The 96,458-nt window shown below is 66.8% G+C and carries 81 protein-coding genes, 1 tRNA gene and 1 pseudogene; 54 read left to right on the top strand and 29 right to left on the bottom strand.

What is annotated here, in order from left to right; translation table 11 throughout:
• From hrpA to ACNQQL_RS24110, 5 genes are all read left to right on the top strand, one after another.
• On the top strand, positions 1 to 4,037 hold a 4,037-nt coding region (gene hrpA / locus ACNQQL_RS24130), incomplete at its 5' end, for an ATP-dependent RNA helicase HrpA (protein ID WP_416392710.1).
• Positions 4,038 to 4,217: 180 nt separating this feature from the next.
• A complete protein-coding gene (locus ACNQQL_RS24125) occupies positions 4,218 to 5,207 on the top strand; it encodes a beta-propeller fold lactonase family protein (RefSeq protein ID WP_072436980.1) in 990 nt (329 codons plus the stop codon).
• Between the two features lie 16 nt (positions 5,208 to 5,223).
• Complete coding sequence (locus ACNQQL_RS24120; protein WP_072436981.1) at positions 5,224 to 6,198, top strand: sterol desaturase family protein; 975 nt, start codon at positions 5,224 to 5,226, stop codon at positions 6,196 to 6,198.
• Positions 6,199 to 6,309: 111 nt separating this feature from the next.
• On the top strand, positions 6,310 to 7,137 hold the full coding sequence (locus ACNQQL_RS24115) for an EI24 domain-containing protein (protein ID WP_347066192.1): 828 nt from the start codon (positions 6,310 to 6,312) through the stop codon (positions 7,135 to 7,137).
• Positions 7,134 to 7,949, top strand: a complete 816-nt coding sequence (locus ACNQQL_RS24110) for a competence/damage-inducible protein A (protein ID WP_347066190.1) — start codon at positions 7,134 to 7,136, stop codon at positions 7,947 to 7,949. The genes ACNQQL_RS24115 and ACNQQL_RS24110 overlap by 4 nt, the downstream gene beginning before the upstream one ends.
• Positions 7,950 to 8,059: 110 nt before the next feature.
• Here ACNQQL_RS24110 and ACNQQL_RS24105 read toward each other — a convergent pair whose 3' ends face one another.
• Positions 8,060 to 8,524, bottom strand: coding sequence for a rhodanese-like domain-containing protein (locus ACNQQL_RS24105; protein ID WP_034183537.1), 465 nt, complete (start codon positions 8,522 to 8,524; stop codon positions 8,060 to 8,062).
• Positions 8,525 to 8,929: 405 nt separating this feature from the next.
• On the opposite strand from ACNQQL_RS24105, the gene glnA reads away from it, so the two are divergent.
• From glnA to ACNQQL_RS24085, 4 genes and pseudogenes are all read left to right on the top strand, one after another.
• Positions 8,930 to 10,345, top strand: a complete 1,416-nt coding sequence (gene glnA, locus ACNQQL_RS24100) for a type I glutamate--ammonia ligase (protein WP_175941551.1) — start codon at positions 8,930 to 8,932, stop codon at positions 10,343 to 10,345.
• Positions 10,346 to 10,505: 160 nt separating this feature from the next.
• Positions 10,506 to 11,648: a nitrogen regulation protein NR(II) gene (gene glnL, locus ACNQQL_RS24095; protein WP_034183539.1), complete on the top strand. Its 1,143-nt coding sequence runs from the start codon at positions 10,506 to 10,508 to the stop codon at positions 11,646 to 11,648.
• A gap of 46 nt (positions 11,649 to 11,694) precedes the next feature.
• Positions 11,695 to 13,212, top strand: a complete 1,518-nt coding sequence (ntrC, locus tag ACNQQL_RS24090; protein ID WP_347066187.1) for a nitrogen regulation protein NR(I) — start codon at positions 11,695 to 11,697, stop codon at positions 13,210 to 13,212.
• A gap of 89 nt (positions 13,213 to 13,301) precedes the next feature.
• Positions 13,302 to 15,417, top strand: a pseudogene (locus ACNQQL_RS24085) (prolyl oligopeptidase family serine peptidase).
• Positions 15,418 to 15,439: 22 nt separating this feature from the next.
• On the opposite strand, the gene xth reads toward ACNQQL_RS24085, so the two are convergent.
• Positions 15,440 to 16,216 (bottom strand): exodeoxyribonuclease III, encoded by a 777-nt coding sequence (gene xth / locus ACNQQL_RS24080; protein WP_347066185.1) that lies wholly within the window; start codon positions 16,214 to 16,216, stop codon positions 15,440 to 15,442.
• Between the two features lie 183 nt (positions 16,217 to 16,399).
• Between xth and ACNQQL_RS24075 the strand changes: the two genes are divergently transcribed.
• Positions 16,400 to 16,476 (top strand) — tRNA-Met (locus ACNQQL_RS24075).
• Between the two features lie 96 nt (positions 16,477 to 16,572).
• Here the strand turns inward: ACNQQL_RS24075 and ACNQQL_RS24070 are convergent.
• Together ACNQQL_RS24070 and ACNQQL_RS24065 are read right to left on the bottom strand one after the other, a co-directional pair.
• Positions 16,573 to 17,376, bottom strand: a complete 804-nt coding sequence (locus ACNQQL_RS24070; protein ID WP_347066184.1) for a DUF3472 domain-containing protein — start codon at positions 17,374 to 17,376, stop codon at positions 16,573 to 16,575.
• A 297-nt stretch (positions 17,377 to 17,673) separates the two neighbouring features.
• On the bottom strand, positions 17,674 to 18,366 hold the full coding sequence (locus tag ACNQQL_RS24065) for an aspartate/glutamate racemase family protein (protein WP_347066182.1): 693 nt from the start codon (positions 18,364 to 18,366) through the stop codon (positions 17,674 to 17,676).
• 137 nt (positions 18,367 to 18,503) lie between these two features.
• Here ACNQQL_RS24065 and dinB point away from each other — a divergent pair, with 137 nt between their 5' ends.
• Positions 18,504 to 19,667, top strand: coding sequence for a DNA polymerase IV (dinB, locus tag ACNQQL_RS24060; protein WP_034183544.1), 1,164 nt, complete (start codon positions 18,504 to 18,506; stop codon positions 19,665 to 19,667).
• Between the two features lie 63 nt (positions 19,668 to 19,730).
• Here dinB and ACNQQL_RS24055 read toward each other — a convergent pair whose 3' ends face one another.
• The 4 genes from ACNQQL_RS24055 to fixL all read right to left on the bottom strand — a co-directional run bounded on the left by ACNQQL_RS24055 (position 19,731) and on the right by fixL (position 26,307).
• The gene (locus tag ACNQQL_RS24055; protein ID WP_310141612.1) at positions 19,731 to 21,818 is read right to left on the bottom strand and encodes a M3 family metallopeptidase; all 2,088 of its coding nucleotides are present in this window, start codon (positions 21,816 to 21,818) and stop codon (positions 19,731 to 19,733) included.
• 248 nt (positions 21,819 to 22,066) lie between these two features.
• A complete protein-coding gene (gene folD / locus ACNQQL_RS24050) occupies positions 22,067 to 22,927 on the bottom strand; it encodes a bifunctional methylenetetrahydrofolate dehydrogenase/methenyltetrahydrofolate cyclohydrolase FolD (protein WP_072436990.1) in 861 nt (286 codons plus the stop codon).
• A gap of 228 nt (positions 22,928 to 23,155) precedes the next feature.
• Entirely contained in the window at positions 23,156 to 23,794 is a 639-nt protein-coding gene (gene fixJ, locus ACNQQL_RS24045) for an oxygen response regulator transcription factor FixJ (protein WP_006493245.1), read from the bottom strand.
• Entirely contained in the window at positions 23,791 to 26,307 is a 2,517-nt protein-coding gene (gene fixL, locus ACNQQL_RS24040) for an oxygen sensor histidine kinase FixL (RefSeq protein ID WP_034183547.1), read from the bottom strand. Before fixL ends, fixJ begins: the two co-directional genes overlap by 4 nt.
• A 273-nt stretch (positions 26,308 to 26,580) precedes the next feature.
• Here fixL and aceE point away from each other — a divergent pair, with 273 nt between their 5' ends.
• From aceE to lpdA, 3 genes are all read left to right on the top strand, one after another.
• Positions 26,581 to 29,277: a pyruvate dehydrogenase (acetyl-transferring), homodimeric type gene (aceE, locus tag ACNQQL_RS24035; protein ID WP_347066178.1), complete on the top strand. Its 2,697-nt coding sequence runs from the start codon at positions 26,581 to 26,583 to the stop codon at positions 29,275 to 29,277.
• A gap of 68 nt (positions 29,278 to 29,345) precedes the next feature.
• Positions 29,346 to 30,992, top strand: a complete 1,647-nt coding sequence (gene aceF, locus ACNQQL_RS24030; protein ID WP_347066176.1) for a dihydrolipoyllysine-residue acetyltransferase — start codon at positions 29,346 to 29,348, stop codon at positions 30,990 to 30,992.
• Between the two features lie 275 nt (positions 30,993 to 31,267).
• Positions 31,268 to 33,034 (top strand): dihydrolipoyl dehydrogenase, encoded by a 1,767-nt coding sequence (lpdA, locus tag ACNQQL_RS24025; protein WP_347066174.1) that lies wholly within the window; start codon positions 31,268 to 31,270, stop codon positions 33,032 to 33,034.
• A 205-nt stretch (positions 33,035 to 33,239) separates the two neighbouring features.
• On the opposite strand, the gene ACNQQL_RS24020 is transcribed toward lpdA, so the two are convergent.
• Positions 33,240 to 33,806, bottom strand: coding sequence for a phasin family protein (locus tag ACNQQL_RS24020; protein WP_034183551.1), 567 nt, complete (start codon positions 33,804 to 33,806; stop codon positions 33,240 to 33,242).
• Positions 33,807 to 34,466: 660 nt separating this feature from the next.
• On the opposite strand from ACNQQL_RS24020, the gene pbpG reads away from it, so the two are divergent.
• Entirely contained in the window at positions 34,467 to 35,633 is a 1,167-nt protein-coding gene (gene pbpG, locus ACNQQL_RS24015) for a D-alanyl-D-alanine endopeptidase (RefSeq protein WP_347066171.1), read from the top strand.
• 100 nt (positions 35,634 to 35,733) lie between these two features.
• On the opposite strand, the gene ACNQQL_RS24010 is transcribed toward pbpG, so the two are convergent.
• Positions 35,734 to 36,543, bottom strand: coding sequence for an IclR family transcriptional regulator (locus tag ACNQQL_RS24010; RefSeq protein ID WP_027786965.1), 810 nt, complete (start codon positions 36,541 to 36,543; stop codon positions 35,734 to 35,736).
• Between the two features lie 182 nt (positions 36,544 to 36,725).
• Between ACNQQL_RS24010 and ACNQQL_RS24005 the strand changes: the two genes are divergently transcribed.
• From ACNQQL_RS24005 to iscX, 12 genes are all read left to right on the top strand, one after another.
• On the top strand, positions 36,726 to 37,448 hold the full coding sequence (locus ACNQQL_RS24005) for a (Fe-S)-binding protein (protein ID WP_347066169.1): 723 nt from the start codon (positions 36,726 to 36,728) through the stop codon (positions 37,446 to 37,448).
• Between the two features lie 35 nt (positions 37,449 to 37,483).
• On the top strand, positions 37,484 to 38,896 hold the full coding sequence (locus ACNQQL_RS24000) for a lactate utilization protein B (protein WP_072436997.1): 1,413 nt from the start codon (positions 37,484 to 37,486) through the stop codon (positions 38,894 to 38,896).
• A gap of 129 nt (positions 38,897 to 39,025) precedes the next feature.
• A complete protein-coding gene (locus tag ACNQQL_RS23995) occupies positions 39,026 to 39,253 on the top strand; it encodes a hypothetical protein (RefSeq protein WP_034183556.1) in 228 nt (75 codons plus the stop codon).
• 102 nt (positions 39,254 to 39,355) lie between these two features.
• Positions 39,356 to 39,838 carry a low molecular weight protein-tyrosine-phosphatase gene (locus ACNQQL_RS23990; RefSeq protein ID WP_347066166.1) on the top strand — a complete coding sequence of 161 codons (483 nt, stop codon included), beginning with the start codon at positions 39,356 to 39,358 and terminating at the stop codon, positions 39,836 to 39,838.
• 114 nt (positions 39,839 to 39,952) lie between these two features.
• The gene (gene iscR, locus ACNQQL_RS23985; RefSeq protein ID WP_009691731.1) at positions 39,953 to 40,492 is read left to right on the top strand and encodes a Fe-S cluster assembly transcriptional regulator IscR; all 540 of its coding nucleotides are present in this window, start codon (positions 39,953 to 39,955) and stop codon (positions 40,490 to 40,492) included.
• 65 nt (positions 40,493 to 40,557) lie between these two features.
• The gene (locus ACNQQL_RS23980; protein ID WP_347066164.1) at positions 40,558 to 41,781 is read left to right on the top strand and encodes an IscS subfamily cysteine desulfurase; all 1,224 of its coding nucleotides are present in this window, start codon (positions 40,558 to 40,560) and stop codon (positions 41,779 to 41,781) included.
• Between the two features lie 67 nt (positions 41,782 to 41,848).
• Positions 41,849 to 42,256, top strand: a complete 408-nt coding sequence (iscU, locus tag ACNQQL_RS23975) for a Fe-S cluster assembly scaffold IscU (RefSeq protein ID WP_006481982.1) — start codon at positions 41,849 to 41,851, stop codon at positions 42,254 to 42,256.
• A gap of 69 nt (positions 42,257 to 42,325) precedes the next feature.
• Positions 42,326 to 42,649 (top strand): iron-sulfur cluster assembly protein IscA, encoded by a 324-nt coding sequence (iscA, locus tag ACNQQL_RS23970; RefSeq protein ID WP_011885413.1) that lies wholly within the window; start codon positions 42,326 to 42,328, stop codon positions 42,647 to 42,649.
• A gap of 94 nt (positions 42,650 to 42,743) precedes the next feature.
• Complete coding sequence (hscB, locus tag ACNQQL_RS23965; RefSeq protein WP_347066160.1) at positions 42,744 to 43,271, top strand: Fe-S protein assembly co-chaperone HscB; 528 nt, start codon at positions 42,744 to 42,746, stop codon at positions 43,269 to 43,271.
• Between the two features lie 54 nt (positions 43,272 to 43,325).
• Positions 43,326 to 45,194: a Fe-S protein assembly chaperone HscA gene (gene hscA / locus ACNQQL_RS23960; protein WP_347066158.1), complete on the top strand. Its 1,869-nt coding sequence runs from the start codon at positions 43,326 to 43,328 to the stop codon at positions 45,192 to 45,194.
• 88 nt (positions 45,195 to 45,282) lie between these two features.
• On the top strand, positions 45,283 to 45,624 hold the full coding sequence (gene fdx, locus ACNQQL_RS23955; RefSeq protein ID WP_034188939.1) for an ISC system 2Fe-2S type ferredoxin: 342 nt from the start codon (positions 45,283 to 45,285) through the stop codon (positions 45,622 to 45,624).
• A gap of 17 nt (positions 45,625 to 45,641) precedes the next feature.
• Entirely contained in the window at positions 45,642 to 45,851 is a 210-nt protein-coding gene (gene iscX / locus ACNQQL_RS23950) for a Fe-S cluster assembly protein IscX (protein ID WP_021157676.1), read from the top strand.
• Between the two features lie 123 nt (positions 45,852 to 45,974).
• Here the strand turns inward: iscX and ACNQQL_RS23945 are convergent, their stop codons facing one another.
• The 5 genes from ACNQQL_RS23945 to ACNQQL_RS23925 form a co-directional block, all read right to left on the bottom strand.
• Positions 45,975 to 46,703 (bottom strand): glycine zipper 2TM domain-containing protein, encoded by a 729-nt coding sequence (locus tag ACNQQL_RS23945; RefSeq protein ID WP_072437000.1) that lies wholly within the window; start codon positions 46,701 to 46,703, stop codon positions 45,975 to 45,977.
• A gap of 348 nt (positions 46,704 to 47,051) precedes the next feature.
• The gene (gene lysS / locus ACNQQL_RS23940) at positions 47,052 to 48,578 is read right to left on the bottom strand and encodes a lysine--tRNA ligase (protein WP_347066155.1); all 1,527 of its coding nucleotides are present in this window, start codon (positions 48,576 to 48,578) and stop codon (positions 47,052 to 47,054) included.
• An 83-nt stretch (positions 48,579 to 48,661) separates the two neighbouring features.
• A protein-coding gene (prfB, locus tag ACNQQL_RS23935) for a peptide chain release factor 2 (protein WP_111016646.1) occupies positions 48,662 to 49,766 on the bottom strand; the annotation gives its coding sequence in 2 pieces (ribosomal slippage) (positions 48,662 to 49,684 and positions 49,686 to 49,766; 1,104 coding nt in all).
• A gap of 152 nt (positions 49,767 to 49,918) precedes the next feature.
• Positions 49,919 to 51,616, bottom strand: a complete 1,698-nt coding sequence (gene recJ / locus ACNQQL_RS23930; RefSeq protein ID WP_175961244.1) for a single-stranded-DNA-specific exonuclease RecJ — start codon at positions 51,614 to 51,616, stop codon at positions 49,919 to 49,921.
• A gap of 14 nt (positions 51,617 to 51,630) precedes the next feature.
• Complete coding sequence (locus ACNQQL_RS23925) at positions 51,631 to 52,695, bottom strand: regulator (RefSeq protein WP_347066152.1); 1,065 nt, start codon at positions 52,693 to 52,695, stop codon at positions 51,631 to 51,633.
• Between the two features lie 162 nt (positions 52,696 to 52,857).
• Here ACNQQL_RS23925 and ACNQQL_RS23920 point away from each other — a divergent pair, with 162 nt between their 5' ends.
• The 9 genes from ACNQQL_RS23920 to ftsB all read left to right on the top strand — a co-directional run bounded on the left by ACNQQL_RS23920 (position 52,858) and on the right by ftsB (position 63,826).
• Complete coding sequence (locus ACNQQL_RS23920) at positions 52,858 to 54,111, top strand: lipoprotein-releasing ABC transporter permease subunit (RefSeq protein ID WP_347066150.1); 1,254 nt, start codon at positions 52,858 to 52,860, stop codon at positions 54,109 to 54,111.
• Positions 54,104 to 54,862, top strand: a complete 759-nt coding sequence (lolD, locus tag ACNQQL_RS23915; RefSeq protein WP_416392708.1) for a lipoprotein-releasing ABC transporter ATP-binding protein LolD — start codon at positions 54,104 to 54,106, stop codon at positions 54,860 to 54,862. The genes ACNQQL_RS23920 and lolD overlap by 8 nt, the downstream gene beginning before the upstream one ends.
• A gap of 66 nt (positions 54,863 to 54,928) precedes the next feature.
• Complete coding sequence (locus ACNQQL_RS23910; RefSeq protein ID WP_105392843.1) at positions 54,929 to 55,717, top strand: TatD family hydrolase; 789 nt, start codon at positions 54,929 to 54,931, stop codon at positions 55,715 to 55,717.
• Between the two features lie 57 nt (positions 55,718 to 55,774).
• The gene (locus ACNQQL_RS23905) at positions 55,775 to 58,258 is read left to right on the top strand and encodes a DNA internalization-related competence protein ComEC/Rec2 (protein WP_347066148.1); all 2,484 of its coding nucleotides are present in this window, start codon (positions 55,775 to 55,777) and stop codon (positions 58,256 to 58,258) included.
• Between the two features lie 136 nt (positions 58,259 to 58,394).
• A complete protein-coding gene (locus tag ACNQQL_RS23900) occupies positions 58,395 to 59,240 on the top strand; it encodes an alpha/beta fold hydrolase (RefSeq protein ID WP_072437005.1) in 846 nt (281 codons plus the stop codon).
• A 179-nt stretch (positions 59,241 to 59,419) separates the two neighbouring features.
• Positions 59,420 to 61,078: a CTP synthase gene (locus ACNQQL_RS23895; RefSeq protein ID WP_034183570.1), complete on the top strand. Its 1,659-nt coding sequence runs from the start codon at positions 59,420 to 59,422 to the stop codon at positions 61,076 to 61,078.
• Entirely contained in the window at positions 61,075 to 61,929 is an 855-nt protein-coding gene (kdsA, locus tag ACNQQL_RS23890; RefSeq protein WP_175961238.1) for a 3-deoxy-8-phosphooctulonate synthase, read from the top strand. The genes ACNQQL_RS23895 and kdsA overlap by 4 nt, the downstream gene beginning before the upstream one ends.
• Positions 61,930 to 62,035: 106 nt before the next feature.
• Positions 62,036 to 63,319: a phosphopyruvate hydratase gene (gene eno / locus ACNQQL_RS23885; RefSeq protein ID WP_011352544.1), complete on the top strand. Its 1,284-nt coding sequence runs from the start codon at positions 62,036 to 62,038 to the stop codon at positions 63,317 to 63,319.
• Positions 63,320 to 63,400: 81 nt separating this feature from the next.
• The gene (ftsB, locus tag ACNQQL_RS23880; RefSeq protein WP_347066145.1) at positions 63,401 to 63,826 is read left to right on the top strand and encodes a cell division protein FtsB; all 426 of its coding nucleotides are present in this window, start codon (positions 63,401 to 63,403) and stop codon (positions 63,824 to 63,826) included.
• An 86-nt stretch (positions 63,827 to 63,912) separates the two neighbouring features.
• Here the strand turns inward: ftsB and ACNQQL_RS23875 are convergent, their stop codons facing one another.
• The 3 genes from ACNQQL_RS23875 to ACNQQL_RS23865 all read right to left on the bottom strand — a co-directional run bounded on the left by ACNQQL_RS23875 (position 63,913) and on the right by ACNQQL_RS23865 (position 65,893).
• Positions 63,913 to 64,263, bottom strand: coding sequence for a hypothetical protein (locus ACNQQL_RS23875; RefSeq protein WP_217589373.1), 351 nt, complete (start codon positions 64,261 to 64,263; stop codon positions 63,913 to 63,915).
• 129 nt (positions 64,264 to 64,392) lie between these two features.
• Positions 64,393 to 65,343, bottom strand: coding sequence for an Hsp33 family molecular chaperone HslO (gene hslO, locus ACNQQL_RS23870; RefSeq protein ID WP_347066143.1), 951 nt, complete (start codon positions 65,341 to 65,343; stop codon positions 64,393 to 64,395).
• Positions 65,344 to 65,368: 25 nt separating this feature from the next.
• Positions 65,369 to 65,893, bottom strand: a complete 525-nt coding sequence (locus tag ACNQQL_RS23865; RefSeq protein WP_034183575.1) for a gamma carbonic anhydrase family protein — start codon at positions 65,891 to 65,893, stop codon at positions 65,369 to 65,371.
• Between the two features lie 143 nt (positions 65,894 to 66,036).
• On the opposite strand from ACNQQL_RS23865, the gene ACNQQL_RS23860 reads away from it, so the two are divergent.
• From ACNQQL_RS23860 to ACNQQL_RS23815, 10 genes are all read left to right on the top strand, one after another.
• A complete protein-coding gene (locus ACNQQL_RS23860) occupies positions 66,037 to 66,894 on the top strand; it encodes a ferritin-like domain-containing protein (RefSeq protein ID WP_347066196.1) in 858 nt (285 codons plus the stop codon).
• A gap of 177 nt (positions 66,895 to 67,071) precedes the next feature.
• On the top strand, positions 67,072 to 67,962 hold the full coding sequence (locus ACNQQL_RS23855; protein WP_347066142.1) for an alpha/beta fold hydrolase: 891 nt from the start codon (positions 67,072 to 67,074) through the stop codon (positions 67,960 to 67,962).
• Between the two features lie 82 nt (positions 67,963 to 68,044).
• Positions 68,045 to 68,875, top strand: coding sequence for a 3',5'-nucleoside bisphosphate phosphatase (locus tag ACNQQL_RS23850; protein ID WP_347066141.1), 831 nt, complete (start codon positions 68,045 to 68,047; stop codon positions 68,873 to 68,875).
• Between the two features lie 72 nt (positions 68,876 to 68,947).
• Positions 68,948 to 69,580, top strand: a complete 633-nt coding sequence (locus tag ACNQQL_RS23845; RefSeq protein WP_034183578.1) for an L-threonylcarbamoyladenylate synthase — start codon at positions 68,948 to 68,950, stop codon at positions 69,578 to 69,580.
• A gap of 51 nt (positions 69,581 to 69,631) precedes the next feature.
• On the top strand, positions 69,632 to 70,294 hold the full coding sequence (locus ACNQQL_RS23840; protein WP_347066140.1) for a site-2 protease family protein: 663 nt from the start codon (positions 69,632 to 69,634) through the stop codon (positions 70,292 to 70,294).
• A gap of 8 nt (positions 70,295 to 70,302) precedes the next feature.
• On the top strand, positions 70,303 to 71,505 hold the full coding sequence (locus tag ACNQQL_RS23835) for a tryptophan--tRNA ligase (RefSeq protein ID WP_006487046.1): 1,203 nt from the start codon (positions 70,303 to 70,305) through the stop codon (positions 71,503 to 71,505).
• A 14-nt stretch (positions 71,506 to 71,519) separates the two neighbouring features.
• The gene (locus tag ACNQQL_RS23830; protein ID WP_347066137.1) at positions 71,520 to 72,122 is read left to right on the top strand and encodes a class I SAM-dependent methyltransferase; all 603 of its coding nucleotides are present in this window, start codon (positions 71,520 to 71,522) and stop codon (positions 72,120 to 72,122) included.
• A 46-nt stretch (positions 72,123 to 72,168) separates the two neighbouring features.
• Positions 72,169 to 73,074, top strand: a complete 906-nt coding sequence (gene dapA / locus ACNQQL_RS23825) for a 4-hydroxy-tetrahydrodipicolinate synthase (RefSeq protein WP_072437013.1) — start codon at positions 72,169 to 72,171, stop codon at positions 73,072 to 73,074.
• Between the two features lie 111 nt (positions 73,075 to 73,185).
• The gene (gene bamC / locus ACNQQL_RS23820) at positions 73,186 to 74,331 is read left to right on the top strand and encodes an outer membrane protein assembly factor BamC (protein WP_072437014.1); all 1,146 of its coding nucleotides are present in this window, start codon (positions 73,186 to 73,188) and stop codon (positions 74,329 to 74,331) included.
• Between the two features lie 4 nt (positions 74,332 to 74,335).
• On the top strand, positions 74,336 to 75,112 hold the full coding sequence (locus tag ACNQQL_RS23815; RefSeq protein ID WP_347066134.1) for an MBL fold metallo-hydrolase: 777 nt from the start codon (positions 74,336 to 74,338) through the stop codon (positions 75,110 to 75,112).
• 304 nt (positions 75,113 to 75,416) lie between these two features.
• Here the strand turns inward: ACNQQL_RS23815 and ACNQQL_RS23810 are convergent, their stop codons facing one another.
• Together ACNQQL_RS23810 and ACNQQL_RS23805 are read right to left on the bottom strand one after the other, a co-directional pair.
• Complete coding sequence (locus ACNQQL_RS23810; RefSeq protein ID WP_011657350.1) at positions 75,417 to 75,662, bottom strand: hypothetical protein; 246 nt, start codon at positions 75,660 to 75,662, stop codon at positions 75,417 to 75,419.
• Between the two features lie 56 nt (positions 75,663 to 75,718).
• Positions 75,719 to 76,939, bottom strand: coding sequence for a cupin domain-containing protein (locus ACNQQL_RS23805; protein ID WP_347066132.1), 1,221 nt, complete (start codon positions 76,937 to 76,939; stop codon positions 75,719 to 75,721).
• Positions 76,940 to 76,971: 32 nt separating this feature from the next.
• On the opposite strand from ACNQQL_RS23805, the gene ACNQQL_RS23800 reads away from it, so the two are divergent.
• Entirely contained in the window at positions 76,972 to 77,514 is a 543-nt protein-coding gene (locus ACNQQL_RS23800) for an FKBP-type peptidyl-prolyl cis-trans isomerase (RefSeq protein ID WP_034183585.1), read from the top strand.
• Here the strand turns inward: ACNQQL_RS23800 and ACNQQL_RS23795 are convergent.
• The 3 genes from ACNQQL_RS23795 to ACNQQL_RS23785 all read right to left on the bottom strand — a co-directional run bounded on the left by ACNQQL_RS23795 (position 77,494) and on the right by ACNQQL_RS23785 (position 82,557).
• Positions 77,494 to 78,765, bottom strand: coding sequence for a hypothetical protein (locus ACNQQL_RS23795; protein ID WP_347066130.1), 1,272 nt, complete (start codon positions 78,763 to 78,765; stop codon positions 77,494 to 77,496). The two genes, ACNQQL_RS23800 and ACNQQL_RS23795, sit on opposite strands and share 21 nt — an antisense overlap.
• Positions 78,746 to 81,403 carry a DNA mismatch repair protein MutS gene (gene mutS / locus ACNQQL_RS23790; protein WP_347066128.1) on the bottom strand — a complete coding sequence of 886 codons (2,658 nt, stop codon included), beginning with the start codon at positions 81,401 to 81,403 and terminating at the stop codon, positions 78,746 to 78,748. Before mutS ends, ACNQQL_RS23795 begins: the two co-directional genes overlap by 20 nt.
• 236 nt (positions 81,404 to 81,639) lie before the next feature.
• On the bottom strand, positions 81,640 to 82,557 hold the full coding sequence (locus ACNQQL_RS23785; protein ID WP_347066126.1) for a LysR family transcriptional regulator: 918 nt from the start codon (positions 82,555 to 82,557) through the stop codon (positions 81,640 to 81,642).
• 141 nt (positions 82,558 to 82,698) lie between these two features.
• Here ACNQQL_RS23785 and ACNQQL_RS23780 point away from each other — a divergent pair, with 141 nt between their 5' ends.
• Positions 82,699 to 83,463, top strand: coding sequence for an SDR family NAD(P)-dependent oxidoreductase (locus ACNQQL_RS23780; RefSeq protein WP_124622357.1), 765 nt, complete (start codon positions 82,699 to 82,701; stop codon positions 83,461 to 83,463).
• 373 nt (positions 83,464 to 83,836) lie between these two features.
• On the opposite strand, the gene ACNQQL_RS23775 is transcribed toward ACNQQL_RS23780, so the two are convergent.
• Positions 83,837 to 85,459: an NAD(P)/FAD-dependent oxidoreductase gene (locus tag ACNQQL_RS23775; protein ID WP_347066194.1), complete on the bottom strand. Its 1,623-nt coding sequence runs from the start codon at positions 85,457 to 85,459 to the stop codon at positions 83,837 to 83,839.
• A gap of 472 nt (positions 85,460 to 85,931) precedes the next feature.
• Positions 85,932 to 86,735 carry an inositol monophosphatase family protein gene (locus ACNQQL_RS23770; protein ID WP_072437022.1) on the bottom strand — a complete coding sequence of 268 codons (804 nt, stop codon included), beginning with the start codon at positions 86,733 to 86,735 and terminating at the stop codon, positions 85,932 to 85,934.
• 280 nt (positions 86,736 to 87,015) lie between these two features.
• Between ACNQQL_RS23770 and ACNQQL_RS23765 the strand changes: the two genes are divergently transcribed.
• Both ACNQQL_RS23765 and cysE read left to right on the top strand, forming a co-directional pair.
• Positions 87,016 to 87,840, top strand: coding sequence for an RNA methyltransferase (locus ACNQQL_RS23765; RefSeq protein ID WP_347066123.1), 825 nt, complete (start codon positions 87,016 to 87,018; stop codon positions 87,838 to 87,840).
• Between the two features lie 273 nt (positions 87,841 to 88,113).
• Positions 88,114 to 88,887 carry a serine O-acetyltransferase gene (gene cysE, locus ACNQQL_RS23760; protein ID WP_072437251.1) on the top strand — a complete coding sequence of 258 codons (774 nt, stop codon included), beginning with the start codon at positions 88,114 to 88,116 and terminating at the stop codon, positions 88,885 to 88,887.
• A 48-nt stretch (positions 88,888 to 88,935) separates the two neighbouring features.
• Here the strand turns inward: cysE and ACNQQL_RS23755 are convergent, their stop codons facing one another.
• From ACNQQL_RS23755 to ACNQQL_RS23740, 4 genes are all read right to left on the bottom strand, one after another.
• A complete protein-coding gene (locus tag ACNQQL_RS23755) occupies positions 88,936 to 89,736 on the bottom strand; it encodes a UDP-2,3-diacylglucosamine diphosphatase (protein ID WP_072437024.1) in 801 nt (266 codons plus the stop codon).
• A gap of 23 nt (positions 89,737 to 89,759) precedes the next feature.
• Positions 89,760 to 90,251 carry a peptidylprolyl isomerase gene (locus tag ACNQQL_RS23750; RefSeq protein WP_217589378.1) on the bottom strand — a complete coding sequence of 164 codons (492 nt, stop codon included), beginning with the start codon at positions 90,249 to 90,251 and terminating at the stop codon, positions 89,760 to 89,762.
• An 88-nt stretch (positions 90,252 to 90,339) separates the two neighbouring features.
• The gene (locus ACNQQL_RS23745) at positions 90,340 to 90,915 is read right to left on the bottom strand and encodes a peptidylprolyl isomerase (RefSeq protein WP_034183593.1); all 576 of its coding nucleotides are present in this window, start codon (positions 90,913 to 90,915) and stop codon (positions 90,340 to 90,342) included.
• Positions 90,916 to 90,954: 39 nt separating this feature from the next.
• Positions 90,955 to 91,680, bottom strand: coding sequence for a tetratricopeptide repeat protein (locus ACNQQL_RS23740; protein WP_204423728.1), 726 nt, complete (start codon positions 91,678 to 91,680; stop codon positions 90,955 to 90,957).
• A gap of 234 nt (positions 91,681 to 91,914) precedes the next feature.
• Here ACNQQL_RS23740 and cysS point away from each other — a divergent pair, with 234 nt between their 5' ends.
• The 4 genes from cysS to tilS form a co-directional block, all read left to right on the top strand.
• The gene (gene cysS / locus ACNQQL_RS23735) at positions 91,915 to 93,312 is read left to right on the top strand and encodes a cysteine--tRNA ligase (protein ID WP_347066120.1); all 1,398 of its coding nucleotides are present in this window, start codon (positions 91,915 to 91,917) and stop codon (positions 93,310 to 93,312) included.
• 43 nt (positions 93,313 to 93,355) lie between these two features.
• A complete protein-coding gene (locus ACNQQL_RS23730; protein WP_347066118.1) occupies positions 93,356 to 94,180 on the top strand; it encodes a DNA-3-methyladenine glycosylase in 825 nt (274 codons plus the stop codon).
• 103 nt (positions 94,181 to 94,283) lie between these two features.
• Positions 94,284 to 95,255 (top strand): acetyl-CoA carboxylase carboxyltransferase subunit alpha, encoded by a 972-nt coding sequence (locus tag ACNQQL_RS23725; RefSeq protein WP_006478433.1) that lies wholly within the window; start codon positions 94,284 to 94,286, stop codon positions 95,253 to 95,255.
• Between the two features lie 46 nt (positions 95,256 to 95,301).
• On the top strand, positions 95,302 to 96,458 hold a 1,157-nt coding region (gene tilS, locus ACNQQL_RS23720; RefSeq protein WP_347066116.1), incomplete at its 3' end, for a tRNA lysidine(34) synthetase TilS.

The raw sequence follows: 96,458 nt of genomic DNA, 5'->3' as shown, positions 1-96,458 counted from the left end.
GCGGCGATGCGCGCCAGCCGGCCGCGGCGGCGGATGCGCCCCGCGCAGCGGATGCACGTCCCCCGCGCCGCGAGCGTCCGCCGCGCGCTGCCGTCGCGCCCAATCCCGTCCCGCCGATCATCTACCCCGAAAGCCTGCCCGTGTCGGGCAAGCGCGACGAAATCGCACGCGCGATCGCCGGTCATCAGGTCGTCATCGTCTGCGGCGAAACCGGCTCGGGCAAGACCACGCAGTTGCCGAAGATCTGTCTCGATCTCGGCCGCGGCCTCGGTGCCGGCGGCACGGGCCTGATCGGCCATACGCAGCCGCGCCGCCTCGCCGCGTCGTCGACCGGCCGCCGGATCGCCGAGGAGCTCGGCACGCCGTTCGGCGAGGTGGTCGGCTACAAGGTGCGCTTTACCGACAACCTCGCGCCGGGCGCATCCGTGAAGCTGATGACGGACGGCATCCTGCTCGCGGAGACGCAGACCGACCCGCTGCTGAAGGCGTACGACACGCTGATCATCGACGAGGCGCACGAGCGCAGCCTGAACATCGACTTCCTGCTCGGCTACCTGAAGGAAATCCTGCCGAGGCGGCCGGACCTGAAGTTGATCGTCACGTCCGCGACGATCGACGCCGATCGCTTCGCGCGCCATTTCGGCAGCGACGAGCGCCCGGCGCCCGTGATCGAGGTGAGCGGGCGGCTGTATCCGGTCGAGATGCGCTACCGCCCGGTGGCCGAGGATCGCCCGGCCGTGAAGAATGCCGAAGGCACGGCCGGCCGCGATCGCGTGAAGACCGCGCGCGAGGCCGAGCGCGACCTGATGGACGCGATCGTCGACGCGGTCGACGAGCTGTGTCGCGAAGGCCCCGGCGACGTGCTGGTGTTCCTGCCCGGCGAGCGCGAGATCCGCGAGGCGGCCGAGGCGCTGCGCAAGCACCATCCGCCGCACACCGAGATCCTGCCGCTGTTCGCGCGGCTCTCGGCGGCCGACCAGGACAAGGTGTTCAAGGCGTCGAACGCGCGCCGTATCGTGCTCGCGACCAACGTCGCCGAAACGTCGCTGACGGTGCCGGGCATCCGCTACGTCGTCGACACCGGTCTTGCACGCGTAAAGCGCTATTCGTACCGGAACAAGGTCGAGCAACTGCAGGTCGAGTCGATCTCGCAGGCCGCCGCGAACCAGCGCGCGGGCCGCTGCGGCCGCGTGGCCGACGGCGTCTGCATCCGCTTGTACGAGGAAAGCGACTACCAGGCGCGTGCGCGCTTCACCGATCCGGAAATCCTGCGCTCGTCGCTCGCGTCGGTGATCCTGCGGATGAAGTCGCTGCACCTGACGGCGATCGAATCGTTCCCGTTCCTCGAGCCGCCGCCCGGCCGCGCGATCGCGGACGGCTACCAGTTGCTCAACGAGCTCGGCGCGGTCGACGACGACAACGCGCTGACGCCGCTCGGCCGCGAACTCGCGCGGCTGCCGCTCGACCCGCGCGTCGGCCGGATGATTCTCGCCGCGCGCGACCAGCAGTCGCTGCGCGAGGTGCTGATCATCGCGAGCGCACTGTCCGTGCAGGATCCGCGCGATCGGCCGATCGAAGCGCAGGAGCAGGCCGACCAGGCGCACCGCCGGTTCGCCGACGAGCGTTCCGAATTCCTGCAGTGGCTGAAGATCTGGGCGTGGTTCGAAGAGGCCGTCGCGCACAAGAAGTCGAACCGCCAGCTCGTCGACGCGTGTCGGCAGAACTTCCTGTCGCACCTCCGGCTGCGCGAGTGGCGCGACGTCCATTCGCAGTTGCTGACCGTCGTGCGCGAGCACGGCTGGCGGCTCAACGAAGTCGAGGCGACCTACGAACAGGTCCATCTGGCCCTGTTGACGGGCCTGCTCGGCAACCTGGGCCTGAAAGCCGATGACGATCCGCATTACCTCGGCGCGCGCGGGATCAAGTTCTACCTGTGGCCGGGCTCCGTGCTCGCGAAGAAGGCCGGCCGCTGGGTGATGGCGGCCGAGCTCGTCGAGACGAGCCGGCTGTACGCGCGCTGCCTCGCGAAGATCGAGCCCGAATGGGTCGAGAAGATCGGCGCGCACCTGCTGAAGAAATCGCTGTCGGAGCCGCACTGGGAAAAGCGCCCGGCGCAGGTCAGCGCGTACGAGCGCGCGACGCTGTACGGGCTGCCGATCTACCACCGCCGGCGCGTCGCGTTCGGCAGGCAGGATCCGGCGCGCGCGCGCGAGCTGTTCATCCGCGGCGCGCTGGTCGAAGGCGAGTTCGACACGAAGCTCGCGTTCTTCGCGCACAACCGCAAGCTGCTCGCCGACATCGAGCAGCTCGAGCACAAATCGCGCCGGCAGGACGTGCTGGTCGACGACGAGCTGATCTACGCGTTCTACGACCAGGCGATTCCGGAAGGGATCCACACGGGCGTCGCGTTCGAGCGCTGGTATCGCGACGAGGTGAAGCAGGGCGGCCAGCCCGAGGACAAGCTGCGGCTGCTGTACCTGTCGCGCGACGACCTGATGCGCCACGAGGCGGCCGGCGTGACGACCGAGCTGTTCCCGAAGCGCGCGACGATGGCCGGCGTCGAGATGGCGCTCACGTACCACTTCGAGCCCGGCACGCCGCGCGACGGCGTGACGCTCGCGGTGCCGCTGTACGCGCTGAACCAGGTCGACGCGCGCCGCTGCGAGTGGCTCGTGCCGGGGATGCTGAAGGAAAAGGTGCAGTTGCTGCTGAAGTCGCTGCCGCAGAAGCTGCGCCGCCACTGCGTGCCGCTGCCCGAGTACGCGGCCGGCTTCGTCGAGCGGATGGGCCGCGAGCGCTTCGGCGCGGGCGGGCTCGTCGAGGCGCTGATCGCCGACGTGCGCGGCGAGACGCAGGTCGCGATGAAGACGGCCGACTTCAAGCTCGAAACGCTGCCCGCGCACCTGTTCATGAACTTCAAGGTGATCGACGAGCACGGCCGTCAGCTCGCGATGGGGCGCAATCTCGCGCAGCTCCGCCAGGAGCTTGGCGCACAGGCGCAGCAGCAGTTCCAGAAGATCGCCGCGGCGTCGACGATCTCGACCGGCGGCGAGGCCGATGCCGGTCCGGCAGCCGGCCAGACCGCGGCGCCTGCCGCCGCGGCCGGTGCCGCCGGCCGCGGCGCGAAGGCCGGCAAGGGCGCGGCGCCGCAGACGGCGGCTGCGGCGGAAGCCGGTGCGACGGCGCTGTACGAGAACCTGACGACGTGGAATTTCGGCAAGCTCCCCGAGCTGCTGGAGATCCGCCGGCGCGGCCAGACGCTGTACGGCTACCCGGCGCTCGTCGATCGCGGCACGCATTGCGACGTCGAGGTGTTCGATTCGCCGGAGGAGGCCGCGCGCATCCACCGGGCCGGCTTGCGGCGGCTGTTCGCGCTGCAGCTCAAGGAGCCGATCAAGTTCCTGGAGAAGAACCTGCCGGGCCTGCGCGAGATGGCGATGCAGTACATGTCGCTCGGCACGCAGGACGAGTTGCGCGACCAGCTGATCGACACGGCGCTCGACCGCGCGTGCCTGCAGGATCCGCTGCCCGATGACGACGCGAGCTTCCACGCGCGGCGCGACGAAGGCCGCAGCCGCCTGAACCTGCTCGCGCAGGAAATCGCGCGGCTCGTCGGGCAGATCCTCGCCGAATATGCGGGGCTCGTGAAGAAACTCGCGCAGGCGAAGCCGTTCGCGCAGGCCCACGCGGATCTGCAGCAGCAGCTCGCCGCGCTGGTCGGCAAGCGCTTCGTGATCGACACGCCTTACGTGCAGCTTGCGCACTTCCCGCGCTACCTGAAGGGCATCGCGCTGCGGATCGACAAGCTGAAGGCCGATCCGGCGCGCGACGCGAAGCAGTCCGCCGACCTGCTGCCGCTCGCCCAGCAGTACCAGCGCGCAGTGTCGCAGCGCGGCGGCGTCGCCGATCCGCGGCTCGCGGAATTCCGCTGGCTGCTCGAGGAACTGCGAATTTCGCTGTTCGCGCAGGAACTGCGCACGCCGATGCCGGTCTCTGTCAAGCGTCTGCACAAGGTCTGGGAGTCGATGCAGCGTTAGCGCAACATCGGTTTTCCGGGCCCGCACCGGCGGCCGGCCCCGGCCGCCCGTACGACGCATGCCGCGCCGGCCTGTCCGGCCGCCGCGGCATGCGTCGAAGTGGCGCAACGCCGATTTCCGTCAACCGGCGAGGCCGGTTGAGCGTTTTACAATGACGGTTGTTCCACGACGTGAGTCTTCATGCCCACTTTCCTTTCCCTCGGCCGCACGCTCGCGCTGGCCGCCGCCGTACTGGCGCCCGCCGCACACGCGAATAACGTGATCGTCCTCAATTCGGCCGAAGCGACGCTTTCCCTGATCGATCAGCAGACCCGCGAGGTCGTCGGCACGATGCCGACCGGCAAGGAACCGCACCACCTGATGGCGGCGCCCGACAATTCGTCGCTGATCGTCGCGAATTCGATCTCGAACAGCCTGATGTTCCTCGATCCGAAGACGGGCAAGCTGCAGCGCACCGTCGAAGGGATCGACGATCCTTACCAGCTCGGCTTCTCGCCCGACCGCAAGTGGTTCGCGGCGGCAGGTCTGCGGCTCGACCGTGTCGACATCTACGGCTACGACGGCCAGAACCTGCACCTCGCGAAGCGCGTGCCGCTCGCGGTGATGCCGAGCCACCTCGCGTTCACGAAGGACAGCAAGACGCTGCTCGTGTCGCTGCAGGTGTCCGGCGAGATCGCGGCGATCGACCTGCCGACCCAGACGGTCAAGTGGAAGATGAAGGTCGGCAACGTGCCGGCCGGCCTGTGGCTCACGCCGGACGACAAATTCCTGCTCGTCGGGATGACCGGTGCGGATTACGTCGCGGTGGTCGACTGGCGCAACCAGAAGGTCGTCAAGCAGATCTACACCGGCAAGGGCGCGCACAACTTCCGCTCGCTCGCCGACGGCACGCACGTCGCGGTGACGAACCGGGTCGCGAACACGATCAGCATCATCGACGAGAACACGCTCACCAACGTCGGCGACATCACCGGCCTGCTGCCGGGCCCCGACGACATGGAGCTGTCCGCTGACAAGAAGACGCTGTGGGTGACGTTCCGCTTCGCGAAGAAGGTCGGGATCATCGACCTGGCGTCGCGCAAGCTGGTGCAGACGATCGCCGTCGGCCGCTCGCCGCACGGCATCTACTTCTACGACCGCGCGCCGTGGAAGGCGGCGAACGGCGCGTAACGGGCGGGGGCGAACGATGCTGCACCTGATCGATGCGTTCGTGTCGGACATCCAGACCTGGCTGTACGTCGACGTCGTGCAGCCGCTCCTCTTCAAGTTCAACCTGATGGACTATGACGAGGACACCTACGACGCGCTGTACTGGGTGATCATCGGCGCGCTGCAGATGGTGCTGATGTTCGCGCTGCTGCGCCCGCTCGAGGCGCTGCTGCCGGTCGAACGCTGGAAGAACCGCCGCGCCGTGCGGGTCGACGTGATTTACACGGCGATCTCGAAGCTCGGCATCTACACGCTGTTCTTCTTCTTCGCGCTGCAGCCGGTATTCGACAGCTTCCAGGCATGGCTGCGCCTGCACGGCGTCGCGAACATCAACCTCGACTATCTGTGGCCGGGCGTGACCTCGCAGCCGATCGTCGCATTCGCGATCTATCTCGTCGTGCTCGACTTCGCCGGCTACTGGTATCACCGCTGGCAGCACAAGTTCGGCATCTGGTGGGAGCTGCACGCCGTGCACCACAGCCAGCGGCAGATGTCGCTGTGGTGCGACGACCGCAACCATCTGCTCGACGACGTGATCCAGTCGTGCTTTTTCGCGGCGATCGCGCTCGTGATCGGCGTGACGCCGTCGCAGTTCGTCGTGCTGACCGCGTTCACGAACTTCATGCAGAGCATCCAGCATACGAATGCGCGGCTGTCGTTCGGCCGGCTCGGCGAGCGCCTGCTCGTGAGCCCGATCTTCCATCGGCGCCACCACGCGGTCGGCTACGGCCACGAAGGCACCAAGTACGGCTGCAACTTCGGCGTGCTGTTCCCGTGGTGGGACATGATGTTCGGCACCGCGTCGTGGAACCGCACGGTCGAGCCGACCGGCATCCGCGAACAGGTCGACGGCGTGTCCTACGGCGAAGGCTTCTGGGCGCAGCACGGCCTCGCGTTCGTGCGGATCTTCCGGCGCCTGTTCCCCGCGAAGCGCGGCGCGGCGTCGGCCTGATCCGGCCACACTCCCGTTGAGCGGCTCTCCCACGCGGCCCGCATGCGCTTTGGCGCATGCGGGCCGCGTGGTTTATCCTTTCCCCGTTTTTCTCCGTCGATACAGGCTCGCATGAACGATTTGCTGCGTTCCTTCGTCCGGGCATTGGCGAGCGCATTGCACCCGCGCATGCTCTGGCTCACCCTGATGCCGTTTCTCGTCTCCGCCGTCCTGTGGGGCGTCTTGTTGTGGTTCTCGTGGCAGACGCTGCTGGACCTCGCGCGCGGCGCGCTCGACGGCTTCGTGCTGACGGCCGCGCTGTATCGCGCGTTCGACATGATCGGCATGTCGCAGCTGCATGCGGTCGTCGCGCCGTTCGTGGTGGTGTCGCTCGCGATTCCGCTGATCGTGCTGACCGTGCTGCTGCTGATCGCGACGATTTCGATGCCGGTCGTGATCAAGCACCTGTCGAACCGGCAGTTCGCGGCGCTCGAGCCGAAGCGGGGCGGCACCTTCTTCGGCAGCGTGTTCAATTCGCTGTGGGCGGCGCTGGCCGGCGTCGTCGTGCTCGTCGTCACGATTCCGCTGTGGCTGATCCCGCCGTTCTTCGCGCTGCTGCCGCCGGTGATCTGGGGTTGGCTCACGTACCGCGTGATGACCTACGATGCGCTCGCGCTGCACGCGAGCCGCGACGAGCGCCGCGCGCTCGTGCGGCAGCATCGCTGGCCGCTGATCGGCATCGGCGTCGCGACCGGGCTGCTCGGCACCGTGCCGACCTTCGTGTGGGTATCGTCGGTCTGGATGATGGTGCTGTTCCCGTTCGTCGCGGCGGCCATGATCTGGGTTTACGCTTTCATCCTCGTCTTCTCGGCGCTGTGGTTCGGGCACTATTGCCTGCGCGCGCTGGAGGACCTGCGCGCGAACTCGCGCGCCACCGCAATCGACATGGGGCAGGCATGAGCATCGGCATCGTCATCATCGGCGACGAAATCCTTTCGGGCCGCCGGCAGGACAAGCATCTGGCGAAGGTCATCGAGCTGCTCGGCGCGCGCGGCCTCGCGCTCGACTGGGCCGAATACGTCGGCGACGATCCGGCGCGCATCACGGCGACGCTCGCACGCGCGATCGCGTCGGGCGACATCGTGTTCTCGACGGGCGGCATCGGCGCGACGCCGGACGACCACACGCGCCAGTGCGCGGCCGCCGCGCTCGGCGTGCCGCTCGAACTGCATCCGGAAGCGAAGGTGCTGATCTCGGAGCGGATCCGGGAAACGCACGGCGATCCGGCCACGCCGGTCGACTTCGACTCGCCGGAGAACCAGCACCGCTTCAATATGGGCGTGTTTCCGGTGGGCGCGACGATCATCCCGAACGGCTACAACCGGATTCCCGGCTTCTCGGTCGGCGATCTGCATTTCGTGCCGGGCTTCCCGGTGATGGCCTGGCCGATGATCGAATGGGTGCTCGATACGAAATACGCGCACCTGCATCACGCGACGCCGCACGCGGAGCGCTCGCTGTACGTGTTCGAGCTGCCGGAATCGACGCTCACGCCGCTGATGGAGCGCATCGAGCGCGACTTCCCGGGCGTGCGCGTGTTCAGCCTGCCGAGCGTCGGCGATGCGGAGCGCGGCGGCATCTACGCGCGCCGTCACATCGACCTCGGCGTGAAAGGGGAGCCGGAAGCGGTCGCGGCCGCGTTTGTGAAGCTGCGCGAAGGCGTGCACCTGCTCGGCGGCGACGTCGTCGAGCCCGACACGTCGCGCGCCTGATCGGGAGCGCGCGTACAAAAGGCGACGGGCCGCGCAACGCGGCCCGTCATCGGCATGTCATCGCCCGGCTCGACGATGAGGCTGTCGCAACCGGTCGGGCACGCGCGCCGTCAGGCGCCAATCCACGGCAGTTTGCGGAAGCACCAGCCGTCGACCGTCTTGCGGTGGCCTTCGGCGTCCTTGGCACCCTCGAAGCCTTCGAGCAGGTCGAACGCCTTCGTGAAGCCGGCCTGCGACGACGCGACCGCGGCGAGCTTCGAGCGCGCGGCGCTGCGGCACAGAAACAGCACGGGCGTATCGGGCGCGATGGCCGCCTTCAGTTCGTTGACGAACTCGGCGTTCGGCACGCCGCCCGGGTAGCGCGTCCATTCGAGGTGCAGGTACTGGCCGTCGCCGACGAGCGGACGGCCGATCCAGTCGAGCTCGGCACGGGTGCGCACGTCGACGAGGCGCGCCGACGGGTCGAGCTGCAGCAGTTCGAATGCCTCGACCGGCAGCAGCGCGCCGGCATAGTTGAGCGCGCCTTGTGCGCGGCGTTCGTCGGCCTTCGCGTAAAGCTGGTCGAGCGTACTCATGGTGGGAGTCTCCTGATCGGTCAAACAAACATTCTAGCGCGGCGTCGCGGCCCGGACGTCCGCATGCGGTACGGTAGATGTACCGCACACGTGTTCACCAAAAAAGTGCAGAATGGCGCGCATGCACCAGAATGATTCGTCTGGTGCGGCACATTGCGGCGATTGCACCATCTCGGTGCTTTCGGTTGATGGCCGGTGCAGCGCCAGGCCCCGGAATCGCGCAGCGCAGCCCCGTCGCGGCGAGCGCCGGCGCGATTCGTGCCAGTCTTGCGCATGGGTGGCACGGAAGCTGCTTTATAGAATTCGGTCGAATCGGGGCGCGCTGCGCCAAAGCAAGACCCCGATCAGCTCGATAAACGAGGCGGTTCCCAGTCCGCCGGAATTGTTCAATCAGGAGAAGAGGTTATGAGTAAAACCGTCGCCGACGTCATGCAGCTCGTGAAGGACGAGGACGTCAAGTTTGTCGATTTCCGCTTCACGGATACGCGCGGCAAGGAACAGCACGTGTCGGTGCCGGTTTCGGCGTTTGACGAAGACAAGTTCGAAAGCGGTCATGCATTCGACGGCTCGTCGATCGCGGGCTGGAAGGGCATCGAGGCGTCGGACATGCTGCTCATGCCGGACCCGACCGCCGCATTCATCGACCCGTTCTATGAAGAGTCGACCCTCGTGCTGACCTGCGACGTGGTCGAGCCGGCCGACGGCAAGGGCTACGAGCGCGATCCGCGTTCGCTCGCGAAGCGCGGCGAAGCGTACCTGAAGAGCACGGGCATCGGCGACACGGCCTACTTCGGTCCGGAACCGGAATTCTTCATTTTCGACTCGGTCCAGTGGAACACGGACATGTCGGGCTGCTTCGTGAAGATCAACTCGGAAGAAGCGCCGTGGTCGTCGGGCAAGGAATTCGAAGGCGGCAACACGGGCCACCGTCCGGGCACGAAGGGCGGCTACTTCCCGGTCGCGCCGGTCGACACGTTCCAGGACATGCGTTCGGAAATGTGCCTGCTGCTCGAACAGCTCGGCATCCCGGTCGAAGTGCACCACCACGAAGTGGCGGGCCAGGGCCAGAACGAAATCGGCACGAAGTTCTCGACGCTCGTGCAGCGTGCGGACTGGACGCAATGGTCGAAGTACATCATCCATAACGTCGCGCACTCGTACGGCAAGACGGCGACGTTCATGCCGAAGCCGGTCGTCGGCGACAACGGTTCGGGCATGCACGTTCACCAGTCGATCTGGAAGGACGGCCAGAACCTGTTCGCGGGCAACGGCTACGCCGGCCTGTCGGAACTGGCGCTGTTCTACATCGGCGGCATCATCAAGCACGCCCGTGCGCTGAACGCGATCACGAACCCGACGACGAACTCGTACAAGCGTCTGGTCCCGCACTTCGAGGCACCGGTCAAGCTGGCCTACTCGGCACGCAACCGTTCGGCATCGATCCGCATTCCGCACGTGTCGAACCCGAAGGGCCGCCGCATCGAAACGCGCTTCCCGGATCCGATGGCGAACCCGTACCTGTGCTTCACGGCGCTGATGATGGCCGGCCTCGACGGGATCCAGAACAAGATCCATCCGGGCGAAGCAGCGGACAAGAACCTGTACGACCTGCCGCCGGAAGAGGATGCAAAGATCCCGACCGTCTGCGCGGGCCTCGACCAGGCACTCGAAGCGCTCGACAAGGATCGCGAGTTCCTGACGCGCGGCGGCGTGTTCACGGACGGCATGATCGATGCGTACCTCGCGCTGAAGGAGCAGGAGCTGGCGAAGTTCCGCATGACGACGCACCCGATCGAGTTCGAGATGTACTACTCGCTGTAATCGGCGATGGCGCTTCGATTCGGCGCCGTTTTGCCGGTTCGTTCCCGTCGCGCAGCCTGCGGCGGGAACGGCGGAGTCTGAAAGGGGCGGCGTCCAGCCGTCCCTTTTTTGTTCCGACGATTTTCATTTTCTGGCCCGTTGAGGCGCGACAAGCACGCAGATGGTTCTGAAGAATCTGATCAAGGCGAAGACGGGGCAGCCCGAGCGGCTGACGGACGACGAGCGGCTTGCGCGTTCGGGCCTGCTTGCGGGGCTGGAAGCGCTGCCGACGGTCGTGATCGTGCTCGACCGCAAGACGCTGCGGATTGCGTTCGCGAACCCGTCGGCGGAGGCGATGCTCGACATCTCGCGCAGGCAGCTCGCGCAGCGGCCGTGGGGCGAGATTTTTCCGAACGCGAACGAGCTCGCGTCGACGATCACCGCGATCGGCGAGGAGCGCTTTCACGCGACGCACCTCGATACCGTGCTCGACCGGCCCGGCCGCGAACCGCTGCACGTGCACGCGATCGTCGGCTTCCTCGAGACCGCGCCCGATTTCGTGCTCGTCGAGCTGTTCGAGAACGAGCGGCAGTCGCGCACCGATCGCGAGGAGCGCATTCACGACCTGACCGCGGTCAACAAGCAGTTGATCCGCAACCTCGCGCACGAGATCAAGAACCCGCTCGGCGGAATTCGCGGCGCAGCCCAGCTGCTCGAATTCGAGCTCGGGGAGCGCGAGCGCGGCGAGCTGCGCGAATACACGCAGGTGATCATCAAGGAGTCCGACCGCCTGCAGACGCTCGTCGACCGGTTGCTGGAGCCGCACCGGCATCCGCACATCGTCGGCGACGTGAACATTCATGAAGTGTGCGAACGCGTGCGCGCGGTGATGCTCGCGGAATTCCCGCGCGGGCTCACGATCGAGCGCGACTACGACGTGAGCGTGCCGGATCTGCGCGGTGACAAGGAGCAACTGATCCAGGCGCTGCTCAACATCGTGCGCAACGCCGCGCAGGCGCTGCGCGAACGGATCGCGCAGGGCGACGCGAAGATCGAGCTGCGCACCCGCATCGCGCGCAAGATCACGATCGCCAAGCGCCTGTACAAGCTGGCACTGGACTTGCACGTGATCGACAACGGGCCCGGCATTCCGGAAGAGATCCGCGACCGGATCTTCTACCCGCTCGTGTCCGGGCGCGACGACGGCAGCGGCCTCGGCCTCACGCTCGCACAGACGTTCGTGCAGCAGCACGACGGGATGATCGAGGTCGAGAGCCGGCCCGGACGTACCGAATTTCAGATTCTGCTGCCGCTCGATCATTGAGCGGCGACAGCACGATTCACCGGATTCACCCATACCTGACCGACCTATGAAGCCGATCTGGATAGTAGACGACGACCAATCTATCCGCTGGGTGCTTGAAAAGGCACTCGCCCGGGACAGCTTCGCGACGAAGAGCTTCGCGAACGTGCGCGACGCGCTGGCCGCGCTCGACCACGAGACGCCGCAAGTGCTCGTGTCCGACATCCGGATGCCGGGCGGCTCGGGCCTCGAGCTGCTGCAGGCGATGCACGAGCGGCTGCCGGGCCTGCCCGTCATCATCATGACGGCGTTCTCCGATCTCGACAGTGCCGTCGCGGCGTTCCAGGGCGGCGCGTTCGAATATCTCGCGAAGCCGTTCGACGTCGACAAGGCGGTCGAGCTGATTCGCCGCGCGGTCGAGGAAAGCCTGCGCGGCGGCGCGCCGCAGGACGAGCGCGTCGCCGAGGCGCCCGAGATGCTCGGCCAGGCGCCCGCGATGCAGGACATGTTCCGCGCGATCGGCCGCCTGTCGCATTCGGCCGCGACCGTGCTGATCACCGGCGAATCGGGCACCGGCAAGGAGCTCGTCGCGCGTGCGCTGCACCGTCACAGCCCGCGCGCGAACGGGCCGTTCATCGCGCTGAACACCGCGGCGATTCCGAAGGACCTGCTCGAATCCGAGCTGTTCGGCCATGAGCGCGGCGCGTTCACCGGCGCGCAGACGACGCGGCAGGGCCGCTTCGAGCAGGCCGAGAACGGCACGCTGTTCCTCGACGAAATCGGCGACATGCCGTTCGACCTGCAGACGCGCCTGCTGCGCGTGCTGTCGGACGGGCAGTTCTATCGGGTCGGCGGGCACAACCCGCTGCGCGCGAACGTGCGCGTGATCGCGGCGACGCACCAGAATCTCGAATCGCGCGTGCGGCAGGGGCTGTTCCGCGAAGACCTTTACCACCGGCTCAACGTGATCCGGCTGCGCCTGCCGCCGCTGCGCGAACGCAGCGAGGACATCGCGCTGCTCACGCGCCACTTCCTGCAGAAGAGCGCGCGCGATCTCGGCGTCGAGCCGAAGCGCGTGTCCGACGATGCGCTCGCGTACCTGACGTCGCTGGCGTTTCCCGGCAACGTGCGGCAGCTCGAGAACCTCGCGAACTGGCTCACCGTGATGGCGCCCGCGCAGACGGTCGAGATCAAGGATCTGCCGCCCGACCTCGTGCCGGCCGGTGCTCCGGTCGTCGCGACGGGCGACGGCGCGGATGCGCGCGGCAGCGGCGGCGATGCCGCGCTCGCGCAACCGATGATCGGTGCGGCGCCGGTGGTGTCCGCGCCTGTCGCGGCCGCGCCGAGCGGCGGCGCGCCGGCCGGCTATCCGGTGTGGGAGCATGGCCTGCGCACCGAAGTCGCGCGGCTGTTGCGCGAGAACTCGGCCGACGTGATGGACGAGCTCGCGCGCCGCTTCGAGGCGGCCGTGATCCGCGAGGCGCTCGACTTCACGCGCGGCCGCAAGGTCGAGGCCGCGGAGCGGCTCGGCATCGGCCGCAACACGATCACGCGCAAGATCCAGGAACTGCACCTGGAGCCCTGAGCACGATTCGCGGCATGCGCGGGCGTCGCGCATGCCGCGATCGGACATAATCGCGGTTTGTACGCAGTTTCCCAATCCGCCGATCCGCAATGTCCGATTCCTTCCGCTGGCCCGCCGGGGCCGACCCGTTCCGTTTCCTCGAAGCGCTCGACAGCAAGCGCGCCCGCACGTGGGTCGACGAGCAGAATGCGCGCACGCGCGCCGCGCTGCGCGACGACGACGCGTTTCGCGCGCTCACGGCGCGTCTCGCGAAAGCGTATCTGCCGCGCGAACGCCCGGTGATTCCGACCCGCTGGCGCGACTGGGCCTACGACCTGTGGCAGGACGATCTCCATCCGAAGGGGCTGTGGCGCCGCACGCGCTGGGACGACTGGCGCGCCGGCCGGCCGGCGTGGGAAACGCTGCTCGACGTCGACGCGCTCGGTGCCGAGGAGGGCGAGTCGTGGGTGTTCGAGCAGGAGGCGATCCTGTATCCGGACGGCGATCGCGCTGCTGTCGCTGTCGCCCGGCGGCGCCGACGCGGTCGTCGTGCGCGAATTCGATCTCGTCGAGCGCCGTTTCGTTGACGGCGGTTTCACGATCGACGAGCCGGGGCATCACACGATCGGCTGGATCGACCGCGATACCGTCTACGTGAGTTGGGATCGCGGCGAAGCGCATGCGACCGCGGCCGGTTATCCGTATGAAGCGCGGCGCTGGGTGCGCGGCACGCCGCTTTCCGACGCGCCCGTCGTATTCCGCGGCGAACCCGACGATATCAGTGCGGGCGCGGGGTTCGATCCGATCGACAACCGTCACGTCGCATGGCGCAGCGTCGATTTCTTCGACGCGCATGCGTACCGGCTGACGGAAGCGGGCGAGTGGGCGCGCTACGACGTGCCGACGCATGTCGAGGTCGGGTTCTGGGAAGGCTGGCTCGTGCTGGAGCCGCGCCTCGACTGGGACTGCGGCGGCGTGCGCCATGCGGGCGGGTCGCTGCTCGCGATCCGCGAGCAGGCGTTCCTGGCCGGGGCGCGCGAGCTCACGACGCTGTTCGCGCCGCAACCGTCGACGTCCGCCTGCACGTGGACGCACACGCGCACGATGCTGATCGCGAGCTGGCTCGACGACGTGCACAACCGCACGATGCTGTGGCAGCCGCGGCAGGCCGACGACGGCACGTGGACGTGGTACGCGCGGCCGTTCGACTGGCCGGGCGACGCGCAGATCGACGTCGAGCCCGTCGAGTCGACGCTGAACGACGAGGTTTACGTGGACGTCGACACCTATCTCGATCCGCCCGAATGCTGGCTGGCCGATCTTGCCGATCGTGCGGCCGATGCGCCGTCGCGCCGCGTGCTGCTCGACCGGCCGCCGGTGCAGTTCGATGCGGCCGGGCTCGTCGTGCGTCGTGCAAGCGCGCGCTCGCGCGACGGCACGATGGTGCCGTACACGCTGATCGGGCCGCGCGATGCGCTGGACGCACTCGATGCACCCGGCAGCGCCGCGCGCGTCGCGCGGCCGTGCCTGCTGTCGGGTTATGGCGGCTTCGCGATCCCGAACCTGCCGGGCTATAGCGATGCGTTCGGCATCGGGTGGCTCGAGCGTGGCGGCGTTTTGGCGTTCGCGCACATCCGCGGCGGCGGCGAGTTCGGGCCGCGCTGGCACGTCGACGCGCAGCGCGAACACCGGCAGCGTTCGTTCGACGACTTCATCGCGGTGGCCGAGGATCTGGCTGCCACCGGCGTGACGACCGCCGCGCAGCTCGGGATCGAGGGCGGCAGCAACGGCGGGCTGTTGGTCGCCGCGTGCATGGCGCAGCGGCCGGAGCTGTTCGGCGCGGTGCTGTGCCGCGTGCCTCTGCTCGACATGCGGCGTTATCCGAAGCTGCACGCGGGCGCCGCGTGGCTCGACGAATACGGCGACCCGGACGATCCGCGCGAGGGCGCGGCGCTGGCCGCGTATTCGCCGTATCACCGCGTGCGCGAAGGCGTCGCGTATCCGCCGCTGCTGTTGACGACGTCGACGCGCGACGATCGCGTGCATCCCGCGCATGCGCGCAAGATGGCCGCGCGCATGCATGCGCTCGGTCACGAACGGGTGTGGTACTGGGAGAACACCGACGGCGGCCACGGCAGCGCCGACGATCTGGAACGCGCCGAATCCGACGCGGCCGAATTCGGGTTCCTGTGGGCCCATCTCGGGCCGGCGCCCGCGCGGCGCTGAACGCGCGCGGGCTACTGCGCGATCAGCCGACGACCGCGATGACGGGCGTGTGGTCGGACGGCTGTTCCCACGTGCGCGGCGTGCGGTCGACCTCGCACGACGTGCAGGTTGCGGCGAGCGCCGGCGACAGCAGGATGTGGTCGATGCGCAGCCCCGCGTTGCGGCGGAACGCCATCATCCGGTAGTCCCACCACGTGAAGGTCTTCTCGGGTTGTTCGAAGCGGCGGAACGCATCGACGAAGCCGAGCTCGATCAGCTTCGCGAAGTGCGCGCGTTCCTGCGGCGACACGAGATTCTGGCCTTCCCATTTCGCGGGATCGTGCACGTCGCGGTCTTCCGGCGCGATGTTGTAGTCGCCGAGCAGCGCGAGCTTCGGGTGGCGCTGCAGCTCGGTGCTCAGCCATGCGTGCAGCGCGTCGAGCCACTGCATCTTGTAGACGAACTTGTCGGAGTCGGGCGCCTGGCCGTTCGGAAAATAGGCGGACACGATGCGCACGCCGTCGATCGTCGCGGCGACCACGCGCTGCTGCGGATCGTCGAAGCCGGGGATGTTGCGCACGATGTCCGATTCGTCGACGGACAGCGTGTCGCGCGTGAGGATCGCGACGCCGTTGTAGGTCCTCTGGCCCGTGAACCAGCTGCGGTAGCCGATCGCTTCGAGATCGGCGCGCGGAAATTTCTCGTCCGGCAGCTTCAGTTCCTGCAGGCACAGCACGTCGGTGCCGCTTTGCGCGAGCCAGTCGAGTACGTGCTGCTTGCGGACGTTGAGCGAGTTGACGTTCCAGGTGGCGATTTTCATGAACGGGAATGGGCGTGCGGGGTGAATGCGAAGGCCGCCATCTTACCGCGAGCACGCGGCGCGAACGCGCGCGATGCGCGACGCGGCGAAGGTGTCACGTATCGCTGGATCGGGGAGGGGAGAAGAAATTGTGACAAAAGTGTTGACGTAAGTACTCCCTCACCCTATAATTTATTTCTCTGACGCGGGGTGGAGCAGTCTGGCAGCTCGTCGGGCTCATAACCCGAAGGTCGTAGGTTCAAATCCTACCCCCGCAACCAAGCACACCAGACGATGTGCAGCGCAAGTGACCGATGCGCGCTTCGTCGACAGGAACCCGGCCTCGTGCCGGGTTTTTTGTTTTCCGCGCGCGCCTGTTATTTCGGCGTGCCCGGGCTCCCGGGCAGGAAGCCGTTCTCGACCAGATAGGTCGTCGTGTTGACCAGCGTGGCCCGCGCGTTCGGCGTTCCCGACAGCACTGCGCACTTGTCCTGGCCTGTATTCAGCCGGATCGACCGCTCGGTCGTCGGGTAGTCGACATCCTTCAGATAGAAATGCGGCAGCGACGTCATGTAGCGCGCATACGGCACGCATGGCCGCTGCATCGGGTCCTTCGACGCGGCGTTGAACGGAAAGTACTCGTCGAACAGATAAGCCGAGTTCGACAGGCCGCCCCAGTCCGCGGGCACCGCGATGCTGCCGGTTGGCGTCGTGACGCCGGTTGCGACGTCCGTGATGAAGCCGTCGACGGTCGAGCGCCCGTCGCTGCGATTGGCCTGCGTCAGGGTGATCTGCAGCCGGTATGCGTGGCCCGTTTTCCACGGGTACGCGATCGAGCATGACGTTCCGGAACCGCCGTCGGCGCCGCCGCGGCAATTCGCCGACAGCGGCGCGGTGCCCGTGCCGAACGCGCTGAAGATCACCATGTTGCTGCTTTGGGTGCGCGGCTGGATGCCGGTGTAGATCGCGTGCCCGCCATGTTGCGACGACAACTGATTGGCCCAGTAGTAACTGGCGTTGACCTGGGTCGGCACGACTTCGGGCGTGATGTCCCACGTCATGCGATCGAAGCCGTCCTTGGGCGTCGTTGCCGCCGATGCGGTGATGTTGGGGTCGGCGTGCGCATTGAGCGTGGCCGACACGGCGAGCAACGCGCCGAACACGGTGCTGAGTCTTTTCATGTTCCTGTTTCCCGTTGGTGGAAAAGAGACCGCGACGAGCAGCGTCGATTGCGGTGCCGCTGCTCGCGTACCAATTTGCAGTCACTTTATTACGAATCGATAACCAGGCGTGTCGGCGCGCTCGCTCGAACCGAGCTGCTTGATTCGCGGGCCGTTCGTGCCGGGCCCGTGCAACGGGCGAGAGCAGGGAGTCGGGCGGGCAGGGAGGCGCCCGCCCGAGAGAGTGAATCCCGTCGCATGGAACAATGCGGCGATGCCATCCGGCGATGGTCGTCGATGCGCGACGGCGCGCGTCGTTCAGCGCGCCGCCCACTCCACGGCCGCCTTCGCATGCAGCGCGGTCGTGTCGAATACCGGCAGCGGCGAGTCGCCCGCGCCGATCAGCAGCGTGATTTCCGTACAGCCGAGGATCACGGCCTGCGCACCGCGCTTCGCCAGTCCTTCGATGAGCGTCACGTACGTCGCACGCGATTCGGGCGAGATGATGCCGTGACACAGCTCGTCGTAGATGATCCGGTGCACGTCGTCGCGCCCGCGTTCGTCCGGCACGAGCACGTCCATCCCGAACTTCCCGCGCAGCCGTTCCGCATAGAACGGCAACTCCATCGTGTAGCGCGTGCCGAGCAGCGCGACGCGCTCGACGCCCGCGTCGCGCAGCGCGGTGCCTGTCGGATCGGCGATGTGCAGGAACGGCAGCGTCACCGCGGCTTCGATCGCGTCGTGCACGCGGTGCATCGTATTGGTCGTCAGCACGACGAGATCGGCGCCGGCCGCTTCGAGCTGCCGCGCGGCGTCGGCCATCCGTTCGCCGAGCGCGGCCCAGTCGTGCGTGCGCTGCAGCGCTTCGATCTCCGCGAAATCGACCGTCACCAGCACGCTCTTCGCGTTGTGGTGTCCGCCATGCAGCGCCTTCGAGTGCCGGTTGATCATCCGGTAGTACTCGGCCGACGATTCCCAGCTCATTCCGCCGATCAGTCCGATCGTCTTCATCCGTCACCTTCGCGTTTCGTGTGTCGCGGCAGACGAGTATAGGTGCCGCTCCCCGCGCACGGCCGGTACGATCCGCGCAAAGCGGGCCAGTACGGCGCAGCCGGGCGCGGTTGCACGCGACAGTTGAAACCGGCACTGTGTTTTTGTACAGTATCGGCACCGTGAACCCGACCACCATTCCGCCTGCCGATCCGCACGCACCGCCGCCGGGCGACGCGCTGCCGCGCATGCGCAAGATCATTCACTGCGATTGCGACTGCTTTTACGCGTCGGTCGAGATGCGCGACGACCCGTCGCTGCGCAACCGGCCGCTCGCGGTCGGCGGCCGGCCCGACCAGCGCGGCGTGATCGCGACCTGCAACTACGAGGCGCGGCGCTACGGCGTGCATTCGGCGATGTCGTCGGCGCTGGCGATGCGCAAGTGCCCGGACCTGCTGATCCTGCCGTCCGCGATGGACAAGTACCGTGCGGCGTCGCGGCAGATCATGGCGATCTATCGCGACTACACGCCGGACGTCGAGCCGCTGTCGCTCGACGAGGCGTACCTCGACGTCAGCGGGTCCGAGCGGTGCCAGGGCAGCGCGACGCTGATCGCGCGGGAGATCCGCCAGCGCGTGCACGACACGGTCGGCGTGACCGTGTCGGCCGGCGTCGCGCCGAACAAGTTCATCGCGAAGATCGCGTCCGACTGGAACAAGCCCGACGGCCTGTTCGTCGTGCGGCCGCACGAGATCGACGCGTTCGTCGCGGCGCTGCCGGTGCGCAAGCTGCACGGCGTCGGCAAGGTGACGGCCACGCGACTCGACCGGCTCGGCATCCAGACCTGCGCGCAATTGCGCGACTGGCCGCTGATCGACCTGCACCGCGAATTCGGTGCGTTCGGGCGGCGGCTGTACGAACTGTCGCGCGGGATCGACGAGCGGCCCGTGCAGGCCGACCAGGAGCGCAAATCGGTCAGCGTCGAGACGACTTACGTGACCGACCTGACGACGCTCGAGCAATGCGCGGAGGAAATCCGCCGCCTGGTCGTGCAGCTCGACGCGCGAATCGCGCGCGCGGGCGCCGCGAGGTCGATCCGCAAGCTGTACGTGAAGATCCGCTTCGCCGATTTCCAGCGCACGACGGTCGAGTGCGTGGCCGACGCGACGAATGCGGATACGGCCGTCACGCTGCTCGCGAAGGGGCTGCAGCGGCGCGCGCAGGCCGTGCGGCTGCTCGGCGTCGGCGTACGCATCGACGAGGACACGGCCGAGCGTCACGGGCAGTTCTCGCTGTTCGACGACGAATCGCCCGCACCATGAAAAAAGGCACCGCCGAAGCGGTGCCTTTCGATGCAGCCCGAAGGGCCGGGCGGAGCGGCGCGCTCAGTGCGCGGGCGCGGTCATCCCGTTGTGGCGCAGCAGCGCATCGATTTCCGGCTCGCGGCCGCGGAACGCCTTGAACGAATCCATCGCCGGACGGCTGCCGCCGACCTCGAGGATTTCGCGGCGATAGCGCGTGCCGGTCGCCGCGTCGAGCACGCTGCCGCTCGCGGCGGCCGCTTCCTCGAACGCCGCGTACGCGTCGGCCGACAGCACCTCGGCCCACTTGTAGCTGTAGTAGCCGGCTGCATAACCGCCCGCGAAGATATGGCTGAACGTGTTCGGCCAACGCGAGAACGCCGCCTGCGGGATCACGTGATAGCGCTCGTTGATCTCGCGCGCGAACGCGGTCACGCCGGTCGAGCCAGCCGGGTCGAAGTCGACGTGCAGCAGCATGTCGAACATCGAGAACACGATCTGGCGCAGCGTGCCGAGCCCGCTCTGGAAATTCTTCGCGGCGATCATCTTGTCGAACAGTTCGCGCGGCAGCGTGGCGCCCGTGTCGACGTGCGACGACATCGACGACAGCACGTCCCATTCCCAGCAGAAGTTCTCCATGAACTGCGACGGCAGCTCGACCGCATCCCATTCGACGCCGTTGATGCCCGACACGCCGAGCTCGTCGACGCGCGTGAGCATGTGATGCAGCCCGTGCCCGAACTCATGGAACAGCGTGATGACTTCGTCGTGCGTGAAGCACGCGGGCTTGCCGCCGACCGGCGCCGAGAAGTTGCAGGTCAGGTACGCGACCGGCGTCTGTACGGTGCTGCCGCGCTTCGCACGCGAACGCGCGTCGTCCATCCATGCGCCGCCGCGCTTGCCTTCGCGCGCGTACAGGTCGAGATAGAACTGCGCGACGAGCGAGCCGTCGCGGTTCTCGACGCGGAAAAAGCGCACGTCCTTGTGCCACACCGGCGCGTCGTCCGGCTTGATCCGCACGCCGAACAGCGTCTCGGTGACGGTGAACAGGCCCTTCAGCACGGCCGGCTCGGGGAAGTACTGCTTGACCTCGTTTTCCGAGAACGCGTAGCGCTGCTCGCGCAGCTTTTCGGCCGCGTACGCGACGTCCCACGGCGCGAGTTCGGCGAGGCCGAGTTCCTTCGCGGCGAACGCGCGCAGTTCGTCCCAGTCCTTGTCCGCGTGCGGGCGCGCGCGCGTCGCGAGATCCTCGAGGAATGCGATCACCTGCTGCGGCGATTCGGCCATCTTCGGCGCGAGCGACACTTCGGCGAAGTTGCGGTAGCCGAGCATCTGCGCCTCTTCGCGGCGCAGCTTCAGCTCGTCGGCGACGATTGCCGTGTTGTCCCATTCGGCGTTGCCGCCGCCGTACTGCGGCCCGAGTTCCGACGCGCGCGTCGCATAGGCGCGGTAGAGCGTCTCGCGCAGCGCGCGGTTGTCCGCGTACTGCAGCACCGGGAAGTACGACGGGAAGTGCAGCGTGAATTTCCAGCCGTCCTTGCCGTCCTTCTGCGCGGCTTCGCGGGCGGCCTCGATCGCGTCGCCGGGCAGGCCGGCCAGTTCGGCGTCGTCCTGCGCGAAGTACGCGTACGCGTTGGTCGCGTCGAGCACGTGGTCGGAGAACGCCTTCGACAGCGCGGCCTGCTGTTCCTGCAGTTCCGCGAAGCGCGGCTTCTGGTCTTCGGGCAGTTCGGCGCCCGACAGGCGGAAATCGCGCAGTGCATTGTCGAGGATCTTCTTGCGCTCGGCGGACAGCGTCGCGTATTCGGCACTCGCGGCGATCGCCTTGTATTTCTCGTACAGCGCGAGATTCTGGCCGACGCTCGACCAGAACTCGGTCACGCGCGGCAGGTTCTCGCCGTACGCGGCCCGCAGCTCGGGCGTGTCGGCGACCGCGTTCAGGTGACCGACGATGCCCCATGCGCGGCCGAGCGGCTCCGTCGCCTGCTCGACCGTCTCGACGACGGCGGCCCAGGTCGACGGCGTCGCGGGCGCGCTCGCGGTGTCGACCGCGCGACTGGCTGCGTCGAGCAGCGTATCGAGCGCGGGCGTCACGTGTTCCGGACGGATTTCGCCGAAGCGGGGCAGGTCGGAGAAGTCGAGGAGCGGATTGGTATTGGCGCTGGCGGACATAAGACTCCCTGTCTGTTGCCGGATGAACCGGGATGAAAAGGGTAACGGCGCGATGGCGCCCGATACCGACATTATTGGGGCGCATCGTGCGCTTTCCAATCGTTAGTTTCTAACGGCGCGATTGACGCAGGGTCGGATGCGGGGCGGAAAGCCGTCGGGCAACATGCGGCCGGCGTGGTGCAGGCGGCGCGGTGCGGCTGGCGAGACGCCGGCGCACGGAACCGCGCGCCGGCTGAACGGGCAGGGAGTCAGGCGGCCGCGGCGGCAGCGCGCTCGGCGGCTTCGATCGTGTTGATCAACAGCATCGTAATGGTCATCGGGCCGACGCCGCCCGGCACCGGTGTGATGTGGCCGGCGACTTCCTTTACGCCCGCGAAGTCGACGTCGCCGCACAGCTTGCCCGCGTCGTCGCGGTTCATGCCGACGTCGATCACCGTTGCGCCGGGCTTCACCATGTCGGCCGTCAGGATGTTGCGCTTGCCGACCGCGGCGACCACGATGTCGGCCTGCCGCGTGTGCGCGGCGAGGTCGCGCGTCTTGCTGTGGCAGATCGTCACGGTCGCGCCGGCTTCGAGCAGCAGCATCGCCATCGGCTTGCCGACGATGTTCGAGCGGCCGATCACGACCGCGTTCGCGCCCTGCAGCGCGATGTCGTGCGCCTCGAACATCTTCATCACGCCGTACGGCGTGCACGGGCGGAACAGCGGCTTGCCGGTCATCAGCGCGCCGGCGTTCGCAACGTGAAAGCCGTCGACGTCCTTCTCCGGCGCGATTGCCTCGATCACCTTGTGGCTGTCGATGTGCGCGGGCAGCGGCAACTGGACGAGGATGCCGTGGATCTTCGGGTCGCGGTTCAGCTCGTCGATGCGCGCGAGCAGGTCGGCTTCCGACAGCGTTGCCGGGTACGCGTCCTTCAGCGAGAAGAAACCGTTGTCCTCGCACGCCTTGATCTTGTTGCGCACATAGACTTCGCTCGCCGGGTTCTCGCCGACGAGGATCACCGCGAGGCCGGGCTGGTGGCCGCGTGCGGTCAGGGCGGCGGCGCGTTCGGCGGCCTGCGCGCGCAAGGTCTTCGAAAGGGCGTTGCCGTCGATGAGGAGGGCTGTCATGGTGGTGGGTCCTGCCGGGAAGTTGGAATGCGTGCGTACGGCACCGAAGCGCCGCAGCAAAACACGCAATTATACCGTTCGCCTGCTGCCGTCCGACAGCGAATCAGCAGGAAGCGTCATGGCCGCGGCGCTCGCGCGCCGGGAGGAAAGGCCGCCGCCGCGCGAGTGGGCCGCATCGCGCGGGGGGCTGCGGGCCGGGCGGGCAGTGCCGCCGCGGCCGGCGAACGCTCAGGCCTGTTTCTTCGACAGCGCGAGGCGCAGCAGGTCGGCCACCGTGTTGACGTTGAGCTTTTCCATGATGTTCGCGCGGTGCGCTTCGACCGTCTTGATGCTGATGCCGAGGTCATCGGCGATCTGCTTGTTCAGGCGGCCCGCGATGATCCGTTCGAGCACCTGCTGCTCGCGCGCGGTCAGCTTCGACAGGCGTTCGCTCGCGGCACGCTGTTCCTGGACGCTCTTGCTTTCGCTTCGGGCCTTGTCGAGCATCCGCTCGACGAGCTTGCGCAGCTCGGCTTCGTCGAACGGTTTCTCGATAAAGTCCATCGCACCCTTTTTCATCGTCGATACGGCCATCGGCACGTCGCCGTGACCGGTGACGAAGATGATCGGCAGCGCGGCGTTGTCGGCGATCAGGCGCTCCTGCAGTTCGAGGCCGCTCATGCCCGACATCCGCACGTCGAGGATCAGGCATGCGATCTGGCCGGCCTGCTGCGCAGGCTGGTATGCATCGAGGAATTGTTCGGCGCTCGAGAAGCATTGCACGCGATAGCCGTTCGCCTCCAGCAGCCAGCGCAGCGAGTCCCGTACGGCCTCGTCGTCGTCGACGACAAAGACGGTTTCCTGAGTGGTGGTGACTGGGCTATTCATAGTTCTCCCGTTACGGTATGTGATGCCGATGCCTCGCGCCCCCCTTGGCCGAGATCAGCGGGTTCCCCAATAGGCAGGCTGCAGTGGAACGTCGCGCCGGAAATGCGGCCATCCGGCTCGACGTTGTTGACCACCCACAGACGCCCCCGATGCGATTCGATGATCGAACGGCAGATGTTCAGCCCCATGCCCATGCCATCGGACTTGGTGCTGTAAAACGGTTCGAACAGGCGTTCGGCGGTCGCTTCGTCGACGCCCGGACCCTGGTCGATCACGCGGATGTCGACGAAGCCCGCATCGATGTCGGCGACGACGCGGATCACGCCGTCCGCCGACGCCGGCTTCACGTCGGCCATCGCCTCGGCCGCGTTCTTCATCAGGTTCATCAGTACCTGCTCGATCAGCACGGGGTCGACATAAATAATAGGCATTCTTGCGAGGATTTCCGTGACGATCCGGATCCTGCGCTTCCTGGCCTCGATTTCGGCGAGCCCGACCGCGTCGGCGACGATGTCCGCGACGCGCGCCGGCTGGCGCTTCGGCTCGCTGCGCTTCACGAATTCGCGGATCCGCTTGACGATCATCCCCGCCCGCAGCGCCTGCTGCGCGGTCTTTTCCAGCGCGGGCTGCAGCGTCTCGGGCGTGCCGCGGCCGCTCTTGACGAGCGCGAGCGTGCCCGAGCAGTAGTTGTTGATCGCGGCGAGCGGCTGGTTCAATTCGTGAGCAATCGACGACGCCATTTCACCCATCGTCATCAATCGGCTCGTGAACTGCAGCTTCTCCTCCTGCTGGTGCGCGAGTTCCTGCGCCTTCTTGCGGGTCGTGATGTCGGTCGCGATCTGCATCTGCGCGAGGTGGCCGTCCACCCACTGGATGTACTGGCGGCGCACCTCGAACCATTTCTGGATGCTCTCGACGTACACCTCCTGCGCATCCGCGGTGCTGCTCGTCAGCGCGGCGGCCGGCAGGCCCGCGAACGCGTCGACCATGTCGATCGAGTCGGACGATGCCTGCGCGCGGTCGAAGCCGCCGCCCGACAGCTCGAGATGGCCGTCCGGACGGATGCCGAACAGGTGGCGGTAGTAGCGGTTCGCGAACAGCAGCTCGGCCTCGTCGGCGGCCAGCACCGACACCGCGGCGTCGAGGCTTTCGAGCACCGTCGTGAAGCGCTCGTGCGCGGCCGCGAGTTCCTCGCGCGCGCGCTTCGGTTCGGTGATGTCGGTCATCGACGACATCCAGCCCGTCTGGCGGCCCGAACTGTCGATCAGCGGCGATACGTACAGGCGCGCATGGAACAGCGTGCCGTTCTTGCGGCGCACGCGCAGCTCGAAGCCCGAGCTCGGCGCCTTGCCGCGCAGCGTCATGTCGAGCTGGCGCTGCATTTCCGGATAAGCGTCGCGCGGCCAGTACGGGAACGGCGCGACCTTGCCGACGAGGTCGGTTTCGTCCCAGCCCGTCATCCGGCAGAACGCGGGGTTCACGTGCGTGATGCGGCCGTGCATGTCGAGCACGCGCATGCCGATCAGCACCGAGTTCTCCATTGCGCGGCGGAAGAACGCCTCCGCGTACAGCGCCTGCTGCGCCTCGAAGCGCTGGCGCGTGTGCTTCCACAGGCTCCAGAGGCTCCACAGCACGAAGCACGACAGCCCCGCGACGAGCCACACGAGTGTGTTGTTGGTCAGGTTCGTGAGCTGCGGGAACGCGTACACGCGCACGGTCAGCCCCTGGCCGGGCGGATCGAGCGGCAGGTCGTAGTGCGAGTCGCGCGGCAGGCGCGGGCGCGTCGACGTGGACGACAGCTCGCGGTTGTTCGAGTCGGTGATCGAGATCTTGTACTTCGACGACAGCTCCTGCGGGATGTCGTGCTTCAGGATGCCTTCGACCGAGAACACCGCGGCGATCGAGCCGAGATATTCGCGGTCGCCGCGCATCACGGGCGTCTGCAGCGTGATGAAGCCGTTGCCGAAGTCGTCGTAGATCAGCGGCGAATAGGCCTGGCGGCGCGTGCTGCGCGCTTCGTCATAGGCTCCGCGCACGGCATCCTGCATCTGCGCGTCGCCGGGCTTCGCGAGCCGCTGGCCGAGCAGCGGCGGATGCACGGCCGGCCAGCGCTGCACGCCGGGCGATGTGTACCAGTTCAGGTAGAGGATTTCCGGATGCGTCTGCATCACGTCCGCGACGGCCATCTGGAACGCGTTCTGGTCGAGGCGGCCCGACGCGAGATCGCGCGACAGCGCCTGGAGCTGTTCCTGCGCGCCCGTCATCGACAGGCGGATCTGCTGCTGCGCCCACGCGACGTTACGGAAGAGGGTGTCTTCCTGCTGCTGCTGTTCGCGGCGATTGAGGCTCCACAGGATGAGGCTCATCACCACGAGGAACACGAGGATCGACAGCAGCGGCGTCAGCAAATAGGAATTGGACCACCACGGTCCGTGGTGCCAACGGGACGGCTGCGACTCCGCCGGCGGGCCCGACGGTCGCGCCGAGCGTGCGAAAAGCCGATCGGTCAACATGGCAGGATTGTAGCGCAGCGCAATACATGGAAAACCCATACCGGATATGTTGAACGGAAACGGATTTATGCCGCCGGGACGTGCCGCAGAGCCCCGAAGCATGGGTGCGGCGCAGCAATATTCCGTATTGTGAGAAAAGATCTCACGATTCGAAAATTTTGTTGCGCAGGCCCGCGCACGCTCATTACAATCCGCTGGAGCTTGCCCGCAGCCGGTCGCGTCGCGTCGTCTGCACGAGAGCGATCCTCACATTCCAGGACCCAGGAGACGAGAATGTCCGCTGTACCGAACGAAGTGATGAAATATGTCGCCGCCGAACGTGACGACGACCCGCAAGAAACCGTCGAGTGGCTGGAGTCGCTCGATGGCGTGATCTCCTCCGTGGGCACCGGCCGCGCGCACTACCTGATCGAAAAGCAGATCGAGTTCGCCCGCATGCACGGCGAGCACCTGCCGTTTTCCGCGAATACCCCGTACATCAACACGATTCCGGTCGAAGCCCAGGCGAAGATTCCGGGCGACCAGGACATCGAGCACCGCATCCGTTCGTACACGCGCTGGAACGCGCTGGCGATGGTGCTGCGCGCCGGCAAGGACACGAACGTCGGCGGCCACATCGCATCGTTCGCGTCGGCCGCGACGCTCTATGACGTCGGCTACAACCACTTCTGGCACGCAGCGTCCGACCAGCACGGCGGCGATCTCGTGTTCGTGCAGGGCCACTCGTCGCCGGGCGTGTATTCGCGCGCGTTCCTGCTCGGCCGCCTGAAGGAAGAGCAGCTCGACAACTTCCGCCAGGAAGTCGACGGCAACGGCATTTCGTCGTACCCGCACCCGTGGCTGATGCCGGACTTCTGGCAGTTCCCGACCGTGTCGATGGGTCTCGGCCCGATCATGGCGATCTACCAGGCGCGCTTCATGAAGTACCTGCAGGCGCGCGGCATCGCGACGACGGAAGGCCGCAAGGTGTGGGCGTTCCTCGGCGACGGCGAGACGGACGAACCGGAATCGCTCGGCGCGATCGGGATGGCGAGCCGCGAGAAGCTCGACAACCTCGTGTTCGTGATCAACTGCAACCTGCAGCGTCTCGACGGCCCGGTGCGCGGCAACGGCAAGATCATCCAGGAACTCGAATCGGAATTCCGCGGCGCCGGCTGGAACGTGATCAAGGTCATCTGGGGCAGCCGCTGGGATGCGCTGTTCGCGCGCGACAAGACGGGCGCGCTGATGCGCCGCATGATGGAAGTCGTCGACGGCGAATACCAGACGTACAAGTCGGAATCCGGCGCGTTCGTCCGCGAGCACTTCTTCAACTCGCCTGAGCTGAAGGCACTGGTCGCCGACTGGTCGGACGACGACATCTGGGCGCTGAACCGCGGCGGCCACGATCCGCACAAGATCTATGCGGCGTTCCATGAAGCCAGCAACACGAAGGGCGCGCCGACCGTCATCCTCGCGAAGACCATCAAGGGCTACGGGATGGGCGAGTCGGGCCAGGCGATGAACATCACGCACCAGCAGAAGAAACTGCCGGTCGAGCAACTGAAGAAGTTCCGCGACCAGTTCCGCCTGCCGATCACCGACGAGCAGATCGCCGACGTGCCGTACCTGAAGTTCGAGGAAGGTTCGAAGGAACTCGAATACATGCGCAAGCAGCGCATGGACCTCGGCGGCTACCTGCCGCACCGCCGCGAGAAGGCGACGTCGCTGCCGGTGCCGGCGCTCGACGCGTTCGAGCCGCTGCTGAAGGGCACGGGCGAAGGCCGCGAGATCTCGACGACGATGGCGTTCGTGCGGATCCTGAACATCCTGCTGAAGGACAAGGCGCTCGGCAAGCGCGTCGTGCCGATCGTCCCGGACGAATCGCGCACGTTCGGCATGGAAGGCCTGTTCCGCCAGATCGGCATCTGGAACCAGCAGGGCCAGAAGTACGTGCCGGAAGATTCCGACCAGCTGATGTTCTACAAGGAATCGGAAACCGGCCAGATCCTGCAGGAAGGCATCAACGAAGCGGGCGGCATGTGCGACTGGATCGCGGCGGCGACGTCGTACTCGACGCACGGCGAGATCATGGTGCCGTTCTACATCTTCTACTCGATGTTCGGCTTCCAGCGGATCGGCGACCTCGCATGGGCAGCGGGCGACATGCGCTCGCGCGGCTTCCTGCTGGGCGGTACCGCGGGCCGCACGACGCTGAACGGCGAAGGCCTGCAGCACGAAGACGGCCACTCGCTCCTGTGGGCGGCATCGGTGCCGAACTGCGTGAGCTACGACCCGACCTTCGGCTACGAACTGGCCGTGATCATCCAGGACGGCCTGCGCCGCATGGTGCAGGACCAGGAAGACGTGTACTACTACATCACGGTGATGAACGAGAACTACGAGCACCCGGCGATTCCGCAGGGCGAGCACGTGGCGGCCGACATCATCAAGGGCATGTACGCGTTCAGGAAGGCCGACGCCGACAAGAAGGCGCCGCGCGTCCAGCTGCTCGGCGCGGGCACGATCTTCAACGAAGTGATCGCCGCCGCCGACCTGCTGAAGAACGACTGGGGCGTCGTCGCCGACCTGTGGAGCGTGCCGAGCTTCACCGAGCTCGCGCGCGAAGGCCACCAGGTCGAGCGCTGGAACCTGCTCCATCCGACCGAGGAGCGTCGCCTGTCGCACGTGCAGAAGTGCCTGAAGGACACGCAGGGCCCGGTCATCGCATCGACCGACTACGTCCGCGCGCTGGTCGACCAGATTCGCGGCCAGATCGATCGCCGCTTCGTCGTGCTGGGCACGGACGGCTTCGGCCGCTCGGATACCCGCGAGAAGCTGCGTCACTTCTTCGAGGTCGACCGTCACTGGGTCACCGTCGCCGCGCTCAACGCGCTGGCCGACGAAGGCACGATCGAGCGCAAGGTGGTCGCGGACGCGATCGCCAAGTACAACCTCGATCCGTCCAAGCCCAACCCGATGACCGTTTAACGCACACGCCGTGTGATGTCGCGCGTCGCTTCCGCGAGGAGCGCGCGCGGCCATGGAGACAGATACAGATGAGTCAAGCGATCGAAGTGAAGGTGCCGGATATCGGCGATTACAAGGACGTGCCCGTCATCGAAGTGCTCGTGAAGGCGGGCGACACGGTCGAGCCCGAGCAGTCGCTCGTCACGCTCGAGTCCGACAAGGCGACGATGGACGTCCCGAGCCCCGCGGCGGGCACGGTCAAGGAAGTGAAGGTGAAGGTGGGTGACTCGGTGTCGGAAGGCACGCTGATCATCCTGCTCGAAGGCGGCGCGGCCGCACAGCCGAACGGCGCGGCTGCGCCGGCTGCAGCCCCGGCTCCGGCGGCAGCGCCGGCACCGGCCGCAGCAGCACCGGCTGCCGCACCGGCAGCGGCCGGCGGCACGCTCGAAGTGAAGGTGCCCGACATCGGCGACTACAAGGACGTCCCGGTGATCGAGATCGGCGTGAAGGTCGGCGACACGGTCGAGAAGGAGCAGTCGCTCGTCACGCTCGAATCGGACAAGGCGACGATGGACGTGCCGAGCCCGGCTGCGGGCGTCGTGAAGGACATCAAGGTGAGGGTCGGCGATTCGGTGTCGGAAGGCACGCTGATCGTGCTGCTCGAAGCCGCAGGCGCACCGGCTGCCGCTCCGCAGGCGAGCGCACCGGCTCCGGCCGCTGCTGCATCGGCTCCGGCGCCCGCCGCCGCACCCGCGAAGGCTGCGCCGGCACCGGCCGCCGCCGCACCGGCCGCGACGCCGTCGGGCGAATACCGCGCCAGCCATGCTTCGCCGTCGGTGCGCAAGTTCGCGCGCGAACTCGGCGTCGATGTCGCACGCGTGCAGGGTTCGGGGCCGAAGGGCCGCATCACGAAGGACGACGTCACGGGCTTCGTGAAGGGCGTGATGACGGGCCAGCGCGCAGCACCGGGCGCGGCAGCGGCCGCGCCGGCAGGCGGCGGCGAGCTGAACCTGCTGCCCTGGCCGAAGGTCGACTTCTCGAAGTTCGGCCCGTTCGAGGCGAAGCCGCTGTCGCGCATCAAGAAGATCTCGGGCGCGAACCTGCATCGCAACTGGGTGATGATCCCGCACGTCACGAACAACGACGAAGCGGACATCACCGATCTCGAGGCGCTGCGCGTCCAGTTGAACAAGGAGCACGAGAAGGCGGGCGTGAAGTTCACGATGCTCGCGTTCGTGATCAAGGCGGTCGTCGCCGCGCTGAAGAAATTCCCGACCTTCAACGCGAGCCTCGACGGCGACAACCTCGTGTTCAAGCAGTACTTCCACGTTGGTTTCGCCGCCGATACGCCGAACGGCCTCGTCGTGCCGGTGATCCGCGATGCGGACAAGAAGGGTCTCGTCGACATCGCGAAGGAAATGAGCGACCTGTCGAAGGCCGCGCGCGAAGGCAAGCTGAAGCCGGACCAGATGCAGGGCGGCTGCTTCTCGATCTCGTCGCTCGGCGGGATCGGCGGGACGAACTTCACGCCGATCATCAACGCGCCGGAAGTGGCGATCCTCGGGTTGTCGCGCGGGCAGATGAAGCCGGTGTGGGACGGCAAGCAGTTCGTGCCGCGTCTCATGCTGCCGCTGTCGCTGTCGTATGACCATCGCGTGATCGATGGCGCGGAAGCCGCGCGGTTCAATGCGTATCTCGGCGCGTTGCTCGGCGATTTCCGGCGCATCGTTCTTTGATGAGCGGGGAGTTTGCTCGCGGGGGCGTGGGTTTCTTGTCGGTTATCCACGCTTCGTCGTTGAACTGGCTTTCCTGACGGTCTGCTAGCGTCGCCCCTGCGCGGGGCGGCGGTCACTTTTCTTTGTCTTCCAAAGAAAAGTAACCAAAAGAAAGGCGCGTCCTTGGGCGGACAGCAAAGGTGGTTCTGCCCCAAGTCGCCGTTCTTTTGTCAGGCCGTAGTTCGCTCGCGGGTTTCTCCCCCCTCTGTCTGCAGCTAATCAAGAAGGGGACAGTAATGAGTCTCATCGAAGTCAAGGTTCCGGATATCGGCGATTTCAGCGGCGTCGATGTCATCGAAGTCAACGTCAAGCCGGGCGACGTGATCGAAAAAGAGCAGACGCTCATCACGCTCGAATCGGACAAAGCCTCCATGGAAGTGCCCAGCGACGTCGCCGGCACCGTCAAGGAAGTCAAGGTCAAGGCCGGCGAGAAAGTCTCGCAAGGCACGGTCATCGCCATCGTCGAAGCATCGGCAGGCGCCGCCGCACCCGCGAAAGCACCCGAACCGGCCAAGCCCGCAGCGGCTGCTCCGGCACCGGCCGCAGCCGCCCCGGCGCCCGCGCCGCAAGCCGGCAGCTACGCCGGCGCAGTCGACATCGAATGCGACATGCTCGTGCTCGGCGCCGGCCCCGGCGGCTACTCGGCCGCGTTCCGCGCAGCCGATCTCGGCATGAATACGGTGCTCGTCGAACGCTACCCGACGCTCGGCGGCGTGTGCCTGAACGTGGGCTGCATCCCGTCGAAGGCGCTGCTGCACACGGCGCTCGTCATCGACGAAGCCGAGGCGCTCGCGTCGCACGGCATCACGTTCGGCACGCCGCAGGTCGATCTCGACAAGCTGCGCGACTTCAAGGGCGGCGTCGTCAAGAAGCTGACGACGGGCCTCGCCGGCATGGCGAAGGCGCGCAAGGTCGAAGTCGTCACGGGCGTCGGCGCGTTCGTCGATCCGTATCACATGGAAGTGCAGGGCGAAAACGGCAAGAAGGTCGTCAAGTTCAAGCAGGCGATCATCGCCGCAGGCTCGCAGGCCGTGAAGCTGCCGTTCATGCCGGAAGACCCGCGGGTCGTCGATTCGACGGGCGCGCTCGAACTGCGCCAGCTGCCGAAGCGCATGCTCGTGATCGGCGGCGGCATCATCGGCCTCGAAATGGCGACGGTGTACGCAACGCTCGGTGCCGAAATCGACGTCGTCGAAATGATGGACGGCCTGATGATGGGCGCGGACCGCGATCTCGTGAAGGTCTGGGAAAAGTACAACGCGAAGCGCTTCGGCAACGTGATGCTGAAGACCAAGACGGTCGGCGCGGAAGCGAAGGAAGACGGCATCTACGTGAAGTTCGAGGGCGAGAAGGCGCCGGCGGAAGCGCAACGCTACGACCTCGTGCTCGTCGCGGTGGGCCGCAGCCCGAACGGCAACAAGATCGGCGCCGACAAGGCTGGCGTCGCCGTCACGGATCGCGGCTTCATCGACGTCGACAAGCAGATGCGCACGAACGTCCCGCACATCTTCGCGATCGGCGATGTCGTCGGCCAGCCGATGCTCGCACACAAGGCCGTGCATGAAGGCCACGTCGCCGCGGAAGCCGCGCACGGCGAGAAGGCGTACTTCGACGCACTGCAGATCCCGTCGGTGGCGTACACCGATCCGGAAGTGGCGTGGGCCGGCAAGACGGAAGACCAATGCAAGGCCGAAGGCATCAAGTACGGCAAGGCCGTGTTCCCGTGGGCCGCTTCGGGCCGTGCGATCGCGAACGGCCGCGACGAAGGCTTCACGAAGCTGATCTTCGACGAGGAAACCCATCGCGTGATCGGCGGCGGCATCGTCGGGCTGAACGCGGGCGACCTGATCAGCGAAGTGTGCCTCGCCGTCGAGATGGGCGCGGACGCGGAAGACATCGGCAAGACGATCCATCCGCACCCGACGCTCGGCGAATCTGTCGGCATGGCCGCCGAGCTGTACGAAGGCGTCTGTACGGACCTGCCGCCGCAACGCAAGAAGTAACGCGACCGGCACGGCCGGTCATGCACCGGCCATGAAAAACGCCGCCGCCCGGGCAAGCCGGGCGGCGGCGTTTTTTTTGCTCGCGGCTGGCACGGCGCTCGAACGGCTGCTCGAGCGTAGCGAACGGCGGCCGGTTCGCGCCGTTTCCGGCACCGGAAACGAAAAAAGCCGCGCTGGGCGCGGCTCTCTCAGGAGCAGCGGACGCTTACGCGGCCGGCTTGCTCGAACGACGCGCAGCGGCGGCGGTGGCAGCCTTCGTTGCGACGGCAGCAGCAGCGTTGAAGTTCGTTTCAGCGATCTCGACGGCTTGCTTCGTTGCCTTCTGAACCGTTTCGTACGTGGTGTTCGCAGCGTTCAGTGCCGACTTCAGCGCGGCGACAGCCGTTTCCGAACCGGCCGGGGCGTTCTTCGCGACGTTGTCGACGAGTGCCTGGACCTTCTTGTTCTGCTCTTCGAATTGCGCTTCGGCAACCTTCGTGAACTCGGCTTGCGTCGACGATGCGATTTCGTACAGGTGACGGCCGTACGACAGCACCTTTTCCGCGACCGGCTGCGACAGGCTCGCTTGCAGCGCGATCAGTTCCTGAGCGTCCTTCACCGACAGCAGACGCTGTGCGTTTTCCTGGCTCTCGACCAGCGTCGACTTCACGACCTGCAGGTTCAGTTCGATCAGCTTTTCGACGCCTTCGAACGCCTTGGTCGTCAGACCGAACAGGCTTTCGAGGTTGGCTTTCTGTGCGGCGGCGATTTGCTCGGGGGTCAGCAAGGACATGTCAAGCTCCTGAAAAGCGATCGCGTCGATCGCAGGGTAAGGGGGCACTACGATGGGGAACCTCGGATGCGCGTGCTTTGTGCAACGCAGCAATGAAACGTATTTTAGGGCAGAGAAAACGGATGTCAAGTATTTTTTGTGCGTTGCACAATCGTGACAAATTATCGATAAAACAACGAGTTATCATGGCCGTTCGGAATCGGTTTCACGCTCGATCCCAAATGGTGCGCACGGGCGCGGGGCAGGCGCGGCGCACCACGAGCATGCACAGGTAAACCTGACAGGCTTGTGGAACGTTATCCTTCCGTTCCTGTCGAAAACGCGCCGTTTCGATGCGCATGCGTGACATGCCGTGACGATGTGCCTTCGCCATGCTCAAGAGGCGCTGCAGGCCCGCCGAGCGCCGGATACGTAGTTTCCCCGCTTTAAATTGTCCCAAAAGTGACGTTATCTCAATTAACCGTGTGTAATCGGGAGACGGGCGCTGTCGGGCAGTGCTTCCCATGATTTTTTTCGATGGGGGCGGGAGGGTCGATTGGTCTGAGGTTGGCCGACCCTTACATTCCGGTTTAACGACGATCGGTAAGTGCCTAATATTGCTCTTTTTTTAAGCTTTAACTACACTTGCGGAAACCTCCCGCCCGCTTTGTCCAGACCCCAATGAAAGCCGAATCGTTTTCACCGCGCAGATTGTTGCAGAGCATGACGCTCGGCGCGGCTGTGTCGGTCGCCGTCGCCTTGTTGGCGACCGCCGCGTCCGTCGCGCCCGCTGACGCCTTTGCCGCCACTGCGAAGACCCAACAAGCCGCCAAGAAAAAGGCCGCCGCTCCTGCTTCGTCCGCGAAGAAGAAGTCGGTCAAGGCAGCATCCAGCCAATCCGCCAAGGTCGCCGCGGCCGATGCGCCGCGCGCGAAAGCGTCGCGCAAGCGCATGACGCTCGCGGCGGGCGTGCACGGCGGCCACCGCGGCGCGGTGCGCCAGGTCGCGTTCCAGCCGCGCCGGCCGACGGTCGGCCAGGCGTTCGGCCTGCACGACACGCCGGATGCGCTCGCGCTGCGCTCGAGCGTCGCGTACGTCGTCGACCAGAATTCCGGCGAGCCGCTGTTCGACAAGAATTCGCACGCCGTCGTGCCGATCGCGTCGATCTCGAAGCTGATGACGGCGATGGTCGTGCTCGACTCGAAGTCGCCGATGGCCGACCAGATCGAAGTCACCGACGAAGACCGCGACTACGAGAAGGGCACGGGCTCGCGCCTGTCGGTCGGCTCGGTGCTGTCGCGCGAGGACATGCTTCATATCGCGCTGATGGCGTCGGAAAACCGCGCGGCGGCCGCGCTGTCGCGTTATTACCCGGGCGGCCGTCCGGCGTTCATCGCCGCGATGAACGCGAAGGCGAAGGCGCTCGGCATGGCCGATACGCATTTCGAGAATTCGACCGGCCTGTCGAGCTCGAACGTGTCGAGCGCGCGCGATCTGGTGAAGATGGTCAATGCCGCGTACCAGTACCCGATGATCCGCCAGTTCTCGACCGATCGCAGCTACGAGGTGTACACGGGCAAGCGCAATCTCGCCTACAACAGCACGAACGCGCTGATCCGCGGTAACGGCTCGTGGGACATCGGCTTGCAGAAAACGGGCTTCATCAACGAAGCGGGCGAGTGCCTCGTGATGCAGGCGACGATCCACGGCCGGCCGATGGTGATGGTGCTGCTCGATTCATTCGGCAAGTATTCGCGCTTCGCCGACGCGGCACGCCTGCGCAACTGGCTCGATGCCGGCGGCGGCGAGCGCCTGACGGCAGCCAACACGCCGAACGGCGGCACCTGATCGTCTGCGGCGGTCCGCCGTCGCGCCGATTGGCTGCAAGAAAAAACCCCGCAATCGCGGGGTTTTTTCGTTCGGGAGAACCGGGGCCGGTGAAGGTGGCTTATGCCTGCCGCTGCAGCCCGTCCGCATCCTTCGTGGGCGCCGGCCGGTAGCCGAGCGATTCCGAGATGGTGAGCGCCGTGCGGCTCAACTGGCCGAGCCACGCGTCCTGAAGGCGATCGGCCGGCGCCGACAGCGACAGGCCCGCGACGAGCTTGCCCGAATCGTCGTAGATGCCGGCCGCGATACAGCGCACGCCGAGTTCCAGCTCTTCATTGTCGCGTGCGCACGATTGCTGGCGGACGATCGTCAGCTCACGCTCGAGCTTCGCGATGTCGGTGATGCTGTTCTGCGTATGGCCGGACAGCCCCGTGCGCGTCGCATAGGCGCGCACGCGCGACGTTTCGTCGGCCGCGAGGAACAGCTTGCCGACCGACGTGAGGTGCAGCGGCGCGCGGCCGCCGATCGCGCGGACGACCTGCATCCCCGAACGCTCCGAATATGCGCGCTCGATATAGACGATCTCGTCGCCCTGGCGCACCGACAGGTTCACGGTCTGCCCGGTGAGACGGTGCAGTTCGCGCATCGGCATCAGCGCCGCGTCGCGCACCGACAGGCGCGCCTTCACGAGGTTGCCGAGCTCGAGTAGCCGCATGCCGAGGCGGTACGTGCCGGGATCGGAGCGGTCGACGAGACGGCAGGTCACCATGTCGTTGAGGATGCGGTGTGCGGTCGACGGATGCAGCTCCGTCCGCTGCGCAAGCTCCTTCAGGCTGACGGGGTCGCTGTGCGCGGCGAGCGCGTCCAGCAGCCGCATCATGCGTTCGATCACCTGGATCGACGTTTTTGAATCCGGGGTGGGTTGGCTCATGTCGGGGAGGAATCGGTTGACGCGTCAGGCGGTGTTGCGCCGATTGTATCTCGTATTGTGAAAAAAGCGAACGCCGTTCGAGGAAGTCCTCGCTTCGCGCCGGGCGGGCTTGCGCGCAAGCCCGCGTTGGTCTTGCCGGCCAAACGGCGGATAATGAGAGCCGTTTTCTCGAAGGAGCACGTATGCGAGTCGGTTTGTTCGTGACCTGCCTGGTCGATCTGATGCGCCCCGAAATCGGTTTCTCGGCGCTCAAGCTGATTCGCGACGCCGGCTACGAGGTGATCGTGCCGCCCGCGCAGACTTGCTGCGGCCAGCCGGCCTATAACTCCGGCGAGCGCGCGCTGGCGCGCGATCTCGCGGAAAAGACGCTGCGCGAGTTCGAGCAGTTCGATTACGTGGTCGCGCCGTCGGGCTCGTGCGGCGGGATGATCCGCACGCACTACGGCGACCTGTTCCGCGACGACCCCGAACTGATGGGGCGCTACGCGCGGTTTCAGCAGAAAGTCTACGAACTGACCGATTTCCTCGCGAACGTCGCCAGGGTCTCGCTCGAGCCCGGTGAATTCACCGGGCCCGTTACCTATCACGACTCGTGCTCGGGCCTGCGCGAACTCGGCGTGAAGGCGCAGCCGCGCGCGCTGCTCGCGCAGCGCGGCATCGCGGTCACCGAGATGAAGGATTGCGAGCACTGCTGCGGCTTCGGCGGCACGTTCGCGGTCAAGTACGGCGATATTTCGGCGGCCATCGCGGACGAGAAATGCGCGAACGTGCGTGCGTCGGGCGCGGGCGTCGTCGTGCTCGGCGATCTCGGCTGCATGCTGAACATCGAAGGGCGGTTGCGCCGCACCGGCGACCGCGACACGCGCGTGCTGCACGTCGCGCAAGTGCTGGCGGGCGACGTCTGACGCCCGGTTCCGCTCACTTTTCCCCCGATACCGCGATGCAAGTCCAATCGATGCATTTCAAGGCGCGCGCCGGCCAGAAGCTGGCCGACCAGCGCCTGCAGCAGAACCTGAAGAAGCTGTCGACGAAGTTCGTGTCCGCGCGCGCCGACGCGATGACCGCGATCGACTTCCCGGCCACGCGCGCCGCGCTCAAGGCGCGCCGCAACCGCGCGCTGGAGAACCTCGACGTGTGGCTCGACGCATTCGAGCGCGAGGCGACGCGGCGCGGCACGACGGTACTGTTTGCCGAAACGACCGCGGATGCCGCGCGGCTCGTGGCCGACATCGCGCGCCGGCACGACGTGAAGAAGGTCATCAAGACCAAGTCGATGGTGTCCGAGGAGATGCGTCTGAACGCGGTGCTCGCGGAGATGGGCGTGCAGTCGGTCGAGACGGATCTCGGCGAATACATCCTGCAGATCAACGACAACGAGCCGCCGAGCCACATCATTGCGCCCGTCGTGCACAAGGACAAGGAAGAGATCGCCGACCTGTTCGCGCGCACGCACCACCGCGAGCGGCTCACCGAGATTCCGGACATGACGCGCGAGGCGCGCGAGGTGCTGCGCCCGCATTTCATGTCGGCCGACATGGGTGTGACGGGCGGCAACTTCGTGATTGCCGAGACGGGTTCGGTCGCGATCGTGACGAACGAAGGGAACGAGGGGATGTGCACGGTGATGCCGCGCGTGCATGTCGCGGTGACGGGCATCGAGAAGGTGCTGCCGACGCTCGAGGATCTGGCGACCGCGATGCGCCTGTTGCCGCGCTCGGCAACGGGGCAGAAGACGTCGAACTATTTTTCGCTGCTGACCGGGCCGCGCGGGCCGGGCGACGAGGACGGCCCCGAGCACAACTACGTGGTGCTCGTCGACGGCGGCCGCACGGGCCTGATCGGCGGCGAGTTCCAGGAGATGCTGCGCTGCATCCGCTGCGGCGCGTGCATGAACCACTGTCCGGTTTACCAGAAGGTCGGCGGCCATGCGTACGGCTGGGTCTACCCGGGGCCGATGGGGGCGGTGCTGACGCCGAGCTACGTCGGGCTCGAGCGCACGCTCGACCTGCCGCAGGCCGCGACGCTGTGCGGCGAATGCGACAGCGTGTGTCCGGTCGGGATTCCGTTGTCGCACCTGTTGCGCACGCTGCGCGAGAAGCAGGTCGAGCGGCACCTGCGGCCGTGGCGCGAGCGGGCCGCGCTTGCCGCATGGGGCTTCGTCGCGCGGCGGCCGACGCTGTACGCGCTGACGACCAAGCTCGCGGTGCGCGTCCTCGAGCGGCTGGGCGGTAACGGCGGCACGCTGCGGCGTCTGCCGATGATGGGCGGCTGGATGGACACGCGCGACATGCCGACGCCGACCGGGCGCACGTTCCGTGAACTGTACGCGGCATCGCAAAGTCACCTCGGCTGAGCACTGTTCATCCGGCGACAACAGTGCGTTCGCTATTTACATATTTATCTCGATAGATGCGGTCTATAGAATCCTGTCTGTAGTCCCCGGAATCGGGTTTCGGGGAACGAGGTCAAGGAGGTCCGCATCATGAAAAAGACAATATCGATGTACTGGCCGCTGGCAATCGTCGTCCCGCTGGCCGCGGCTGCCTATCTGCATGCGATGGCCGATGCGCCGGCGCGCGGCCCGCTCGCGGTCCACCAGGCGTCTGCCGAACTGGCGCGCGCGGTGTCGTTCGGGCTGGTCGACGACGCGGCGAAGCCGCTGCCGGCGGCATCCGGCGACGTCGTGCTCGCCGCGCCGAAGGCGCTGTAATGCTGGGCGCCGTCGCCTTGCGCGGCGGCGCGATTTCGGGCGCCATTTGTATAATGGCGCGTTCTTGTTCCACGCGGTCCGCCGCGGCTTTCCGATAGTGCGATGACCCGCGTTGCGATCTGTTTCGTCTGTCTCGGCAACATCTGCCGTTCGCCCACCGCGGAAGGCGTGATGCGCCATCAGGTCGACGCTGCCGCACTGGCGGATCGGATCGCGATCGATTCGGCCGGCACCGGCGACTGGCATGTGGGCGAGCCGCCCGATACGCGTGCGCAGGCTGCCGCGCGCAGCCGCGGCTACGACCTGTCGGCGCTGCGCGCGCGGCAGGTGAGTGCGGCGGACTTCGAGCGTTTCGACCTGCTGCTCGCGATGGACGAAGCGAATCTCGCGGAACTGCACCGCCGCTGCCCGCCGCAGCATCGCGGCAAGGTGCGTCTGCTGATGGAATTCGCGCCGGGCGCGTCTGAAACTGAAGTGTCCGATCCTTATTTCGGCGGCGCGCAGGGCTTCGAGCAGGTGCTCGATCAGGTCGAACGCGCGTGCGCGGGCCTGCTGGAGACGCTTCGAGCCCGCACGGAGCGCTGATCGCGCGGTATTCAGCGATCTGCGAATACCCTTTCGAAGGCATGGATACTTGACTAAAATCGTCAAATATTTATACTTGACCAAAATCGTCAAGATTGCAGTCCCCTAGACACCATGAGACTCACCACCAAAGGCCGTTTCGCCGTCACGGCGATGATTGACTTGGCACTGCGCCAGGAGCAGGGCCCGGTGACGCTTGCAGGCATCAGCCAGCGCCAGCGGATTTCGCTCTCGTATCTCGAACAGCTGTTCGGCAAGCTGCGCAGGCATGAAATCGTCGAATCCGTGCGCGGCCCGGGCGGCGGCTACAACCTCGCGCGTCGCGCGCAGGATGTCACCGTTGCCGACATCATCATCGCGGTCGATGAACCGCTCGACGCCACGCAGTGCGGCGGCAAGGGTACGTGCGACGGCTCGAAGCAGCCCGACGGCCATTGCATGACGCACGAGCTGTGGTCGACCCTGAACCAGAAGATGGTCGAATACCTCGATTCGGTGTCGCTGCAGGATCTCGTCGATCAGCAGCGCGCACGCGAGGGCGCACCTGCGGTGCTGCGCGACCGGCGCACGCCGGAGCCCGTCGCCGCGCCGGCCGAGCCCGTGCGTACGATGCCGCTCGGCCCCAATTCGGTGTTCAACATCGCGAGTTCGTGAGCGCGAAGGCGCCCGCCATACCCCATAACGCACATAGTCCCTGCACAGAATACCCGGAGCGACAGATGACCCAAGAGACTCTCCACCTGCCCATCTATATGGATTACAGCGCGACGACGCCCGTCGATCCGCGCGTGGTCGACAAGATGGTGCCGTACCTGCGCGAGCAGTTCGGCAACCCGGCGTCGCGCAGCCACGCTTACGGCTGGGACGCGGAGCGTGCAGTCGAGGAGGCGCGCGAGCAGGTGGCAGCACTCGTGAACGCGGATCCGCGCGAGATCATCTGGACGTCCGGCGCGACGGAATCGGACAACCTCGCAATCAAGGGTGCCGCGAATTTCTACAAGGGCAAGGGCAAGCACATCATCACGGTGAAGACCGAGCACAAGGCCGTGCTCGATACGTGCCGCGAGTTGGAGCGCGACGGTTTCGAAGTCACCTACCTCGACGTGAAGGATGACGGCCTGATCGACCTCGACGTGTTCAAGGCCGCGCTGCGCCCCGACACGATCCTCGTGTCGGTGATGCACGTGAACAACGAGATCGGCGTGATCCAGGACATCGAGACGATCGGTGAAATCTGCCGCGAGAAGGGCATCGTGTTCCACGTCGACGCTGCACAGTCGACCGGCAAGGTCGGGATCGACCTCGCGAAGCTGAAGGTCGACCTGATGTCGTTCTCGGCGCACAAGACCTACGGCCCGAAGGGCATCGGCGCGCTGTACGTGCGCCGCAAGCCGCGCGTGCGCATCGAGGCGCAGATGCACGGCGGCGGCCACGAGCGCGGGATGCGTTCGGGCACGCTGGCGACGCACCAGATCGTCGGCATGGGCGAAGCGTTCCGCATCGCGCGCGAAGAAATGGCGACCGAGAACGAGCGCGTCCGCATGCTGCGCGACAAGCTGCTGCGCGGCCTGTCGCAGATCGAGGAAACGTACGTGAACGGCGACATGGAGCATCGTGTCCCGCACAACCTCAACATCAGTTTCAACTTCGTCGAAGGCGAGTCGCTGATCATGGCGATCAAGGACGTCGCGGTGTCGTCGGGCTCCGCGTGCACGTCGGCGTCGCTGGAGCCGTCGTACGTGCTGCGTGCGCTCGGCCGCAACGACGAGCTCGCACACAGCTCGATCCGCTTCACGGTTGGCCGCTTCACGACGGAGCAGGAAGTCGACTTCGTGATCAACCTGCTGAACAGCAAGATCGCGAAGCTGCGCGAACTGTCGCCGCTCTGGGAAATGCACCAGGAAGGCATCGATCTGTCGACGATCGAATGGGCCGCACACTGAACACCGCATTGAATGCACCCGCGGGCGGATTGGCGCACGCAGCGTAACGAGTCAAGGAGTCTGAGTCATGTCTTACAGCAACAAGGTTCTGGATCACTACGAAAACCCGCGCAACGTCGGTTCGTTCGCGAAGGACGACGACACGGTCGGTACGGGCATGGTCGGCGCGCCGGCCTGCGGCGACGTGATGAAGCTGCAGATCCGCGTCGGCGCGGACGGCGTGATCGAAGACGCGAAGTTCAAGACCTACGGTTGCGGCTCGGCGATCGCGTCGAGCTCGCTCGTGACCGAATGGGTGAAGGGCAAGACGCTCGACGAGGCGCTGTCGATCAAGAATACGCAGATCGCCGAAGAGCTCGCGCTGCCGCCGGTGAAGATTCACTGCTCGATCCTCGCGGAAGACGCGATCAAGGCAGCCGTGGCCGACTACAAGAAGCGTCACGACACGAAGGAAGGCGATCAGGCAGCGGCCTGAGCGGCATCGAGCGGGTTGGGTTCAGAAGGAACGCGGCGGGCCCCGGTGGCGTGCCGCGGCAAGGACATCATGGCAATTACACTGACCGAAAAAGCAGCACAGCACGTGCAGAAATACCTCGTCCGTCGCGGCAAGGGTGTTGGCCTGCGGCTTGGCGTTCGCACGACCGGGTGCTCGGGGCTCGCGTACAAGCTCGAGTATGTCGACGAGCTGGCTCCCGAGGATCAGGTGTTCGAGAGCCATGGCGTGAAGGTCGTCGTCGATCCGAAGAGCCTCGCGTACATCGACGGCACCGAGCTCGACTTTGCCCGCGAAGGCCTGAACGAAGGGTTCAAGTTCAACAACCCGAACGTGAAGGACGAGTGCGGCTGCGGCGAATCGTTCCGCGTGTGACGCGGATCTCCGCGCGATGCGGGCAAGAGGCGGCACGGGCCGCCTTTTTAATGTGCGGCGTTTGCCGCGCGACGAACCGGAATTGAACGCGACGATGGTCTCGCTGAAAGACAGCCACTTCGACCTGTTTCACCTGCCGGCGCAATTCGCGCTCGACGAGGCGGCGCTGGATGCCGCCTACCGGACGGTACAGACGCAGGTGCATCCGGACCGCTTCGCGGCGGCCGGCGACGCGCAGAAGCGCATCGCGATGCAATGGGCAACCCGCGCGAACGAGGCGTACCGCACGCTGCGCGATCCGCTGAAACGCGCGTCCTATCTGCTGTCGCTGCGCGGCGTCGACATCGGCGCTGAAAACAACACCGCGATGGAGCCTGCGTTCCTGATGCAGCAGATGGAGTGGCGCGAGGGCATCGAGGATGCCGCGGCCGCCCGCAACGTCGCCGCACTCGACACGCTGCTCGCCGAGTTGCGCGACGAGAAGCGCGTACGCGTCGAGCGCCTCGGCACGCTGCTCGACAGCGGTGCCGATCAGGCCGCCGCCGAGGCCGTGCGCCAGTTGATGTTCATCGAACGGGTCGCATCGGAAGTGGGCACACAGATCGAACGCCTCGAAACTTAACCGCGTGCCTTGCGGCACGCGCAGCAAACGGGCCGAGCGCCCGAACGAACCAAGATGGCTTTACTGCAAATTTCCGAACCGGGCATGGCGCCGGCGCCGCACCAGCGGCGACTCGCCGTCGGGATCGATCTCGGCACGACAAACTCGCTCGTCGCTGCCGTGCGCAACAGCGTGGCCGAAGTGCTGCCGGACGAAACGGGCCGCGTGCTGCTGCCGTCGGTGGTCCGTTATCTCGAGAAGGGCGGCCGCCGCATCGGCCACGAAGCGAAGGAGCAGGCCGCGACCGATCCGCGCAACACGATCGTGTCGGTCAAGCGCTTCATGGGTCGCGGCAAGGCCGAGGTCGAAGGCGCGGCGAACGCGCCGTATGAATTCGTCGATGCGCCGGGCATGGTGCAGATCCGTACCGTCGACGGCGTGAAGAGCCCGGTCGAAGTGTCGGCGGAGATTCTCGCGACGCTGCGCTATCGCGCCGAAGATTCGCTCGGTGACGATCTGGTCGGCGCGGTGATCACGGTGCCCGCGTATTTCGACGAAGCGCAGCGCCAGGCGACCAAGGATGCCGCGCGTCTCGCGGGCCTCAACGTGCTGCGCCTGCTGAACGAACCGACTGCTGCGGCGATTGCCTACGGCCTCGACAACGCGGCTGAAGGCCTCTATGCGGTGTACGACCTCGGCGGCGGCACGTTCGACCTGTCGATCCTGAAGCTGACGAAGGGCGTGTTCGAAGTGCTGGCCGCGGGCGGCGATTCCGCACTCGGCGGCGACGACTTCGATCACGCGCTGTTCGGTCAGGTGCTCGCGCAGGCCGGCATCGACGCAAAGACGCTCGCGCCCGAGGACGTGCGCCTGCTGCTCGACCGTGTGCGCGTGCTGAAGGAGGCACTGTCGTCCGCGCCGGAGGCATCGCTCGACGTGACGCTGTCGGGCGGCGCGCACGTCGTGCAGACGATCTCGCACGACACGTTCGCATCGCTCGTCGAGCCGCTCGTGCAGCGCACGCTCACACCGACCCGCAAGGCGCTGCGCGACGCGCAGGTGACGCCGGCCGACATCAAGGGCGTCGTGCTCGTCGGCGGCGCGACGCGCATGCCGGTAATCCGTGACGCGGTCGCGAAGTATTTCGGCCAGCCGCCGCTCGTGAACCTCGATCCGGACCAGGTCGTCGCGCTCGGTGCTGCGATCCAGGCCGACCTGCTCGCGGGCAATCGCGGCACCGGCGACGACTGGCTGCTGCTCGACGTGATTCCGCTGTCGCTCGGCGTCGAGACGATGGGCGGCCTCGTCGAGAAGATCATTCCGCGCAACTCGACGATTCCGATCGCACGCGCACAGGAATTCACGACTTTCAAGGACGGCCAGACCGCGATGGCGATCCACGTCGTGCAGGGCGAGCGCGAGCTCGTCGCCGACTGCCGGTCGCTCGCGCGCTTCGAGCTGCGCGGCATTCCGCCGATGACGGCCGGCGCCGCGCGGATTCGCGTGACCTATCAGGTCGACGCGGACGGCCTGCTGTCGGTGTTCGCACGCGAACAGCTGTCGGGCGTCGAGGCGTCGGTGGTCGTGAAGCCGTCGTACGGCCTCGCCGACGACGACATCGCGAAGATGCTCGAGGACAGCTTCAAGACCGCCGAAATCGACATGCGCGCACGCGCGCTGCGCGAAGCGCAGGTCGAGGCCGAGCGGATGCTCGAGGCGACGCAGGCCGCGCTGGCGACCGACGGCGAACTGCTCGATGCGGACGAGCGCACGCAGATCGACGCGCTCGCCGCGGCGCTGCGCGCGGTTGCGCAAGGCGACGATACGAATGCGATCGAAGCGGCGACCAAGACGCTGGCCGACGGCACCGACGAATTCGCGGCGCGCCGGATGGACAAGAGCATCAAGCGCGCACTGTCGGGCCGCCGGCTCGACGAGATCTGAATTCACGAACTGCGCATCGGCCGGCGACGGCCTGCGCGATAATGAACCGTGCGGCGCCTGTCGCCGCACCCTGACTGACGGAACGGACATGCCTCAACTGGTGGTGCTGCCTCACGTCGAACTGTGCCCGGACGGCGCAGTGATCGACGCGACGCCCGGCAAGAGTATCTGCGACAACCTGCTCGACCACGGAATCGAGATCGAGCATGCATGCGAGAAGTCGTGCGCGTGCACGACGTGCCATGTGGTGATCCGCGAGGGCTTCAACGATCTGGCGCCGTCCGAGGAGGACGAGGACGACCTGCTGGACAAGGCGTGGGGCCTCGAGCCGACGTCGCGCCTGTCGTGCCAGGCGATCGTGACGGAAGATTCGGACCTGGTGGTCGAGATTCCGAAGTACTCGATCAACCACGCGAAGGAAAATCACTGACAACCCGGAGGCAGGCGATGAAATGGACCGATTCGCGCGAAATAGCCATTGCACTGGCGGACAAGCACCCGGACATCGACCCGCAGCGGATCAACTTCGTCGACCTGCGCCAGTGGGTGCTTGAACTCGACGGCTTCGACGACGATCCGAAGCATTCCGGCGAGAAGATCCTCGAAGCGATCCAGGCGCACTGGATCGACGAATCGGATTTCGACGACGAAGACTGAGCACGGCGTGCGCTGTAATGGCGCACACGGCCGGCAATGAAAAAACGGCTCGTGAGCAATCGCTCGCGAGCCGTTTTCGTTTTCAGGTCGCTTGCCCGGGCACGACGCGCGGGCAGCGGCCGCTTACGCGCCGACCAGCGTGCCGTTCTCGATCCGCACGCGCTGGCCCTGGCCGAACGGCGGCGGGTTGTGGTACGTGAACGTGCGCGTCGCGCCGCTTTCCATCTGCACTTGCACCTGATAGTCGGTTTCCGCGCGTACCTGCTTCTCGACCTGGTTGCCGGCGAGACCGCCGCCCAGCGCACCGATGATCGTCATCGCGGTGCGGCCGTTACCGTTGCCGAACTGGTTGCCGAGCAGGCCGCCGGCCGCTGCACCGCCAACGGCGCCGATCCCCGAGCTCTGGCCCGGCGTGCGCGTCTGCGTGATCGCGACGACCGTGCCGCAGCTTTGGCAGTAGGCAGCCTGGGCGGGCGCGGACGGCTGCTGCTGCGCGTATTGCGGCGGCTGCGGTGCCTGCGTATGACGGCGGTGCGTCGTCGCCGGGCGCGCGGGCTTCGGTTCGGCCTGCGCGATCGCCTTCTGCTGCGCGGCGGCTTGTTCGGCCGCCTGCTGCCGGGCTTGCGCGGCCAGCGCGGCGCTGGCGGCCGCAGCCGTATCGACGGCCGGCTGCGACGCGATCAGCGCGGCCTGGGTCTGGCCGTTCTGTTCGTTGCTGCTGCTGGCCTTCGGGAATACGCCCGTAATCGCTGCCGTTGCCGCAAGGCTGGCGACGATAACGGCGCCGGCTGCAGTGGCGATCAGCGGATGGAGGCGTTGCTTTTGCGGCGTGGTCTGATTCTGGTTGTCCATTTTTTTCTCCGATGTCGATCCGGATCGGTACGTTGTCGCCGGGCCGGATCCCACGCTTCGGGGTCAAGCAGACTCGGCGTTCCGGCGCCTCGTTCTGGTCCCGTGCTCATGCGTGGTGACGCAAAAGGAGTGTCGTCGACCGGCGAGGGGCGCGCCGTATCAAGGTGTAACGAATTGCAGCGGGGCGTGGGCGATCGTTACCGGGAAAACCCGGGGCAGGCCGTCGCGACGAGGGAATAAAACGGGGGAGGATCGAAAGCCGGCGGACGCCGGCTGGCGGGATTTACGCGTCGTTACAAAGCTGATGCGTGCGCGCCGCAGGGCGCGGCGCACACGCGGGCGCGGCCGTCAGTCTTCGCGGCGCAGATGGGGGAACAGCAGCACGTCGCGGATCGTCGGGCTGTCGGTCAGCAGCATCACGAGGCGGTCGATGCCGATCCCGCAGCCGCCGGTCGGAGGCATCCCATATTCGAGCGCGCGGATGTAGTCGGCGTCGAAGAACATCGCTTCCTCGTCGCCCGCATCCTTCTGCTCGACCTGCTTCTTGAAGCGCGCGGCCTGGTCTTCAGGGTCGTTCAGCTCCGAGAAGCCGTTCGCGATCTCGCGGCCGGTCATGAACAGCTCGAAACGCTCGGTGATGCCCGGCACTGTATCCGATGCGCGTGCGAGCGGCGACACCTCGACCGGGTAGTCGATGATGAACGTCGGTTCCCAGAGCTGCGCTTCGGCCGTTTCCTCGAACAGCGCGAGCTGCAGTGCGCCGATGCCCGCGTTCAGGAACGCCGGCTGCTTGACATCGACGCCGAAGCGCTTCAGTTCGGTGCGCAGGTACGCGTCGTCCGACAGCTGGCCGTCGGTGTATTGCGGTGCATACTTCTGGATCGCCTGCGTGATCGTCAGGCGATGGAACGGCTTCGCGAGGTCGAGCTCGCGGCCCTGGTACTGGATCGTCGCGGTGCCGAGCGCGTCGATCGCCGCCTGGCGGATCAGCTGCTCGGTGAAGTCCATCAGCCAGCGGTAGTCGGTGTACGCGGCGTAGAACTCCATCATCGTGAATTCCGGGTTGTGACGCGGCGACACGCCTTCGTTCCGGAAATTGCGGTTGATTTCGAACACGCGCTCGAAGCCGCCGACGATCAGGCGCTTCAGGTACAGCTCCGGCGCGATGCGCAGGAACATCTGCATGTCGAGCGCATTGTGATGCGTGACGAACGGCTTCGCGGCCGCGCCGCCCGGGATCGGGTGCAGCATCGGCGTCTCGACTTCCATGAAGTCGGCCGAATCCATGAACTTGCGGATCGACGCGATCGTCCTGGTGCGTGCGCGGAACGTGTCGCGCGTTTCCGGCGTGACGATCAGGTCGACGTAGCGCTGGCGGTAGCGCATTTCCTGGTCGGCGAGGCCGTGGAACTTGTCCGGCAGCGGGCGCAGCGCCTTCGACAGCAGGCGCAGCTCCTTGCACTGGACCGACAGCTCGCCCTTGTTGGTGCGGAACAGCACGCCGCGCGCGGCCACGATGTCGCCGAGGTCCCACTTCTTGAACGCGTCGTAGGTTTCCGCGCCGACGTCGTTCGGCGTCACGAAGAACTGGATCTGGCCCGAACCGTCCTGCACCGTCGCGAAGCTCGCCTTGCCCATCACGCGCTTGAGCATCATGCGGCCGGCGACCGACACCTCGACCGGGTTCGCTTCGAGCGCGGCCTTGTCCGAGTCGGCGAATTTCACCTGCAGATCGGCCGCGTGGTGCGTCGGACGGAAGTCGTTCGGGTAGGCGACGCCTTGCTCGCGCAAAGCGCGCAGCTTCTCGCGGCGCTCGGAAATGATCTGGTTTTCGTCCGCTGCGACGGCGGGCTGCGTTTGGGTCGGTTCGGTCATGATGGTCGGAATTCGGAGTGGGTGCGGCAACGCAAACGGGAAGGGCAAGGGCGGCGCGACCTGGCCAGGCCGCGCCGCGGCGCTTACACGCCCTGTTTGAGGCTCGCGCTGATGAAGTCGTCGAGATCGCCGTCGAGCACCGCGCGGGTGTTGCTCATTTCGACGTTCGTGCGCAAATCCTTCACGCGGCTCTGGTCGAGCACGTACGAGCGGATCTGGTGGCCCCAGCCCACGTCGGTCTTGCTCGATTCGAGCTTGTCCTGTTCGGCCTGGCGCTTGCGCATCTCGACTTCGTACAGGCGCGACTTCAGCATCGCCATCGCTTCCGCGCGGTTGCGGTGCTGCGAGCGGTCGTTCTGGCACTGCACGACGATGCCGGTCGGCATGTGCGTGATCCGCACGGCCGAGTCGGTCTTGTTGATGTGCTGGCCGCCGGCGCCCGAGGCGCGGTACGTGTCGATGCGCAGGTCGGCCGGGTTGATCTCGACTTCGATCGAGTCGTCGATTTCCGGATAGACGAACACCGACGAGAACGACGTGTGGCGGCCGCCCGACGAATCGAACGGCGACTTGCGCACGAGACGGTGGATGCCCGTTTCGGTGCGCAGGAAGCCGTATGCGTATTCGCCCGAGACCTTGACCGTCGCGTTCTTGATGCCGGCGACGTCGCCGTCGGACTCTTCGAGCACCTCGGCCTTGAAGCCCTTGCGTTCGCAGTAGCGCAGGTACTGGCGCAGCAGCATCGACGCCCAGTCGCACGCCTCGGTGCCGCCGGCGCCGGCCTGGATGTCGATGAAGCAGTTGTTCGGGTCGGCCGGGTTCGAGAACATCCGGCGGAACTCGATGTCGCCAACGCGTGCCTCGAGCTTCGCGGCGTCGTCTTCCGATGCGACGAGCGTGTCCTCGTCGCCTTCCTCGCGGGCCAGCTCGAACAGGTCGAGCGCGTCGCGCAGGTCGCTATCGAGCGCCGTCAGCGTCGTGACGACGCCTTCGAGCAGCTTCTTCTCGCGGCCGAGTGCCTGGGCGTTCTTCGAATCGTTCCAGACGTTCGGGTCTTCGAGTTCCTTGTTGACTTCGGTCAGACGCGCGGCTTTGGCGTCGTAGTCAAAGATACCCCCGAAGCTCGCCCGCGCGGTTGCGCAGGTCGAGCAGGGAGCTTTCGATCGCGTTGAGACGTTCCGCTTCCATGATCGTTCGCTTTTCTTGCTTCGTAAAAAAGCGGAATTATAGCCGATCGGCAGGGTTGCCCGGTGACGGGAACGGTGCTCGCACGCGTGCCGCGGCCCCGTCCGGTGCGGCGTGCATGCATCGGCGGGCATCGCGGGCCGGGCGGCCCGCGCTCAGCCGGCCGCGTGTTCGACGATCAACTGGACGCGCGTGACGCCGTTCCACGTGTCGGCGACGAGGCGGTACGCGATCAGCGCGCTCGCCGGCAGCGGCTCGGTATGGTTGAACCAGATCGCGTTGAAGCGCTGGCGGCCGCGCGCAAGCTGCAGCTTCAGGTGCTTTTCCTTCACGAGCGACTGTGACACGACGTCGAATTCGCCCGAGAAAAGCGGGGCCGGAAAACCTTGCCCCCAGACGGCTTCGTCGAGCAGCCCGACGAACTGCGGTGTGAAGTAAGCGTCCTCGAGTTCGCCGTCGGTCTCGATCACGCGGGCGAGCGCGTCGTCGGACAGCCATTCGCGTGCGACGGCCTCGAACGCGGCCGCGAAGCGCGGCACGTTCTCGGTATCGAGCGTGAGGCCGGCCGCCATTGCATGGCCGCCGAACGCGACGATCAGGTCCGGTTCGCGTTTCGACACGAGGTCGAGCGCGTCGCGCAGGTGGAAGCCGGCGATCGACCGGCCCGATCCCTTGACCCGCTTGCCTTCGTCGTCCGCGTGCGCGAACGTGAACGACGGGCGGTGGAATTTTTCCTTGAGTCGCCCGGCGACGATGCCGATCACGCCCTGGTGCCATTCGGGGTTGAACAGCGTGATCGTGCACGCGTCGGCCGGGTCGACGTCGGCGAGATCGGCGAGCGCCTGCTGCTGCATGCCGGCCTCGATCTCGCGGCGCTCGCGGTTCATCACGTCGAGCTGCTGCGCCAGATCCCACGCGCGGCCGATGTCGTCGGTGATCAGGCATTCGATGCCGAGCGACATGTCGGACAGCCGCCCCGCGGCGTTGAGCCGCGGACCGAGGCCGAAGCCGAGGTCGAAGCCCGACGCGGTGCGTGCTTCGCGCGCGGCGGCGCGGAACAGCGCGGCGATGCCCGGCTGCATGCGGCCGTTGCGGATGCGCTGCAGCCCCTGCGCGACGAGCACGCGGTTGTTGCCGTCGAGCCGCACGACGTCGGCGACGGTGCCGAGCGCGACGAGGTCGAGCAGGCCGTCGAGACGCGGCTCGGCTTCCTTGCTCGCGAATGCACCGCGGCGGCGCAGCTCGGCGCGCAGCGCGAGCAGCACGTAGAACATCACGCCGACGCCGGCGATGTGCTTGCTCGGGAACGCGCAGCCGGGCTGGTTCGGGTTGACGATCGCGCGGGCGGCGGGCAGCGCGTCGCCGGGCAGGTGGTGGTCGGTGACGAGCACGTCGATGCCGCGCGCGTTCGCGGCTTCGACGCCCGCGACGCTCGCGATCCCGTTGTCGACGGTGATCAGCAGGTCGGGCTTGCGCGCGGCAGCGAGCTCGACGATCTCGGGCGTGAGGCCGTAGCCGTATTCGAAGCGGTTCGGCACCAGGTAGTCGATCTGCGCGCCGAACATCCGCAGGCCGCGCACCGCGACCGCGCAGGCGGTCGCGCCGTCGCAGTCGTAGTCGGCGACGACGAGCAGGCGTCGTTGGTCGGCGATCGCGTCGGCGAGCAGCGACGCCGCGTCGGCGCAACCCTTCAGCTCGGTAGGCGGGACGAGACGCGCAAGCGCGGTCTCGATGTCGGTCGGGGACTGCACGCCGCGCGACGCATACAGGCGCGCGAGGACGGGATGCAGGCCGTGGCGCGCGAGCACTTCGGCGTCGGCGGGCGCGACGGGGCGGGTAACGATCCGGGTCATTCGGGGTCTGCTTGTTATTCGAACAGGGAGGCGAGCGCACGGCGGCGCCAGAACTTGCGCAGGTCGCCGCGCGTCGCGTGCAGCGTCACGGAGCTCGTATCGCCGCACAGCGTGAATTCGACGCTGGCGAGCGCGCCGTTTTGCAGCGCGGCGAGCACCGGCGCGAACCAGTCGCGCTCGAGCGCGGCGAGCCCGTCGTGCCAGCGCGCCCAGTCCTGTTCGATGAATGGGGTGGTCAACGCGGGGAGTTCGACGAGCGTCGCGCCGTCGCCGGCGGGCAGCGCGCCGAACGCGGCGGGTGGGGGGGCGGCTTCGGCTTGCGCGGCGCGCGCGAGGCCGAGCGCGGCGGGCGATGCGGACAGCACGCGCGCGAACGGCTTGCCAACCGGCTTCAGCGTGCCCTGCGCATGGAACCAGATCGAGTTGACGGCCGGCAGGCCGCGCGCCTCGCGGGCTTCGTTGACCGGGTGCTGGAACCACGCCATCTGTACTTCGTTCTGCAGTTTCATCCACATCCGCGAGCGTTCGCCCGTGTGTGCCTCGTGCGGCAGCCAGATCTCGATGTTGCGGCCGCTTGCGCGCAGCGGCGCGGCGCCGGCGAGCCGTGCGAGCTGTTCGCTCGACAGGTACCAGCGCGCGGGGTTCGGCGCTTCGAGCCGCACGCCGAGCTCCTCGATCAGCGGCCGCGCGACCGCGAGTAGCGCGGCCGCGTCGCCGTCGTCGAGCGCGAGGGCCGCCGGATCGACGAGCACCAGGTGATCGTGCGCGATTTCGACGTGGACGGGCTCGACGCATGCCCATGCTTGCGCGCCGGGGTCGCCGCCGTCCGCCAGCAACATGTAGGGCGCGAGCGGCGCCTCGTCCGCGGCGTTGCCCTGGGTCGCGCCGAACTGGCGGGCCAGCCAGCGCTCGTGCGGCAGCGTGCGCTGGAAGTCCTCGCCGGCCACGCGCTCGACGAGGCGCGCACGGGCGAGCAACTTTTCGAGCGCGGGGCTGTCCAGCGTGTGCAGGGACGAGGCCGCATCGGCCGCCGACGGCAGCGCGAACGGAACGAGAAAATGGAGGCGTCGGTCGTGCATGATGGTGCGCATTGTATGGCAAACTGCGCGCGTGATCGGGCCGGCAGACGGCCTGTTCGCGTCCGGCGGCCGTTTTTCGACCGTACCCTGGCCGGTGGTGGCCGCCGGGCGGCGGTCCGGCCGCGGGGCGCCTTCCCGCCGTAACCAGCAGAAAGGATTCGCTTGAAACTTCCGTACGAATGGCAGATCGGCTGGCGCTATACGCGCGCCGGCAAACGCACGACCGGCAACGGCTTCATTTCCTTCATCGCCCTCGTGTCGATGCTCGGGATCGCGCTTGGCGTCGCGGCGCTGATCGTCGTGCTGTCGGTGATGAACGGCTTCCAGAAGGAGGTGCGCGACCGCATGCTGTCGGTGCTCGCGCACGTCGAGGTGTTCTCGCCGACGGGCTCGATGCCCGACTGGCAACTGACCGCGCAGGAAGCGCGCCGCAATCCGTCGGTGGTCGGCGCGGCGCCGTACGTCGACGCGCAGGCGCTGCTCACGCGCCAGGACGCGGTGAGCGGCGTGATGCTGCGCGGCGTCGAGCCGACGCTCGAGCCGCAGGTATCCGACATCGGCAAGGACATGAAGGCCGGGCAGCTCGGCGCGCTCGTGCCGGGCCAGTTCGGCATCGTGCTCGGCGACGCGCTCGCCGGCAACCTCGGCGTGACGGTCGGCGACAAGGTCACGCTGGTCGCGCCCGAAGGCTCGATCACGCCGGCCGGCATGATGCCGCGCCTGAAGCAGTTCACGGTCGTCGGCGTGTTCGAGTCGGGCCACTACGAATACGACAGCACGCTCGCGATGATCAACATCCGCGATGCCGAGGCATTGTTCCGGATGACTGCGCCGACCGGCGTGCGGCTGCGGCTGACGGACATGCAGAAGGCGCCGCAGGTTGCGGTCGAGCTGTCGCATACGTTGTCGGGCAGCCTGTACATCCGCGACTGGACACAGCAGAACAAGACGTGGTTCTCGGCCGTGCAGATCGAGAAGCGGATGATGTTCATCATCCTGACGCTGATCATTGCCGTGGCCGCGTTCAACCTCGTGTCGTCGCTCGTGATGACCGTGACCAACAAGCAGGCCGACATCGCGATCCTGCGCACGCTCGGCGCGCAGCCGGGGTCGATCATGAAGATCTTCGTCGTGCAGGGCGTGACGATCGGCTTCGTCGGCACGGCGTCGGGCGTTGCGCTCGGCTGCCTGATCGCGTGGAGCATCCCGTGGCTGATCCCGATGATCGAGCACTTGTTCGGCGTGCAGTTCCTGCCGCCGTCCGTGTACTTCATCAGCGAGCTGCCGTCCGAACTCGTCGCGAGCGACGTGATCCGGATCGGCCTGATCGCGTTCGCGCTGTCGGCCGTCGCGACGCTCTATCCGAGCTGGCGCGGCGCGAAGGTGAAGCCGGCGGAGGCGCTCCGCTATGAATGACCGCGCAACCGCATTCGCGGATTCAGAACAACACAACAGACAGGATTCGGCAGGTATGCAGGAATACGTGCTTCAGGCGCGCGGGATCACGAAGGCGTTCGTGCAAGGCGGCTTCAACGTGCAGGTGCTCAACAATGCCGAGCTGACGGTGCGGCGCGGCGAAAAGCTCGCGATCGTCGGCGCGTCGGGTTCCGGCAAGAGCACACTGCTGCATGTGCTGGGCGGGCTCGACGAGCCGAGCGCGGGCGAAGTGTCGCTGCTCGGCAAGCCGTTTACGCAACTCGCCGAGCGCGAGCGCAACGAATTGCGCAACCGCGCGCTCGGCTTCGTCTACCAGTTCCATCACCTGCTGCCCGAGTTCACCGCGCTCGACAACGTCGCGATGCCGCTGCGCATCCGCCGGATGACGACCGAGGACGCGCGCGCGCAGGCCCAGGCGATGCTCGAACGCGTCGGTCTCGGCCCGCGTGCGAAGCACCGGCCGGGCGAACTGTCGGGCGGTGAGCGGCAGCGTGTCGCGATCGCGCGCGCGCTGGTCACGAAACCCGCATGCGTGCTCGCCGACGAGCCGACCGGCAACCTCGACGGCACGACGGCAGACACGGTGTTCAACCTGATGCTCGAACTGTCCGAGACGCTCGAAACGAGCTTCGTGATCGTCACGCACGATCCCGATCTCGCCGCACGCTGCGACCGCATCATGCGGCTGCGCGACGGCGTGCTGCACGAGGAGCCGGCGCTGCCGGTGTAAGCGAACGCCCCTGGCCGGGCCGCCGGGTTCGTCCCGGCGCGGCGCGAGGGGTACAGGAATGCCGTCATGTGGATCGATACGCACTGCCATCTCGATGCCGCCGAGTTCGACGCCGACCGTGACGCGGTCGCGCAGGCGGCACGCGCGGCCGGCGTGTCGCGCATCGTGATCCCGAGCATCGGGCGCGACAACTTCACGACAGTGCGCGAACTTGCGCAGCGCACGCCGGGTGCCGTCTATGCGCTCGGCATCCATCCGATGTATACGCCGCACGCGCGCGACGAGGATCTCGACCGGCTGCGCATGGAGATCGAGGCGAGCCTCGACGATCCGCGCTTCGTCGCGATCGGCGAGATCGGCCTCGACTATTTCGTGCCGGGGCTCGACGAAGACCGGCAGCAGTTCTTCTACCAGGGGCAGCTCAAGCTGGCGCGCGAATTCGACCTGCCCGTGCTGTGCCACGTGCGCAAGTCGCAGGACCGCGTGCTCGCGGGGCTGCGCCGCTTCGGCGTGCGGCGCGGCATCGCGCATGCATTCAACGGCAGTTTCCAGCAGGCCGAAGCGTATCTCGCGCAGGGGCTGCATCTCGGCTTCGGCGGCAACGTGACATTCACGCGCGCGTTGCAGATCCGCCGGCTTGCGGCGCAATTGCCGCTCGACGCGATCGTCGTCGAGACGGACGCGCCCGACATCGCGCCCGAATGGGCGTACAAATCCCGCAACACGCCCGACCAGGTGCCGCGCATCGGCGACGTGCTCGCCGAACTGCGCGGTCTCGACGCCAGTTCACTTGGCCTATCCACTTCGGCTAACGCGCTCGCCGCGCTGCCGCGACTCGCGCTTTCGTCCGCATAATCGTTGCCGGAAGGCGCCGCATTCGCAATGGCGGCGCCAGGTCGACGAGGAGGCGGGATGCGCGTGTGGTGGATCGCGTTCGCGCTCGGCGTCGTCGTGCTGCAGCGGCAGGCGGCGTTACCGGGCGCGATCGCATGGACAGCCGGTGCGGCCGCGCTTGCCGGTTGCGCGGCGCTGGGAGTGTGGTGCGTGCGCTGCCGGCGCACGCGCACGGCCGTCGCGCTCGGATGGATGCTGTGCGCGCTCGCGGCCTGCGTGGCGGGGTTCGGTTATGCGGCGGCGCGGGCCGAATGGCGGCTGCGCGACAGCTTGCCCGTCGATTGGGAAGGGCGCGACATCGTCGTCGCCGGCGTGATCCGGGGGCTGCCCGTCGTCGACGACATGGGCGCGCGGCTGCTGCTCGCAGTCGAGTCGAACGATGCGGGGCTGGCCCGTTTTCCGCCATTGATCCGGCTGTCGTGGCGCGCGTATGGCGCAGCCGCGACGCGCGATCCGCTTCCCGAGCTGCGTGCCGCGCAGCGCTGGCGCTTCGTCGTGCGCCTGAAGCGCCCGCACGCCGAGGCCAATGCCGGCGTGCGCGACAGCGAGGCGGCGTGGCTTGCCGCAGGCATTCGCGCGATCGGTTACGTCAGCGCGCCGCGGCGTTCGGTATTGCTCGATGCGCACGCATTGGGTTGGCGTGCATCGATCGACCGCCTGCGCGACGTGCTGCGGGCACGCATCGGCGAGACGCTCGGCGTCGACGCCGGTCATCGCGGCATCGTCGCCGCGCTCGCGATCGGCGACCAGTCCGGCATCGGCGACGACGACTGGCGCGTGCTGCGCAACACGGGTACGAGCCATCTGGTCGCGATCTCCGGCCTGCACGTCGGGCTTGTCGGCGCGATCGCGGGCGGGCTCGTGTCGATGGTCTGGCGCCGCCTGCGCTGGCGTGCGCGGGCCGCGACGCTCGTGTTGCCGGCGCCGTATGCGGCATCGCTTGCCGCGCTGGCGGCCGCGGCCGGCTATGCGGCGCTCGCCGGTTTCAACGTGCCGGCGCAGCGTGCGTGGTGGATGATCGCGGCCGGCGGCATCGCGTATCTGGCCGGGCGCAGCGTGCCGACGTCGGCGGTGCTGTGCGCGGCGCTCGGCAGCGTGCTGCTCGCCGATCCGTGGGCCGTGCTGTCTGCCGGGTTCTGGCTGTCGTTCGGGGCGGTCGCCGTCATTCTGCTGACCGTTGCGGGTTGGCGCGCGGCGCGTGAGGTCGACGAGCAAGGCGAGGAGGGCAGCGACACGGCCGGCCTGTCGAGCCGGTTGCGCGCGTGGGGTGCGCGCGCCGCGCGCCGTATCGCCGAGGCCACGCGCGTGCAGTATGCGGTGACGATCGGTCTCGCACCGCTGACGGCGGCGTGGTTCGCGCAGATTTCGCTGTCGGGCCCATTCGGTAATGCGTTCGCGATTCCCTGGGTGAGCACGGTCGTGACGCCGATCGTGCTGGCCGGCATCGCGTTGCCCGCGCCGCTCGATGCGTATGCGTTCCGGCTTGCGCATGCGGCGCTCGAACCGATGATGACGCTGCTCGGGCACCTCGCCGACTGGCCGGCCGGCGTGTTCTGGCTGCGCATGCCCGACTGGCCCGTGCTGGCGCTTGCGTGCGTGGGTGTCGCATGGGCGCTGATGCCGCGCGGCTGGCCGTTGCGCTGGGCGGCGCCGCTCACGTGGCTGCCGCTCGTCGCGCCGGCACCCGATGCGCCGCCGCCGGGCGGCTTCCGGCTGACCGTGCTCGACGTCGGGCAGGGCGCGTCGGTGCTGGTGGAGACTGCGCGCCGAACCTTGCTGTTCGATGCCGGGCCGGGCGCGGAGTCGACGCATGCCGGTGCGCGGATCGTCGCGCCGGCGCTGCGCTCGCGCGGCATCGCGGTGATCGATTCGCTCGTGCTCAGTCACGCGGACGCCGATCACGCGGGCGGCGCGCCGGCCGTCTATGCGGCAGCCGACGTGCGCCAGCTGCTGGCCGGCATTCCGTCGAAGAACCGGCTATGGCGCGACGCGACGGCCGCCGGCGTCGCCGACCGGCTGCCGTGCGCGGCCGGGCAGCGCTGGACCTGGGACGGCGTCGTCTTCACGATGCTCTGGCCATCGGGCGGCCCGGACACGGGCGCGTCGAACGGGCAATCGTGCGTGCTGCGTATCGACGCGGGCAGCACGTCCGCGCTGCTGACGGGCGACATCGAAGCACGCGCCGAACGCCAGCTCGTGGACGCCGCGCGCGACGCGCTGGCCGCACAGATCCTGGTCGTTCCGCACCACGGCAGCCGCACGTCGTCGGTCGAGCCTTTCCTCGATTCGGTCGGGCCGCGCGTCGCGGTATTTCCTGTAGGCTATCGCAATCGGTTCGGACATCCGCACCGGACCGTCCTCGCGCGCTACGAGGCACGCGGGATTCCGCTGCTGCGCACCGATCGCGACGGTGCCGTGCGGTTCGACGTCGCACCGGCCGACGGCGGGTTTGCATTCGAGCGCTATCGCGATGTACGGCGACGGTACTGGATGGACCGTTGAGCGGGGCGACGGCCGGTTCATAAAGAATGCATAGGCTCGCGCAAAGTGCGGAAGCACGGGCCCGATAGAACGCGAAGCACGGGACGGGAGTAAGTGCTGAAGCACATACTCCCGTCGACAAAGGAGACATCGGCGTTTGAAGGACATCCTCCACTTCTCGCATGCGAACGGCTTTCCGGCGTCGACGTACCGGACGATCTTCGCCGAACTGGCCGACGACTACGAGCTGCGCTACATCGAGCGGATCGGCCACGACCGCCGCTACCCGGTGACGCGCGACTGGCCGCATCTCGTCGAGCAACTGCTCGACGACATCGGCAGCCGCTACGAGCGTCCGGTCTGGCTCGTCGGCCATTCGCTCGGCGGCTACCTGTCGCTGATGGCCGCGCTGAAGAAGCCGCAATGGGTGCGCGGCGTCGTGATGATCGATTCGCCGATCATCGCGGGCTGGCGTGCGGGCGCGTTGCGCGCGAGCCAGTGGGCGGGGCTCGACGAGCGGCTGTCGCCGGCCGCCGCGACCCGCAACCGGCGCACGCACTGGGTGAGCCGCGACGAAGTCTGGCGGCATTTCCGCGAGAAGCCCGCGTTCGCGCGCTGGGACGAACGGATGCTGGCCGACTACATCGACTACGGCATTCCGCAGGCCGGTGCCGACGGCGAGCGTGCGCTCGCGTTCGACCGGCAGGTCGAATACCTGATCTACCGGACGCTGCCGCACACGCTCGGCCCGCGGCTCGCGCACGGCGCGCCGGTGCCGATCGGTTTTCTCGCCGGCACGCGTTCGCGCGAGGTGCGGCAGGTCGGGCTCGACGCGACGCGCCGGGCGGCGCGCGGCCGCGTCGAATGGCTCGAGGGCAGCCACCTGTTCCCGATGGAGCGGCCGCTCGAGACCGCCCGTGCATTGCAGCGGATGCTGAATTCGCTGAAGGCGGAAGAGGGCGGTGTGTCGCAGGGCGGCGCGCCGCTCGCGAAGCGCGCCTGACGCTCCGTCCGGCGGTCCGGTACGCGCCGCGGCGGGTGCGGCCGCGCCGACCGGCCGGCCGGTTCGCCCCCGGCGCACGGTTGGCGCGGGTCCGCCCGAAAGGGCGCGATCATCGCGTCAGTTGCTGAGAAAAGGGCGGGCTTTACGGTATAATCCGTTTTTCCCGCGAGCATCCAGCGATGACCAAATATGTTTTCGTCACCGGCGGCGTAGTTTCTTCCCTTGGCAAGGGTATTGCCGCCGCTTCCCTCGCCGCGATCCTCGAATCGCGCGGTCTGAAAGTCACCCTCCTCAAACTCGATCCCTACATCAACGTCGACCCCGGCACGATGAGCCCGTTCCAGCACGGCGAAGTGTTTGTGACGGAAGACGGAGCGGAGACGGACCTCGACCTCGGCCACTATGAGCGCTTCATCAGCACGAAGATGCGCAAGGCCAACAACTTCACGACCGGCCAGATCTACGAATCGGTGATCCGCAAGGAACGCCGCGGCGACTATCTCGGCAAGACCGTGCAGGTCATTCCGCACATCACGAACGAAATCCAGGCGTTCATCGAGCGCGGGGCGGCATCGGCCACCTGCGGCGAGCCGGATGTCGCGATCGTCGAGATCGGCGGCACGGTCGGCGACATCGAGTCGCTGCCGTTCCTTGAAGCCGCGCGCCAGATGAGCCTGCGCCTCGGCCGCAACAGCGCGTGCTTCGTGCACCTGACGCTGGTGCCGTACGTCGCGACGGCCGGCGAGCTGAAGACGAAGCCGACCCAGCACAGCGTGCAGAAGCTGCGCGAGATCGGCATCCTGCCGCACGTGCTGCTGTGCCGCGCGGATCGCCGCATCCCCGACGACGAGTCGAAGAAGATCTCGATGTTCTCGAACGTGCCGGAAGACGCCGTGATCTCGGTGTGGGACGCCGACAGCATCTACAAGATTCCGCAGATGCTGCACGACCAGGGCCTCGACAAGATCATCTGCGACGAGCTGAAGCTGACGCCGCACGATGCCGACCTGAGCATGTGGTCGGAGCTCGTCGAGAAGCTGGAGAACCCGAAGCACGAAGTGACGATCGGCATGGTCGGCAAGTACGTCGACCTGACCGAATCGTACAAGTCGCTGATCGAGGCGCTGCGTCACGCGTCGCTGCACACGTCGACCAAGGTCAACATCGAGTACATCGACTCGGAAGAGATCGAGACGAACGGCGTCGACAGCCTGAAGCACCTCGACGCGGTGCTGGTCCCGGGCGGTTTCGGCCGTCGCGGCACCGAAGGCAAGATCGCGGCGATCCGCTATGCGCGCGAGGCGAAGGTGCCTTATCTCGGCATCTGCCTCGGCATGCAGCTCGCGGTGATCGAGTTCGCGCGCGACGTCGTCGGCCTGAAGCAGGCGAACAGCACGGAATTCGATCCGGACACGCCGGAACGCGTGGTCGCGCTGATCACCGAGTGGTACGACCGCGACGGCAAGGTCGAGACGCGCACCGAGGAATCCGATCTCGGCGGCACGATGCGCCTCGGCTCGCAGCGCTGCCCGATCAAGCCCGGCACGATGGCGGAAGAAATCTACGGCAAGGACGTGAACGAGCGTCATCGCCACCGTTATGAAGTCAATAACCGCTTCGTGCCCCAGCTCGAAAGCGGCGGCCTTATCATCAGCGCGCGTACCCCGAGCGAGGATCTGCCGGAAATGATGGAGCTGCCGCGCTCGATGCACCCGTGGTTCGTCGGCGTCCAGTTCCACCCGGAATTCACGTCCACGCCGCGTGACGGTCATCCCCTCTTCAAGTCGTTCGTCGAAGCCGCGCTCGCCAACAAGCAAGCGCGCGGAGTGAAAGCATGAAGCTGTGCGATTTCGAGGTCGGTCTCGACAAGCCTTTCTTCCTGATCGCGGGTACCTGCGTCGTCGAATCGGAGCAAATGACGATCGACACGGCGGGCCGCCTGAAGGAGATCTGCGCGAAGCTGAACGTTCCGTTCATCTACAAGTCGTCCTACGACAAGGCGAACCGCAGCTCGGGCAAGTCGTTTCGCGGCCTCGGAATGGACGAGGGCCTGCGGATCCTGTCCGAGGTGAAGCGCCAGCTCGGCCTGCCGGTACTGACCGACGTACATTCGATCGACGAGATCGAGCAGGTCGCGTCGGTCGTCGACGTGCTGCAGACGCCCGCATTCCTGTGCCGCCAGACCGATTTCATCCATGCGTGCGCGCGCTCGGGCAAGCCCGTCAACATCAAGAAGGGCCAGTTCCTCGCGCCGCACGACATGAAGAACGTGATCGACAAGGCGCGCGACGCGGCACGTGAAGCGGGGCTGTCGGAAGATCGCTTCATGGCGTGCGAGCGCGGCGTCTCGTTCGGCTACAACAACCTCGTGTCGGACATGCGTTCGCTCGCGATCATGCGCGAAACGAACGCGCCCGTCGTATTCGACGCGACCCACTCGGTGCAATTGCCGGGCGGGCAGGGCACGAGCTCGGGCGGCCAGCGCGAATTCGTGCCGGTGCTCGCGCGTGCGGCGGTCGCGACGGGCGTCGCGGGCCTCTTCATGGAAACGCACCCGAATCCGGCCGAGGCGAAGTCGGACGGCCCGAACGCGGTGCCGCTGAACCGGATGGGCGCGCTGCTGGAGACGCTCGTCACGCTCGACCAGGCGGTGAAGCGCAACCCGTTCCTGGAAAACGATTTCAATTAAAGATCGAATGAACCTTGCGACGGCTTCGCGCGTCAGTAGCGAAAGCGGTTCCGGCACGCACGCCGTCGCAGTTTGAAGAATCCATCGTCATTCTCAGAGGAAACCCATGAGTGCAATCGTAGATATCATCGGCCGCGAGATTCTGGATTCGCGCGGCAACCCCACCGTCGAATGCGACGTGCTGCTCGAATCGGGCACGATGGGCCGCGCGGCGGTGCCGTCGGGCGCGTCCACGGGCTCGCGTGAAGCGATCGAACTGCGCGACGGCGAAGCCGGCCGCTACAACGGCAAGGGCGTGCTGAAGGCAGTCGAGCACATCAACACCGAAATCTCCGAAGCCATCATGGGCCTCGACGCGTCGGAACAGGCGTTCCTCGACAAGACGCTGCTCGAGCTGGACGGCACCGACAACAAGTCGCGCCTCGGCGCGAACGCGATGCTGGCCGTGTCGATGGCCGTCGCGAAGGCTGCCGCCGAAGAGGCAGGCCTGCCGCTGTACCGCTATTTCGGCGGTTCGGGCGCGATGCAGCTGCCAGTGCCGATGATGAACATCGTCAACGGCGGCGCGCACGCGAACAACAGCCTCGACATCCAGGAATTCATGATCGTCCCGGTCAGCCAGCCGACGTTCCGTGAAGCCCTGCGTTGCGGCGCGGAAGTGTTCCACGCGCTGAAGAAGATCCTGAGCGACCGCGGCATGAGCACGGCAGTCGGCGACGAAGGCGGCTTCGCGCCGAACTTCGGCAGTAACGACGAGTGCCTGTCGACGATCCTGCAGGCGATCGAGAAGGCCGGCTATCGCGCGGGCGAGGACGTGCTGCTCGCGCTCGACTGCGCGGCATCCGAGTTCTACCACGACGGCAAGTACCAGCTCGCGGGCGAAGGCCTGCAACTGTCGTCGGCCGAATTCACCGACTACCTCGCGACGCTCGCCGACAAGTTCCCGATCGTGTCGATCGAGGACGGCATGCACGAAAGCGACTGGGAAGGCTGGAAGCTGCTGACCGATCGCCTCGGCAAGAAGGTGCAGCTCGTCGGCGACGACCTGTTCGTCACGAACACGCGCATCCTGAAGGAAGGCATCGAGAAGGGCATTGCGAACTCGATTCTCATCAAGATCAACCAGATTGGTACGCTGACCGAAACGTTCGCGGCGATCGAAATGGCGAAGCGCGCGGGCTACACGGCCGTGATCTCGCACCGCTCGGGCGAAACGGAAGATTCGACGATCGCGGACATCGCGGTCGGCCTGAACGCCGGTCAGATCAAGACGGGTTCGCTGTCGCGCAGCGACCGCATCTCGAAGTACAACCAGCTGCTGCGCATCGAGGAAGATCTCGGCGACATCGCGAGCTACCCGGGTAAATCGGCTTTCTATAACCTGCGCTAACGCGCTAATATCGGGTTCGTCATATCGACGCCGCTCTGTGCATGTGCGCGGAGCGGCGCTTCTTATATCTGCGTCTCTTACATGCGGCTTGTCACTGTCGTCCTGATTGCCTTGCTGGCGCTCATTCAGTACCCCCTATGGTGGGGACACGGCGGCTGGCTGCGGGTGCATGAATTGCGTCAGCAGCTCGGCGACCAGCTCCAGAAGAATGCAGACGAGAAGCTGCGCAACGAGCGGACCGCAGGCGAAGTGCAGGATCTGCAGGGCGGTACCGCGGCCATCGAGGAGCGCGCGCGCTACGAGATGGGCATGGTGAAGGACGGCGAAGTATTCGTGCAGTTCGTGTCGCCGAATGCACCGGCGGTGCCGCTGAACAACACGCCTTCGAATACGTCGACGCGCGGTGCCGTGTCGGCGGCGCCGGTGCGTGTCGTGCCGAATCCGCAGTCGATCGTGAAGCCGTCGCGGCATCATGGCGGCGACAAGGGCAAGGCCGCGCATCACTGAGCGCGGCAGCTCGAACCCATTGAAAAAGCGCGGGAAATGCCGCGCTTTTTTATTTCCTGCCAGTGTTCAATTGGCCGGGCGATCGCTTACCACCACCAGCCCGGGTAGCCGTAGCCGATGCCCGTTCCCCAGCGATTTCCCCATCCGCCGTAATACCCGCCATAGACGGTCACGGGCGGCGGCGAGTAATAGGCCCATGCGCGCGCGGCTGCCTCGGCCGCCATCGCGCTGTTCTGTTCGCGCAGCACCTGCCGGTCGATCTCGTCGTAGCGCTTGCGTTCGGCGCTCGACAGCGCGGGCGGCTGGCCGCCCGACGCGCCCGGTTCGGGCAGGCGGCTCAGGATCGTGGAGGACGGCGGCGGCATCGCGCAGCCGGCAAGCGCGAGCGTGCCGGCTGCAACGCTCGTCAGGACGATGGTGCGAAACGGGCGATTCATGTGTTTCTCCTGCAGCGCGCCGACGGCGGGAAGCGGCTTGCGCCGAAGGTCGAGCCTTCGGCGTCGTGCGTGCGGCGCTTGGGCGTCATTATGCGCCCGTGCCCGGACGGCGGGCATCGGGCGCGCCGCTCAGTGACGCTGGCCGGTCGCCGGCGCGATGCCGGTCTCGACGCCGGGCGCCGCGAACAACTGCGCGACGTCGACGGGATCGAATTCGTAGCGCTGGTTGCAGAACTCGCAGTGGATCTCGACGTGGCCGCGCTCGACGATCACGCTGTCGACTTCGTCGCGGCCGAGCATGCGCAGCATCGCGCCGACCTTCTCGCGCGAGCAGGAGCACTGGAAGCGCGTGCCCGCCGGTTCGAAGTGCTGCACGTTCTCCTGCCAGAACAGCCGGCGGAACACGACTTCCGGTTCGACCTCGAGCAGCTCCTTCGCGGACAGCGTGCCGCCGAGCGTGCAGACGCGCTCCCACGTGTCGATATCGGTTTCGGCGTTGCGCGGCACGATGCCGCCGTCGCCCGGCAGCTTCTGCAGCAGCATGCCGACCGCACGGTCGCGATCGGCCGCGAGCCACAGCCGCGTGTCGAGCTGCTCGGAGTGGTGCATGTAATGCTCGAGCACCTGCGATACCGATTCAAGCGGGCCGTCGACGCCGTTCAGCGGCACGATGCCCTGGTACGGCTGCTGGCCCGGCAGCTTGTCGGCCGGGTCGAGCGTGATCACGCAGCGGCCGTGGCCGCTCGCGTTGACGAGCGACGCGAAACTCGTGTCGTCGCCGATCGTTTGCGCCGCGTCGCCGGAGAACTTCGCGGTGGCCCGCATCGACAGATCCGAGCTGCACTGGACGACCAGCATCTGGACCGGCCCGTCGCCGAAGATCTGCATGATCAGGGTGCCGTGAAATTTCAGGTTCGCGGACAGCAGCGCGCACGCGGCCATCATCTCGCCTAGCACCGTGCGCACGGGGGCAGGGTAGTCGCGGCGGGTGAGCACTTCCTGCCACGTATTGCGCAGCGAAACGATCTCGCCGCGCACGGGCGCCGCATTGAACATGAATTTCTGTAACTGGTCGCTCACTCTTCTTCCTTGAAATCCGTGCGAATCACCCGATCCGCACGAGTTGCTCCTTGAAATGCGCACGCCGCTCGACGTATGTCTTCGCGTTCGCGCGCAGCCGCGCGATGTCTTCCGCCGACAGCTCGCGCACGACTTTCGCCGGTGCGCCGAGAATCAGCGAATTGTCCGGGAACGTCTTGCCTTCCGTCACGACCGCGCCGGCACCAACCAGACAATTGCGGCCGATGACCGCTCCATTCAAGACCACCGCCTGAATACCGATCAGCGAACCTTCGCCGATCGTGCAGCCGTGCAGCATCGCCTGGTGCCCGATCGTCACGTTTTCGGCAATCGTCAGCGGAAAACCGGGGTCCGTGTGCAGTACCGCACCTTCCTGGACGTTGCTGCCGGCGCCGACGGCAATCGTCTCGTTGTCGCCGCGAATCGTCGCGCCGAACCAGACGCTCGCGTTTTCCTCGAGCACGACCTTGCCGATGATGGCCGCCGTATCGGCGACGAATACGCTTTCGTGGATCGTCGGGGCCGTATCGCCCAGCTTGTAGATCGTCACGGAGTCTCCTTGTCTCTTCGGTGATGGGCGCCGGTAGAATGGCGCGTCTGGTTTGCCCCGCGCATGGCGCCGCGGAACGATCGCATATTGTAAACCGTCGCGTGCGTGCGCTCCCGCGATACGCATGCAGGGTGTCCCCGTTTATGAGCATGGAGTCTTCTTCTTTCGGTCATGCGTCGGCCTGCGTGCGCCACGCCGCGCTCGACGCGCTGCGCGCATCCGAACCCGCGGCCAAGGCCGCGCAGGTGCGTTCGCTGTACGACGCGCTGCTGGCCGGGCAGGCCGCGATCGCGCCGTCGCTCGAACTGCGCGAACCGGCCGGCCTGCCCGGGCGCCCGGTGCGTCCGGCGCTGGTCGAGCCGCGCCAGCTCGGGCGGCGCAGCATGCGTTCGCCCGAAGGGCGCGCGGTGCTGCTGCACGCGCTCGCCCATATCGAATTCAATGCGATCAATTTGGCGCTCGACGCGGTCTGGCGGTTCGCGGGCCTGCCGGATGCGTTTTATGCGGACTGGCTGAAGGTCGCGGCCGAGGAGGCCTATCACTTCACGCTGCTGTCCGACCGGCTGGCGGCATTCGGGCATGCGTACGGCGATTTTCCCGCGCACAACGGGCTGTGGGAGATGTGCGAGCGGACCAAGGGCGATGTGCTGGCGCGCATGGCGCTCGTGCCGCGCACGCTCGAGGCCCGCGGGCTCGATGCTTCGCCGCCGATCCGTGCGCGGCTCGTACAGGCGGGCGACGATGCGTCGGCCGCGATCCTCGATGTGATCCTGCGCGACGAGGTCGGTCATGTCGCGATCGGCAACCGCTGGTTCCGGTATCTGTGCGACGAAACCGGCCGCGATCCGGTGCCGGCCTACCGCCAGCTCGCCGAGCAATACCATGCGCCGCGGCTGCGCGGCCCGTTCAACTTCGATGCGCGTCGCGATGCCGGATTCGAGCAGGCCGAACTCGACGAACTGGCCGCGCAGGACGCAGCGGACGGAAACGCCGCGCGTTAGCCGGATCGCGTCCGGCTGCGTGCTGTCTGCCGCCAGGCCGGCCCGCGCCCGGCTGGTGGCGGTTCCCGGTAGACCCTTGAATGACCCGGCCGCTAGAGCTTGACCTCGAATGCCGACCGCCGGAACGGAGGCGCCGCCGCTATAATCGAACGATCATTCTTTTTTTTGGCGGCTGCAATGAGTGCGTCGAGTTCTGTTTCCGATTTCGTCACGGTGCGCGGCGTGACGCTGCATGTGCGGCGCTGGGGCCGGCCCGATGCGCCGACGCTGTTCATGCTGCACGGCTGGATGGACGTTGCGGCGTCGTTCCAGTTCGTCGTCGATGCGCTCGCGGGCGACTGGCAGGTGATCGCGCCCGATGCGCGCGGCTTCGGGCTGTCCGACTGGCCGGTCGCGCGGCAGGGCGGCGGCCACTACTGGTTCCACGAATACCTGGGCGACCTCGATGCGCTTGTCGATCACTATGCGCCGACCGGCGAAGTCAATCTGGTCGGGCACAGTATGGGCGCGAACGTCGTGTGCCTGTATGCGGGCGCGCGGCCGGCCCGCGTGCGGCGCGTGGTCGACCTCGAGGGTTTCGGGCTCGCGCCCGCGCGGGCCGAGCAGGCGCCGCGCCGGCTGCGCGGCTGGCTGGACGAACTGCGTGAGCCGCCCGCGCTGCGCCCTTACGCGTCCCTCGACGACGTGGCGGCGCGCCTGACCAGGACCAATCCGCGGCTCGACCCGCGCCGCGCCGCCTTCCTCGCCGCGCACTGGTCGAAGCGCGGCGACGACGGTCTCTATCACCTGCTGGCCGACCCCGCGCACAAGATGCCGGGGCCGCTGCTGTACCGGCTCGACGAGGTGATGGCCACCTGGGCGCAGGTGCGCGCGAAGGTGCTGCACGTCGAGGCCGTCAATTCGCCGACGCTCGCGCACCTCGCCGGCGACATCCCGCTGCCGGAATTCAAGGCGCGTTTCAACGCGTTCCCCGACTGGCGCGAGAAGCTCGTCGAGGATGCCGGCCACATGGTGCATCACGACCAGCCCGAGCAGATTGCGGCGCTGATCGAGGCGTTCTGCGCGTAGGTCTGCGACGGCGGCGGCGGGGCAGGCTGGCGGTGCAATTGCCGCATTGCAGTAGAATGAAGCCTTACCTGCCATGCCGACAATGAACGCTGATCTCCACTGCCATTCGAATGTTTCCGACGGGTTGCTGTCGCCTGCCGACGTCGCGCGCCGCGCCCATGCCGGCGGCGTGACCCTGTGGGCGCTGACCGACCACGACGAGATCGGCGGCCAGGCTGAGGCGCGCAGCGAGGCGGAAGCGCTCGGCATGCGTTACCTGAGCGGCGTCGAGATTTCGGTCACGTGGGCATCGCGCACCGTGCATATAGTCGGCCTGAACATCGATCCCGCGAACCCGACGCTCGTCGACGGCCTGTACCGCACGCGTCACGGCCGCGCGGCACGCGCGCGGGCGATCGGCGCGCAACTCGCGACGCTCGGCATCCCCGACGCGTACGAAGGCGCGCTGAAGTACGTATCGAATCCCGACCTGATCTCGCGCACACACTTCGCGCGCTTTCTCGTCGAGCACGGCCACGCCGAATCGACGTCCGACGTGTTCGACCGCCTGCTCGGCGACGGCAAGCCCGGGTTCGTCCCGCATCGCTGGGCCGCGCTGTCCGATGCGGTCGGGTGGATCCGCGCGGCGGGCGGCGAAGCCGTGGTCGCGCATCCGGGCCGTTACCGCTATACGCCCGTCGAATTCGACGCGTTCTTCGGCGAGTTCATCGAGCTGGGCGGCCGCGCGATCGAGGTCGTCACGGGCAGCCACACGCCCGACCAATACCGCGAGTACGCGGACGTTGCCCGCCGCTTCGGTTTCGAAGTGTCGCGCGGCTCGGATTTCCATGCGCCGGGCGAAGGCCGCGTCGAGCTCGGCGGCTTGCCGCCGCTGCCGTCCGATCTGACACCGGTCTGGGAGCGCTGGCTCTGATGCTGGGCGGCCGCCCGCCGCCCGAGTTGCAGCCGACGCGCGCATCCGACTTCTCCCTCTTTACCTGCTTCCATGTCCCAGTTCTTCAGGATTCATCCGGATAATCCGCAGCCGCGCCTGATCAAGCAGGCCGTCGAGATCGTCAGCAAGGGCGGCGTGATCGCGATGCCGACCGATTCGAGCTATGCGCTCGCGTGCCATCTCGACGACAAGGATGCGGTCGAGCGGGTGCGCCGGATTCGCGGCCTCGACGAGAAGCAGCACCTGTCGCTGCTCGTGCGCGACCTGTCGGAGCTCGCCAACTTCGCGATGGTCGACAACCGCCAGTACCGGCAGATCAAGTCGGTGACGCCGGGCCCATACGTATTCATCCTGCAGGCGACGAAGGAAGTGCCGCGCCGGCTGTCGCATCCGTCGCGCAAGACGATCGGGCTGCGTGTGCCCGATCACGCGATCACGCTCGCGCTGCTGGAATCGCTCGGCCAGCCGCTGCTCGGCACGACGCTGATCCTGCCGCCGGACGACGAGCCGCTCAACGATCCCGAGGACATCCGTGCGCGGCTCGAGAAACAGGTCGATCTCGTGATCGACGGCGGCGCGTGCCCGCGCGAGCCGTCGACGGTGATCGACCTGACCGGCGACGCGCCGGAACTCGTGCGCGCGGGGCGCGGCGCGCTCGAACCGTTCGGACTCTCGGCCGCGTAAGCGCGCGACGTTCCAATTTTTGCGCGAGTGCGCTTGTTACAATAACGCGATATGGATGCTTCCCTGATACAGACCATCGCCGTCTACGCGCTGCCCGTGATCTTCGCGATCACGTTGCATGAGGCCGCGCACGGCTACGCCGCCCGCCTGCTCGGCGACAACACCGCCTACGTGATGGGGCGCGTCTCGTTCAATCCGATGCGCCACATCGATCCGATCGGCACGATCGCGATCCCGCTCGCGATGTATTTCCTGACGGGCGGCGCGTTCCTGTTCGGCTATGCGAAGCCGGTGCCGGTTTCGTTCGGCAACCTTCGCGATCCGCGCTGGGGCAGCCTGTGGGTAGCGCTCGCGGGCCCGGCCTGCAACTTCGTGCAGGCGCTGATCTGGGGTCTGCTGACCCTCGTGCTGCCCGCGGTCGGCATCGACGAGCCGTTCTTCACGCGGATGGCGTTTGCCGGCGTCAGCGCGAACCTCGTGCTCGGCGTGCTGAACCTGTTTCCGCTTCCGCCGCTCGACGGCGGCCGCATCCTGGCGGCGCTGCTGCCGCCGAAGCAATCGATCGCGCTGTCGCGCATCGAGCCGTACGGTTTCATCATCGTCCTCGTGCTGGTCGCGACGGGCGTGCTGACGAACTTCTGGCTGCGCCCGCTCGTCAATGTCGGCTATGCCGTGCTGAGCGCCGTCCTGTCTCCATTCGCCTCGCTTCTCTAACGACAATCATGTTCCCAGAACGTATTTTCTCCGGCATGCGACCCACCGGGTCGCTGCACCTCGGTCATTACCACGGCGTGCTGAAAAACTGGGTGAAACTGCAGTCCGAGTACCCGTGCTTCTTCTGCGTCGTCGATTGGCATGCGCTGACGACGCACTACGAGACTCCCGAGGTCATCGAGAAGAACGTCTGGGACGTGCTGATCGACTGGCTCGCGTCCGGCATCGATCCGGCGCAGGCGACGCTGTTCATCCAGAGCAAGGTGCCCGAGCACGCGGAGCTCGCACTGTTGCTCGGCATGAGCACGCCGCTCGGCTGGCTCGAACGCGTGCCGACCTACAAGGAGCAGATGGAGAAGCTGAAGGACAAGGACCTGTCGACCTACGGCTTCCTCGGCTATCCGGTGCTGATGGCGGCCGACATCCTGCTGTATCGCGGCTCGCTCGTGCCGGTCGGCGAGGATCAGGTGCCGCACGTCGAGATGACGCGCGAGATCGCGCGCCGCTTCAACTACCTGTACGGTCGTGAGCCCGGTTTCGAGGAGAAGGCGCTCGAGGCCGCGAAGAAGCTCGGCGGCAAGCGCGCGAAGCTCTATCACGAGCTGCGCAACGCGTATCAGCAGGAAGGCGACGACGAGGCGCTCGAACAGGCGCGCGCGATGCTGCAGGAATCGCAGAGCCTGTCGATGAGCGACCGCGAGCGCCTGTTCGGCTATCTCGAAGGCGCGCGCAAGATCATCCTCGTCGAGCCGCAGGCGCTCCTGACCGAAGCGTCCCGGATGCCGGGCCTCGACGGGCAGAAGATGTCCAAGTCGTACGGCAACACGATCGGCCTGCGTGAAGACGCCGAGACGATCACGAAGAAGGTCCGCACGATGCCGACCGATCCGGCGCGCGTGCGCCGCACCGATCCGGGCGATCCCGACAAGTGCCCGGTGTGGCAGCTGCACCAGGTCTATACGGACGAAGCGACGCACGAGTGGGTGCAGAAGGGCTGCCGCTCTGCGGGCATCGGCTGCCTCGACTGCAAGCAGCCGGTCGTCGAAGGCATCCTGCGCGAGCAGCAGCCGATGCTCGAGCGCGCGCAGAAGTACATGGACGATCCGTCGCTGCTGCGCGCGATCGTCGCGGACGGGTGCGACAAGGCGCGCAAGTACGCGACGGAAACGATGCGCGACGTGCGCGACGCGATGGGCCTGTCGTACAACTGATCCGGTCCGCGCGCATGAACGAATCCGTCATCGCCGCCGCGGGCGGCCACGTCGCACAGGCCGAGCCGTCGCGCTGGGTCGCCCGGTGGGCGCCGCTCGTTCCGACGGGCGGCGCGGTGCTCGACGTCGCCGCGGGCGGCGGCCGCCATGCGCGCTGGTTCGCGTCGCACGGGCATCCGGTCGTCGCGCTCGACCGCGACCCGGCCGCGCTGGCCGCGTTGCGCACGATCGCGGGCGTCGATGCGCGCGACGCCGATCTCGAAGGCGCGCCGTGGCCGTTGCCGGCCGGTGAGCGGTTTTTCGCCGTGATCGTTACCCATTATCTGCACCGTCCGCTCTGGCCCCATCTGCTCGATGCAGTTGCGCCGGGCGGCGTGCTCATCTACGAAACTTTCGCGCAAGGAAACGAAACGGTCGGCAAACCGTCCAACCCCGCGTTCCTGCTCGCCCCGGGCGAGCTGCTGGACGCCGTGCACGGCCGCCTGCGGGTGGTCGCGTACGAGGACGGTTTCGTCGCCGCGCCGCGCGAGGCGTTCGTCCAGCGTCTCTGCGCAGTGCGCGAGGGCGCGACCCCGAAGGCGGGGGCGGGAATTCCACGTTACGAACTGCCCGGCTAATCCGCTACAATCTCAACGTTTACCGGTACACAATCAATCGCGTTTCATGGCTAACGGCACCCAAGACGGCATTCAAATCCGCGGCAGCATCCCCGCGATCGTCACCCCGATGCTCGAAGACGGCAGTCTCGACCTGCCGGCGTTTCGCAAACTGATCGACTGGCACATCGCGGAAGGCACCGATGCGCTCGTCGTCGTCGGTACGAGCGGCGAGTCGGCAACGCTCAACGTCGAAGAGCACATCCTGATGATCCGCACGGCGGTCGAGCATGCGGCGAAACGCATCCCGATCATCGCGGGCGCGGGCGGCAACTCGACCGCCGAGGCGATCGAGCTGACGAAGCACGCGAAATCGGTCGGCGCGGACGCGACGCTGCAGGTCGTGCCGTACTACAACAAGCCGACGCAGGAAGGCATGTACCGTCACTTCAGGACGATCGCCGAAGCGGTCGACCTGCCGGTGATCCTGTACAACGTGCCGGGCCGCACGGTCGCCGATATGGCGAACGAGACGATGCTGCGTCTCGCGCAGGTGCCGGGCATCATCGGCGTGAAGGAAGCGACCGGCAACATCGATCGCGCCGCGCACCTGATCAAGGCCGCGCCGAAGCATTTCGCGATCTACAGCGGCGACGATCCGACCGCGATCGCGCTGATGCTGCTCGGCGGCCACGGCAACATCTCGGTGACGGCGAACGTCGCGCCGCGCGCGATGAGCGAGCTGTGCCGCGCGGCGCTGGCCGGCGACGTGCAGACGGCCCGCGAACTGCACATGAAGCTGCTGTCGCTGCACAAGAACCTGTTCATCGAGGCGAACCCGATTCCGGTGAAGTGGGCACTGCAGGCGATGGGCAAGATGCAGGGCGGCATCCGACTGCCGCTCACGGCGCTCGACGAGCGCTACCACGATGCCGTGCGTTCGGCCCTCGTCGAGGCCGGCGTCCTCGCCTGATGCCGAGGCGGCCGCGTCCTGCGGCCGCCGGCTCGACCCCTGATCAACCCGCACCGGCCGGCTCCGTCCGGCGCCGCTCCTGACGAGCGTTCAAGCAAGACGAAGGATTTCATGAAACGTTTCGCCTTTTCCTCTCGCGCCATCCAGATGTCGATGGTGGCGCTGGCGCTGGGCGCGCTCGCTGGCTGCGATACGCTGAACGACTACCTGGCCCCCGACCGGGTCAACTACAAGAACACCGGTTCGGCGCCGCCGCTCGCGGTGCCGAGCGACCTGAAGCCGGTGCCGACGACCCAGCAGTTCGTCGCGCCGCCGACCAACGCGGGGCTCGGCACGCTGCCGCCGCGGGCCACGACGCAGGCCGGCAACGCGACCGACGGCATCCCGAGCGCGCAGGATCCGCTCGGCATGCACATCGAGCGCGACGGCGATCGCCGCTGGCTCGTCGTCGATGGCCGGACGCCCGAGCAGCTGTGGCCGATCCTGAAGGATTTCTGGCAGGAGAACGGCTTCTCGCTGAAGACCGACGCGCCGTCGACGGGCATCATGGCCACCGACTGGGCCGAGAACCGCGCGAACATTCCCGACGACTGGTTCCGCCGCACGATCGGCAAGGTCATCGATTTCGCGTACTCGTCCGGCACGCGCGACCGTTTCCGTACGCTCGTGAACCGCACGTCGGACGGCAATACCGACATCTCGATCACGCACAGCGCGATGGAAGAAATGATGGTCGGCCCGCAGGGCGGCACGTCGTCGCGCTGGGAAGAGCGTCCGCGCAACCCGGTGCTCGAAGCCGTGTTCCTGTCGAAGCTGATGCAGAAGTTCGGCCTGACCGACGCGCAGGCGAAGCAACTGCTGACCGATGCGCGTCCCGCGACGGCGCCGGCGCAGGTCAGCGACACGAGCAGCGGCGCAGCGACGCTGCAGCTGGCCGAGTCGTTCGACCGGGCGTGGCTGCGCGTGGGCCTCGCGCTCGACCGTACCAACTTCACGGTCGACAATCGCGACCGCGAGAAGGGCGTGTACACCGTGCGCTATGCGAATTCGATGGAAGAGCTCAAGCGCGACGGCCTGTTCGGCAAGCTGTTCTACGGCGGTCCGGCGGCGGCGAAGCCGGGCAGGGAATTCCTGGTCAACGTGCGTGCGCAAGGCAGCGGCGGCACGCAGGTCGCGGTGGTCGGCGCAAACGGCCAGATCGACAACTCGTCGGACGCGCAGCGGATCATTTCGCTGCTGCACGCGCAGCTGAACTGAGCGCGTGCGATTCGCCAGCCTCGGAAGCGGCAGCGAAGGCAACGCGCTGGTCGTCGAGGCCTCGAGCGGTACGACGACCACCCGCGTGCTGCTCGACTGCGGCTTTTCTGCCAAGGAGGTCGAGCGCCGGCTCGGCCGACTGAATCTCGGCATCGATGATCTCGATGCGATCCTCGTCACCCATGAACACAGCGACCACGTCGGCAGCGCGCTGACGCTCGCCCGGCGCGCGTCGCTACCGCTCTACATGAGCTGGGGCACCGCGCGCGCGGTAGGCGCGGATGAAGCCGATGTCGATCTCCACGTGCTGTGGGGCGACGAGACGGCCGCGATACGCGATCTGGCCGTCATGCCCTATACGGTTCCTCACGATGCGCGCGAACCGCTCCAGTTCGTCTTTATGGACGGCTGCAGCCGGCTCGGCGTACTGACGGACGTCGGGATGGCCACGCCGCACATCACGGCCGTCCTGAGCGGCTGTGACGCGCTGGTGCTCGAATCCAACCATGACCCCGCGATGCTGGCCGCGAGCCGCTATCCGCAGTCGCTGAAGGCGCGGATCGGCGGCAACCACGGCCACCTGAGCAACGACGCGGCGGCGGACATCCTCGCGTCGCTCGAGCGCAGCCGCCTCAAGCACCTGGTCGCTGCGCACCTGAGCCAGCAGAACAACCTGCCGGAACTGGCGCGCCAGGCGTTTGCCGGCGTGCTGGGGACGAGCGGGGAGGAGGTGGTCGTGGCCACGCAGGACGCGGGATTCGACTGGCTGATGCTCGGATGAGCGGGGCGCGGCCGCTGCGGCGGGCCGGTGCGGCGGCCGGGCGATCGATCCGGAACCCGCAGACGTAAAAAAACCGGCCCGAGGGCCGGTTTTTTCAGCTGACGCCGAGGCTTACTGGCTTGCGCCCGAAGCCGGAGCAGCCGTCGCTGCCGAAGCAGCCGACGCCACTGCAGCAGCAGCGTCGCTCGCAGCAGCCGTTGCCGACGAAGCAGCGGCCGAAGCGTCGCTCGCAGCACCAGCAACTGCCGAAGCAGCCGACGAAGCAGCAGCAGCTGCGTCGCTTGCAGCCGACGAAGCAGCTTGATCAGCGCTCTTGTTGCAAGCAGCCAGTGCAACAGCAGCCAACAGGGAAGCTACGAGGAGGGATTTCTTCATGATCACGTCCTTTTATGGTTAAAGGTAAGCAACAGCGCGAAACAATACCGGTAATGTGCTCCAACACCGACCTGGGCCGCTGGTGGAGACGCACTTCTAGAGCGTGAATCTTCCCTACGGCTTGGGCGGAAATTATATGCACTTTCCTATCGACCGTCGACAAATGCGGGGTCAATACGTTGTCTTTCCCATACAGAATTTGATCTGTACGGGCATACGGGGCGACTCACACTAATTCCGGTTTCCGACCCGTATCCAGCCCGCACGATACCACTCGTGCAACAAGGCTGTCATCGAGGGAGCCCGGGATAGTGTTACAAACCGTTTCGCCTCCATCTGGCGTTGATTGGCCAGTTCGGGCAGCCATTCACCGGCCTGCTCGAGCGGTCCTTCCTCGCCATTGATGAAGTACGAGCGCGCGTTATACATCAATGCGGCCCTTCTGTCGAGACACACGCCGCGGCGTGACGCTTGCGCGACGAACGCGGCCTCGGTCAGCGGGCGTGCGGGCGGGTCGAATACGACGTTCGGCTTGGGCTCGCTCAGGTAGCAGCCGAGGAATTCGGCGACGTCGCGCTTGCGCCAGCGAATTGCGTCGACGATCTCGGCGACGCGTTCGACCATCGCCGGAGGCAGTTGCGCGGGCATGTCGACGGCCGGCTGCTTCGGATCGCGGTAGAGGTCGTCGCCGTTCCCGTCGCGCAGGCCGCCGCGCTCAGCGAGATAGTACAGGAACTGGGCGCCCAGTTCGCCCGCGGACGGGGCCCGGAAGCCGATCGAGCAGGTCATGCATTCGCCTTCGGCGACGCCGTCGTGCGCGATGTGCGGCGGCAGGTACAGCATGTCGCCGGGCTCCAGCACCCATTCGTCGCTCGGCTCGAAGTTTTCGAGGATCTTCAGCGGTACGTCCGGCTGCAGCGACAGGTCTTTCTGCGCACCGACGCGCCAGCGGCGCCGGCCTTCGACCTGCAGCAGGAATACGTCATACGAATCGAAGTGCGGGCCGACGCCGCCGCCGTCGGTGGCATACGAGATCATCAGGTCGTCCAGCCGCGCGTCCGGGATGAAGCGGAAGCGGTCGAGCAACGCGCGTGCCGCGTCGACATGCAGGTCGAGCCCCTGCACGAGCAGGGTCCAGGACTTGCGCGTGAGGGCCGGCAGCGAGCCGGGCTCGAACGGGCCGTGCGCCAGTTGCCACTTGTTACGAAAATGGGTGATCAGTCGCGACTCCGCGTCATAGTCGGATGCGAGCTCGAACAGCGCATCGCGCGTGACCGGCGACGCAACGCCGGGGATCGCCTGGCGGATCAGGAGCGGCTTCTTTTGCCAGTAGCCGCGCATGAATTGCGCCGGCGTGAGACCGCCGAGCAGCGGTGTGGGAAGATCGGAAGGCGGCGCGCCGAGCGGGGCGGCAGCGGCATCCCGCGGTTCGGCTTGAGACCGGTTGCGCATCGTATAATGAGACTTGTATTTGGGAGAATTGGATGAAAATCGCAAAAAACACCGTCGTGTCGGTCACTTACAAGCTGTCGGATGCACAGGGCAATCTGATCGAGGAAAGCGACGAGCCGATGGTCTATCTGCACGGCGGCTATGATGGCACGTTCCCCAAGATCGAGGAACAGCTCGACGGGCACGAGCCGGGTTACCAGGCGCAGATTCAGCTCGAGCCGCAGGACGCGTTCGGCGACTACGATCCCGAACTCGTGAAGATCGAGCCGCGCGATCGTTTCCCCGAGCCGCTCGAAGTGGGCATGCAGTTCGAAGGCACGCCGGAAGACGGCGACGAGGACGTCGATTCGCTGATCTATACGGTCACCGACGTCGCCGAAGACAAGGTCGTGCTCGACGGCAATCACCCGCTGGCAGGCATGGCGCTGCGTTTCGCACTCACGGTGAAGGACGTTCGCGAAGCAACCGAAGACGAAATCGAGCATGAGCACGCGCATGGCGCGGAAGGGCTCGAGATCGTCGACGAGGACGAAGACGAAGACGGCGAATCGCCGTCAGGGCGCACCCTGCACTGAGCTCGCAGGCAGGCCGGGTGCCGGCCCCGATGCAGGGGGCGGTGCCGGCCACGACGCGCCGCCGGGTGCGGCGCCGTCACCCTGCAGCGGCGGCGCGACCGCCGACGAGTCGGGCAGCACCGGCAACGCGGGGATTTCCGGCATCTGCGGCAGCGGAACATCGTCGTGCGGCATGGGCGGCAGCGCGGGCGGCACAGGCAGGTTCTTCGGTACCTCCTGCAGGCTCACGCTGAAGATCGTCTGCCGTGCCGGCGACACGCTCACCTTTACCCACTGATTCGCCGGATGGCGCGGTCCGATCGCGACGCGCGTCACGTTTCCCACCAGGTCGCCGTCGTCGGTCCGCAGCGGTCGATCGATCAGAAAGCCGTTCGCGAGCGGTTCGCCGCTCGCGTGCATCACCAGTATCGGGCCGCGGAACGTCGCCGCCGCCTTCACCAGCGTTCGTTTCAACTCGCGGAAGCCGTCGCGCACGCGCGGCCGGTTGAAACGCAGCCACGCGAACCGCTCCGAGCGTTCATAGCGTTCGAATTGCGGATCGCCTTCGAAAATCACCACCATCGCACGCGCTTCGCGCCGCTTCGCGTATTCGGCTGCGTGATCGATCCAGAATCCGTTCGCGATGACACGGTCCTCGAATTCGCCGTTGCGGCCGCCGGCCGTCAGGAAGTGGTTGTTCGGCGCCGGTGCGTTGAGTGCGACATAGACGATGTCGTCGCGCATCCAGCGTGCGTTTTCGCGATACGGCCGGAACCGGGCGATCTCGCTTTCCCGCGTGATTTGCAGCGCGCCTGGGTCGGGCAGCGCCGAATCGGCGAGCAGCGTCTGCCGCAGGAAGTCGAGCCGTTCGACCGGATCGTAGTTGCCGCCGGCCACGGTGTTGCACGTTACCCAGTCGTCGTGGCCGGGGATGAATACGAGCGGCACGCGTGCGGCGTCCAGGATCGCGCCGCGCTGCGAATACAGCGCATCGCGGCACGCTTCCTTCGAGCCCTTGAGATCGCCCGCATAGACGACGAAAGCGAGGTTGCGCTCGCGCGCGATCGAATCGAGCAGCCGCTGGGTCGCCGGTTCGTCAGCCGGTACGTTGATGACGCCCGACACGACCGCCAACGAGTAGGGCGCGGTGGCACGCTTCGGTGGCGCTGCCAGCGCGCCTGCCTGCGCGAGCGCCAGCACCGCCGCGGCGAGCGTGGCGGCGGCCCGGGCCGGCAGGCGCCGCGGGATGCGCTTACGCGTGCCCGTCGGCATCGTGCGACCGGACCAGCGTGCGCAGCTCGTACAGCAGGTCGAGCGCTTCGCGCGGCTTGAGATCGTCAGGGTCGATGTCGCGCAGCTTCTCGAGCGCCGGATGCGGCGTGTCGGGCAGCGCTGGCGCATCCGCGCATTCGAAATCGTCGGCGACCACCGGCTGCGCGCTGAACAGGTCGAGTTGTGGCGTGTGCTGTGCCGCCGACTGCTGTTCGAGATAGGCGAGGTGCTTGCGCGCGGCGCGGATCACGGGCGCCGGGACGCCCGCGAGCTGCGCGACCTGCAGGCCGTAACTCTGGTTCGCCGGGCCTTCGTTGACGGCGTGCAGGAACACGATGCCATGGCCGTGCTCGACGGCCGACAGGTGCACGTTGGCTGCTTGCGGGAATTTGGCCGGCAGTTGCGTCAGCTCGAAGTAGTGCGTCGCGAACAGCGTGTAGCAGGCGTTGTGCGCAAGCAGGTGGCGCGCGATGGCCCACGCGAGTGCGAGGCCGTCGAACGTCGACGTGCCGCGGCCGATCTCGTCCATCAGCACGAGGCTTTGCGGGGTCGCGTCGTTGAGGATCGCCGCGGCCTCGGTCATCTCGACCATGAACGTCGAACGGCCGCCCGCGAGATCGTCGGCCGCGCCGATGCGCGTGAAGATCCGGTCGATCGGACCGAAGCATGCGGACTTCGCCGGCACGTAGCTGCCGACGTAAGCCATCAGCGCGATCAGTGCGGTCTGCCGCATGAACGTCGACTTACCGCCCATGTTCGGACCGGTGATCAGCAGCAGCTTGCGCTCGGTGCCGAACCGGCAGTCGTTCGCGATGAACTGCTCGACCTGTGCTTCGACGACCGGGTGGCGGCCCTGTTCGATTTCGATGCCGATCTCGTCGGTGAAGGTCGGCGCGACCCAGTCGAGCGCGCGTGCGCGTTCGGCGAATGCGGCGAGCAGGTCGAGCTCGGCGAGTGCCGACGCGACGCGCTGGCATTCGGGGATGAACGGCAGCAGCGCCTGCAGCACCGCGTCGTACAGCGCGCGCTCGCGCGCCAGCGCGCGTTCCTGCGCGGACAGTGCCTTGTCCTCGAAGGTCTTCAGTTCGGGCGTGATGTAGCGCTCGGCGTTCTTCAGCGTCTGGCGGCGGCGGTAATCGTCGGGCACCTTGTCGGTCTGGCCGCGCGTGACCTCGATGTAGAAGCCGTGCACCTTGTTGTATTCGACGCGCAGGTTCGCGATGCCGGTGCGCGTGCGTTCGCGCGCTTCGAGATCGATCAGGAACTGCCCGCAGTTCTCCGAGATGTCGCGCAGCTCGTCGAGCTCGGCGTCGTAGCCGCGCGCGATCACGCCGCCGTCGCGCACCATGGCGGCCGGCTCGGGCGCAATCGCGCTCGTCAGCAGGTCGAGGCATTCGGCGGGCGGCGCGAGCGCCGCGTCGACACGGATGAGCGCGTCCGCATTCGCGACGATCGCGCTGATGCGCTCGCGCAGCGCCGGCAGCGCGGCGAACGTATCACGCAGGCTCGACAGGTCGCGCGGGCGCGCGGACAGCAGCGCGAGGCGCCCGGTGATCCGTTCGACGTCCGCGATCTGGCGCAGCGCGCTGCGCAGCGCATCGAGGCTGGCGTTTGCCGGTGCCTCGAGCAGCGCGCCGATCGCCTGCTGGCGCGACTGCGCGGCGACCGACGCGCGCGGCGGGTGATGCAGCCAGTGACGCAGCAGGCGGCTGCCCATCGTCGTGCAGCAGGTGTCGAGCAGCGAATACAGCGTCGGCGACTCGGTGCCGCGCAGCGTCTCGGTCAATTCGAGGTTGCGGCGCGTGGCCGGATCGAGCCCGATGTATTCGGTTTCGTTCTCGACCTTCAGGCTGCGCACGTGCCGCAGTTGCTGGCCTTGCGTGGCCGCTGCATAGAGCAGCAGCGCGCCCGCGGCGCCGCAGGCGCTCGTCAGTGAGTGCGCACCGAAACCGTCGAGGCTCGCGACATCGAGTTGGTCGCACAGGCGCTGCGTGCCCGACGCGATGTCGAAGTGCCACGCCGGCACGCGCTTGGTTGCGCCCGTGCCTGCCGGCACGGCGTCGGTCGCGCCGTCCGCCGTCAGGATTTCGGCCGGCCGGATGCGCTCGAGCGCGGCGCCGAGCTGCTCGGGTTCGATTTCGGCGAGCCGCAGCGCACCGCTTGCGAGGTTCAGCCACGCGAGGCCGATGTTGACCGCGACCCCGCGCTTGTTGTGGCCCGTGCACATCGCGAGCAGGTAGACGTCGTTCTTGTCGGACAGCAGTGCGGCATCGGTCAGCGTGCCGGGCGTGACGACGCGCACGACCTTGCGCTCGACAGGGCCTTTCGACGTGGCCGGATCGCCGATCTGCTCGCAGATCGCGACCGATTCGCCCATCTTCACGAGCTTCGCAAGATACTGCTCGACCGCGTGATGCGGCACGCCGGCCATCTTGATCGGCGTGCCGGCCGACGCGCCGCGCTGCGTGAGGGTCAGGTCGAGCAGGCGCGCGGCCTTTTCGGCATCTTCGAAAAACAGCTCGTAGAAGTCGCCCATCCGGTAGAACACGAGCGTGTCGGGATGGTCGGCCTTGATGCGCAGGTACTGCTGCATCATCGGGGTGACGGTTGCAGGTGCGGCCGTGGGTGGCATGCTCATGTGATCGGGAAAAGTTGCTTTGGTTGCCCAAGTTTACCAGCGGCCCGAACCGGACACCTCGAAGTTCGCCATTCGGCCAGTTGTCGCCGATAACCTTTGACATGATGTCGTCCAGTGAGCGGGAAGGACAATGCGGGGCGCGCGATATTTGCGAAATGGAATTGCTTGCGATCCATCATTGCGGCGATGCAATGATGCTCGGCCATCCAGAGTGTGGGCTCAACCTCGCCACCGCGTTACTTCGGCCATCGCCATGACGGCTCCGAGAGATGCTCCGCAAAATAATCGGACAGCATCGCCACCTTCGCCGGACGTGCACGCGCCGATGGCGTGACGAAGTAAAGACCGCCCTTCGTCAGCGACCAGTCGGTGAGGATCGCCTCAAGGCGGCCATCGGCCAGATATTCGCCGGCGATGAATTCGGGCAACTCGGCAATTGCGAGGCCGTCGAGCAGCGTGGGCAGCAGCGCATCGGAATTCGTCACGCGCAGCGGGCCGGTCGGCTTGACCGGCTCCTCCTCGCCTGCAGCGTTCGTGAAGCGCCACAAATCGCTGCGCGCGCGATACGCGTATGAAAGGCATGGCCGGTCCGCCAGCTCGCGCGGATGCGCGGGCCGCCCTTCGCGCTTCAGGTACGCGGGCGACGCCACCACGAATTGTGTGACCGGGCACAGGCGTCGTGCCACCAGCGACGAATCAGGCAGCGCGGCAATGCGCAGTGCGGCGTCAAACCCATCGGCAACCAGATCGACTGACGCATCCGAAAGATGCAGGTCGATCGACACCTCCGGATACGCGCGAAAGAACGCGGGCAGCAGCGGTGCGACCCAGCGCAGCCCGAACGACATCGGTACAGCCAGGCGCACCAGTCCGCGTGGCTGCACCGACATCTCGCGCGCGGCGCTTTCTGCTTCTTCGGCCTGACGGTAGATCTCTCCGGCCTTATCGCAGATCGTCCGGCCGAACTCGGTGAGCGAGAGTTGGCGCGACGTGCGGTTGAAGAGCCGCGCGCCCAACCGGTCTTCGAGACGGGCGACGCCCCGCGAGACCGTCGCCACCGACACGCCCATCGCGCGCGCCGCGGCCGCGAACGATCCTTCCTCCGCGACCTTCGCGAACATAGCAAGTCCTTCGAAATCAGGCAGCTTCGCCATTTCCCCTCATCTTTTCATTTTTGCAACGTTGGATTGCAATCAATTCTATTTCGATAAGCCTTGGGCGTCGATATTCTCCTCACATCGCAGCACGAAACACCGAACGCAATCATCCACTTACCGAACCAAAGGAGAAGCACCATGGCACGCAAGCTCGACAACAAGATTGCACTCGTTACCGGCGCAACCAGCGGCATCGGCCTCGCCACCGCACAGCGTTTCGCGGCAGAAGGCGCGCACGTCTACCTCACCGGCCGCCGTCAGGCTGAACTAGATGCCGCAGTGAAGGGCATCCGCGAAGCGGGCGGCAACGCGACGGGGGTACGTGTCGATTCCACAAAGCTGGGTGAGCTCGACGCGCTGTATGCGCAGATCAAGGAAGAACAGGGGCATCTCGACGTGCTGTTCGCGAACGCAGGCGGTGGTTCGATGCTGCCGCTTGGCAGCATCACCGAAGAACACTACGACGACACCTTCGATCGCAATGTGAAGGGCGTGCTCTTCACGGTGCAAAAAGCGTTGCCGCTGCTCGCCGAGGGGGCGTCGGTGATTCTCACCGGTTCAACGGCAGGCAGCGCGGGCACGGCAGCGTTCAGCGTGTATTCGGCTTCGAAAGCCGCGGTGCGCGCCTTCGTACGCAGCTGGATTCTCGATCTGAAGGATCGCCGCGTCCGGGTTAATACAATCAGCCCGGGCGCGACGCGCACGCCCGGCTTGCTCGACCTCGCCGGTGACGATGCAGTCCAACGCCAGGGTCTTGCCGATTACCTGGCTGCCCAGATCCCGATGGGGCGCCTCGGCGAGCCCGGAGAGATCGCAAGCGCTGCGTTGTTCCTTGCCTCGGACGACGCGAGCTTCGTGAACGGCATCGAGCTGTTCGTCGATGGCGGGCAGCAGCAGATCTAAGCGCCGGCTGGATGTCTGTGATCGGTGGGTAACGGTCGATCCTCTAAAGAGCCAGCGTAGGTCGTGGCGTAGGTTCGTGCGCCGAGCCTTATCAGGTAAGGCGCAGGTACTGCTGCATCATCGGGGTGTGGCCTGCAAAGGCTTCGGGCGACAACGTGGTCATAGGTCAGGCATCAGGTTTGTTGCTTTGGTCGCCCGAGTTTACCAGCGGCCCCGACGTGCAAGTGCGAAGTTCGCCGTTCGGCCAGGTGCCGGAGACCACGACCGGCTGCTGCCGGCGCTGTCCGACGAATCGACCCCGCACTCGGGCGGGCCCGCGAAAGTCGGCGTCACCCGGCTCACGGCGCTTCGCGCGCCGATCCTGTCCGGCACCTCAGGACGCGTGCGTCGACGTCAGGCTGAGTGCCACCGCTTGCGCGACTTCGATGCCGTCGATGGCGGCCGAATAGATGCCGCCCGCATATCCCGCGCCTTCGCCGGCCGGATACAGGCCTTCGACGTTCATGCTTTGGTAATCGTCCTTGCGTCGAATCCGGATCGGCGACGAAGTGCGCGTCTCCACGCCGGTGAGCACGGCGTCGTGCATCGCGAAGCCCGCGATCTTCTTGTCGATCTGGGGCAATGCTTCACGGATCGCTTCGATCACGTAGTCCGGGAGCGCGGTGCTGAGATCGGTCGGGCGCACGCCGGGCTTGTACGACGGCTCCACGGAGCCAAGCGACGTCGACGGCCGGCCTGCGATGAAATCCCCGACCAGTTGGCCCGGCGCGTGGTAATCGCCGCCGCCGAGTTCGAATGCGCGCTCTTCCCATTTGCGCTGGAACGCGATGCCCGCCAGCGGACCGCCGGGATAGTCTTCCGGCGTGATGCCGACGACGATGCCCGCATTCGCGTTGCGCTCGGCACGGGAATACTGGCTCATGCCATTGGTGACCACGCGGCCCGGCTCGGAGGTCGCCGCGACCACCGTGCCGCCGGGGCACATGCAGAAGCTGTAGACAGCCCGCCCGTTGCTGCAGTGGTGGACCACCTTGTAGTCGGCCGCGCCGAGTTGCTTGTGGCCCGCAAACTTGCCGAAGCGGCTGCGATCGATCAGCCCCTGCGGATGTTCGATGCGAAAACCCAGCGAAAACGGCTTGGCTTCGATATACACGCCGCGATCGTGCAGCATCTGGAACGTGTCGCGCGCGCTGTGGCCCACGGCCAGCACCACGTGGTCGCACCGGAGCGTTTCCCCGTTCGAGAGCTTGAGCGAGCGCACCTTGCCCTGATCGATTTCGATGTCGTCGACCCGGGTTTCGAAGCGCACTTCGCCACCCAGTTCGTGGATGGAAGCGCGCATTTTTTCCACCATGCTGACGAGGCGGAACGTGCCGATGTGCGGCCGGCTCAGATACAGGATGTCTTCCGGCGCGCCCGCCTTGACGAATTCGTCGAGCACCTTGCGGCCATAATGGTTGGGATCCTTGATCTGGCTGTACAGCTTGCCGTCGGAAAACGTTCCGGCGCCGCCTTCGCCGAACTGCACGTTGGATTCGGGATTGAGTACGCTCTTGCGCCACAGGCCGAAGGTGTCCTTGGTGCGCTCGCGCACGGCCTTGCCGCGTTCGAGGATGATGGGGCGGAATCCCATCTGCGCGAGGATCAGTCCTGCAAACAGGCCGCACGGCCCCATGCCGATGACGACCGGGCGCAGGAAAGCGGTGTGCTCGGGGGCCTTCGCGACAAAGTGGTACGCCATGTCGGGCGTGACGCCGCAATGCGGCTTGCCGGCGAGTCGCTTGAGCGCGGCCGCTTCGTCCTTGACTTCGATGTCGACGATATACGTCAGCTTGATGTCGGAGCGCTTGCGTGCATCGTGCGCACGGCGGAACACGGTGTATCGGACGAGCCCGTCTGCCGCCACGCCAAGCTCCTCGAGGCGCGCGCGAATCGCGGCTTCGAGAGCGCTTTCGGGATGGTCGAGGGGGAGTTTAATTTCGCTTAGCCGTAACATGGGTACTCGGATGCTGTCGCCACGACGTCGTGGCGGTGTTGAAACAGGCGGGGCAGGCATGCGGGTGGGGGCGTTGTTCGCCACGCGGGCATCCCGGATGCAAATCATTCATCGCTGGAAAACGCGGTACGACGGGCTGCATGCTGACCAGGCCGGACAACTCGGGCAACTTCAGGACGGGAGCGTGAAGCGCGGGGAAGATTTTTCCGTCCCCGAACCATCGGAAGGCGAAAGTCGCTCCATCATCACGGTGCTGGCGAGTAGTTTGTCGAAAGCACGCCAGGCGGGCGTAGCGCCCTTGTCGTTCATGCCGGCCAACATAGCACATCGATATAGATGCCACGCAAAAATGCGGCCGCCAGAGCGAAAAGGGCGGTGGTGACGCACGCGGCATCGCCTTGCCGACGGCCCGTGCCGCGTGAAGCGGGCCCGGGCCGTCGAAGCGCACCGCACAGGCGGGCGCGGCCGGGGCTTATTCGGCTGCCGGATGCACGCGGGTGTAGCGATTCAGGATCGGGATCATCTGCGCGTAGATCTTCGGGTTCGCGGCGACGATCTCATGGCGATGCAGGAAATCGGCATCGCCCGTGTAGTTGCCCACGAGGCCGCCGGCCTCGGTGATCAGCAGGCTGCCCGCCGCCATGTCCCACACGTTGATGCCCTGTTCGAAGAACGCGTCGAGGCGGCCGGCCGCGACGTTCGCGAGGTCGAGTGCCGCCGCGCCCGGGCGGCGCAGGCCCGTGCAGGCCTGCGTCATTTCGGTGAAGAGGCGCGCATACGCGTCGAGGCCGTCCTTCTCGCGGAACGGGAAACCCGTGCCGACCAGTGCGTCGGACAGGCGGTCGCGGCGGCCGACGCGGATGCGGCGATCGTTCAGGTACGCGCCGCGGCCACGCGTGGCCGTGAACAGGTCGTTCTTGTTCGGATCGTAGACGACGGCCTGCGTGACGACGCCCTTGTGCTCGAGCGCGATCGATACGCAGTAGTACGGGAAGCCGTGGATGAAGTTGGTCGTGCCGTCGAGCGGATCGATGATCCACTTGAACTCGGATTCGTTCTCCGATTCGCCCGATTCTTCCGCGAGGATCGCGTGGTCGGGGTAGGCGGTCTTCAGCGTCTCGATGATCGCCTCTTCGGCGGCCTTGTCCACTTCGGTGACGAAGTCGTTCTGCTGCTTCCTGCGGATCTCGATCAGGTCGAGATCGAGGGACGCGCGATTGATGATCTGTCCGGCGCGGCGCGCAGCCTTGACAGCAATGTTGAGCATGGGATGCATGAGCCTGGATCCTGTAGCCGGCGGCACGGGCCGCCACGAAGTGGAACAACCGCCCGGGACGGCGCAAGCGTGCCGGGCGAGGTGAGACGCGAATTGACAAAGAGCGGGGTACGACCCGCGTCGCACGGAGCGCGACGCGTAAAGGCATGATTTTACCCGATTTTTGGCGGTTTCAGGCGACCGGAATGCGGGGAAACCCCCGCTGGCCGTCCGGACGAGTGGGTTTGCCGGAGCGATAGCGCTACCATACGGCCATTCTGATGAACCGAGTCGTATCGTAGTGGAAACCCCGCAGAACACCGCCGCGCCGTCCGAGTCGGGCGCGGACACGTCCCGGCCGCCGTCCGGCGGCTTCACGTCTACCCGTTTCGTGCTCGTCGAGCCGAGCCATCCCGGCAATGTCGGGGCGGCCGCCCGCGCGCTGAAGACGATGGGCTTCTCGCGTCTCGTGCTGGTTGCGCCGCGCGTGCCGCACGTGCAGAGCGACCCCGAGGCGATCGCGATGGCCAGCGGCGCGGACGACGTCCTCGCGTCCGCGCATGTCGTGCCGACGCTTGGCGACGCGCTGTCCGGTGTTCACTGGTCGATCGCGCTGACCGCGCGCACGCGCGAATACGGGCCGCCGCGCCTTGCACCGCGCGCGGCCGCCGCGCAGGCGTGCGCGCAGGTCGGCGCGGGCGACATCGCACTCGTGTTCGGCAACGAGCGCACGGGCCTCGCGAACGAGCATGTCGAGCAGTGCAGCGCGCTTGCGCACATCCCGGCGAACCCTGTATACAGCTCGCTGAACCTCGCACAGGCCGTGCAGGTGCTCGCGTACGAGCTGCGCGTCGCGTTTCTCGAGCAGGCGAGCGAGCCTTCGCCGCAACCGTCGGCCGAGGCCGGCACGCTCGCGCAGAGCGACGAGATCGAGCGGATGTACGTGCACCTCGAGAACGCGTTGATCGCGCTCGACTTCCTCGACCCGCGCAATCCGAAGAAACTGATGCCGCGGCTGCGTCGCCTGTTCGCGCGCACGGGCCTCGAGCGCGAGGAGGTCAACATCCTGCGCGGCGTCGCGAAGCACATCCTGCTGAAAGCGGGCAAGCCCGACGGCGACGCGTAAGCGGTCGGCGCGCCGTCACGGTCGGCCGGGCGGCGTTGCGCGGCCTCCGGAAGCGCCGGGCCCCGAGCGTTTCCGACCGGCCGCACCTCCCGCAAACACCGCGACAGCGAGCCTCCCGCCCGAATACCCGCGCCGGCGGCGGGGTGAACGCGCGACCTCGTGCGGCCGTGCGCGACTGGCCCTACAATCGCCGGACGTCATAAGCAAATTACCCGGCGCGATAACGGCCGGTCATTGCCGGCGGTGCGCGCCGGCCTTTTCCCCGATCAGATCATGTTCACGAGACTGCGCGAAGACGTTGCAACGATTCGCGAGCGGGATCCCGCCGCTCGCAGTGCCTGGGAAGTGCTGACCTGTTATCCGGGGCTGCATGCGCTCGTGCTGCACCGTTTCGCGCATGCCTGCTGGCGCGCAAAGCGCTACTGGCTTGCACGTTTCGCGTCGCAGGCCGGGCGGTTCCTGACGGGTATCGAGATCCACCCCGGTGCGACGATCGGCCGGCGCGTGTTCATCGATCACGGCATGGGTGTCGTGATCGGCGAGACGGCGATCATCGGCGACGACTGCACGATCTATCAGGGCGTGACGCTGGGCGGCACGTCGCTCACGCGCGGCGCGAAGCGCCACCCGACGCTCGAGGCCGGCGTGATCGTCGGCGCGGGCGCGAAGGTGCTGGGCGGTTTCACGGTCGGCGCGGGCGCGAAGATCGGTTCGAACGCGGTCGTCGTGAAGCCGGTGCCGGCGGGCGGCACGGCGGTCGGCAATCCGGCGCGCATCGTGATGCCGGCGCAGCCGAAGCCGCAGCCGGAACGCGCGGCGTTCTGCGCATACGGGATCACGCCGAACGCCGACGATCCGATGTCGCTCGCGATTCACGGGCTGATCGATCACGCGGCGAAGGAAAGCCGCCGCGTCGACGAGATCGTCGCGGCGCTCGAGCGGCTCGGCACGCATCTGGAAACGCTGCAGGGCGCCGATGCGGCGCGCCTCGACCTGCGCAGGCTGTCGGCGGTGCTGGAAGGAAAGGCGGTCGAGCGTCAGTCGTAATGCGATGCACGCCGACGGCTGCCAGTCGGCGAGACGGCAGCAGCGGCGTCAGTCGAGCGGCATCGCGTGAATGCCTTCCGCGTCGACGCGCAGGTAGCCGCCGCGCGGCGCACCGTGGTCGAGATCCCAGTCGGGCAGCACCCAGCGGATGCCGCCCGGTTCGGCGTGGCTCGCGGGGCGGTGCGTGTGGCCGTGAATGATCACGGTTGCGCGGCTTTTCCGGAACAGCGCGGCCACGCCTTCACGCGTGACATCGTAGATCGCCGAAGCAGGGCGCATCCGGCCCGCTTCGCTGTTCGAGCGCATGCGTTGCGCGAGCGCGCGGCGCCAGCGCAACGGCCATGCGAGAAACAGCCATTGCGCGACGCGGTTGCGTGCGAAGCGGCGGAACACCTGGTAGCCGCGGTCGGCCGTGCATTGCGCGTCGCCGTGCGCGAGCACGATGCGTTGGCCGAACGCCATGATCAGCGAAGGATCGGGCAGCAACATCGCGCCGGCTGCTTTCATGAAGCGCCGGCCGAGCAGGAAATCGCGGTTGCCGTGCATCACGTAGAGCGCGATTCCTCGTTCCGAGAGCGTGTGCATCAGCGCGGCCATGCGTGCCGCGAACGGATCGTCGTCGAGGATGTCGTCGCCGATCCAGTATTCGAAAAGATCGCCGAGGATGAACACCGAGTCGGCGCTGTCGGCGGTGTATTTCACGAAATGCTCGAACGCGGCGACCGTCTTCGGAATCGCTTCGCTCAGGTGCAGATCGGAGAGCAACAGGAACGGGCGTGCGGCTTGCGCGTATTCGCGCTCGCCCGGCACGCCCGCGGAGACGCTTCGCGGCGGACTCTCCTGCAACATCGAAGTGCCTCCGTTACCGTGCGTCAGACCACGACGGCCTTCTCGATCACGACGTCGTCGGTCGGCACGTCCTGGTGGAAACCGGCGTTGCCCGTCTTGACGCCCTTGATCTTGTCGACCACGTCCTGGCCTTCGACGACCTTGCCGAACACCGCGTAGCCCCAGCCCTGCGGCGTCGGCGACGAGTGGTTCAGGAAGTCGTTGTCGTTCACGTTGATGAAGAACTGGGCGGTGGCCGAGTGCGGATCGTTCGTGCGGGCCATCGCGACCGTGTAGTTGTCGTTCTTCAGGCCGTTGTTCGCTTCGTTGTCGATCGGCGCGTCGGTCGGCTTCTGCTTCAGGCCCGGCTCGAAGCCGCCGCCCTGGATCATGAAGCCGTTGATCACGCGATGGAACACGGTGCCGTCGTAGTGGCCCTTCTTCACGTAGCTCAGGAAGTTCTCGACCGTCTTCGGTGCCTTCGCGGCGTCGAGCTCGAGCTTGATCACGCCGTGGTTCGTATGCAGTTCAACCATGATGAATTCCTTCGGTGAGGCGGTTTAAATGGCACGCGGCCGGTCGTGCGACGCGGCCGCGTGAGTCGCCGGACGTGCCGGCAGGTTCTTACTTCGAGACGATGCTGGCCGATTCGATCACGACCGGTTGCGCGGGCACGTCCTGCATCGGGCCGCGCGAGGTCGTCGCCACGCCTTCGATCTTCTTCACGACGTCGAGGCCCGATACGACCTTGCCGAACACCGCATAGCCGTTGCCGTCCGGGTTCGGGTAGTCGAGGCCGCTGTTGTCGACCGTGTTGATGAAGAACTGCGCGGTGGCCGAGTTCGGATCGCTCGTGCGCGCCATCGCGATCGTGCCCGTCAGGTTCTTCAGACCATTGCGGCTCTCCAGCGGAATCGGCGCGCGGGTCGGCTTCTCTTCGAAGCTGGTCTTGTAGCCGCCGCCCTGGATCATGAAGCCCTTGATCACGCGATGGAAGATCGTGCCGTTGTACTGGCCGGCCTTCACGTAATCGAGGAAGTTGGCGACCGACTTCGGCGCCTTCTCCGGGTAGAGCTCGACACGGATGTCGCCCTGCGAGGTCTTGAGCTGCACGACCGGGTGCGCGGTGGCCGTTTGCGCGAAAGCGGGCGCGGTCGCGAGAAGGGCGGCGCCGCCAAGCGCCAGCAACAGACGTTTCATTGCGATCCTCAGGTTGGGAGGGAAAGGGGGCCGCGCCGCTTATTTCGACGGCGGCGCGACATACGGCGCCGCCAGTGCGCCCGACGGACCGCTGAACTGGAACGTCGGCGACATCGGCAGCGTGGTGGTGCTCACGTTCGCGGCTGCGCGGTCGGAGTAGTCGCGGGTGGACGGCGCGACCGCGCGGGCATTCGGTGCGACCTTCGGCGGCGACACGATCTTCTGCAGGTCGGCGAGGCGCTGTGCGGTCGCGCCGCTCGTGCGGCCGAGCGATTGCGCACGCTTGTACGATTCGGCCGCGAGGCGCAGGTACAGGTCGCCGAGGTTCTCGTACGCGAGCGAGTAGCTCGGGTTCGATTGCGTCGCCGTGACGAGCGCGGTGCGCGCTTCGTCGTAGCGGCCGTGCTTCGCGTAGAGCGCCGCGAGGTTGTTGTACGGCTCGGGCAGTTCGGGGTACGCCTGCGTGATCGCGACGAACTGCTGGATCGCATCGTCGTCGCGGTTCAGGCGGGCCAGCACGGTGCCGCGCTTGAACTGCGCCTGCACGTCGCGCGGGTTCGACGCGATGCGCGCGTCGAGCTGCGCGAGCGCCTGCTTCCACTGCTTGCCGGCGATCGACGCGTCGATTTCGGGGGTGCCGTCGGCGGTGGCCGGGGCTTTCTGCGCATGCGCCGCGGGGGCCGCGAACAGCGTCAGCGCGACGCCCATGACGGTGGTCGCAACGAGGGTCGCAGCGCTCGGCGCGCGGCCGCGATGAGGTTTCATAGGCGTAAATCGGAATGTTATACTCCGAGCCATTCTAACAAAACGTCTGCGCGTTCCGGCGAGCCGCAGGCAGTCTTTCTTAGCCTCTCGTGGCCGTCACCGCTGTGCTTGCAGCCTGACCGCCCCATGTGATAGCGAGGACGCTCGGCCTGGCGCCGCAGCAGATGGTCCGTCCGCTTCGCATGCTGGGCGAGCTTCGCCAGGGCGGTCTCCTTCGGCTCACGGTTCATCTCTATGGAATCACTGCGCATCTACAACACGCTCGCGCGTGACAAGCAAGTTTTCGTGCCGCGCCAGTCCGGCGAAGTGCGGATGTACGTATGCGGAATCACCGTCTACGACTATTGTCACGTGGGCCACGCGCGCATGCTGGTCGTGTTCGACCTCGTCCAGCGCTGGCTGCGTGCGATCGGCTACCGGGTCACGTATGTGCGCAACATTACAGACATCGACGACAAGATCATCCGCCGCGCGGTCGAGAACGGCGAGACGATCAAGTCGCTGACCGACCGGTTCATCGGCGCGATGCGCGAGGATGAAGGTGCGCTCGGCATCCAGCGGCCCGACATCGAGCCGCGTGCGACGCAATTCATTCCGCAGATGCTCGGCATGATCGAGACGCTCGAGACGAACGGTTACGCGTACCAGGCGGCCGACGGCGACGTCAATTACTCGGTGCGCAAGTTCGCGAACTACGGCAAGCTGTCGGGCAAGTCGCTCGACGATCTTCGCGCAGGCGAGCGCGTCGCCGCGAACGACGCGAAGGAAGATCCGCTCGATTTCGTGCTGTGGAAGCGCGCGAAGCCGGAAGATCCGGAAGGCGCGTCGTGGGCGTCGAAGTACGGGATGGGCCGCCCGGGCTGGCACATCGAGTGCTCGGCGATGGGCTGCACGCTGCTCGGCGATCATTTCGACATCCATGGCGGCGGGCAGGATCTGCAATTCCCGCACCACGAGAACGAGATCGCGCAGAGCGAAGGCGCGACCGGCCAGACGTTCGTCAATTACTGGATGCACAACGGCTTCGTGCAGGTCGACAACGAGAAGATGTCGAAATCGCTCGGCAACTTCTTCACGATCCGCGAAGTACTCGAGCGGTACGACGCCGAAGTCGTGCGCTTCTTCATCGTGCGCACGCACTACCGGTCGCCGCTCAACTACAGCGACGTGCATCTCGACGATGCGCGCGCGTCGCTCACGCGTCTCTATACCGCGCTGAAGGATGTCGAGGCCGACACGCTCGCGCTCGACTGGAACGAGCCGCATGCGCAGCGTTTCGCGGCCGCGATGAACGACGACTTCAACACGCCCGTCGCGGTGGCAACGCTGTTCGAGCTGGCGGGCGAGGTGAATCGCACGCGCGACGCGGCGCTCGCGCGGCAACTGAAACAACTGGCAGGCCTGCTCGGCCTGCTGGGCCGCGAACCGCGCGCGTTCCTGCAGCAGGCGTCCGGCGCCGCGCAGGCGGGCGCGCTCGCCGCCGACGAGATCGAAGCGAAGATCGCCGCGCGCGTCGCGGCGAAGCAGGCGAAGGACTATGCCGAAGCGGACCGGATCCGGGCAGAACTGCTCGAGGCCGGCATCGCACTTGAAGACAAACCGGGCGGATCGACCGAATGGCGTCGCGTATGAGCGCGGTGCGTTCCACTGACCGATCCGTCAGGTAGGAGGCAGGATGGCAACGGCCAGAAAAGCGCCGGTCAGGCGCGCGACCCCGGTCGCCGCGCGTCCGGCAGCCAAGCGCGTGCCGTCGAAGGCGGACGCGACGCGCGCCGCGCCGAACGGCGCGCTCAACGGTCATGCGCAGCCGGCGGCTGCGCAGCCGGCCGCCGACGCGGCCCGCAAGACGCGTGCGTCCGAAGCGGACGGCGAGGAGGTTGTCGTGCGTCCTGCATACTGGGACAAGGCATGCGCCGACCTCGTCAAGCGCGACCGGATCCTGAAGAAACTGATCCCGAAGTTCGGTCCCGCGCATCTCGTGAAGCGCGGCGACCCGTTCGTCACGCTCGCGCGCTCGGTCGTCGGCCAGCAGATTTCGGTGCCGTCCGCGCAGTCGCTGTGGGCGCATATCGAGGACGCCTGTCCGAAACTCGCCCCGCTGCCGGTGATCCGGCTCGGCGCGGACAAGCTGATCGCTTGCGGACTGTCGAAGCGCAAGACCGAATATATCCTCGATCTCGCGCAGCATTTCGTGTCGGGTGCGCTGCACGTCGACAAATGGACGTCGATGGACGACGAGGACGTGATCGCGGAACTCACGCAGATCCGCGGCATCAGCCGCTGGACGGCCGAGATGTTCCTGATCTTCAACCTGTCGCGGCCGGATGTGCTGCCGCTCGACGACCCGGGCCTGATCCGCGCGATCAGCGTCAATTACTTCAGCGGGGAGCCCGTCACGCGTAGCGAGGCGCGCGAGGTCGCGGCCAACTGGGAACCGTGGCGCACCGTCGCGACCTGGTACATGTGGCGCAGCCTCGATGCACCCGAAACCGACGCCTGAGTATTGGCTATCGGGTTTTAAACATCAATAGTTGAGAACCGGTTTTGAGCGTCGCCCGCGCGAGTAGAATACGCGCTGCCGCAAGACCCAAGGATTCGAACACATGAAGACCACGTTTCTGGATTTCGAACAGCCGATCGCCGAACTCGAGGCCAAGATCGAAGAACTGCGATTCGTGCAGGATGACTCGGCTGTCGATATTTCGGAAGAAATCGAGCGGCTGTCGAAGAAAAGCCAGCAACTGACGAAGGACCTTTACGCGAACCTGTCGCCGTGGCAGGTTTCGCAGATCGCGCGGCACCCGCAGCGTCCGTACACGCTCGATTACGTTGCGGAACTGTTTACCGATTTTCACGAGCTGCACGGCGACCGCGCATTCGCGGACGATCTGTCGATCGTCGGCGGTCTCGCGCGCTTCGGCGGCCATCCGTGCATGGTGATCGGTCACCAGAAGGGCCGCGACACGAAGGAGCGCGCCGCGCGCAACTTCGGGATGCCGCGTCCGGAAGGCTATCGCAAGGCCGAACGCCTGATGCGTCTCGCCGAGAAGTTCGGGCTGCCGATCTTCACGTTCGTCGACACGCCGGGCGCGTACCCGGGCATCGGCGCGGAAGAGCGCGGCCAGTCGGAGGCGATCGGCCGCAACCTGTATGTGATGGCCGAGCTGAAGACGCCGATCATCACGACGGTGATCGGCGAGGGCGGTTCGGGCGGCGCACTCGCGATCGCCGTGGCCGACACCGTGATGATGCTGCAGTTCTCGACCTACTCGGTGATCTCGCCGGAAGGCTGCGCGTCGATCCTGTGGAAGAGCGCCGCGAAGGCGCCGGAAGCCGCGGAAGCGCTGGGCCTGACCGCGCACCGCCTGAAGGCGCTCGGCCTGATCGACAAGATCATCAACGAGCCGCTCGGCGGCGCGCATCGCGATCCGAAGGGCATGGCTGCGCTGCTGCGCCGCGCGCTCGCCGATTCGCTGCGCCAGTTCCAGGGCATGAGCATCGATGCGCTGCGCGAGCGCCGCTTCGAGCGCCTGATGGCCTACGGCAAGTTCAAGGAAACCACGCCGGGCGCATGACCGGCCGCGTGCTCGATACGCGCGCCGCTGAGCGCGCGTCCCTCTCGTGATCCCACCGACCGAATTCTCCGCCGACCGCGTCGTACTCGACGCGGTCGGCGTTGCGCTTTCCGGCATGCCGTTCGATGCTCGCATCGCGATCGCCTACAGCGGCGGCCTCGATTCGACGGTGCTGCTCGACGCGGCCGTGCGTGTCGCGGGCGCGTCGCGCTGCATCGCGCTGCACGTGCATCATGGCTTGAGTGCGAACGCCGACGCGTGGGTCGCGCATGCAGAGGCGGTTGCGGCGCGGCTCGGCGTCGAATTCGAATCGATGCGCGTCGACGTGCCGCGCGACAGCGGTCTCGGTATCGAGGCGACCGCGCGCGAGCGTCGTTATGCCGCGCTCGACGCGATGTGCGAGCGCCATGGCGCGGCCGCGCTGTGGCTCGCGCAGCATGCGGACGACCAGGCCGAGACCGTGCTGCTGCAATTGCTGCGCGGCGCGGGGATCGCGGGGCTCGCCGCCATGGCGCCGCGCTACCGTCCCGACGGCGCGAGCGTCGAGCGCGTGCGTCCGTTGCTGCGACTGTTGCGTGCGCAACTCGAGCGCTATGCGACGCAGCACGAACTCGAATGGATCGACGACGAATCGAACAGCGACACGCGCTACGCGCGCAATGCGCTGCGCATCGACGTGCTGCCAGCACTGGCCGTGCATTTCCCTGGCTTTCGCGACGCGCTCGGTCGTGCGGCCCAGCATGCGGCCGCCGCGCAACGGCTGCTCGACGATCTGGCCGAACTGGATTTCGCCGTCGCCGCGCGCGATGACGGGCGGGCGCTGTCGCGCGAGTCGCTGGTTGCGTTCGACGACACGCGCGGCGCGAACCTGCTGCGTTTCTGGATGCGCCGGCTCGGTTTGCCGGGTGCGTCCGCCGCCCGGCTCGCCAACATGATGCGGCAATTGCGCGCCGCGCACGACGCGCATGCGTTGCGCGTCGATCACGCGGGGCAGTGCCTGCGGCTCTATCGCGACGTCGTCTACTGGGAAGCGGGCGACAGCGCCGAACCGGCCGACGACGGCACCGGCACGCCGCACCCGGAATCGGCGCTCGCGTGGGACGGTCAGGAAGTCTGGCACCTGCCGGGATGGCGCGGCACGTACGTGTTCGCGCCGGCCGACGCGGGAAGCGCCGGCGCGGTGCCGGAGGCGCTGCTGCGCGC

The sequence above is a fragment of the Burkholderia sp. LFS061 genome (assembly GCF_047978125.1).
Lineage (GTDB): Bacteria > Pseudomonadota > Gammaproteobacteria > Burkholderiales > Burkholderiaceae > Burkholderia > Burkholderia pyrrocinia_C.
This window is presented reverse-complemented; position numbering and strand designations above follow the sequence as displayed.

Coding starts and splice junctions, on each gene's coding strand:
- ACNQQL_RS23840 (WP_347066140.1), top strand. CDS start 69,632: ATGGATGCTTCCCTGATACAGACCATCGCCGTCTACGCGCTGCCCGTG.
- eno (WP_011352544.1), top strand. CDS start 62,036: ATGAGTGCAATCGTAGATATCATCGGCCGCGAGATTCTGGATTCGCGC.
- ACNQQL_RS23785 (WP_347066126.1), bottom strand. CDS start 82,557: ATGGCGAAGCTGCCTGATTTCGAAGGACTTGCTATGTTCGCGAAGGTC.
- ACNQQL_RS23775 (WP_347066194.1), bottom strand. CDS start 85,459: ATGTTACGGCTAAGCGAAATTAAACTCCCCCTCGACCATCCCGAAAGC.
- ACNQQL_RS23830 (WP_347066137.1), top strand. CDS start 71,520: ATGAACGAATCCGTCATCGCCGCCGCGGGCGGCCACGTCGCACAGGCC.
- ACNQQL_RS24010 (WP_027786965.1), bottom strand. CDS start 36,543: ATGAGCCAACCCACCCCGGATTCAAAAACGTCGATCCAGGTGATCGAA.
- ACNQQL_RS23845 (WP_034183578.1), top strand. CDS start 68,948: ATGTCCCAGTTCTTCAGGATTCATCCGGATAATCCGCAGCCGCGCCTG.
- iscA (WP_011885413.1), top strand. CDS start 42,326: ATGGCAATTACACTGACCGAAAAAGCAGCACAGCACGTGCAGAAATAC.
- ACNQQL_RS23875 (WP_217589373.1), bottom strand. CDS start 64,263: ATGAATCGCCCGTTTCGCACCATCGTCCTGACGAGCGTTGCAGCCGGC.
- ACNQQL_RS23980 (WP_347066164.1), top strand. CDS start 40,558: ATGACCCAAGAGACTCTCCACCTGCCCATCTATATGGATTACAGCGCG.
- ACNQQL_RS23905 (WP_347066148.1), top strand. CDS start 55,775: ATGCGCGTGTGGTGGATCGCGTTCGCGCTCGGCGTCGTCGTGCTGCAG.
- pbpG (WP_347066171.1), top strand. CDS start 34,467: ATGAAAGCCGAATCGTTTTCACCGCGCAGATTGTTGCAGAGCATGACG.
- ACNQQL_RS23860 (WP_347066196.1), top strand. CDS start 66,037: ATGAGCATGGAGTCTTCTTCTTTCGGTCATGCGTCGGCCTGCGTGCGC.
- ACNQQL_RS23745 (WP_034183593.1), bottom strand. CDS start 90,915: ATGAAACGTCTGTTGCTGGCGCTTGGCGGCGCCGCCCTTCTCGCGACC.
- ACNQQL_RS24115 (WP_347066192.1), top strand. CDS start 6,310: ATGAACGATTTGCTGCGTTCCTTCGTCCGGGCATTGGCGAGCGCATTG.
- ACNQQL_RS23855 (WP_347066142.1), top strand. CDS start 67,072: ATGAGTGCGTCGAGTTCTGTTTCCGATTTCGTCACGGTGCGCGGCGTG.
- ACNQQL_RS23730 (WP_347066118.1), top strand. CDS start 93,356: ATGGCAACGGCCAGAAAAGCGCCGGTCAGGCGCGCGACCCCGGTCGCC.
- ntrC (WP_347066187.1), top strand. CDS start 11,695: ATGAAGCCGATCTGGATAGTAGACGACGACCAATCTATCCGCTGGGTG.
- iscU (WP_006481982.1), top strand. CDS start 41,849: ATGTCTTACAGCAACAAGGTTCTGGATCACTACGAAAACCCGCGCAAC.
- lysS (WP_347066155.1), bottom strand. CDS start 48,578: ATGACCGAACCGACCCAAACGCAGCCCGCCGTCGCAGCGGACGAAAAC.
- ACNQQL_RS23725 (WP_006478433.1), top strand. CDS start 94,284: ATGAAGACCACGTTTCTGGATTTCGAACAGCCGATCGCCGAACTCGAG.
- ACNQQL_RS24105 (WP_034183537.1), bottom strand. CDS start 8,524: ATGAGTACGCTCGACCAGCTTTACGCGAAGGCCGACGAACGCCGCGCA.
- ACNQQL_RS23795 (WP_347066130.1), bottom strand. CDS start 78,765: ATGCCGACGGGCACGCGTAAGCGCATCCCGCGGCGCCTGCCGGCCCGG.
- ACNQQL_RS23800 (WP_034183585.1), top strand. CDS start 76,972: ATGAAAATCGCAAAAAACACCGTCGTGTCGGTCACTTACAAGCTGTCG.
- bamC (WP_072437014.1), top strand. CDS start 73,186: ATGAAACGTTTCGCCTTTTCCTCTCGCGCCATCCAGATGTCGATGGTG.
- ACNQQL_RS23995 (WP_034183556.1), top strand. CDS start 39,026: ATGAAAAAGACAATATCGATGTACTGGCCGCTGGCAATCGTCGTCCCG.
- kdsA (WP_175961238.1), top strand. CDS start 61,075: ATGAAGCTGTGCGATTTCGAGGTCGGTCTCGACAAGCCTTTCTTCCTG.
- xth (WP_347066185.1), bottom strand. CDS start 16,216: ATGAAAATCGCCACCTGGAACGTCAACTCGCTCAACGTCCGCAAGCAG.
- ACNQQL_RS24070 (WP_347066184.1), bottom strand. CDS start 17,376: ATGAAAAGACTCAGCACCGTGTTCGGCGCGTTGCTCGCCGTGTCGGCC.
- ACNQQL_RS23990 (WP_347066166.1), top strand. CDS start 39,356: ATGACCCGCGTTGCGATCTGTTTCGTCTGTCTCGGCAACATCTGCCGT.
- ACNQQL_RS23850 (WP_347066141.1), top strand. CDS start 68,045: ATGAACGCTGATCTCCACTGCCATTCGAATGTTTCCGACGGGTTGCTG.
- aceF (WP_347066176.1), top strand. CDS start 29,346: ATGAGTCAAGCGATCGAAGTGAAGGTGCCGGATATCGGCGATTACAAG.
- lpdA (WP_347066174.1), top strand. CDS start 31,268: ATGAGTCTCATCGAAGTCAAGGTTCCGGATATCGGCGATTTCAGCGGC.
- fdx (WP_034188939.1), top strand. CDS start 45,283: ATGCCTCAACTGGTGGTGCTGCCTCACGTCGAACTGTGCCCGGACGGC.
- folD (WP_072436990.1), bottom strand. CDS start 22,927: ATGACAGCCCTCCTCATCGACGGCAACGCCCTTTCGAAGACCTTGCGC.
- ACNQQL_RS23780 (WP_124622357.1), top strand. CDS start 82,699: ATGGCACGCAAGCTCGACAACAAGATTGCACTCGTTACCGGCGCAACC.
- glnL (WP_034183539.1), top strand. CDS start 10,506: ATGGTTCTGAAGAATCTGATCAAGGCGAAGACGGGGCAGCCCGAGCGG.
- ACNQQL_RS24055 (WP_310141612.1), bottom strand. CDS start 21,818: ATGTCCGCCAGCGCCAATACCAATCCGCTCCTCGACTTCTCCGACCTG.
- dapA (WP_072437013.1), top strand. CDS start 72,169: ATGGCTAACGGCACCCAAGACGGCATTCAAATCCGCGGCAGCATCCCC.
- aceE (WP_347066178.1), top strand. CDS start 26,581: ATGTCCGCTGTACCGAACGAAGTGATGAAATATGTCGCCGCCGAACGT.
- mutS (WP_347066128.1), bottom strand. CDS start 81,403: ATGAGCATGCCACCCACGGCCGCACCTGCAACCGTCACCCCGATGATG.
- ACNQQL_RS23910 (WP_105392843.1), top strand. CDS start 54,929: ATGTGGATCGATACGCACTGCCATCTCGATGCCGCCGAGTTCGACGCC.
- fixL (WP_034183547.1), bottom strand. CDS start 26,307: ATGTTGACCGATCGGCTTTTCGCACGCTCGGCGCGACCGTCGGGCCCG.
- glnA (WP_175941551.1), top strand. CDS start 8,930: ATGAGTAAAACCGTCGCCGACGTCATGCAGCTCGTGAAGGACGAGGAC.
- ACNQQL_RS23805 (WP_347066132.1), bottom strand. CDS start 76,939: ATGCGCAACCGGTCTCAAGCCGAACCGCGGGATGCCGCTGCCGCCCCG.
- cysE (WP_072437251.1), top strand. CDS start 88,114: ATGTTCACGAGACTGCGCGAAGACGTTGCAACGATTCGCGAGCGGGAT.
- iscR (WP_009691731.1), top strand. CDS start 39,953: ATGAGACTCACCACCAAAGGCCGTTTCGCCGTCACGGCGATGATTGAC.
- recJ (WP_175961244.1), bottom strand. CDS start 51,616: ATGACCCGGATCGTTACCCGCCCCGTCGCGCCCGCCGACGCCGAAGTG.
- ACNQQL_RS23925 (WP_347066152.1), bottom strand. CDS start 52,695: ATGCACGACCGACGCCTCCATTTTCTCGTTCCGTTCGCGCTGCCGTCG.
- ACNQQL_RS23740 (WP_204423728.1), bottom strand. CDS start 91,680: ATGAAACCTCATCGCGGCCGCGCGCCGAGCGCTGCGACCCTCGTTGCG.
- ACNQQL_RS23755 (WP_072437024.1), bottom strand. CDS start 89,736: ATGTTGCAGGAGAGTCCGCCGCGAAGCGTCTCCGCGGGCGTGCCGGGC.
- hscB (WP_347066160.1), top strand. CDS start 42,744: ATGGTCTCGCTGAAAGACAGCCACTTCGACCTGTTTCACCTGCCGGCG.
- iscX (WP_021157676.1), top strand. CDS start 45,642: ATGAAATGGACCGATTCGCGCGAAATAGCCATTGCACTGGCGGACAAG.
- ACNQQL_RS23945 (WP_072437000.1), bottom strand. CDS start 46,703: ATGGACAACCAGAATCAGACCACGCCGCAAAAGCAACGCCTCCATCCG.
- ACNQQL_RS24125 (WP_072436980.1), top strand. CDS start 4,218: ATGCCCACTTTCCTTTCCCTCGGCCGCACGCTCGCGCTGGCCGCCGCC.
- ACNQQL_RS24120 (WP_072436981.1), top strand. CDS start 5,224: ATGCTGCACCTGATCGATGCGTTCGTGTCGGACATCCAGACCTGGCTG.
- hscA (WP_347066158.1), top strand. CDS start 43,326: ATGGCTTTACTGCAAATTTCCGAACCGGGCATGGCGCCGGCGCCGCAC.
- fixJ (WP_006493245.1), bottom strand. CDS start 23,794: ATGAATAGCCCAGTCACCACCACTCAGGAAACCGTCTTTGTCGTCGAC.
- lolD (WP_416392708.1), top strand. CDS start 54,104: ATGAATGACCGCGCAACCGCATTCGCGGATTCAGAACAACACAACAGA.
- ACNQQL_RS23750 (WP_217589378.1), bottom strand. CDS start 90,251: ATGGTTGAACTGCATACGAACCACGGCGTGATCAAGCTCGAGCTCGAC.
- ACNQQL_RS23835 (WP_006487046.1), top strand. CDS start 70,303: ATGTTCCCAGAACGTATTTTCTCCGGCATGCGACCCACCGGGTCGCTG.
- cysS (WP_347066120.1), top strand. CDS start 91,915: ATGGAATCACTGCGCATCTACAACACGCTCGCGCGTGACAAGCAAGTT.
- ACNQQL_RS24065 (WP_347066182.1), bottom strand. CDS start 18,366: ATGAAGACGATCGGACTGATCGGCGGAATGAGCTGGGAATCGTCGGCC.
- ftsB (WP_347066145.1), top strand. CDS start 63,401: ATGCGGCTTGTCACTGTCGTCCTGATTGCCTTGCTGGCGCTCATTCAG.
- ACNQQL_RS24000 (WP_072436997.1), top strand. CDS start 37,484: ATGCAAGTCCAATCGATGCATTTCAAGGCGCGCGCCGGCCAGAAGCTG.
- ACNQQL_RS23770 (WP_072437022.1), bottom strand. CDS start 86,735: ATGCATCCCATGCTCAACATTGCTGTCAAGGCTGCGCGCCGCGCCGGA.
- ACNQQL_RS24005 (WP_347066169.1), top strand. CDS start 36,726: ATGCGAGTCGGTTTGTTCGTGACCTGCCTGGTCGATCTGATGCGCCCC.
- ACNQQL_RS23895 (WP_034183570.1), top strand. CDS start 59,420: ATGACCAAATATGTTTTCGTCACCGGCGGCGTAGTTTCTTCCCTTGGC.
- ACNQQL_RS24020 (WP_034183551.1), bottom strand. CDS start 33,806: ATGTCCTTGCTGACCCCCGAGCAAATCGCCGCCGCACAGAAAGCCAAC.
- ACNQQL_RS24110 (WP_347066190.1), top strand. CDS start 7,134: ATGAGCATCGGCATCGTCATCATCGGCGACGAAATCCTTTCGGGCCGC.